Source organism: Aeromonas sp. s2 (assembly GCF_040907935.1).
Classification (GTDB): Bacteria; Pseudomonadota; Gammaproteobacteria; order Enterobacterales; family Aeromonadaceae; genus Aeromonas; species Aeromonas dhakensis.
In genome coordinates, this window is the sequence record NZ_JBFOCR010000008.1 from 115,344 (window position 1) to 228,041 (window position 112,698).

General features: G+C 62.8%; 102 protein-coding genes and 1 riboswitch (1 of these 103 cut by a window edge). Of the genes, 48 read left to right on the plus strand and 54 right to left on the minus strand.

Going from position 1 to position 112,698, the window contains the following annotated elements; all coding sequences use genetic code 11:
• On the minus strand, positions 1-2,743 hold the 5' portion of the coding sequence (locus AB5Y81_RS04460) for a PAS domain-containing hybrid sensor histidine kinase/response regulator (RefSeq protein ID WP_279484771.1). 758 nt of this gene lie to the left of the window's left edge; 2,743 of the gene's 3,501 nt are visible here — the first part of the coding sequence; its start codon is at positions 2,741-2,743; its stop codon lies beyond the left edge, outside the window.
• Positions 2,744-2,962: 219 nt separating this feature from the next.
• On the opposite strand from AB5Y81_RS04460, the gene AB5Y81_RS04465 reads away from it, so the two are divergent.
• The 3 genes from AB5Y81_RS04465 to AB5Y81_RS04475 are packed head-to-tail and all read left to right on the plus strand — an operon-like array spanning position 2,963 to position 5,006.
• The gene (locus tag AB5Y81_RS04465) at positions 2,963-3,574 is read left to right on the plus strand and encodes a DUF2975 domain-containing protein (RefSeq protein ID WP_017787709.1); all 612 of its coding nucleotides are present in this window, start codon (positions 2,963-2,965) and stop codon (positions 3,572-3,574) included.
• Positions 3,575-3,581: 7 nt separating this feature from the next.
• A complete protein-coding gene (locus AB5Y81_RS04470) occupies positions 3,582-3,791 on the plus strand; it encodes a helix-turn-helix transcriptional regulator (RefSeq protein WP_005304071.1) in 210 nt (69 codons plus the stop codon).
• A gap of 6 nt (positions 3,792-3,797) precedes the next feature.
• Complete coding sequence (locus tag AB5Y81_RS04475) at positions 3,798-5,006, plus strand: hypothetical protein (RefSeq protein WP_279484772.1); 1,209 nt, start codon at positions 3,798-3,800, stop codon at positions 5,004-5,006.
• 74 nt (positions 5,007-5,080) lie between these two features.
• Here the strand turns inward: AB5Y81_RS04475 and AB5Y81_RS04480 are convergent, their stop codons facing one another.
• Together AB5Y81_RS04480 and AB5Y81_RS04485 are read right to left on the minus strand one after the other, a co-directional pair.
• Positions 5,081-6,235 (minus strand): 3-phenylpropionate MFS transporter, encoded by a 1,155-nt coding sequence (locus AB5Y81_RS04480; RefSeq protein WP_279452365.1) that lies wholly within the window; start codon positions 6,233-6,235, stop codon positions 5,081-5,083.
• A 266-nt stretch (positions 6,236-6,501) separates the two neighbouring features.
• Positions 6,502-8,595, minus strand: a complete 2,094-nt coding sequence (locus AB5Y81_RS04485) for a TonB-dependent hemoglobin/transferrin/lactoferrin family receptor (protein ID WP_279484773.1) — start codon at positions 8,593-8,595, stop codon at positions 6,502-6,504.
• A gap of 188 nt (positions 8,596-8,783) precedes the next feature.
• On the opposite strand from AB5Y81_RS04485, the gene AB5Y81_RS04490 reads away from it, so the two are divergent.
• Genes AB5Y81_RS04490 through AB5Y81_RS04500 form a run of 3 tightly spaced genes read left to right on the plus strand, consistent with a single transcriptional unit; the run spans position 8,784 to position 10,823 of the window.
• Complete coding sequence (locus tag AB5Y81_RS04490; protein ID WP_279484774.1) at positions 8,784-9,767, plus strand: ChaN family lipoprotein; 984 nt, start codon at positions 8,784-8,786, stop codon at positions 9,765-9,767.
• A gap of 60 nt (positions 9,768-9,827) precedes the next feature.
• Positions 9,828-10,379: a cysteine hydrolase family protein gene (locus AB5Y81_RS04495; RefSeq protein WP_017784347.1), complete on the plus strand. Its 552-nt coding sequence runs from the start codon at positions 9,828-9,830 to the stop codon at positions 10,377-10,379.
• Positions 10,380-10,418: 39 nt separating this feature from the next.
• Positions 10,419-10,823, plus strand: a complete 405-nt coding sequence (locus AB5Y81_RS04500) for a hypothetical protein (protein WP_195878049.1) — start codon at positions 10,419-10,421, stop codon at positions 10,821-10,823.
• A 71-nt stretch (positions 10,824-10,894) separates the two neighbouring features.
• Here AB5Y81_RS04500 and hutZ read toward each other — a convergent pair whose 3' ends face one another.
• Both hutZ and hutX read right to left on the minus strand, forming a co-directional pair.
• Complete coding sequence (hutZ, locus tag AB5Y81_RS04505) at positions 10,895-11,452, minus strand: heme utilization protein HutZ (protein ID WP_252601828.1); 558 nt, start codon at positions 11,450-11,452, stop codon at positions 10,895-10,897.
• Positions 11,449-11,961 carry a heme utilization cystosolic carrier protein HutX gene (hutX, locus tag AB5Y81_RS04510; RefSeq protein ID WP_005304096.1) on the minus strand — a complete coding sequence of 171 codons (513 nt, stop codon included), beginning with the start codon at positions 11,959-11,961 and terminating at the stop codon, positions 11,449-11,451. The genes hutZ and hutX overlap by 4 nt, the downstream gene beginning before the upstream one ends.
• 168 nt (positions 11,962-12,129) lie before the next feature.
• Here hutX and AB5Y81_RS04515 point away from each other — a divergent pair, with 168 nt between their 5' ends.
• Genes AB5Y81_RS04515 through AB5Y81_RS04530 form a run of 4 tightly spaced genes read left to right on the plus strand, consistent with a single transcriptional unit; the run spans position 12,130 to position 15,666 of the window.
• Positions 12,130-12,969, plus strand: coding sequence for a hemin ABC transporter substrate-binding protein (locus AB5Y81_RS04515; protein ID WP_279484775.1), 840 nt, complete (start codon positions 12,130-12,132; stop codon positions 12,967-12,969).
• Entirely contained in the window at positions 12,966-13,997 is a 1,032-nt protein-coding gene (locus AB5Y81_RS04520) for an iron ABC transporter permease (protein ID WP_017787703.1), read from the plus strand. The genes AB5Y81_RS04515 and AB5Y81_RS04520 overlap by 4 nt, the downstream gene beginning before the upstream one ends.
• 14 nt (positions 13,998-14,011) lie before the next feature.
• Positions 14,012-14,800 (plus strand): heme ABC transporter ATP-binding protein, encoded by a 789-nt coding sequence (locus tag AB5Y81_RS04525; RefSeq protein ID WP_005304104.1) that lies wholly within the window; start codon positions 14,012-14,014, stop codon positions 14,798-14,800.
• Between the two features lie 50 nt (positions 14,801-14,850).
• Positions 14,851-15,666, plus strand: coding sequence for an ABC transporter substrate-binding protein (locus tag AB5Y81_RS04530; protein WP_010634925.1), 816 nt, complete (start codon positions 14,851-14,853; stop codon positions 15,664-15,666).
• On the opposite strand, the gene AB5Y81_RS04535 is transcribed toward AB5Y81_RS04530, so the two are convergent.
• Entirely contained in the window at positions 15,654-16,280 is a 627-nt protein-coding gene (locus AB5Y81_RS04535) for a YitT family protein (protein WP_005304112.1), read from the minus strand. The genes AB5Y81_RS04530 and AB5Y81_RS04535 overlap by 13 nt on opposite strands.
• 323 nt (positions 16,281-16,603) lie before the next feature.
• Between AB5Y81_RS04535 and AB5Y81_RS04540 the strand changes: the two genes are divergently transcribed.
• The 4 genes from AB5Y81_RS04540 to AB5Y81_RS04555 all read left to right on the plus strand — a co-directional run bounded on the left by AB5Y81_RS04540 (position 16,604) and on the right by AB5Y81_RS04555 (position 20,034).
• Entirely contained in the window at positions 16,604-17,617 is a 1,014-nt protein-coding gene (locus tag AB5Y81_RS04540; protein WP_368146569.1) for an NAD-dependent epimerase, read from the plus strand.
• A 220-nt stretch (positions 17,618-17,837) separates the two neighbouring features.
• Positions 17,838-18,026: a hypothetical protein gene (locus tag AB5Y81_RS04545; RefSeq protein WP_005304119.1), complete on the plus strand. Its 189-nt coding sequence runs from the start codon at positions 17,838-17,840 to the stop codon at positions 18,024-18,026.
• Between the two features lie 208 nt (positions 18,027-18,234).
• Entirely contained in the window at positions 18,235-19,089 is an 855-nt protein-coding gene (locus AB5Y81_RS04550) for a lytic transglycosylase domain-containing protein (RefSeq protein WP_279484777.1), read from the plus strand.
• 108 nt (positions 19,090-19,197) lie between these two features.
• The gene (locus tag AB5Y81_RS04555) at positions 19,198-20,034 is read left to right on the plus strand and encodes a 5'-methylthioadenosine nucleosidase (RefSeq protein ID WP_279484778.1); all 837 of its coding nucleotides are present in this window, start codon (positions 19,198-19,200) and stop codon (positions 20,032-20,034) included.
• Between the two features lie 89 nt (positions 20,035-20,123).
• Here the strand turns inward: AB5Y81_RS04555 and AB5Y81_RS04560 are convergent, their stop codons facing one another.
• Positions 20,124-20,633, minus strand: a complete 510-nt coding sequence (locus AB5Y81_RS04560) for a YgjV family protein (RefSeq protein ID WP_279484779.1) — start codon at positions 20,631-20,633, stop codon at positions 20,124-20,126.
• 57 nt (positions 20,634-20,690) lie between these two features.
• Entirely contained in the window at positions 20,691-21,266 is a 576-nt protein-coding gene (locus tag AB5Y81_RS04565) for a Crp/Fnr family transcriptional regulator (protein WP_279484780.1), read from the minus strand.
• A gap of 241 nt (positions 21,267-21,507) precedes the next feature.
• Here AB5Y81_RS04565 and ettA point away from each other — a divergent pair, with 241 nt between their 5' ends.
• The 3 genes from ettA to AB5Y81_RS04580 all read left to right on the plus strand — a co-directional run bounded on the left by ettA (position 21,508) and on the right by AB5Y81_RS04580 (position 25,286).
• Entirely contained in the window at positions 21,508-23,175 is a 1,668-nt protein-coding gene (ettA, locus tag AB5Y81_RS04570) for an energy-dependent translational throttle protein EttA (protein ID WP_010634931.1), read from the plus strand.
• Between the two features lie 171 nt (positions 23,176-23,346).
• Positions 23,347-23,682, plus strand: a complete 336-nt coding sequence (locus AB5Y81_RS04575) for a hypothetical protein (protein ID WP_279484781.1) — start codon at positions 23,347-23,349, stop codon at positions 23,680-23,682.
• 260 nt (positions 23,683-23,942) lie between these two features.
• Positions 23,943-25,286, plus strand: a complete 1,344-nt coding sequence (locus tag AB5Y81_RS04580; protein ID WP_139752969.1) for an NCS2 family permease — start codon at positions 23,943-23,945, stop codon at positions 25,284-25,286.
• 77 nt (positions 25,287-25,363) lie between these two features.
• Here the strand turns inward: AB5Y81_RS04580 and djlA are convergent, their stop codons facing one another.
• From djlA to AB5Y81_RS04595, 3 genes are read right to left on the minus strand one after another with little or no spacing between them, the layout of a single operon-like run.
• Positions 25,364-26,194: a co-chaperone DjlA gene (gene djlA, locus AB5Y81_RS04585; RefSeq protein ID WP_279484782.1), complete on the minus strand. Its 831-nt coding sequence runs from the start codon at positions 26,192-26,194 to the stop codon at positions 25,364-25,366.
• Positions 26,195-26,213: 19 nt separating this feature from the next.
• Complete coding sequence (gene murU / locus AB5Y81_RS04590; protein WP_279484783.1) at positions 26,214-26,882, minus strand: N-acetylmuramate alpha-1-phosphate uridylyltransferase MurU; 669 nt, start codon at positions 26,880-26,882, stop codon at positions 26,214-26,216.
• Positions 26,879-27,889, minus strand: coding sequence for an aminoglycoside phosphotransferase family protein (locus tag AB5Y81_RS04595; protein WP_279484784.1), 1,011 nt, complete (start codon positions 27,887-27,889; stop codon positions 26,879-26,881). The genes murU and AB5Y81_RS04595 overlap by 4 nt, the downstream gene beginning before the upstream one ends.
• Positions 27,890-28,063: 174 nt before the next feature.
• On the opposite strand from AB5Y81_RS04595, the gene lptD reads away from it, so the two are divergent.
• Genes lptD through AB5Y81_RS04625 form a run of 6 tightly spaced genes read left to right on the plus strand, consistent with a single transcriptional unit; the run spans position 28,064 to position 34,817 of the window.
• On the plus strand, positions 28,064-30,496 hold the full coding sequence (lptD, locus tag AB5Y81_RS04600) for an LPS assembly protein LptD (RefSeq protein WP_279484785.1): 2,433 nt from the start codon (positions 28,064-28,066) through the stop codon (positions 30,494-30,496).
• Positions 30,497-30,526: 30 nt separating this feature from the next.
• Positions 30,527-31,825 (plus strand): peptidylprolyl isomerase SurA, encoded by a 1,299-nt coding sequence (gene surA / locus AB5Y81_RS04605; RefSeq protein ID WP_005304159.1) that lies wholly within the window; start codon positions 30,527-30,529, stop codon positions 31,823-31,825.
• A complete protein-coding gene (gene pdxA / locus AB5Y81_RS04610) occupies positions 31,825-32,820 on the plus strand; it encodes a 4-hydroxythreonine-4-phosphate dehydrogenase PdxA (RefSeq protein ID WP_279484786.1) in 996 nt (331 codons plus the stop codon). Before surA ends, pdxA begins: the two co-directional genes overlap by 1 nt.
• A complete protein-coding gene (gene rsmA, locus AB5Y81_RS04615; RefSeq protein ID WP_005304162.1) occupies positions 32,810-33,622 on the plus strand; it encodes a 16S rRNA (adenine(1518)-N(6)/adenine(1519)-N(6))-dimethyltransferase RsmA in 813 nt (270 codons plus the stop codon). The genes pdxA and rsmA overlap by 11 nt, the downstream gene beginning before the upstream one ends.
• Before the next feature lie 4 nt (positions 33,623-33,626).
• On the plus strand, positions 33,627-33,989 hold the full coding sequence (gene apaG / locus AB5Y81_RS04620; RefSeq protein ID WP_117404741.1) for a Co2+/Mg2+ efflux protein ApaG: 363 nt from the start codon (positions 33,627-33,629) through the stop codon (positions 33,987-33,989).
• 6 nt (positions 33,990-33,995) lie between these two features.
• Positions 33,996-34,817: a symmetrical bis(5'-nucleosyl)-tetraphosphatase gene (locus AB5Y81_RS04625; RefSeq protein WP_117404743.1), complete on the plus strand. Its 822-nt coding sequence runs from the start codon at positions 33,996-33,998 to the stop codon at positions 34,815-34,817.
• A 249-nt stretch (positions 34,818-35,066) separates the two neighbouring features.
• On the opposite strand, the gene AB5Y81_RS04630 is transcribed toward AB5Y81_RS04625, so the two are convergent.
• Both AB5Y81_RS04630 and AB5Y81_RS04635 read right to left on the minus strand, forming a co-directional pair.
• Entirely contained in the window at positions 35,067-35,567 is a 501-nt protein-coding gene (locus AB5Y81_RS04630) for a 2TM domain-containing protein (protein WP_017763864.1), read from the minus strand.
• Positions 35,568-35,799: 232 nt separating this feature from the next.
• Positions 35,800-36,789: a luciferase-like monooxygenase gene (locus tag AB5Y81_RS04635; protein ID WP_208200485.1), complete on the minus strand. Its 990-nt coding sequence runs from the start codon at positions 36,787-36,789 to the stop codon at positions 35,800-35,802.
• A 155-nt stretch (positions 36,790-36,944) separates the two neighbouring features.
• Between AB5Y81_RS04635 and AB5Y81_RS04640 the strand changes: the two genes are divergently transcribed.
• The 3 genes from AB5Y81_RS04640 (at position 36,945) to AB5Y81_RS04650 (ending at position 40,840) form a co-directional block, all read left to right on the plus strand.
• Complete coding sequence (locus AB5Y81_RS04640; RefSeq protein ID WP_279484787.1) at positions 36,945-39,917, plus strand: HD domain-containing phosphohydrolase; 2,973 nt, start codon at positions 36,945-36,947, stop codon at positions 39,915-39,917.
• 133 nt (positions 39,918-40,050) lie between these two features.
• Complete coding sequence (locus tag AB5Y81_RS04645; RefSeq protein WP_017763861.1) at positions 40,051-40,401, plus strand: hypothetical protein; 351 nt, start codon at positions 40,051-40,053, stop codon at positions 40,399-40,401.
• A gap of 85 nt (positions 40,402-40,486) precedes the next feature.
• Complete coding sequence (locus tag AB5Y81_RS04650) at positions 40,487-40,840, plus strand: hypothetical protein (RefSeq protein ID WP_054544195.1); 354 nt, start codon at positions 40,487-40,489, stop codon at positions 40,838-40,840.
• Positions 40,841-40,882: 42 nt separating this feature from the next.
• On the opposite strand, the gene AB5Y81_RS04655 is transcribed toward AB5Y81_RS04650, so the two are convergent.
• The 5 genes from AB5Y81_RS04655 to rplU form a co-directional block, all read right to left on the minus strand.
• Positions 40,883-42,577 (minus strand): AMP-binding protein, encoded by a 1,695-nt coding sequence (locus tag AB5Y81_RS04655; RefSeq protein ID WP_054544194.1) that lies wholly within the window; start codon positions 42,575-42,577, stop codon positions 40,883-40,885.
• A 169-nt stretch (positions 42,578-42,746) separates the two neighbouring features.
• Complete coding sequence (locus tag AB5Y81_RS04660; RefSeq protein ID WP_005304191.1) at positions 42,747-44,117, minus strand: YjiH family protein; 1,371 nt, start codon at positions 44,115-44,117, stop codon at positions 42,747-42,749.
• 393 nt (positions 44,118-44,510) lie between these two features.
• Positions 44,511-45,713, minus strand: a complete 1,203-nt coding sequence (gene cgtA / locus AB5Y81_RS04665) for an Obg family GTPase CgtA (protein ID WP_211028112.1) — start codon at positions 45,711-45,713, stop codon at positions 44,511-44,513.
• Between the two features lie 188 nt (positions 45,714-45,901).
• Positions 45,902-46,159 (minus strand): 50S ribosomal protein L27, encoded by a 258-nt coding sequence (gene rpmA / locus AB5Y81_RS04670; protein ID WP_005304202.1) that lies wholly within the window; start codon positions 46,157-46,159, stop codon positions 45,902-45,904.
• 17 nt (positions 46,160-46,176) lie between these two features.
• Positions 46,177-46,488 (minus strand): 50S ribosomal protein L21, encoded by a 312-nt coding sequence (gene rplU, locus AB5Y81_RS04675; RefSeq protein ID WP_005304210.1) that lies wholly within the window; start codon positions 46,486-46,488, stop codon positions 46,177-46,179.
• 242 nt (positions 46,489-46,730) lie between these two features.
• On the opposite strand from rplU, the gene ispB reads away from it, so the two are divergent.
• On the plus strand, positions 46,731-47,702 hold the full coding sequence (gene ispB, locus AB5Y81_RS04680; protein ID WP_279484788.1) for an octaprenyl diphosphate synthase: 972 nt from the start codon (positions 46,731-46,733) through the stop codon (positions 47,700-47,702).
• 87 nt (positions 47,703-47,789) lie between these two features.
• On the opposite strand, the gene AB5Y81_RS04685 is transcribed toward ispB, so the two are convergent.
• The 10 genes from AB5Y81_RS04685 to AB5Y81_RS04730 form a co-directional block, all read right to left on the minus strand.
• On the minus strand, positions 47,790-47,978 hold the full coding sequence (locus AB5Y81_RS04685) for a DUF2065 family protein (protein ID WP_005304217.1): 189 nt from the start codon (positions 47,976-47,978) through the stop codon (positions 47,790-47,792).
• A 127-nt stretch (positions 47,979-48,105) separates the two neighbouring features.
• Entirely contained in the window at positions 48,106-48,990 is an 885-nt protein-coding gene (gene hflC / locus AB5Y81_RS04690) for a protease modulator HflC (RefSeq protein ID WP_017763855.1), read from the minus strand.
• Positions 48,991-48,993: 3 nt separating this feature from the next.
• Positions 48,994-50,145 (minus strand): FtsH protease activity modulator HflK, encoded by a 1,152-nt coding sequence (gene hflK, locus AB5Y81_RS04695; RefSeq protein WP_005304223.1) that lies wholly within the window; start codon positions 50,143-50,145, stop codon positions 48,994-48,996.
• Between the two features lie 91 nt (positions 50,146-50,236).
• Entirely contained in the window at positions 50,237-51,523 is a 1,287-nt protein-coding gene (hflX, locus tag AB5Y81_RS04700; RefSeq protein ID WP_005304225.1) for a ribosome rescue GTPase HflX, read from the minus strand.
• A gap of 63 nt (positions 51,524-51,586) precedes the next feature.
• Entirely contained in the window at positions 51,587-51,850 is a 264-nt protein-coding gene (gene hfq, locus AB5Y81_RS04705) for an RNA chaperone Hfq (protein WP_005304228.1), read from the minus strand.
• A 70-nt stretch (positions 51,851-51,920) separates the two neighbouring features.
• The gene (gene miaA / locus AB5Y81_RS04710; protein ID WP_025202167.1) at positions 51,921-52,838 is read right to left on the minus strand and encodes a tRNA (adenosine(37)-N6)-dimethylallyltransferase MiaA; all 918 of its coding nucleotides are present in this window, start codon (positions 52,836-52,838) and stop codon (positions 51,921-51,923) included.
• Positions 52,839-52,931: 93 nt separating this feature from the next.
• Complete coding sequence (gene mutL / locus AB5Y81_RS04715; RefSeq protein WP_279484789.1) at positions 52,932-54,809, minus strand: DNA mismatch repair endonuclease MutL; 1,878 nt, start codon at positions 54,807-54,809, stop codon at positions 52,932-52,934.
• A gap of 230 nt (positions 54,810-55,039) precedes the next feature.
• Positions 55,040-56,605: an N-acetylmuramoyl-L-alanine amidase gene (locus tag AB5Y81_RS04720; protein WP_025202169.1), complete on the minus strand. Its 1,566-nt coding sequence runs from the start codon at positions 56,603-56,605 to the stop codon at positions 55,040-55,042.
• The gene (gene tsaE / locus AB5Y81_RS04725; RefSeq protein WP_005304245.1) at positions 56,596-57,069 is read right to left on the minus strand and encodes a tRNA (adenosine(37)-N6)-threonylcarbamoyltransferase complex ATPase subunit type 1 TsaE; all 474 of its coding nucleotides are present in this window, start codon (positions 57,067-57,069) and stop codon (positions 56,596-56,598) included. The genes AB5Y81_RS04720 and tsaE overlap by 10 nt, the downstream gene beginning before the upstream one ends.
• An 8-nt stretch (positions 57,070-57,077) precedes the next feature.
• Positions 57,078-58,589 (minus strand): NAD(P)H-hydrate dehydratase, encoded by a 1,512-nt coding sequence (locus AB5Y81_RS04730; RefSeq protein ID WP_279484790.1) that lies wholly within the window; start codon positions 58,587-58,589, stop codon positions 57,078-57,080.
• Positions 58,590-58,775: 186 nt separating this feature from the next.
• On the opposite strand from AB5Y81_RS04730, the gene queG reads away from it, so the two are divergent.
• Together queG and ppgK are read left to right on the plus strand one after the other, a co-directional pair.
• The gene (queG, locus tag AB5Y81_RS04735; protein ID WP_043170997.1) at positions 58,776-59,903 is read left to right on the plus strand and encodes a tRNA epoxyqueuosine(34) reductase QueG; all 1,128 of its coding nucleotides are present in this window, start codon (positions 58,776-58,778) and stop codon (positions 59,901-59,903) included.
• A gap of 83 nt (positions 59,904-59,986) precedes the next feature.
• Positions 59,987-60,742 (plus strand): polyphosphate--glucose phosphotransferase, encoded by a 756-nt coding sequence (ppgK, locus tag AB5Y81_RS04740; RefSeq protein WP_279484791.1) that lies wholly within the window; start codon positions 59,987-59,989, stop codon positions 60,740-60,742.
• Positions 60,743-60,851: 109 nt separating this feature from the next.
• Here ppgK and AB5Y81_RS04745 read toward each other — a convergent pair whose 3' ends face one another.
• A complete protein-coding gene (locus tag AB5Y81_RS04745; RefSeq protein WP_201899626.1) occupies positions 60,852-61,307 on the minus strand; it encodes a hypothetical protein in 456 nt (151 codons plus the stop codon).
• A 471-nt stretch (positions 61,308-61,778) separates the two neighbouring features.
• Here AB5Y81_RS04745 and metN point away from each other — a divergent pair, with 471 nt between their 5' ends.
• From metN to rfaH, 4 genes are all read left to right on the plus strand, one after another.
• Entirely contained in the window at positions 61,779-62,822 is a 1,044-nt protein-coding gene (gene metN / locus AB5Y81_RS04750; protein WP_279484792.1) for a methionine ABC transporter ATP-binding protein MetN, read from the plus strand.
• Positions 62,803-63,456: an ABC transporter permease gene (locus AB5Y81_RS04755; protein WP_279484793.1), complete on the plus strand. Its 654-nt coding sequence runs from the start codon at positions 62,803-62,805 to the stop codon at positions 63,454-63,456. Before metN ends, AB5Y81_RS04755 begins: the two co-directional genes overlap by 20 nt.
• Before the next feature lie 25 nt (positions 63,457-63,481).
• Positions 63,482-64,282, plus strand: a complete 801-nt coding sequence (gene metQ, locus AB5Y81_RS04760; RefSeq protein ID WP_279484794.1) for a methionine ABC transporter substrate-binding lipoprotein MetQ — start codon at positions 63,482-63,484, stop codon at positions 64,280-64,282.
• A 96-nt stretch (positions 64,283-64,378) separates the two neighbouring features.
• Positions 64,379-64,879 carry a transcription/translation regulatory transformer protein RfaH gene (gene rfaH / locus AB5Y81_RS04765; RefSeq protein WP_005304273.1) on the plus strand — a complete coding sequence of 167 codons (501 nt, stop codon included), beginning with the start codon at positions 64,379-64,381 and terminating at the stop codon, positions 64,877-64,879.
• A 94-nt stretch (positions 64,880-64,973) separates the two neighbouring features.
• Here the strand turns inward: rfaH and AB5Y81_RS04770 are convergent, their stop codons facing one another.
• The 6 genes from AB5Y81_RS04770 to arcB all read right to left on the minus strand — a co-directional run bounded on the left by AB5Y81_RS04770 (position 64,974) and on the right by arcB (position 76,852).
• Complete coding sequence (locus AB5Y81_RS04770) at positions 64,974-66,950, minus strand: methyl-accepting chemotaxis protein (RefSeq protein WP_208200490.1); 1,977 nt, start codon at positions 66,948-66,950, stop codon at positions 64,974-64,976.
• 38 nt (positions 66,951-66,988) lie between these two features.
• A complete protein-coding gene (locus AB5Y81_RS04775) occupies positions 66,989-68,200 on the minus strand; it encodes an EAL domain-containing protein (RefSeq protein WP_017763841.1) in 1,212 nt (403 codons plus the stop codon).
• The gene (locus AB5Y81_RS04780) at positions 68,181-72,458 is read right to left on the minus strand and encodes a transporter substrate-binding domain-containing protein (RefSeq protein ID WP_279484795.1); all 4,278 of its coding nucleotides are present in this window, start codon (positions 72,456-72,458) and stop codon (positions 68,181-68,183) included. Before AB5Y81_RS04780 ends, AB5Y81_RS04775 begins: the two co-directional genes overlap by 20 nt.
• Positions 72,459-72,606: 148 nt before the next feature.
• Positions 72,607-72,810 carry a hypothetical protein gene (locus AB5Y81_RS04785; RefSeq protein ID WP_094697418.1) on the minus strand — a complete coding sequence of 68 codons (204 nt, stop codon included), beginning with the start codon at positions 72,808-72,810 and terminating at the stop codon, positions 72,607-72,609.
• 324 nt (positions 72,811-73,134) lie between these two features.
• Positions 73,135-74,511, minus strand: a complete 1,377-nt coding sequence (gene dgt, locus AB5Y81_RS04790) for a dGTPase (RefSeq protein WP_139431556.1) — start codon at positions 74,509-74,511, stop codon at positions 73,135-73,137.
• Between the two features lie 28 nt (positions 74,512-74,539).
• Positions 74,540-76,852, minus strand: a complete 2,313-nt coding sequence (gene arcB, locus AB5Y81_RS04795) for an aerobic respiration two-component sensor histidine kinase ArcB (protein WP_065018649.1) — start codon at positions 76,850-76,852, stop codon at positions 74,540-74,542.
• 207 nt (positions 76,853-77,059) lie between these two features.
• Between arcB and AB5Y81_RS04800 the strand changes: the two genes are divergently transcribed.
• Complete coding sequence (locus AB5Y81_RS04800) at positions 77,060-78,058, plus strand: DUF2860 family protein (RefSeq protein WP_010634959.1); 999 nt, start codon at positions 77,060-77,062, stop codon at positions 78,056-78,058.
• 68 nt (positions 78,059-78,126) lie between these two features.
• Here the strand turns inward: AB5Y81_RS04800 and AB5Y81_RS04805 are convergent, their stop codons facing one another.
• From AB5Y81_RS04805 to AB5Y81_RS04820, 4 genes are all read right to left on the minus strand, one after another.
• Entirely contained in the window at positions 78,127-78,825 is a 699-nt protein-coding gene (locus AB5Y81_RS04805; protein WP_005304298.1) for a DUF3334 family protein, read from the minus strand.
• A 98-nt stretch (positions 78,826-78,923) separates the two neighbouring features.
• Positions 78,924-79,361, minus strand: coding sequence for an HIT domain-containing protein (locus AB5Y81_RS04810; protein ID WP_025202172.1), 438 nt, complete (start codon positions 79,359-79,361; stop codon positions 78,924-78,926).
• Between the two features lie 72 nt (positions 79,362-79,433).
• A complete protein-coding gene (locus tag AB5Y81_RS04815) occupies positions 79,434-80,090 on the minus strand; it encodes a DUF2057 domain-containing protein (protein WP_279484796.1) in 657 nt (218 codons plus the stop codon).
• A gap of 72 nt (positions 80,091-80,162) precedes the next feature.
• On the minus strand, positions 80,163-81,062 hold the full coding sequence (locus AB5Y81_RS04820) for a LysR family transcriptional regulator (RefSeq protein WP_279484797.1): 900 nt from the start codon (positions 81,060-81,062) through the stop codon (positions 80,163-80,165).
• A gap of 97 nt (positions 81,063-81,159) precedes the next feature.
• Between AB5Y81_RS04820 and AB5Y81_RS04825 the strand changes: the two genes are divergently transcribed.
• Entirely contained in the window at positions 81,160-81,762 is a 603-nt protein-coding gene (locus AB5Y81_RS04825; RefSeq protein WP_279484798.1) for a short chain dehydrogenase, read from the plus strand.
• 131 nt (positions 81,763-81,893) lie between these two features.
• Here the strand turns inward: AB5Y81_RS04825 and AB5Y81_RS04830 are convergent, their stop codons facing one another.
• From AB5Y81_RS04830 to dapA, 3 genes are all read right to left on the minus strand, one after another.
• Entirely contained in the window at positions 81,894-82,997 is a 1,104-nt protein-coding gene (locus AB5Y81_RS04830; protein WP_010634965.1) for a phosphoribosylaminoimidazolesuccinocarboxamide synthase, read from the minus strand.
• Positions 82,998-83,062: 65 nt separating this feature from the next.
• Complete coding sequence (gene bamC / locus AB5Y81_RS04835; protein WP_017779109.1) at positions 83,063-84,187, minus strand: outer membrane protein assembly factor BamC; 1,125 nt, start codon at positions 84,185-84,187, stop codon at positions 83,063-83,065.
• Positions 84,180-85,067 (minus strand): 4-hydroxy-tetrahydrodipicolinate synthase, encoded by an 888-nt coding sequence (gene dapA / locus AB5Y81_RS04840; protein ID WP_017779108.1) that lies wholly within the window; start codon positions 85,065-85,067, stop codon positions 84,180-84,182. The genes bamC and dapA overlap by 8 nt, the downstream gene beginning before the upstream one ends.
• Before the next feature lie 272 nt (positions 85,068-85,339).
• Between dapA and AB5Y81_RS04845 the strand changes: the two genes are divergently transcribed.
• From AB5Y81_RS04845 to AB5Y81_RS04855, 3 genes are all read left to right on the plus strand, one after another.
• On the plus strand, positions 85,340-85,873 hold the full coding sequence (locus tag AB5Y81_RS04845) for a glycine cleavage system protein R (RefSeq protein WP_279484799.1): 534 nt from the start codon (positions 85,340-85,342) through the stop codon (positions 85,871-85,873).
• Between the two features lie 20 nt (positions 85,874-85,893).
• Entirely contained in the window at positions 85,894-86,358 is a 465-nt protein-coding gene (gene bcp, locus AB5Y81_RS04850) for a thioredoxin-dependent thiol peroxidase (protein WP_279484800.1), read from the plus strand.
• A gap of 403 nt (positions 86,359-86,761) precedes the next feature.
• On the plus strand, positions 86,762-87,262 hold the full coding sequence (locus AB5Y81_RS04855) for a YfbU family protein (protein WP_024942265.1): 501 nt from the start codon (positions 86,762-86,764) through the stop codon (positions 87,260-87,262).
• Positions 87,263-87,324: 62 nt separating this feature from the next.
• Here the strand turns inward: AB5Y81_RS04855 and yfbV are convergent, their stop codons facing one another.
• Positions 87,325-87,765 (minus strand): terminus macrodomain insulation protein YfbV, encoded by a 441-nt coding sequence (gene yfbV / locus AB5Y81_RS04860; protein WP_017779105.1) that lies wholly within the window; start codon positions 87,763-87,765, stop codon positions 87,325-87,327.
• A 302-nt stretch (positions 87,766-88,067) separates the two neighbouring features.
• Between yfbV and AB5Y81_RS04865 the strand changes: the two genes are divergently transcribed.
• Positions 88,068-89,270 carry an acetate kinase gene (locus AB5Y81_RS04865; protein ID WP_024942264.1) on the plus strand — a complete coding sequence of 401 codons (1,203 nt, stop codon included), beginning with the start codon at positions 88,068-88,070 and terminating at the stop codon, positions 89,268-89,270.
• Between the two features lie 51 nt (positions 89,271-89,321).
• Positions 89,322-91,493 carry a phosphate acetyltransferase gene (gene pta / locus AB5Y81_RS04870; RefSeq protein WP_017763828.1) on the plus strand — a complete coding sequence of 724 codons (2,172 nt, stop codon included), beginning with the start codon at positions 89,322-89,324 and terminating at the stop codon, positions 91,491-91,493.
• Positions 91,494-91,899: 406 nt separating this feature from the next.
• Here pta and ilvN read toward each other — a convergent pair whose 3' ends face one another.
• The 6 genes from ilvN to AB5Y81_RS04900 all read right to left on the minus strand — a co-directional run bounded on the left by ilvN (position 91,900) and on the right by AB5Y81_RS04900 (position 97,048).
• A complete protein-coding gene (ilvN, locus tag AB5Y81_RS04875) occupies positions 91,900-92,394 on the minus strand; it encodes an acetolactate synthase small subunit (RefSeq protein WP_005304342.1) in 495 nt (164 codons plus the stop codon).
• Complete coding sequence (locus tag AB5Y81_RS04880) at positions 92,394-94,112, minus strand: acetolactate synthase 3 large subunit (RefSeq protein ID WP_005304345.1); 1,719 nt, start codon at positions 94,110-94,112, stop codon at positions 92,394-92,396. Before AB5Y81_RS04880 ends, ilvN begins: the two co-directional genes overlap by 1 nt.
• Before the next feature lie 388 nt (positions 94,113-94,500).
• Positions 94,501-94,653, minus strand: coding sequence for a hypothetical protein (locus tag AB5Y81_RS04885; RefSeq protein WP_005304348.1), 153 nt, complete (start codon positions 94,651-94,653; stop codon positions 94,501-94,503).
• Positions 94,654-94,689: 36 nt separating this feature from the next.
• Positions 94,690-95,799 carry an MJ1255/VC2487 family glycosyltransferase gene (locus AB5Y81_RS04890; RefSeq protein WP_005304351.1) on the minus strand — a complete coding sequence of 370 codons (1,110 nt, stop codon included), beginning with the start codon at positions 95,797-95,799 and terminating at the stop codon, positions 94,690-94,692.
• Entirely contained in the window at positions 95,796-96,299 is a 504-nt protein-coding gene (locus AB5Y81_RS04895) for a phosphatase PAP2 family protein (protein WP_043171982.1), read from the minus strand. The genes AB5Y81_RS04890 and AB5Y81_RS04895 overlap by 4 nt, the downstream gene beginning before the upstream one ends.
• 125 nt (positions 96,300-96,424) lie before the next feature.
• Positions 96,425-97,048 (minus strand): TetR/AcrR family transcriptional regulator, encoded by a 624-nt coding sequence (locus AB5Y81_RS04900; RefSeq protein WP_005304358.1) that lies wholly within the window; start codon positions 97,046-97,048, stop codon positions 96,425-96,427.
• Positions 97,049-97,455: 407 nt separating this feature from the next.
• On the opposite strand from AB5Y81_RS04900, the gene leuA reads away from it, so the two are divergent.
• The 5 genes from leuA (at position 97,456) to AB5Y81_RS04925 (ending at position 103,206) form a co-directional block, all read left to right on the plus strand.
• Positions 97,456-99,030, plus strand: coding sequence for a 2-isopropylmalate synthase (gene leuA / locus AB5Y81_RS04905; protein WP_043171981.1), 1,575 nt, complete (start codon positions 97,456-97,458; stop codon positions 99,028-99,030).
• 2 nt (positions 99,031-99,032) lie between these two features.
• The gene (gene leuB / locus AB5Y81_RS04910; protein ID WP_279484801.1) at positions 99,033-100,118 is read left to right on the plus strand and encodes a 3-isopropylmalate dehydrogenase; all 1,086 of its coding nucleotides are present in this window, start codon (positions 99,033-99,035) and stop codon (positions 100,116-100,118) included.
• A gap of 32 nt (positions 100,119-100,150) precedes the next feature.
• On the plus strand, positions 100,151-101,548 hold the full coding sequence (leuC, locus tag AB5Y81_RS04915) for a 3-isopropylmalate dehydratase large subunit (protein WP_279484802.1): 1,398 nt from the start codon (positions 100,151-100,153) through the stop codon (positions 101,546-101,548).
• A gap of 12 nt (positions 101,549-101,560) precedes the next feature.
• Positions 101,561-102,160 carry a 3-isopropylmalate dehydratase small subunit gene (leuD, locus tag AB5Y81_RS04920; protein WP_043171978.1) on the plus strand — a complete coding sequence of 200 codons (600 nt, stop codon included), beginning with the start codon at positions 101,561-101,563 and terminating at the stop codon, positions 102,158-102,160.
• 116 nt (positions 102,161-102,276) lie between these two features.
• Positions 102,277-103,206: a transglutaminase domain-containing protein gene (locus AB5Y81_RS04925; RefSeq protein ID WP_279484803.1), complete on the plus strand. Its 930-nt coding sequence runs from the start codon at positions 102,277-102,279 to the stop codon at positions 103,204-103,206.
• A gap of 89 nt (positions 103,207-103,295) precedes the next feature.
• On the opposite strand, the gene AB5Y81_RS04930 is transcribed toward AB5Y81_RS04925, so the two are convergent.
• Complete coding sequence (locus tag AB5Y81_RS04930) at positions 103,296-103,586, minus strand: PilZ domain-containing protein (protein WP_005304376.1); 291 nt, start codon at positions 103,584-103,586, stop codon at positions 103,296-103,298.
• A 91-nt stretch (positions 103,587-103,677) separates the two neighbouring features.
• Positions 103,678-103,768: riboswitch (TPP riboswitch) on the plus strand.
• Between the two features lie 51 nt (positions 103,769-103,819).
• On the opposite strand from AB5Y81_RS04930, the gene thiB reads away from it, so the two are divergent.
• From thiB to thiQ, 3 genes are all read left to right on the plus strand, one after another.
• Complete coding sequence (gene thiB / locus AB5Y81_RS04935; RefSeq protein ID WP_279484804.1) at positions 103,820-104,800, plus strand: thiamine ABC transporter substrate binding subunit; 981 nt, start codon at positions 103,820-103,822, stop codon at positions 104,798-104,800.
• Entirely contained in the window at positions 104,797-106,419 is a 1,623-nt protein-coding gene (gene thiP, locus AB5Y81_RS04940) for a thiamine/thiamine pyrophosphate ABC transporter permease (protein ID WP_043162402.1), read from the plus strand. The genes thiB and thiP overlap by 4 nt, the downstream gene beginning before the upstream one ends.
• A 71-nt stretch (positions 106,420-106,490) precedes the next feature.
• On the plus strand, positions 106,491-107,198 hold the full coding sequence (gene thiQ, locus AB5Y81_RS04945; RefSeq protein ID WP_279484805.1) for a thiamine ABC transporter ATP-binding protein: 708 nt from the start codon (positions 106,491-106,493) through the stop codon (positions 107,196-107,198).
• Positions 107,199-107,266: 68 nt separating this feature from the next.
• Here thiQ and AB5Y81_RS04950 read toward each other — a convergent pair whose 3' ends face one another.
• The 4 genes from AB5Y81_RS04950 to AB5Y81_RS04965 all read right to left on the minus strand — a co-directional run bounded on the left by AB5Y81_RS04950 (position 107,267) and on the right by AB5Y81_RS04965 (position 112,323).
• Positions 107,267-108,637, minus strand: a complete 1,371-nt coding sequence (locus AB5Y81_RS04950; protein WP_017763817.1) for a PhoH family protein — start codon at positions 108,635-108,637, stop codon at positions 107,267-107,269.
• 186 nt (positions 108,638-108,823) lie between these two features.
• Positions 108,824-109,507, minus strand: coding sequence for an NrdJb (locus AB5Y81_RS04955; RefSeq protein ID WP_279484806.1), 684 nt, complete (start codon positions 109,505-109,507; stop codon positions 108,824-108,826).
• A gap of 10 nt (positions 109,508-109,517) precedes the next feature.
• Entirely contained in the window at positions 109,518-111,665 is a 2,148-nt protein-coding gene (locus tag AB5Y81_RS04960; RefSeq protein WP_279484807.1) for an adenosylcobalamin-dependent ribonucleoside-diphosphate reductase, read from the minus strand.
• Between the two features lie 208 nt (positions 111,666-111,873).
• Entirely contained in the window at positions 111,874-112,323 is a 450-nt protein-coding gene (locus AB5Y81_RS04965; protein ID WP_005304399.1) for a pullulanase, read from the minus strand.
• Between the last annotated feature and the right edge of the window lie 375 nt (positions 112,324-112,698).

Here is a 112,698-nt window from a genome sequence, read left to right on the forward strand (position 1 = left end):
TGGTGAGGAAGTTTTGCAGCACCCGCCGCAGCAGGCGCACGTCGCTGTAGACCGCGAGGCTGCTCTCCACCACCGAGAACTGGATCTCCCCCGCCTGCGCCAGTACCCCGAACTCCGCCTTGAGGTTGTCGAACACGTCGCGCAGGACGAAATCCAGTTTCTTGGCCTTGAACTTGCCCGCTTCGAGGCGCGAGATGTCGAGCAGATCGGTGATGAGATCCTCGGTCGCCCCCAACGCATCGTCGATGTGGCGGGCGATGCGGGCCGGCTCGTCCGCCGGCGGCAGCATCTCCAGCAGGGAGGAGGTGAACAGCTTGGCGGCGTTGAGGGGTTGGGTCAGATCGTGGCTCACCGCCGCCAGGAAGCGGCTCTTGGAGTGGTTTGCCCGCTCCACCTGCTGGTTCACCAACAGCAGCTGACGGTTGAGCTCGGAGAGCTCGTGGGTGCGCTCGGCCACCCGCGCCTCCAGGTGTTCGTTGGCCTCGCGCAGCACCCGCTCGGCGTCGCGAAACGGGGTGATGTCGGTAAAGGTCATCACGAAGCCGCCCGCCGGCATGGGGTTGCCCTGCATCTCGATCACCCGGCCATCGGGGCGCTCGCGGGCCGAGATGTGCTGACTGCCCCGCTGCATGAAGGCGACTCGCCGCGCCACCTGGGCCTCCACATCGCCGGGGCCGCACAGCCCCTGCTGGGCGTTGTAGCGGATGATCTCCTCGATGGGGCGACCCACCTGGATGAGGCCGGGGGGATAGTGGAACAACTCGATGTAGCGCCGGTTCCAGGCCACCAGCTTGAGTTCCCGGTCCACCACCGAGATCCCCTGCCCCATGTGTTCGATGGCCCCCTGCAGCAGGCCGCGGTTGAAGCGAAACACGTCGGAGGCCTCGTCCACTATGGTGGCGATCTCTTCCAGCTGCATGTTGCGCCCCTGCAGGGCCGAGGCCAGCACCAGCCGCGCGGACGAGGTGCCGAACACCCCGGCCAGCAGCCGCTCGGTGTGGGCGATCAGCTCGGCGGAGGCCTGCATCTGGGGCGCCAGGGTGCCGCCCCGCTCGCCGGCGAAGCGGCCGAAGGCGCGCTTGACCCGGCTCGAGCCGACGAAGCGGGCCGCCAGCATCTCCAGCTCCTTGACCGAGACCCGCGCCTGATAGAGCGCCGTGGTGTCGCGGCTCGGCTTGCCGACGAAGTTGGCCGCCTGCAGCCGCTCGCTGACCGCCGGACGGGAGAGCAGGGAGCCCGCCACATAGCCGACCAGGTTGAGCAACAGGCTGAGGAAGATGCACCAGGCCCCCAGGCTCAGGTCGCGCACCGCAGGCCAGTCGGGCGGCGCCAGCAGGGTCGCCAGCGGCGAGCCGGCCAGCAGGCCGCTCTCCGCCAGCAGGGTGGCGAACCAGAGGCTGACCCCGAGGGCGAGGCCAAGGTAAACCCCCTTGCGGTTGCCGTGCCGCCAGTAGAGACCGAGCAGCAGGGCCGGCGCGAACTGGGCCACCGCGCCAAACGACAGGTAGCCGATGCGCGACAGGCTGGTGAGATCCCCGAGCCAGAGGTAGAGCCCCCAGGCCGCCAGCAGGATCAGCAGGATGGCTCCGCGGCGCACCTGCAGCAGCAGGCGCACCAGCCGCTCATCGCGCCCCTGCTGCCAGAAGCGGCGCAGCAGCACCGGCAGCACCAGATCGTTGCTGACCATGATGGCCAGCGCGATAGTGCAGACGATCACCATGCCGGTGGCCGCCGAAGTGCCGCCGAGAAACGCCAGCAGCGCCATGCCGTCGAACCCGAGCGACATGGGGAGGCTGATCACATAGGTATCCGAGGCCATGCCGGCCCCCACCCACTGCTTGCCCGCCAGCGCCAGCGGCCAGATGAAGAGTCCCATCATGAACAGGTAGAGCGGGAACAACCAGCGCGCCCAGTGCAGATCCTGGCCCTGGTTGTTCTCCACCACGGTCACGTGAAACTGGCGCGGCAGGCAGATGACGGCGCACATGGCCACCAGGGTGTAGATGGCGAGCTCCAGCAGGCTGCCCGGCGTCACCGCCACCACCGCATCGAGAAAATCGCTGGCCACCAGGGTGCGGGCCTGGCTCGGCTTGCTGAGGATGAGCCAGAGCGCGAAGCTCCCCACCGCCATGAAGGCGAGCAGCTTGACCACGGATTCGAAGGCGATGGCCACCACCATGCCGCGGTGGTGCTCGGTGGCGTCCAGATGGCGGGTGCCAAACAAGATGCTGAACAGAGCCAGCAGCAGGGCCACCCCAAGGGCCAGCCCGGCGGTATTGCCGGTGGGGCCGGCGGGCACAGGGTTGGCCATCAGCAGATCCAGCCCGGTGACGATGGCTTTGAGCTGCAGCACCAGGTACGGAAGTATGCCCATGATGGCGATCAGCGCGATCACCATGGCCAGACGCTGGGACTTGCCGTAACGGGCGGCGATGAAGTCGGCGATGGAGGTGATGTGCTCGCGCTTGGCCACCAGGATGAGGCGAGCCAGCAAGCGCCAGCCGAACAGAAACACCAGCATGGGGCCCAGATAGATGGGCACGGGCGACCAGGGCGACTCGCTGGCCTGGCCCACGGTGCCGAAGAAGGTCCAGGAGGTGCAGTAGACCGCCAGCGACAGGCTGTAGAGCAGGGGCTGGCCCTGGAGGCGACGCCGTTTGTTCTTGTCCGCCACGTAGGCGATCAGAAACAGCAGCCCCAGGTAGGAGAGCGACAATCCGATCAGCAACCATCCCTGGTGCATCTGTAACCTCTTGTCCGTGTTGAAGATTCAAGCGCAGCAGCAGCCAGTCTAGAGAGCTGCCCGGAAAATGTCATCTCCTTATTGCGGCGAGAATTTATCGTTTTTCAATAAAAAACGGTTGAATAAATATCGAAAAACGATAAACATCAGTCTGTGTTTATTGATAAACGATAACTCGGCGCTACGCGTGGCCCACCCTTTCACTCAAAGAGGTAAGCGATGAAACACAACAAGCTCGAACGCATGAGCAGCCTGATCGAATGGATCCTTCTGGCTACCCTGCTGGCCACCCCCGTCCTGACGGTCATGGGGGTCTGGTCACACCTGATCGGCGGCAGCGACTACCTGCAGCAGGAGCTGCAAGAAGCGCTGAATGTGGAAGATAGCTCGGTGCTCGGCAAGGTGCCCCTGACCACGGAATCGCTCCCGCAGGCCAGCACCCAGCCTGCCGTTGCCGACTATCCCCTCACCCTGGGAACCCGCCTGCTGGGCACCCTGGTGATGCTGCTGCCGGATCTGGTGTTCATGCTGATGCTGTGGCAGCTGCTCCAGCTGTTTCGCGGCTACCGGCAGGCCATGCTGTTCACCTTCAGCCAGATCCGTCGCTACCAGTGGATCGGCCTGCTGCTCTGCGTCAGCTTCGTCACCAAGATCGGCACGACGCCGCTGCTGGACATAGTGCTCACCCTGCCGGGACCCGAGCTGCACGGCAAGATCAACATCAGCTCGTCGGACTTCCAGCTGCTGCTGGCCGGGCTGATCGTCTCGGCACTGGCCCTGGTGATGCGCGAGGCCAAACTGCTGGCCGATGAACAACAACTGACGGTGTGAGGATCCCATGCCCATCATCATCCGACTCGATGCCCTGCTGGCCGAACGCAAGATGACCGCCCGCGAGCTGGCCCTGCGGGTCAACATCACAGAGGCCAACCTCTCCATCCTGAAAAACGGCCATGCCAAGGCGGTTCGCTTCTCCACCCTGGAGGCGATCTGCCGCGAACTGGGCTGCCAGCCCGGGGATCTGCTGGCCTTCGAGGAGGAGCGTTGATCCCCTATGAGTCGCCATCTCACCCTGTGTGCCCTGTGGTTGCTGCCGCTGTGGGCCTGCGCCGCCGATGACACCAGCGGCCCCCGCTACCACATTGAGCAGGGCAGCCGTGCCAATGAGTTGCAGGTACGCCTCACGATGCAGGGCAATCCCCCTTTTACCCTGCTCCCCCCTCGTCAGTTGCCGGGCAGCACCGCGCCGGTTTCACCCAAGCTGGTCTGTCTTGCAGACAGCCAGCCGGTGGCCCTCAACCAGCCCTTCTCCTGCCAAGAGGTCGGCTGGCAGGTAACCCTCACTCCGGCGCCAGCCCTGGGGGCCGATGCCTCGGCCCAGGCATCGCTGCTGTTTGCCCCCAATCGGTGGCTATTGACCGAATGGGGCAATCTGGTGCGCCAGCAAGGGAGTCGCCAAGGGGAAGTCTGTCTGCCGGATGGCAGTTGCCAGCCGCTGCCGGACCTCAACCAGCCGCCGCTGATCCTGCCATTTGGTCTGGCCACACTGCCCGTCACCGAACGGGATCCCAGGCTGCTGCTCAGCCATGACGAGACGGCCAATCAGCTCGATATGCCTGCCCTGCAGCAACAATTGAACGAGATCATCGACTATCTCGCCTTCCAGCTCGATGTCACCCCGCCCACTCACCCGTGGCGGCTGGTGTGGCTGGGGCGGGATGTGGCGACCCGCTCCCTCGGCGGCGCCGCCGGGGATCAGGTGTTTGTCGCCAACTACCCCACCAGGGATGGCAAACCGACGCCACAGGCGCCACTGCGTCTGCTGCGCACCTCCGCCCACGAGGCGGTGCACATCCTCAGCACCGCGCCACAGCCCACCTGGGTCAACGAGAGCCTTGCCGAGTACCTTGCCATCAAGGCGCTGCGCCGCTTTCGGCTGCATCAGGTCACGGCGGTCAACGAGCTGGCCGAACGGGGCAAGCAGTTGCCCCATGGCGAGAGCGGCCTCTATCGGGCGGCCCGCGAGGTGATGGCAGGGGATCGATCCTATTACCCGCTCTTTTACGTCAAGGGGAGCGCCTTCTGGGAAACCCTGGACAGGGAGCTGCAGCACAATGACGCCACCCTGGCCCGGCTGCTGCCCCAGCTGGGCTGGCTGCCGGATGGTCGCTTTGATACCGCATCCAATGAGCTGCTTGCTGGCACCATAGGCTCGGATACCTGGCGCCGCCTGAGCCGCCACTATCTTGGCGAAGCGCGGTAACGCCGCACGCCGCAACGAAAAAGGGAGAGCCATGGCTCTCCCTTTTGCTGCGTGATGATTCAGACGGGTCGGTATCAGACCGGGACATGCCCCTGCCCAGACGGCGCAGCTGGGCGCAGGCGCAGCACGAACACCGGCAGTACCACCAGCACCATCAGGAAGAAGATGCTGCCTCCCAGCGGTTCGTAGAGCAGACCGCACAGGGTCATCAGGGCGGCCACCGTCATGCCGAGCCCCAGCGCCGCATAGAGCGCCTGGGTCGGGATCAGCTGCTCGGCCGGCAGCTGGCGGGTCATGAAGCGCACGGCGCCGAGGTGGCTGACGCAGAAGGTAACCGCATGCAGCAGCTGGCCCGCCACTAGCACCAGGATCTCGGTGGAGGCTCCAAGCAGGATCCAGCGCACCACGCAGCCCAGCGCCCCCACCAGAAACAGAGTCTGGGCGCCGAAGCGGTTGAGGAAGCGCTTGTCGGCGGCGAACATGCCGATCTCCGCCACCACCCCCAGCGCCCACAGATAGCCGATGGTGGTGCCGCTGTAGCCCGCCGCCTTCCAGTGAATGGCGCTGAAGCCGTAGTAGGCGGCGTGACTGCCCTGCAGCAGGGCCGAGATCAGCAGGAAGCGGCGCACCTGGGGAGACTTGAGGGTATCGAGCAGGGAGGCCTTAGCCCGCTCGCCCTGAATGTCCCGCGGCGCCGGGTGCAGCGGCAGCCAGCTGAGCAGCAGCATCAGCAGCAGCCCGGCCACCATGGTGTGCAGCACCCACTCGCTGCCAAAATTCCCCACCAGGGCCCCCACCAGGGTCGAGGCGACGATGAAGGCAAAGGAGCCGCACAGGCGCACCTTGCCGTAGTCGAGGTGCGCCTGCACCACCATGCGGGTGGCCAGCGCCTCCCCCACCGGCATCAGGGTCGGGTAGATGAAGTTCGCCACCAGGGTCAGTCCCACCAGCCACCAGAGGTTGTGGCTGAGATAAAAGCCGAGGAAGGCCAGCAGACTGAGCAGGCAGAGCAGGCGGGTGACCGGCAGCAGGTGCCCCGCCCCCTTGATCTGCCCCATCACCATCAGGTTGCCGGCAAAGCGGATCGCCATGCCGGCACCGAGCAGCAGGCCTATCATCTCGGCGCTCACCCCGATCCCCTCCAGCCAGAGCGACCAGAACGGCAGATAGGCACCATAGACAAAGTAGAAAGCACCAAAAAACAGGGCTAACCAGAAGAAGGCGGGCATAGGTCCTCGGCAAGGGGGAAGATGGGGCACAAATGATAACCGATTTGCCGGTGGGGATCCTGCGATCCCGGGTGGGAAGCCACGCAGATAATAATGAAAAACATCAATAAAATTGAACTATTGGCGCAAGACCGGTGTCTATCGAGTAACACCTCCTCCTGGTTAGTGTTGCAATCCTTCCACCCGCCACCGGCGGGTTTCTTTTTGGCCGTTCGCTTGCGCCATGAAAAAGGGGCCCGCAGGCCCCTTGTCGTGATGGGTATTCATCAGAACACGTACTTGACCCGTGCACTCAGGTTGCGGCCCGGCTCGGTCTTGTTGCTGGTGCTGGCACTGGCGCTCTGCCCCGTGATGCTCTCGTAGTTGACGTACTCCTTGTCAAACAGGTTGAAGACGCCCACGTTGAACTGCAGGTCCTGCACCGGCTTGAACTGGGCGTAGATGTCCACCACGCCCCAGCCCGCGCTCTTGATGTTGTCGTTGCCCTTGGCATCCTTGCCCACCTTGCTCATGTCGTCGGCAAAGCGCAGGGCGGTGTTGATGTTCCAGTTGGGCTGCTCCAGTCGTACCCCCAGGGTCCCCTTGAGCGGGCTCAGGCTGTTGATGTAGTTGCCGTCGCCATCCTTGCCCTCGATGTAGGAAAGGTTGCCCCAGACGTTGACCAGATCGTTCAGCCAGTAGTCCGCCTTGGCCTCGGCCCCCTTGGTGGTGGCCTTGTCCAGGTTCTGGTACTGGTAGACGGCGGTGCGCCCTTCGGTGCTCACCTGGCCCAGCTCGATGAAGTCGTCGTACTTGTTGTAGAAGGTGGCCACTTCATAGCTGAAGCCGCCGGCGCTGCCGCGCACCCCCAGATCGATGCCGTCGCTGCTCTCGGGTTTGAGGTTGGTGTTGGGCTCGATGCGATAGCCGTACGCCTGATGGTTCAGGGTGGAGAAGGCGTTGTCATACATGGGGGTCTTGTAGCCGTGGCTGTACTGGGCGAACAGGTTGGCCGCCTCGTGCGCCTTGAATACCAGCCCCAGCTTGGGCGAGAACTCCCCTTCGGAGAAACGTTTGAGGTTCTCGCCCGTGTAGGCGGGATCCTGATCCGGGTTCATCCGGTAGTAGTCATAGCGGGCCCCCGGCGTCAGCACCCAGCGCTCGCCAAACTTCAGCTCGTCAAACGCCCACAGGGCGCCGTGCTCTGTGGTGGTGGAGGGGAAGCTCAGCTCGCTGTAGCCTTCAAAATCCCCCGGCACGGTCGGCGCCTTGAAGCGGGTCCGTTCGTTGTCGGTGTGCTCATACTCCAGGCCCCAGGCCAGCCGCTGACTATCCAGCGCCTTGCTGAACTTCAGCTGGGCGCCCAGGCTCTTCTGCTCGAAACCGTTGTGATCCAGCGAGTTCTTGGTCACATAGGGGTTGGTCGGCCGCACCGGGTATTTGGATGAGGCGTACTGATCCATGGTCTGCTTGGTGCGGGCGTAGTAGATCTTGCTGTCGATGCGATCGACCCAGGGCGCCTGCAGGGCGATGCCGTGATCCAGCACCAGCGACAGGTTGTCGGTATCCTTGTCGGTGATCGGCTGGTTGAAGACAGAGCCGGCCTTGGTGAGGTCGACCGCGTCGGGGTCCTGACCCTCGGTAAAGTAGTCGACGGTCAGCTTGAGGAACTGGCTATCGCTCAGGTTCCACTGGCTCTTGAACAGCAGCGCCTGACTGACGATGTCGAACTCGTTCTTGTCGCTGTCGTAGTTCTGGGTCACCCCGCCGTCACGCCAGGTGTAGCGCAGCAGGTTTTCCAGCTCGCCGGTACGCAGGGCACCGGTAAAGCCCGCCATCTTCTGGTGGCTGCTGGAGGCATAACCGGAGGTGGCGTCCAGATAGCTGTCGCGCCCCTTGAGGAAATCCGCCGCATCCTTGGTGGTGATGGCGATGACGCCGCCCAGCGCATCGGAGCCGTAGGCGGCCGAGGCCGGCCCCTTGACCACCTCGACCTGCTTGATCATGTCGGTGTCGAAATAGCTCTGGCCCACGCCGCCGTTCTTGTAGGCGTCGTTCTCGCGCACGCCGTCGCGCACTATCTTGACCCGGTTCTCGCCCATGCCGCGAATGATGAAGGTCTGGGCATCGCCGGCACCGCCGAGGGCGGTGACGCCCGGCTCGTAACGGAACAGGTCGGCGACGTTGCTCACCACCTGCTCTTCAATCTGTTCGGCGGTAATGACCGAGATGGGACCGGAGACATCTTCCAGTTTCTGCTCCATCCGGGAGCCACTGACCACCATGACGTCATCTGCTTTCTTGTCCACCGCGAAAACCGGGGAAGCGAGGCCGGCCGCCACGGCAAGGGCGACCAGCGATAGGGTGTTGTTATGGGCCACTGCAAATCCTTATTGAGAACTGTTATCAAACAGCAGGCATCTTACTCACCTCTCAACAAAGATCAATAATAAACGGAATCATTCTCATTTTCTTTTGTCATAATTAGGTTCTACACTACGCCCCTCTGTTTTCCCGCCCGCCATGCTGCCATTGTATGGTGCAGGTACCTCATCGCTGCGAGACACCCATGACCCGACTTCTGCCCCTGCTCACCCTGCCCCTGCTGCTGGCCGCCTGTGCCACGACGGCCCCCGTCAACGATGCCGGCACCCTCTATCACTATCAGCTCAAGGCCACCCAGGGGGATGCGCTGACCCTGGAGCAGGCCCTGACCCGGGTGGCGGATGCCGACATAGTGCTGGTGGGCGAGCTGCACACCCACCCGGCGGTGCACCTGCTGCAGGCCAGAATGCTGGCGGGTCTGGCCGACACGGCGCAGGCAGACGGCCGCCCCCTGGTGCTCTCCATGGAGCAGTTCAGCCGCGCCGATCAGCCGGTGCTGGATGCCTACCTCGCCGGTCGCATCGGCGAGGCCGCCCTCATTCGCGACGGCAACGCCTGGCCCAACTACCCGAGCGACTATCGCCCGCTGGTGGAGTTCGCCAAGGCGCACCACCTGCCGATCATCGCCGCCAATGCCCCCAAACCGCTGGTGAGCTGTGTCGGCCAGGAGGGGCCAGCCTGGCTGGATCAGCTGCCCGCCAGCCGTCGCAGCCAGCTGGCCCGCACCCTCACCCTCGGCGATGACCCCTATCGCCAGAAATTCATGGCCTCGCTCCATCATGGGGATGCCGACGGCAACGCCCGCCGCTTTGCCGCCCAGACCAGCTGGGACGACACCATGGCCGAGAGCATGGTGGATTACCTGCGCAGCCACCCGGGCCGGCGCATCATGCACATCGCCGGCAACTTCCACGTGGAGGGGGGACTGGGGCTGGCTAGCCGCATCGCCAGCCGCAACCCGGCCCTCAAGGTGGCGCTGGTCGTGCCTGAGCTGACGGCGCCGCAAGCGGGCAAGGAGCAAGCAGCGGCAGCCGGCCGGGTGGCCGACGTGCGGGTCGGCATCGCCCCCCTGCCGGAACGCTGGCTAAATGCCGATGAAATGAAGCAAGATATGGGCGCACTGCATCAATCCCGCAGTCGTGACTGCAGCCAGTGGCTGCAACCCTGACCTTGCGTCTGAGGAGCCCAGTGGCTGCCACCCTGACAAACAATTGCCCAAGGATTTCATATGGATGTGTTACTGGTCATCGACATGCAACAGGGGCTGTTCACTCAGCCTCGCCATCAGGACGCCCAGGTCATCGCCAATATCAATCGATTGGCCGAGCGCGTGCGGGCAGAACAGGGTCGTGTCATCTATGTGCAGCACGATGCCCCTGGTTCCGAAGTGGATCCCGCCAGTCCTGGCTGGCAGCTGCACGCCGATCTCGCCCCAGAGGGGCATGACAGCCGGGTGCGCAAGACCGCCTGCGACAGCTTTCTCGACACCGAGCTCGGTTTTCTGCTGGCGGAGCAGCCGGTAGACAGGCTGCTCGTCTGTGGCTGTGCCACCGATTTTTGCGTCGACACCACATTGCGCAGCGCCGCCGCCCGCGGTTTCGAGGTGGTGGCGGTGACCGACGCCCACACCACGGCGGACCGGCCCCACCTGAGCGCGGAGCAGATCATCGAGCACCATCACTGGATGTGGCGTCACCTCAGCCTGCCAAAAGGCAGAAGCGTGACCCTGCTCACGACGGATGAGCTGCTCGGCGCCACCCAACCCGAGCCGGCATGTTAATCTGCCCGCTTTGAAGCGATCACCCGATTGGAGTCTTGTGTGCGTCTACTCTCTGCCGTTGCCTTCACGCTGCTGTTACCGGCAATCACCGCCTGCTCCGGCTTGCCGGGGCGCCAGCCGGATGGCCCGGCCCCCCTGTTCAGGACCCACATCAACGAGGAGGGGAGCAAGCGCTTCACCTTCGAGGCCGCCCCGCTCGATACCCTGCCCACCCGCCTGCAGAACGATGACGGCAGCAGGCTGAGCAGGAACAAGAGCCTGCTGGAGCGGCGCGAAGCGCTGCAGGATGCCCAGCTCACCCAGGCGCTGGCCGAGCGCAAATATTGCCGCGAAGGCTACATAGTGCTCAGCCAGACTTCCTGGAAGATCCGGGGCGAGTGCAACGAGACCGCCACCCGGGCCGACCGCGACGCCTTTCCCAACAAGGCCTCCTGGCAGGATTGAGGGAAAACCGTCCATAAAAAAACGGGCAGCCCCAGGGCTGCCCGTTTTGTCATCCTGGCGATCCGTGCGGATCAGACCGGCGCGTCGGCCGAGCTGGTCAGCTCGGCGCCATTGTCGATGCGCTTGTGCCCTTCCACCAGGTGGACGAAGTCCACCAGTTCGTCACCGGAGACCCGGAACGCCTGGCCGAAGCCCTTGACGAACAGCCCCTGCTCGGGCTTGAGACGAAACAGCACGAAATCCTTGAGGTTGGAGAGCCCTTTGACTATCTCGCCAAAGCGCCCTTCCAGCGCCGCCACGGCCTTCTCCCAACGCACGTCGTCGCGGGCCACCACTTCGGCCAGCGCATCGAAGGTGAGGCGTTTGCGGGCAAACAGCTCGCGGGCCCCGTTCTCGTCCTCGATCAGCATCAGCGACACCTTGGGCACCTGTTGCAGGTTGCGGGCGTGGCGGGCGATCTCGGAGATGAGCACATAGTAGCCATCTTCCTGCAGCACGAAGGGGGCATAGCTGGCATTGGGGTTGCCTTCACTGTCCACCGTCGCCAGCTGCAGGGTGCGGCAACCGTCGCGAAACTCGCGGATCTCCGGTTGCAGGCGGTTCTGCAGACGCTCCTGACGTTCACTCATGCTTTGACTTCCTCTTGATACTGGTGGCGCAGGGCCATGAAGCGTTCCACCTGGGCCGGCAGCAGCTGACGCTGCTCGTCACGCCCCAGATAGACCTTGAAAATGCAGCGACCGCTGTGGCCGAAGAACTGGAAGGAGTGTCCCTCCTTGCCCATGAACAGCTTGCTGACCAGGGCAATACCGACCACGTTGTCGAGCTTGAGGTGGCCGTGCATCTCGCCGTCACGCCCCATCAGGTTGTAGTAGCCACGGGCGCTCTTGCCGCGGGGGAAGGGGGCCTTCACCTCGAAGATGGAGCCGTCGGATTCGACGATGGTGGTCACCTGGCCCCAGTCGGCCAGATCCGCCAGCAGGGCTTCTGCCTGCTCGGCGGGCACCAGGGTAACCAGCTCGGCCGGCAGGTGGCGCACCACCTCCCATTCGCTGACGGCCAGCTCGGCGGCGATGGTGGACGGGTGAGCGCCGGGATCTTGTGCCAGCAGCCCATGAATGCGTTGTGCAATGCTCATCGGTTCTCCCTTGGGATGCCTGCGGCATCCCTGTTCTGTCATGGCGGATACTGTAATGAAGGCCCCAAACCAATGCAATTGATAATCGCTTTCATTCTCAGTGCATTTTTTTCGACGGCTTGATATTCTCGGCGGCAATCCCACTTCATTCACCCTTCGGAGGTTAGCATGGGCCGTCGTTTTGCCCTCGCACTCAGCCTGCTCGGCTGCTCAGCCCTGTCCCTGCCCACTCTGGCGCAGGAACGTATCGTCAGCATAGGCCCGGCCACCACTGAACTCATTCTGGCTCTCGGGGGCGAGCAGAGCCTCATCGCCACCGACATCAGCAGCCCGGAGCCGAAGAACCTGCCGCGGGTTGGCTATCACCGCGCCCTCGCCGCCGAAGGGATCCTGAGCCTGGCGCCGACCCGGCTGGTCGGCAGCGACGAGATGGGACCGCCGCCCGCCCTGGAGCAGCTGCGCCGGGCCGGGGTCGCGGTGGACGTACTGCCCACCGCCCCCACCCTCGCCAACCTCAATCAACGCATCGATACCCTGGCCGCCCTGCTCAAGGACCCGGCCGCCGGCACCCGCCTGAAGGCCGAGATCCAGGCCCAGAGCGAGCAGCTGGCCGCTCAGGCCAAGCAGAACAAGCCGCTCAAGGTGGTCTTCCTGCTGCTGCACAAGGGCCAGCCCACCAGCATCGCCGGCGGCAACACCACCGCCAGCGCCCTGCTCACCCTGGCCGGTGGCGTCAACCCGGTGGCCCAGCTGCAAGACTACAAGCCCGTCTCCACCGAATCCCTGATCGAGCTGCAGCCCGATCTGGTGCTGGTGAGCGGCCGCGACTGGCAGCAGTATCAGGATCCTGAAACCGTGCTGAGCCAGGTGCCCGCCCTTTCCGCCACCCCGGCCGGCAAGAACAGGGCCATCCACGCCATCGACGGCCACGCCCTGCAAGGGGGGCTCAGCCTCACCTCGCTGCAGCAGGCCAGCCAGATCGCCAAGTGGATCAAGCTGGGTTCATGATGCGTCTGCCACTGCCCTGGCTGCTGTGCCTCACCGGCGGCGCACTGGCGCTGCTGCTGGTCGGATCCTTGGCCACCGGCCCCATGGCCCTCTCTTTTGGCGAGAGCCTGCGTGCCCTGTTCGCCGGCCAAGGGAGCGGAATTGAGGCCCACAAGCTGCTGATCGTGCAGGAGATCCGCCTGCCGCGCACCCTGCTTTGCATCGCAGTGGGGGGGATTCTCGGCCTCTGCGGCGCCGTGATGCAGGGGCTGTTTCGCAACCCCCTGGCCGACCCCGGCATCATCGGGGTCTCCGGCGGGGCGGCGCTCGGCGCGGCGCTGGCCATCGTGCTGCTGGCCCCCCTCGGCCAGCAGTGGCAGAGCCTGCTCGGCATCGGCCTGCTGCCCCTGCTCGCCTTTCTCGGCGGCGCGCTGACCACCACCCTCGTCTATCTGCTCGGCACCCGGGAGGGGGGCACCTCGGTCACCGTCATGCTGCTGGCCGGGGTGGCCGTCACTGCGCTGTCCGGCGCCGTGATCGGCCTGCTCACCTATCTCGCCGACGATCAGATGCTGCGCAACCTGAGCCTGTGGCAGATGGGGTCGCTGGCGGCGGGCAAGCCGGTGGACGTGGCGCTGGCGCTGCTGACCCTGGTTGCCCTGCTCATTCTGTTCATGCGCGATGCCAACCCCCTCAACGCCCTGCTGCTGGGTGAAGGGGAGGCCCGCCACCTCGGCATCCAGGTACAGTCCCTCAAGCGGCGGCTGATCCTGTTCACCGCCGCCGGGGTCGGCGTGGCGGTGGCAGTGGCCGGCATGATAGGTTTCGTCGGTCTGGTGGTGCCGCACCTGGTGCGGCTGCTGGCTGGCCCCAACCATGTCCGGCTGCTGCCGCTCTCCGCCCTGCTCGGGGCCGCCCTGCTGCTGGGCGCCGACATACTGGCCCGCACCCTGCTGGCACCGGCCGAGATGCCGGTCGGCATTATCACCGCCCTGCTGGGCGCCCCCTTCTTCATCTGGCTGCTGGTCAAGGGCCGCCGCACCCTTTAACCGGAGGACTCATCTTGTCAGCTTCATCGACCCTGCTGCACTGTCGCCAGCTCAGCCTCAGCCGGGGCGGCCGCCCCATCCTGGACAGGCTCGACCTCAGCCTGCAGGCGGGCAGCCTCACCGCCCTGCTCGGCCCCAACGGCGCCGGCAAGAGCTCGCTGCTCAAGTGCCTCACCGGCGAGCTGGAACATGAGGGGGAGATAGATCTGTTTGGCCGGGAGCGGCGGGAGTGGGCCGGCAACGAGCTGGCCCACCGTGTCGGCGTGTTGCCGCAGAGCTCGTCCCTGAATTTCCCCTTCCTGTGCGAAGAGGTGGTGGCCATGGGCCGACTGCCCCACAGCGAGCCGGCCAGCCGGCGCGACGAGATAGTGCGGGCCGCCATGACCCATGCCGGGGTGGATCATCTGGCCGGCCGCCTCTATCCCGGCCTCTCCGGCGGGGAACGCCAGCGGGTGCAGTTCGCCCGGGTGCTGGCCCAGATCTGGCAGGCCCCGGAGGAGCCGCAACAAGCGCGGCTGTTGCTGCTCGACGAGCCCACCTCGGCGCTCGATCTCAAGTACCAACACCAGCTGCTCACCATGGCCCGCGCCCTCGCCGCCCGCCATACCGCCGTGCTGGTGGTGTTGCACGACCTCAATCTGGCGGCCCGTTACGCCGACCGGCTGGTGATGCTGGAGCAGGGCAGAGTGATGGCCGACGGCACCCCGCGCGAGGTGCTGACGCCTGATCTCATCGACCGGCTCTACGACTACCCGGCCCGGGTGATCACAGACCCGCAGGGGATGTATACCGTCGTCCTGTAGGGCGATTTCTCGCTCATACTGCAAGGGTGTCAATCACGGATGCTTGCCCCATGCCTGCTCGTCTGCTGTTGCTCTGGCTCCTCTCCCCTCTCTGCGTTGCCGCCCCCCTGCGTCTGGTCGTCCAGGAGTTTGCTCCCTACAGCTTCATGGGCAGTGACAACCAGCCGACCGGCGCCATGGTGGACATGGTGAAAGAGGCGTGCAGCTACTGGCCTGAGGGGTGCCAGATCACGCTGCGCCCCAATCTGCGGGCCAGAAAAGAGCTGGATCTGGGGGAAGTGGACGGCATGTTTCCGCTCGCCTGGAGCGATGCCAGGGCAAAGACGCTGAGCTACTCGGTACCGCTGTGCAAGGCGAGCTGGGGCATCTTTGCCCACGTCGATGAAATTGACGCGCCGCTGACTCTGGCTCGCCTTGGTCACGCACGGATCGGGGTGACCAGAGGCTCCTTCAGCGAGACCTTGCTGCGCCAGCTGGACGACACCCTGCACCAGCAGGGGATCCCCCCGATGCAGCTGGAACTCAACGTCAACGATGATTATGCGAATCTGCTCAAGATAGAGCGGCAGGGGCGCTACAACCTCTACTTCTCCAACCTGGATGTGGCCCTCTATCGACTCAACCTCAGTGGCGCCTCGAAGATCAGGCTATGGCAGAAGAGTCACGAGGCGAACTACTACATCGCCTTCAACCGCCAACGCATGAGCGAGGCGCAGCTGGCAGCCTTCAACCAGATCCTGATCCGGCTGGAAGCCCAGGGCAATCTGCTGCGGCACAGGGTGCACTGGGGCCTCTCCTCACCGCTGCCCGATCATCGGCTGCACACCCTTTTTCCACCCGGTTCACAGAGGCCTCACGCCAACTGATAGCGACCCGGCTTGTGGTTGAGTGTCAACACCAGGTTACAGATGATGGCCGCCACCACGGAGAGGGCCAGGATCCAGGGCTGCACCACGAAGAAGGAGGCGATGACGATGGTGCAATCCAGCCCCATTTGCAGCTTGCCGGCGCGGATGCCGAAGCGATCCTGGATAAACAGCGCCAGGATGTTGAAGCCGCCCAGGCTCGATTTGTGGCGAAACATGATGAGCAGCCCCATGCCGATCAGGGTGCCACCGATGAGCGCCGCGTAGACCGGCTCAATCTTGCCTATCTGCAGCACGGCATTGAGGTGATCCGTCATGAAGGAGACGGTCGCCACCGAGACGAAGGTGTTGAGGGTGAAGCGCGGCCCCATCCTGAGCCAGGCCAGGGCATAGAAGGGCAGATTCATGCCGAAGAACAGCAGGCCGAAGCTCAGCCCGGTCACCTGCTGCAGCAGCAGTGCCAGCCCGGCGGTACCGCCGGTGAGCAGGCCCACCTGATGAAACAGAAAGATGCCGAGAGAGACGAAGCCGGCGGCGGTCAGCAGGGCGATGATGTCTTCATAGAGGGGGTGCGCAGTACGAGCGGACTGCGCCGAGACGGGGGTGTTGTCCATAACCGGTATCCAATAGCGAAGTAAAAGAGTGTCTGTTGCCCGCAAGGCGGGCGCGAGCCCTGTCCACAGGGCTTCGTTATGGGATTCAGTCTATTTTTTGCGACCATGATCACAATAGTCACCGCCCACGCCCCGTTTTGGTGCCTGTCATTCTCCATTGACAGCCGCTGCACCAAGATGCAGCATGCCGCGCCTGAGCCGCCCCCACCTTGACGAAAAGGGCGGTTTGCCATGGCACAGACGCGCCGGCTCTGCTACAACGCGCGCAGCCCCAACTCCAGCACCACCATCAGGAACCCCATGATCTGCACAGGACCCCAGCCATGAAGTATCTGGTCACCGGCGCCGCCGGTTTTATCGGTTTTCACGTCGCCAGACGGCTGTGCGAGGCGGGTCATCAGGTGGTGGGGCTGGACAACCTCAACGACTACTACGAGGTGAGCCTCAAAGAGGCTCGTCTGGCGATGCTGACCCCCTTCCCCCACTTTCGCTTCGTAGAGGGCGAGCTGGCGGACCGGGCCGGCATGGCCGTCCTGTTTGCCGAGGGGCAGTTCGAGCGGGTGATCCACCTGGGCGCCCAGGCGGGGGTGCGCCACTCGCTGGAAAACCCCTTTGCCTACAGCGAGAGCAACCTCACCGGCATGCTGACGGTGCTGGAGGGGTGCCGCCAGCACGACATCCAGCATCTGATCTACGCCTCCTCCAGCTCGGTTTACGGCATGGGCGAACAGCTGCCGTTCAGTGCCGATCAGCAGGTGGACCACCCGGTCTCCCTCTATGCCGCCACCAAGAAGAGCGGCGAGCTGATGGCCCACGCCTACTCGGCGCTCTACGGCCTGCCCACCACAGGGCTGCGCTTCTTCACCGTCTACGGCCCCTGGGGCCGGCCCGACATGGCCATCGCCAGGTTCACCCGCGCCATCCTGGCGGGCGAGCCCATCGACGTCTACAACCAGGGCGATCTCAGCCGCGACTTCACCTTCATCGACGACATCGTCGAGGGGATCCTCGCCGTCGCCGAGCTGCCACCCCGCCCCAACCCTCACTGGCACGCCGGCGAGCAGAGCCCGGCCGAGAGCGCCGCCCCCTACCGCATCCTCAACATCGGTCATGGCCAGCCGGTGCGGCTACTCGACTTCATCGAGGCGCTGGAACAGGCACTGGACAAGCCCGCCATCAAGCGGATGCTGCCGATGCAGGCGGGCGACATGCACGCCACCTGGGCCGACAGCGAGCCCCTTCACACCCTCACCGGCCTGCGCCCCGCCACCTCCATCGAGGAAGGGGTCGCCGCGTTCGTGCGCTGGTATCTCGACTACTACCAGCCCGCCCGCTGAGATGGAGTAGCCATCCCGACCAGACACTGGGTGCGCCCTGCCACGGCCGGCTGAAAATTGTTTGATGAGTTAATGGAATGGCGCCGCACCACCTCCCCCCTTAGGATGGGGATGTGAGGCGGATGGCGGTTTGCCGGGCACCGGCTGGGGTATACTGGCCGCACTTGGTGCCACACGGGCACGCATCCGCCCCCTCACCATGATGAGAAGGAGTCACCTCATGATCCGTATTCTGCTGTTGCTGGGCGCCGCCCTGTCTGCCTACGGACTGCAACAGAGCCATACCCTGATGCCGCTGCTGAGCCTGCTCGGCCTGCTCTCGCTCTGGGTGGCGAGCGAAATTCGCCTGATGTATCGCCAGCTGCCCGCCGCCGAGCCGGACGAGCAGCCCTATCACCTCGACGTCTGAGGGGGCCAGGGACAACTGATTTAGCCACCTCTTTATCGCCACCGGCCACCTGGATGCACGGCCAGCCCCTGCTAGGGCTGCATCGGTCATTGGTTCCATATCGTTTTGATCTCTGGATACCCGGATCCATAACAACAGGATCCACTGGATTAATGGCAGAACGGGCCATGTTCCCCTATATCTTCTGTACCCCAACAGGAGAGAATCCATGTCGAGCCTCAGCGAAAACAGGCTGTTTTTGCTGCTTTTTTTATCGCTGTTGCTGGCCGGTAACGTGCAGGCAACGGCGCAAAGCAGGGATTTCAGACAGGCGCCCAAGGCGCTCAGCGCACTGAAGCAAGGTCAACAGGCACAGAGTCAGGGCAACCTGACCCAGGCCATCCACTTCTACTGCGCCGCCGCCACCACGGGTAACCCGGAAGGTTATTTTCGCATCGGCCGCCTGCTCGCCACCGGCCCGGGCTCGGTTCGCAACCCCCGCATGGCCAACGCCTACCTGGCCATGGCGATCCGTCTTGGCAACCAGCAGGCCATCCGTTACTACAACAGCCGGGTCGGCAATGCCGTGATGGGGGATCAGTGCGGCAGCGGCGTCGGCGGATCCGGCGGTTACTTCGCCGCCATCCCCACCACCCCCTTCAATCTGGAGGCCTATCTGGCCCGCCAGTCGCCCGCCAAACAGAAGCTGGCCAACATGCTGCGCCACGCCGCCAAGCGCCACCGCATCGACGAGCGGCTGGTACTGGCCATCGCCATCGCCGAATCCAACCTCGACAGCCGCGCCGTCTCCCCCAAGAATGCCCAGGGGCTGATGCAGCTCATTCCCGAGACCCAGCAGCGCTTCGGGGTGACCCGCCCCTTCGATCCTGAGCAGAACATCAAGGGGGGCGTGGCCTATCTCAAGTGGTTGCACACCCATTTCGATGGCAACTGGACCCTGATGTCGGCGGCCTACAACGCCGGCGAAAAATCGGTGGAGCAGTATGGCGGCATCCCCCCCTATCAGGAGACCCAGCAATATGTGCGGCGGGTGCTCTACTTCGCCGGCCACAAGCAGCCCTGAATCCTACTCCCTGCCGGCCTGCTATTGACAAAAGCCACCGTCTCATTTGCACAATCGTTTGCCTTTCGATAGGATCCGGCGCTTTCTCGCACCTTTTACAGGTAATCCATGAATTTCATCACACGCTGCTCGCGCCTGCTCACCCTGTTTGCCCTCTTCTCCTCCGCCGTCGTGGCGGCCACTCCGGCCCCCGCCCCCATCCTGATCCAGGGGGCAATGGATGTCGAAGTCGAGACCCTGGTGGCCGCCCTCAAGGACAAGCAAGAGCTGACCGTGGGCGCCTGGACCTACTGGCAGGGCACTCTCTCGGGTTATCCGGTGGTCGTCTCCCGCACCGAGGTGGGACTGGCCAATGCCGCCGCGGCCACCACCCTCGCCATGGAGCGCTTCCGGCCGCGCCTCGTCATCAATCAGGGCACGGCGGGCGGCCACGATCCGGCGCTGCACCGGGGCGACATCGTCATCGGCACCAAGAGCTTCAACATGGGGGCCTACCGCAGTGACCTGACGCCCGCCGAGCAGGGCGTCGATCCGAGCAAATGGCACAACTTCGAGGTCACCATGCGCCTGCGCGACAACGGCAAGCTGGTAGAACACACCGCCTTTGCCGGCGATCCCGAGCTGGTCGGCCGCGCCCTCGGCATGGCCGATGGTTATCGTCACGGCCGGGTGGTCCCCGGCATCATAGGCACCGCCGACGAGTGGAACCGCCAGGTCGCCCGCATCAACTGGCTGCATCAGACCTACAACACGGCAGCAGAAGAGATGGAGACCTCCTCCGCCGCCCTGGTAGCCGAGGCCTACAAGGTGCCCTTCGTCGGCATCCGGGTGCTCTCCAACAGCGATCTGCACGGCGAGGTGTTCGATCCGCAAACCGCCATCCACTGCCAGCAGTTCGTCATCGATTACGCAAAGGCGCTCATCAACGGCTTCAACAAAGCCTGACATGCCAGAGAGGCCGCCACTGTGGCGGCCTCTTTGCCCTACAACACCCATTCTGCGGCATTACCTGCTTTTTTCTCGGCAGACTGACCTCAGCCGGCAGGTAACACCTTGCGCCCATAGTGGCGGTAGTAGCCCACCAGATTACTGACCAGAAACAGCCCCTCCATCAGCGCCGCCACGGGCGACCCCACCAGCAGGTTGTTGACCAGCCAGCAGAGGGTGCCCAGCAACATCCAGCGCCGCAGCAGGCGATCATCCGGGCAAAACGCAGCCCGGGTCTGCAGCAGGCTGGCCAGCAACCCCAGCAGGGCGAGCGGCCCCTGATAGGTGGCGAGCACGGCGAGGCAGGACAACCCCATAAAGAGCCACATCAAGAGGCGGCGCGTGGCCAGCATGCTGACCACGAAGCGCAGACTCGCCAGCCAGAGCAGCAGGGCGGCAGACCACTGTCCCAGCAGTGCGAAATGGGCGCCATTGAGGGCGCAGGAGAGCGCCAGGCAGGCCAGAATGGCCCGGCGCGTCCGCAGCTGAAACGACAGCAGATCCAGCAGCAGCGCCAGGCTCACCACCAGTTGTGACCACAAAAACAGCGACATCATCCCCACTCCAGGCTTGTTCGAGGGGCCCAGCATGGCGGAGATGGGCGAGGCGCGGCATTAACCCGTGTTAATGCGCCGACGGATCCGCGACAGGGTGACCGGGCTGATGCCGATGTAGTTGGCGAGCTGCACCTGGGTGAGCCGCGCCGGCCAGTGGGGGAAGGTGCGGCAGAGCTCCCGGTAGCGCTCTTCGGGGGAGTGGAGCAGCAAGAAGGCCTCCTTGCACTCCTTGTAGCACAGCTGTTGGCGCAGCAGGGCCATGCAGACCGGCTGCCAGGCGGGTTCGTCCAGCAGGGCGAGCGGCACCCGCACCAGTTGCAGCGCCGTGACGGCCTCCAGCTGGTAGCGGGCAGGCGACCCGGTGAGCCAGCTGTCGTAAAGCAGGCAGAGCTCCCCTTCGAAGTAGAACTCCTTGCAGCGCTCCTGCCCGTCCCGGGCGTAGTGGCAGGCGCGGGCGATGCCCCGCTCGATATAGAAAGCCGACTCCTGCATTGCCCCCTGAGCCAGCAGCGGCTGACCCGGCTGCAAGGTCAAACGAGGCAGGCGGGCGGCAAGCGGCTCACCGATGGCGGCTGCCAGCCCCATAGCGGCGAGGGTGGCCGCCAGAGGCGGGGCTGAAGGCAGGCTGGTCATGCAAACTCCGGGGCAAACTGGGCCTTCATCATGCCAAGTTTGGCAGCCCGTTGCAGCAGGCTGTGATGGCCCCGGCAAAGGGGATGGCCGACCGGGTGCCACCTTTGCCCCCCCTCGCCCATTGGTTTACAATCGACGGGTTTTTTGGAACCCGGTTGGCGACCCGCCGACCTGGCCCCACCACGACATCAGTCTGTTAGTGCCAAGACATTAACCTGCTGAAAAGGAAGAGAATTAGCCAATGGCTCAATTTATTTACACCATGAACAGGGTCGGCAAGGTAGTGCCGCCCAAGCGTCATATTCTCAAGAACATCTCCCTCTCCTTCTTCCCGGGCGCCAAGATCGGCGTTTTGGGTCTGAACGGCGCCGGTAAATCGACCCTGCTGCGCATCATGGCAGGCATCGACACCGAGATCGAAGGGGAAGCCCGTCCACAGCCCGGCATCAAGATCGGCTACCTGCCGCAGGAGCCCAAGCTGGATCCGGAGCAGACCGTACGTGAAGCGGTCGAAGAGGCGGTTGGCGAAGTGAAGCGCGCCATGGCCCGTCTGGACGAGGTCTATGCGGCCTACGCCGACCCGGATGCCGACTTTGACAAGCTGGCCCGCGAACAGGGCGAGCTGGAAGCCATCATCCAGGCCCAAGGCGGCCACAACATGGAAAACCAGCTGGAGCGTGCGGCCGACGCCCTGCGCCTGCCGGCCTGGGATGCCAAGATCAAACACCTCTCCGGTGGTGAGCGCCGCCGCGTGGCCCTGTGCCGCCTGCTGCTGGAAAAGCCGGACATGCTGCTCTTGGACGAACCGACCAACCACCTGGACGCCGAGTCCGTGGCCTGGCTGGAGCGCTTCCTGCACGACTACGAGGGCACCGTCGTGGCCATCACCCACGACCGTTACTTCCTCGACAACGTGGCCGGCTGGATCCTGGAGCTGGACCGCGGCGAGGGTATCCCGTGGGAAGGCAACTACTCCTCCTGGCTGGAGCAAAAAGATGCCCGTCTGGCGCAGGAAGCCAGCACGGAAGCGGCTCGTCGCAAGTCCATCGAGAAAGAGCTGGAGTGGGTTCGCCAGAACCCGAAAGGCCGTCAGGCCAAATCCAAAGCCCGTATGGCCCGCTTCGAGGAGCTCAACACCAACGACTACCAGAAGCGCAACGAGACCAACGAGCTGTTCATTCCGCCCGGACCGCGCCTCGGCGACAAGGTGGTGGAAGTGGCCAACCTGCGCAAATCCTACGGTGACCGGGTGCTGATCGACGATCTGTCGTTTGCCATTCCGAAGGGGGCCATCGTCGGCATCATCGGCCCGAACGGTGCTGGTAAATCGACCCTGTTCCGCATGATGTCGGGTCAGGAGCAGCCGGATTCCGGTGCCATCACCCTGGGTGAGACCGTGGTGCTGGCCTCTGTCGATCAGTTCCGCGACAGCATGGACGACAAGAAGACGGTGTTCGAGGAAGTCGCCGACGGCCAGGACATCCTGCGCATCGGCAACTATGAGTTCCCGAGCCGCGCCTACATCGGCCGTTTCAACTTCAAGGGCGCCGATCAGCAGAAGCGGGTCGGCGAGCTCTCCGGCGGTGAACGCGGCCGTCTGCACCTGGCCAAGCTGCTGCAGACCGGCGGCAACGTGCTGCTGCTGGATGAACCGACCAACGATCTGGACATCGAAACCCTGCGCGCCCTCGAGAACGCCCTGCTGGAGTTCCCGGGTTGCGCCATGGTCATCTCCCACGACCGCTGGTTCCTCGACCGCATCGCCACCCACATCCTCGACTATCAGGACGAGGGCAAGATCGAATTCTTCGAAGGCAACTTCACCGAATACGAAGAGTGGAAGAAGAAGACCTACGGCGCCGAGGCGGTCCAGCCGCACCGCGCGAAATACAAGCGCATCGCCAAGTAACAGGGCAAACAAGTGCGGCTGCTGCATCAGCCGCACCGTTCCCACCACGACAAGTACAAGCGCATCGCCAAGTAAACCGGCAAATGCGACAAGGGGAGCCCAGGCTCCCCTTTCTTGTGCCCGATGGCTTACAATCCAAGACGGATACCTTTTATGCATGGATGTAGCAAGATGACGACCCAGCCCACCACAGAGAAGAAACTGACCATCCAGATCCGGGTTGAACCGGGCTGCCTCGGGCCGGACGGCAAGGCGCACATCGAGACCTTCTGTGCCGCCGCCGCCAGGATCTTCGCCGCCGTGGAGCCGGAGCTGGTGAACTGGACCCTGCTGCCCCGCTATGACAAGCAGCTGCCGGAACAGGAGTTCTTCATCGACGACCGCAAGCTGAGCGAGGAGCAGGCCAGCCTCTTCCTGCGCCGCCTGGGGCGGGAACTGGGAGAGGTGCAGGACAAGCTCGACTCCGTGCTGGCCCAGCTGGTGGAGCGTTACTTCAAGACCCTCTGACCCGACCCCTGCCCCTCAAAAGGTTCTCCAGCGAGAACCTTTTTTATTTTCGGCCGGGAAAACGTTTGAATTTTTGCTCTATTCATTGATCCGCCTCGCAGATCCGGGGTTTGTAAACGGCGCCGCCTGTGTAAAAATGTGCGCGCTGTCACGGTATCAGGACGAGTCTGGTTGTTTAACCACCAGAAAGCGGGCGTCACTCCCCCATGGAGGATGCCCCTCTCCTGCTGCTTATTTCACGTCACCTATTGGAATCCAACATGAATCAACCACACCAGGCCCCCGCACAGGCCGCCGGGCAAGGATTGCTTGAGCGTCTGTTTGCCCTGAAGGGCCATGGCACCAACGCCCGCACCGAAGTGATCGCCGGCATCACCACCTTCCTGACCATGGTCTACATCGTCTTCGTCAACCCGCAGATCCTCTCTGCGGCCGGCATGGACACCCAGGCCGTGTTCGTTACCACCTGCCTCATCGCCGGCATCGGCAGCATCCTGATGGGCCTGCTCGCCAACCTGCCCATTGCGCTGGCACCGGCCATGGGCCTCAACGCCTTCTTCGCCTTCGTGGTGGTGGCCGGCATGGGCTACTCCTGGCAAGTGGGCATGGGCACCATCTTCTGGGGCGCCATGGGTCTGCTGATCCTCACCCTGCTGCGGGTGCGCTACTGGCTCATCGCCAACATTCCGCTCACCCTGCGGGTCGGCATCACCGCCGGCATCGGCCTCTTGATCGCCCTGCTCGGCCTGCACAACTCCGGCATAGTGGTGGCCAGCCCCGCGACCATGGTGACCGTGGGCAACCTCACCTCCCTGCCCTGCCTGCTGGGGCTGCTCGGCTTCTTCCTGATCTGCATCTTCTCCGCCCGCGGCGTCCACTCCGCCGTGCTGATCGCCATCGTGGTGACCACCACCCTGGGCTGGCTGTTTGGCGACGTCACCTTCAAGGGCTTCGTCTCCATGCCTCCCAGCATAGAGCCGGTGTTCGGCCAGCTGGACCTGATGGGGTCGCTCGACATCAGCCTGGCCGGGATCATCTTCTCCTTCATGCTGGTCAACCTGTTCGACTCCTCCGGCACCCTGATCGGCGTCACCAACCGCGCCAAGCTGGCCGATGACAAGGGGCACTTCCCGCGCATGAAGCAGGCCCTGCTGGTGGATAGCGCCAGCTCCGTCGGCGGCGCCTTCATGGGCACCTCCTCGGTCACCGCCTTCATCGAGAGCAGCTCAGGCGTTGCCGTCGGCGGCCGTACCGGTCTGACCGCCATCGTGGTCGGTCTGCTGTTCCTGCTGGCCATCTTCTTCTCTCCGGTGGCCGCCATGGTGCCGGCGTATGCCGCCGCCGGCGCCCTCATCTACGTGGGCGTGCTGATGTGCTCCGAGCTGACCAGGGTGAAGTGGGAAGACCTGACCGAAGCGGTGCCGGCCTTCATGACCGCCGTCATGATGCCGTTCAGCTTCTCCATCACCGAGGGGATCGCCGTGGGCTTCATCTCCTACTGCGTGATGAAGGCGGGCACCGGCCGCTGGCGCGAGATCAACCCCTGCGTGCTGGTGGTGGCCCTGCTGTTCGTGCTCAAGTTTGTCTGGGTCGACAGCCACTAAGCCGCGACGCACAAATACTGCGCAAACAAAAATGCCCGTCAGCGACGGGCATTTTTTTATGGCTGATGAAGGGGCGCTCAGCGAATGCCGCGCGCCTCGCGGATCCACTCCCAGGCCTGCTGGATCTCCTGGGTCTTCTCCTTGGCCATCTCCATCATCTCGGGCGGCAAGCCCTTGGCGGCCAGCTTGTCCGGGTGATGCTTGCTCATCTCCTTGCGGTAGGCGCGCTTGATCTCCTGATCGCTGTCGCTCTCGCTCACCCCCAGCAGCTGGTAGGCATCCTTGAGCCGGTCACGGGAGGGAACCTCCTGCCGATACTGCTGACCACCCTGCCCGCCATTCTGATACTGACCGCCGTGGGCCCGATTGAAGAAGTTCATCTGCGCCTCGGCCATCGCCAGGATGCGGGCCAGCTCGATGCGGCTGAAGCCCAGTTCGTCGGCGATGGTGTGCAGGATGGCACGCTCGCTGGCCTCGACCTTGCCATCGGCGAAGGCGGCCTGCAGCTGTACCTCGAGGAAGAAGCGCAGGATATCGCGCTGGCCCTGACTGGCACGGCGAAACTCGGCCAGGGTCTCCCGCAGCGGGAAGTCCGCCTCCTTGCCCTGGCGGAACGACTCCTGAGCGCGAGCCCGCTGCTCCCCTGCCAGCCGCATCCGGTCCATCAGGTTGGAGGCGACCCGGATCTCCTGCTCGGTCACCTGGCCGCTCGCCTTGGCGATGTGGCCCATGACGGCGAAGGTGGCGTGGAAGAAGACCGCCTGTTGCTGCTGGGTGGGGGCGCGGCGAAAATTCAAGCCCATGCCCCGATCGAAGCGATGGCCGATCCAGAGGCCAAGCAGGGCACCGAAGATGTTGCCGAGCAGAAAACCGAAGAAGGCGCCAAGCACCTTACCCCAAATACGCATGGTTCAAGACCTCGTGAAATTAATGAGTGCGTCCTTGCAACTGATCGTCCAGCTCGTGCAGCCGCTGGGCCGTCCCTATGTCGCGCCACTCGCCGGCCAGCAGGCTGCCGCCCACCCTGCCTTGCACCATCCACTCCCGCAGCAGGGGCGCCAGCTTGCGTGCCCCCGCCGCCAATCCGGCAAAGGCGGCGGGATCATAGAGCCCGACGCCGCTGAAGGTCAGCGCCGGGGTATCAACCACCTTGCCCGCCTCCAGCGCAAAATCCCCCGCCGGATGCTGCGGCGGGTTGGGCACCAGCCAGAGGTGGGCCAGCTGGTCGCCAAGGGGCTGGCTCACCAGGGTGCGATAGTCCAGGTCGAGCCAGGTATCGCCGTTGATCACCAGAAAAGGATCGCTGCCCAGCAGCGGCAGCGCCTGTACGATGCCGCCGGCGGTCTCCAGCGCGCTCTCCTCGGCCGACCAGTGGATGGAGACCCCGAGCGCACGGCCATCGCCGAGCGCCTCCACCAGCTTGTGACCAAGCCAGGCGTGATTGATGACCAGGTCGGTCACGCCGGCCGCCTTGAGTTTTTCGATATGGTGCACGATGAGCGGCTTGCCCCCCACCGCCAGCAGTGGCTTGGGCAGGCTGTCGGTGAGCGGGCGCATCCGCTCGCCGCGCCCGGCGGCCAGGATCATCACCTTCATGACGCCACTCCGCTGCGGGCCAGCCCGGGCAGCACCACCTGCGCCAGCCACTGGCCGAAGCGGGCCAGCACCGGATAGGCGGCGCCATGGCTGCGGCAGACATCCACCACGTAGCCCAGGGTGCGGGGAATATCCTTGAGGTAGCCGGACTTGCCGTCGCGGTGGTAGAGCCGGGTGAAGATGCCCGCCGCCTTGAGGTGGCGCTGCATGCCGGTGAGGTCGGCGGCGCGACGAAACGCGGCGTAATCGAGCCCGCCGAGCAGATTGGCATGCTGCAAAGTGTCGAAGCCGAGTCGCATGCCCTGTTCGATCACCGCGTCCGGCCAGCGCACGTAGCAGTCTTTCAGCAGCGAAACCAGGTCATAGCTGAGCGGGCCGATGACCATGTCCTGAAAGTCGATCACCGCCAGCTCGCTCTCATCCGGCGTCTCGCAGCCGCACACCATCAGGTTGCGGCTGTGAAAATCACGGTGCATCACCCCCTGCGGCTGGGCCAGGTTGTTCTCGGTAAGGCAGGCGAAGGTCTCATCGAGCAACTGCTGCTCTTCATCGCTCAGGGTCAGTTGCAGATGGTGACCCAGCAGCCACTCGGGGAAGATGCTGTTCTCCCGCGCCATAAAGGCGGAATCAAAAGGCTCAAGGTCCAGCTCAACCGCGCCGAGACGGGGCAGCAGCGCGATGGCCTTGCCGTACCAGGCCTGCACATTGTCTGCGTTCAGGCAGCCGATAAGCTGGGTATCCCCCAGATCGGTCACCGCCAGCAGCCCCTGCTCGTAGTCCACCGCCCGCACCTCGGGGGACAGCAGGCCGCCTGCATGCAGGGCCGAGGCATTGCGGACAAACTCATGATTTTTTTCGGTTTTAGGGTTGGCATCCACCCAGATCAGGCCACCGCCACGGTGGTAGCGGCGAAAACTGGCGTCACCGGAAATGAGGGTCAACTGAAGGCTGGCATCACCGGAAATCCGGCGCGCCCAGTGCAGCAAGAGGGAATCGCGATCGTGCATAAGTCGGGGACCAAATTGGAAAGCAGCACTTGGCTGTTAGCCCTGGCCGCAATAATGCTTTATCATTGCCGGCTAACATAAAGCAATGACATGCAATGTCAACTCGATGAATCCTGTCGTAAAATGCATGTCTTGAATCAGCCGTAGCTACCACGGATTGCGCGAGTCTTTCACATGACAAAACGGACACTGGGATACTCCTATCCCATCGCCCTGACCATCAGCCTTGTTCCTGCCCTGACCCCTGCCATCGTGCAGGCAGCGCCGCTGACGCCGCCTCCCGCCACCGGGATCCTGGACGGGCTCTGCTATGACTATGTCCCCAAGATTGAAAAACTGGCGCCCGGCACCGACGCCAATGCCCAGCCCGTGGAGGTGGATGCCGATCGCCTCGAAGCCAAGCAGGGCGGCACCGCCGTCTATCAGGGCGACGTCAAGGTGCGCCAGGGCGTGCGCAAGTTCGATTCCGACTACGCCGAGCTCGATCAGAAGAGCCGGGACGTCATCGCCATCGGCAACATCTATTACAACGACGGCCAGATCACGGTCACCAGCGACAAGACCCTGAAATCCAACCTGGATACCAAGAATTCCGAGCTGGAAGAGGGCAAGTATCAGGTGCATGGCTCGCCGGTGCGCGGCTCTGCCGACCGGGTCACCATGACCAACAACAACCAGAACATCACCCTGGAAGGGGCCCAGTACACCACCTGCCCACCGGGCCAGGAAGTGTGGACCCTGAAGGCGGGCAGCATCGACATCGATCAGACCGAGGTGTTCGGGGAGGCCTGGAACGCCAGCCTCTGGCTCTACGACTATCCGGTGTTCTACTTCCCGTACATCAACTTCCCCATCAAGGATGAGCGCAAGACGGGTCTGCTCTACCCGGGTTACACCCAGAGCTCCAAGAACGGCATGGACATCACCCAGCCGTTCTACTGGAACATAGCCCCCAACTACGATGCCACCATCACCTCCCGTTTCATGGACAGACGGGGCCTGATGGAGCAGGTGCAGTTCCGCTACATGCCGGATCCGGCTCACGTGGGCAGCCTCTACTTCGAGAACCTGGCCAACGACAAGCAGTACGACGAGACCCCGAGCCTCAACCAGGCCATGTCCGACGGTCACCGCTACCTGCTCAACGCCAACCACACCTCGCTGTTTGCCGACAACGCCATGCGGGTGTCGCTCGACTACACCAAGGTGCGGGATCGGGATTACAACTACTTCAACGACTTCTCTCCCAAGGTGGGTACCCAGGTCGAGAACCAGTTGCAGCAATCCCTGATGGCCGGTTACTTCCAGCCCAACTGGAACATCAACACCGAGGTGCGCACCTACCAGATCCTGCTGGCCAGCGCCCAGCAGCCCCACGAGCTGATGCCGCGCATCGACCACAACTACTACCAGCAGGGCAGCTGGTACGATCTGGCCTGGAACACCGAGATCACCAAGTTCGGCTACAACAATGCCCAGGCCATCGCCCAGAACCAGGGCGGCGCCTACACCGGCACCCGGGTCTACACGGCCCCGACCCTGACCATGCCGCTGATCAACGAGGCTGGCTACTACCTCGACAGCCAGTACAAGCTGATGTACACCCGTTACGATCAGGAAGTGCCGGACAACATGAGCCAGACCTTCGTCAGCCGCTTCACCCCTGCAGGGGCCAACGGAGTCACCCTGGACGAAGGGATCATCACCCGCACCCTGCCCTCGTTCCGCCTCAAGGGCGGCATGACCTTCGAGCGCAACCAGAACTGGTTCGGCGGGGATGCCAACCAGACCCTGGAGCCGGAGTTCCAGTACCTCTATGTGCCCTACAAGGATCAGGACAACATAGGCGTCTATGACTCCACCACCATGCGCCAGGACTACTACAGCCTGTTCAGCGACCGCCGCTACGCCGGCCTGGATCGCATCAGCGACTCCAACAGGATCTCCATCGGCCTCACCAGCCGGGTATATGATGAGGTCGGCGATGAACGAATTCGGCTGGCCGTTGCCCAAGCTTTCGATTTCGTTGCGCCCAGGGTCAAGCTCTATCCCAGCGAAACCCTGACCACCAACACCCGCTCCCCGCTCTCCTTCGAGGGGGATGCCAAGATCAACGAGCAGTGGTTTGCCCATGCCGGCGCGCAATATGATATGGACCAGCGCCGGCTCAGCTCCGCCAACAGCGCCCTCGAATATCGCCACGAGAAGCTGATCAGCCAGTTGAACCACCGTTTCGTGCGCGACGCCAACTACGATCTCGAAAACCGGGGACAGGTCACCGACCTCAACCAGATCGGCCTGCTGTTGACCACGCCGCTCAACGATCAGTGGCACCTGTACGGGGGTTACTACCAGGAGCTCAACCAGAGCGTGAAGTCTGATCGCAAGGTGGGCCTGAAGTACGACTCCTGCTGCTGGAGCATCAACTTCAACCTGGAGTGGGTCAACACTCCGGACAACGTGACCCTGCGTCCGACCTCGGAGCGCAGCCTGGGCATTCAGTTTGAAATGAAAGGATTGGGTAGCGTGGGTACCGGCACCAAGGGCACTTCCCTTGACACCGAAGCACTGCCTTACATTCGTCCGTTTAACCTGCGAGACCAATAAGCGGTCTGGCAAACGCCTTGAGAGATGGATATGAAGAAGACGTTGATTTCCCTGCTGACTGCAGGCCTGTTCGGAGCCATGAGCCAGGGTGCCTTCGCCGCCCCCGAGCTGATGGACAAGGTGCTTGCCGTGGTCAACAAGGACGTGGTGCTGGCCAGCCAGCAGGAGGCCCTGGTCCAGAAGGTCAAGATCTCCGCCCAGGAAAACGGCCAGTCTCTGCCCGATGACGCCACCCTGCGCAAACAGGCGCTGGACCGCCTGATCCAGGAGAGCCTGCAGTTGCAGCTGGCCGAGCGCCAGGGCCTCAAGATCAGCGATACCCAGCTGGAGCAAGCGATCCAGAGCATCGCCGCCGACAACAAGATGACCCTGGATCAGCTGCGTGCCCAGCTGGATCGCGAGGGGCTGACCTATGCCCAGTATCGGGAAGAGGTACGCCGCGAGATCCTGATGAACGAGGTACGCCGCAACCAGGTGCGCCGCCGCATCAACATCTCCGAGCAGGAGGTGAAGCAGGTAGTGGATATCCTGGCCAAGCAGGGTCAGCAGCAACAGCAGTACCATGTCGGCCACATCCAGGTTGCCCTGCCGGACAATCCGAGCGCCGAGCAGCTCAATGCCGCCAAGAGCAAGATTGAACGCATCCTGGCCGCCCTCAAGCAGGGCGCCGACTTCCGCAAGATGGCCATTGCCGAGAGCAGCGGACCCAAGGCGCTGGAAGGGGGTGACTGGGGCTGGATGAGCCCGCAAGAGATGCCGACCCTGATGGCCGAAGCGGTGCAGGGTGCCAAGAAGGGCGACATCGTCGGCCCGCTGCGCTCCGGTGCCGGTCTGCACATCATCAAGGTGTTCGACAGCAAGGGCCAGCAGCAGGTGGTGCAGACCGAAGTGCGCGCCCGCCACATCCTGATCAAGCCCTCCATCATCCTGAGCGAAGAGAAAGCCAAGGGGATGCTGGATGGCATCCTGCACGACATCAAGAGCGGCAAGGCGAGCTTCGCCAGCCTGGCGGAGAAGTACTCCGAGGATCCGGGCTCCGCGGTGCAGGGTGGTGAACTGGGCTGGTCCGATCCCAACGTCTACGTGCCCGAGTTCCGCGACATGGTCAACCGCCTGCAACCGGGCCAGATCAGCGAACCCTTCCGCACGACCCACGGCTGGCACATCGTCCAGCTGGAAGAGCGCCGCAGCCAGGATGCCACCACCAAGGCCCAGGAGCAGCGCGCCTATCAGCTGATCTACAACCGCCGCTTCACCGAAGAGTCCCAGGCCTGGCTGGACGAGCTGCGTGACGAGGCCTACATCCAGATCGAAGGCGCCGGCAGCTGATGACCTGTCGTCGCCTCGCCATTACCCCGGGTGAACCGGCCGGGATCGGCCCGGACCTGGTGCTGCAGATTGCCCAGCAGGATTGGCCGCACCAGCTGGTGGTGATCGCCGATCCGGCGCTGCTGCGCGAACGGGCCGCCCTGCTGGGGCTGCCCGTCGAGCTGCAGCCCTATGATGCAGGTCAGCCGGCACAACCGCAGCGGGCGGGCACCCTGACCGTCTGTCCGGTTCCCCTCGGCGCCGCCGTGATACCGGGCAAGCTGGACGAGGGCAACGGCGCCTACGTGCTGGCCACCCTGCAGCGCGCCTGCGACGGCAACATGAGCGGTGAATTTGCCGCCGTGGTGACCGGGCCGGTGCACAAGGGGATCATCAACCAGGCTGGCGTCTCGTTCAGCGGTCACACCGAATTCTTCGCCCAGCAATCCAACACCGCCGACGTGGTGATGCTGCTGGCGACCGAAGGGCTGCGGGTCGCACTGGCGACCACCCACATTCCGCTGGCCTATGTGGCGATGGCCATCACCGAGGATCGCCTCGGCAAGGTGATCCGCATCCTGGATGCGGACCTCAAAGCCAAGTTCGGCATCGCCAAGCCCCGCATTTACGTCTGCGGCCTCAATCCCCACGCCGGGGAAGGCGGCCATCTCGGCCGTGAAGAGATTGACGTGATCGAACCCGCCCTGGCCGGCCTGCGCCAGGAGGGGATCGATCTGGTCGGCCCGCTGCCGGCCGATACCCTGTTCCAGGAGAAATACCTCAAGGATGCGGATGCGGTACTCGCCATGTACCACGACCAGGGGCTGCCCGTGCTCAAATACAAGGGCTTCGGCAGTTCGGTCAATATCACCCTTGGACTCCCTTTCATCCGCACTTCGGTGGATCACGGCACCGCACTGGATCTGGCAGGCAAGGGCCTGGCCGACTCCGGCAGCCTGATCACCGCGATCAACCACGCCATCAAGATGGTAGAGAAAAAAAGATATGAGCAGTAAGGTGCACATGGGCCACACGGCCCGTAAGCGTTTCGGTCAGAACTTCTTGCACGATCGCTACGTGATCGACCAGATCGTGGCCGCCATCAATCCGCAGCCGGGTCAGAACCTGGTGGAGATAGGCCCGGGTCTGGCCGCGCTGACCGAGCCGGTCGCCGCCCAGATGGACAAGATGACCGTGGTCGAGCTGGACCGGGATCTGGCGGCGCGCCTGCGCGAGCACCCGACCCTGAAGGACAAGCTCACCGTCATCGAAGCCGATGCCATGCGCTTCGACTTCAGCACCCTGATGGGTGAAGGCAAGGGGCCGCTGCGCATCTTCGGCAACCTGCCCTACAACATCTCCACCCCGCTCATCTTCCACCTGTGCGAGTTCGCCGATCGGGTCGAAGACATGCACTTCATGCTGCAAAAGGAAGTGGTGCTGCGTCTGGCCGCCGGCCCGGGCAGCAAGGCCTATGGCCGTCTGAGCGTGATGACCCAGTACTACTGCCAGGTAGTGCCTGTGCTGGAAGTGGGCCCTGGCGCCTTCAAGCCGGCGCCCAAGGTGGATTCTGCCGTGGTCCGTCTGATCCCGCACAAGAACCCCACCATAGTCGCGAAAGACATTCGTTGCCTGAACCGGGTCTGCACCGAGGGCTTCGGCCAGCGTCGCAAGACCATTCGCAACAGCTTCTCCAACTTCATCACGGACGCCCAGCTGACCGAACTTGGCATCGATGGCAACCTGCGCCCGGAGAACCTCTCCCTCGAGCAGTTCGTCATGATCGCCAACTGGCTGGCGGATCAGCCAAAGGCCTGATCCCGTGGCAACCCCGCACATCCTGGTCCGCCCATACCCCTCGTATGTGGCGGACAGCAAAGACCCTTACCAGTTCTACTATCTCATCGAGATCGAGAACCTGGGGCCCGGCCCGGCGCAACTGCTGCGCCGGCGCTGGCTCATCACAGATGCCAATGGCAAGATGCTGGAAGTCGAAGGCCCCGGCGTGGTCGGCGAGCAGCCGGTCATCGCCCCCGGCGAGACCTTCCGCTATCAGAGCGGCGTGCCGCTGGCCACCCCGCTCGGCGTGATGGAAGGGAGTTATACCCTGCAAGACGAGTCGGGGCAGCAATTCGAGGTGCCCATCGCACCCTTTACGCTGGCCGTCCCCCACATTATCAACTGAGGTTTCATGGCGAACTGTTTTGTTGGCGATATCCAGGGCTGTTACGACGACTTGCGCCGTCTGCTGGATCTAGCCGAGTTCGATCCCGCTAACGACGTACTCTGGCTGTGCGGCGATCTGGTCGCCCGCGGCCCGGACTCCCTCAACACCCTGCGCTTCGTCAAAGGGCTGGGCAACCGTGCCGTCACCGTGCTCGGCAACCACGACCTGCACCTGCTGGCGGTCGCCGATGGGGTCGCCCCACTCAAGAAGAAAGACAGACTGCAGGAGCTGATGGACGCCCCGGATCGGGACGAGCTGCTGGAGTGGCTGCGCCACCGCCCGCTGCTGGCGGAGCACCCCGACCTGCCCATCATGATGGTGCATGCCGGCATCTCCCCGGCGTGGGACGCCCGCACCGCCCGCAACTGTGCCCGTGAGGTTGAAAGCCTGCTGCGCGGTGATCAGTACCAGTGGCTGCTGCACAACATGTATGGCGATCAGCCCGATGGCTGGCAGGACAATCTGGTCGGGATCGAGCGCTACCGCTACATCATCAACACCTTCACCCGGATGCGCTTCTGCTATTTCGACGGCCGGCTCGACTTCAAATGCAAGAAGGGTCCTACCGAGTCGACCCCGGGCCTGCGCCCCTGGTTCGAGCAGCGCGAACACCATGTGGACGACCCCATTCTGGTGTTCGGCCACTGGGCGGCCCTGATGGGCAACACCGGCAAGCAGGACATCAAGGCGCTCGACACCGGCTGTGTCTGGGGCAACAGCCTCACCCTCTGGCGTTATGAAGATGATGCCCTGATCGCGACCCCCTGCCCTACCTACGCCAAGTAATGGTGAGGCGAGCGTCTGGACAATAAGAGCCTCACTCTGTGGCGTTATGAAGATGACGCCCTGATCGACACTCCCTGTCCCACTTACGCCAAGTGACGATAAGCGGCTGAACCTGAGCAACCCTGTGGTGCCATGAAGATGATGCCCTGATCGCCACTCACCGTCCCGCCAACGCCAAGTAGGCTGCAGACAATAAAACAAAACGGGCCCGGTATTGCCGGGCCCGTTTTTTATGGTGCATCGCTCACCCTAGAGCTTGCGCCCCAGTCGTTTCTCGATCTGCTGTCGCTCCCACTCGGGGCCAAACAGCTTGAACGGCTGGAACAGGTTGATGGCATGGGAGATCAGTCCCAGCCCCCAGCCCAGCGCCGGCCACCAGGCCCAGATATAGCCCGGGTTGCTCAGATAGTTGATGACAAACAGCCCGCATATTACCAGCAGGTAGCTGGCGATGTGGTAATAGAAGCCCTTGAGCCCCTCCACATAACGCATGGCGGCCCGCTCCTCTACCGATACCCGAATCTGATCCCGTTCCATCGTGTCACTCCCTCTCATCTCATGCTCCTGTTGGCTTGTACCGTCAAGTTGCGCCACCTCGAGCTCAAAGACGGCGGCCAGGGCCTTGAGGGATTCCAGTCCGGGCTGCTGACCCTGCTCGATCCGCTGAATGGTGCGAACGCTCAGGCCGGTAAAAGCGGCCAACTGCTCCTGTGACCAGCCCCGCTGCAATCTCAACTTCCTGACGATCATCTCGAACTCCTTGTGGTTGATTGACGGGGCCAGCATAGGGGCCGGAGGGTGGCATGCGACACGACAGCAGCCTGACACCAACCTGACTTTCCTTTTAATTCAGTGCATTAGATAAAATAGAGAGGGCAGAAACCCCATCTTTCCTCCCCACCCCCCCCCTCTCGATGACCTGACAGCAGGGCGACAGAGGCGCTTCTAGCAAGATAGCGCCCTGCTCTTCGGGGAGTCGAGCTTATAGCGCCTGCATCAGCTCGGCGGCAATTTCAAAGGAGCGCAGCCGCGCCTGATGATCGACGATGGGACCGTTGAACATCAGCTCGTCGGCCCTGGTTTCCGCCAGCAACGCCTTGAGGCCGTGGCGTACCTGATCCGGGTTGCCCACCAGCGAGCGGGCCAGGGTCTGCTCCATCGCCACCAGCTCGCGTTCGGACCACTCCTCGCTCAGTTCGACGACGGGCGCCGGCAACTTGCCCGCGTTGCCGCGATGCAGGCGCAGGAACTGCTGCTGCAGGGTAGTGAACTGGAAGCGCGCCTCCCGCTCGCTGTCGGCGGCGATCATGTTGATGCAGACCACCGCATGGGGCTTGGGCCAGCGGGCGGAGGGGCGATACTGGGAGCGGTAAATTTCCAGCGCCTGCAGCAGCATGGCGGGGGCGAAGTGGGAGGCAAAGCCGAACGGCAGCCCCATGGCCGCCGCCAGCTGGGCGCTGTAGAGGCTGGAGCCCAGCAGCCAGATGGGCAGATGCAGCCCCTGGCCCGGCACCGCCTGCACCGCGCCCATCTCGTCGCCAAAGTAGTCCATCAGTTCGCGCACATCCGCCGGGAAGTCATCCACCTCGCCGCTGCGCTGGCGTCTGAGCGCCCGCATGGTGCGCTGATCGGTGCCTGGCGCGCGGCCAAGGCCGAGATCGATGCGATCCGGATAGAGTGACGCCAGGGTGCCGAACTGCTCGGCAATGACCAGCGGCGAGTGGTTCGGCAGCATGATGCCGCCCGCGCCGATGCGCAGGGTATTGGTGCCGCCGGCCAGGTGGCCGATCAGCACCGAGGTGGCGGCACTGGCGATGCCCGGCATGTTGTGGTGCTCGGCCAGCCAGTAGCGGTTGTAACCCCAGCGCTCGGCATGACGGGCCAGATCCAGCGAGCGGCGAAACGATTCGGCCGGCTGGGAGCCTTCGGCAACGGGCACCAGATCGAGCACGGAATAGGGGATGGCAGACATGGGTCACTCCATTGATTCACAGACCAGTAACAAGGGGGGCAATGTAGCACGGGATACCTGAATGAATCACCTGATCGGCCGGCAAAATTGACGAGCACGGGTTACGGGAGCACCAGCAGGGGGAGTTTCTCTCTGTCACATCCCGATCTCTCTGAATGGGTTATTGTGTTTATTGTCATCCTGCAGGCACACTGCTGGTTGATCGTCTCTGCAATCGCCCGTGTGACAAGGATGTGTCCATGACAACTGCCAGGCCAGGTCGTAAACCCTTCTATGTGCATATCGCCACCCTCTTCATCCTGCTGTTCACCCTGCTCGGCAGCGCCCTCATCGCCTTGCAGTTCCAGCAAGGGGCCCGCCAGGGGCTGGAGCACGAGCGACAGAACTTTCTGCAGTATCGCCAGCAGCTGGCCCTCGCCCTGCAACTGAACGAGCGGCCGGCCCGCATGTCGCTCAGCCTGCTGCGCAGCGGCCAGCTGGCGGCCATGACAACGTTGACCGACCGTCTGGCCTACCTGCCGCAACTGGCGGAGGTGCTGGCCAACAGCCCCAGCTATGGGGCCGTCTATGCCGGCTACGAGGATGGCGACTTCTTTCTGGTGCGCAAACTGACCGAGCGGGCCAAGACCCAGCTGGGGGGCGTGCCGGCCGCCAGCAGCCTGCTGGTGCAGAGCCTCAGCCAGGGCAAGGGGGAGTTTCTCTATTTTGATCAGCGGCTGAGCCTGCTCGAGCGGCGCCCCATGCCGAACTACCGCTACGATCCCCGCAGCCGCGACTGGTACAAGCAGGCCCGCTGGCGTGCGGGGATCGCCACCACCAACCCCTACCTCTTCTTCACCACCAAGGAGCCTGGCATGACCCTAGCGGTGGAGAGCGACGATAGACGCGCCGTGATCGGGCTAGACACCAGCGTCGAGGGGCTGTCGGCCCTGATCGGCAAGCTGCAGTTGCCTGCCCAGAGCCAGGTGATCCTGTTCGATGAGTACGCCACCCTGCTGGCCGCCGATCCCAGGCATCTGCCCAGCTTCGAGCAGCTGAGCCAGCTGCCCATGCTGGCCAGCCTGCCCCACCCGGCCCTGGCGGACCTGCAACAACGGATCATCAGCCAGCCCACCTTGCTGAGCGAGCCGGCCGAGCTCAACCTGACTGCCGCCGATGGCAGCGACTGGCTGGTCAACCTCTCCCCCCTCGGGAGCGACTCCCCCTTCCATATCGCCCTGCTGGTGTCGGCCGACCTGCTCTATCAGCAGGCCAGAGACGAGGCCCTGGTCAATCTGGGCTGGGCGCTGGCGGGCCTGCTGCTGCTGCTGCCGGTGATCTGGCTGGTCTCGCGGCGTACCGCCACCCCGCTGCTGGCGCTCACCAAGGAGGCGGAGCGGATCCAGCATTTCGATTTTGGCGAGAGTCGGGTCCCCGAGTCTGCCATCCGCGAGATCGACGATCTGGCCCATACCATGTCAGGCATGCGGCTGACCCTCGGCAACTTCATGAACATGGGGCGGGCGCTGGCGGCCGAACACCGTTTCGACTCCCTGCTCAGCCGCATCCTGCACGAAACCATCGCCGCGGTGCAGGCCGAAGGGGGTTGTCTCTACCTGGCTCAGGAGCAGGGGATGGTGGCGGTGCAGGCGCTATGGCGCAAAACGCCGCTGCCGACCGGGCAGATCCGCTGGCAACAGGCCCTGTTTGGCGAGCTGGCCCGGGGCGAGCGGCTCAGCCTCGCCATCGACCAGCAGGGCTGGCAGCAGCATCTGGCCGACTGGGGCCCCTTCCCCGGCCCCTGCCAGCTGGTGGCCGAGCCCCTGCGCAACCATCGCCAAGAGCTGATCGGCTGCCTGCTGCTGATCCTGCCTGACTGCTCGGCCCGTGAGCTGGCCTCGCGCATCAGTCTGATCGAGGCGCTGGCGGGCACCTCGGCCTCAGCCATCGAGAATCAGCGCCTGCTGGAGGAGCAGAAACAGCTGCTGGAGTCCTTCATCGAGCTGATGGCCGGCGCGATCGACGCCAAGAGCCCCTACACCGGCGGCCATTGCCAGCGGGTGCCGGAGCTGACCCGGATGCTGACCGAGGCCGCCTGCGCCCAGCAGCAGGGACCGTTCGCCGAGTTCCGGCTCAACGAGGAGGAGTGGGAGGCCATCCATATCGCCAGCTGGCTGCACGACTGCGGCAAGGTGACCACCCCCGAGTTCGTGGTGGACAAGGCCACCAAGCTGGAGACCCTGTACGACCGGATCCACGAGATCCGTACCCGCTTCGAGGTGCTCAAGCGCGACGGCTACATAGAGGCGCTGGCGGCCCGCCTGCCGGCGTCGGAGCGGGAAGCGGCCAGGGCGACGGTGGCGCCGCTCTGGAGCACCCTGGACGAGGAGTTCGCCTTCGTCGCCGAGTGCAACCTGGGCGGAGAATGGATGGCACCGGAGAAGCTGACCAGGCTGGATGCCATCGCCAGCCGCACCTGGCTGCGCACCCTGGACGATCGGCTAGGCATCAGCCGGGAGGAGCTCAAGCTGCGCCAGGGGGAGCCGGCTGCACCACTGCCCTGCGTCGAGCCCCTGCTGGCGGACAAGGCCGCCCACCTCATCCCCCGCCCCGTCCACGATCAGCTGGACGAGCGCAACCCCTGGGGCTTCAAGGTGCGGGTGCCCACTCACCTCTACAACCGCGGCGAGCGCTACAACCTCGCCATCGGCCGCGGCACCCTCACCGAGGAGGAGCGCTACAAGATCAACGAGCACATCATCCAGACCATTCGCATGCTCGAACGCCTCCCCTTCCCCCGCCATCTGCGCAGCGTGCCCGAGATTGCCGGCGGCCATCACGAGCGGATGGACGGCAAGGGCTACCCGCGCCAGCTGCTGGGCAGCCAGATGAGCATCCCCGCCCGCATCATGGCCATCGCCGACATCTTCGAGGCGCTGACCGCCAGCGATCGCCCCTACAAATCGGGCAAGACGGTCTCCCAGTCGCTGGCCATCATGCAGAGCATGGTGCGCGAGCAGCACATCGATCCCGCCCTGTTTGCCCTGTTCGTCAGCAGCGGCATCTGGCGCGATTACGCCGGGAGATTCCTCGCCCCCGAACAGCTGGATCAGGTGGATGAAAGCGCCCTGCTGGCCGGGCTGGTCTAGGGCCGGGTCATATTTTCTTACATTTGCGGGCTGGCCTGAACGCCCCCGGCTGGTTATAACGGTGCCCCTATAGCGAAGGGGGAGCAATAGACTCCCCCTCACTCTTTGTCACACCACACTGTTCAGGTTATCTATGTCAAAACATCTCATCATGCTGGGCGCGCTGACGCTCTCCGGCTGCTCCCTGTTGTCTCCCCCCGCCCCTACCGTCACCCCGGTGCACCTGGCCGATGCCAGCCAGCGCGGCTTCTACATCGAGTGCAGCAGCATGACGGCCTGCTTCCAGCAGGCCAACCAGACCTGCCCACAGGGCTACAAGGAGACGGATCGCCGTCAGCAGACCCTCTACAGCACCCAGTACACGGCGGGCAGCTATGACGACGAGAAGAAGGTCTACAAGGCTGGCAAACCCTATCGCATGGCCAACACGGTGCACTCTCTGACCATCCAGTGTCCGGTCGATATGGGCATCACGCCGCGCTGATCCGCGTTTTGCGGCCGGCACGGGGCAGATGGCCCCGGCCGGCCGCGACCCACCCTTTTCTTGTTTCATCGAGCACCACTCTCTTATGTCACCCCGAATTTTCCTGCTGGGCAGCCTCTTGCTATCCGGCTGCGCCCTGCTGCCGGCCCCTGCCACCGTCACCGAACTCGCCTCCGCCAATCCCGCACTGCAACGCTTCCAGATCGAGTGCGCCGCACTGGAGGAGTGCCAGCAGCAGGCGACGCTGAGCTGCCCGCTCGGCTATCAGGAGACCGATCGCCGCCAGCGCACCTTCACTTCCCATCAGATGAGCATGGGGGCCGCCGATCCGATGACGGGATTTCGCCCAAGCTTCCCCCAGCGCAGCACCTTCACCACTCATACCCTGCTGGTGCAGTGCCCCCGCAAGCCGGCACAGCCCCACCCGCTGGGACGCTGACAAAAAAGGGCCCGCAGGCCCTTTTTTCCGATGTCGCCACGCTCAGCGCATCGCCTCGGCGTGCTGGCGGGCCAGCTCGTCGCTCATCAGTTCCCGCATCCTGAACTTTTGCAGCTTGCCGGTTACCGTCATGGGGTACTCCTCCACGAAACGGATGTATCTGGGCACCTTGAAATAGGCGATGCGGGCCGACAGGAACTGCTTCAGCTCCTCCTCGCTGGCCTCCTGGTGGGGCCTGAGCTTGACCCAGGCACACACCTCCTCGCCATAGCGCTCGCTGTCGACCCCGAACACGGCTGCATCCTGCACCGCCGGATGATCATAGAGCAGCTCCTCGATCTCGCGCGGGTAGATGTTCTCGCCACCGCGAATGATCAGCTCCTTGCTGCGTCCGACGATCCGCACATAGCCCTCTTCATCCATGATGCCGATGTCCCCCGAGTGCAGCCACCCTTCCTCATCTATGGTATCCGCCGTCTTGGCCGGATCCTGCCAGTACCCCTGCATCACCCCGTTGCTGCGACAGCAGATCTCGCCCCGCTCGCCGATGGCCACTATCTCTCCGCTGGGGTCGACCAGCTTGATCTCGGTGTGACCGATGGCGCGGCCGACCGTGGTGACCCGCTTGTCCAGCGGCGCATCGATGGCGGTCATGTGATTGATGGGGCTGCACTCGGTCTGGCCGTAGGCGATGGTCACCTCGGTCATGTGCATCAGGGTCTGTACCTTGCGCATCAAGGGCTCGGGGCAGATGGCACCGGCCATGATGCCGGTGCGCAGAGAGGAGAGATCGAACTGGTCAAACTCCGCCAGCTCCAGCTCGGCGATGAACATGGTCGGCACCCCGTGCAGGGCGGTACAGCGCTCCTCGCTCACCATCCGCAGGGTGGCCGCCGGATCGAAGGCTTCGGCCGGAAACAGGGCGCAGGCCCCCACGCTGATGCAGACCAGATTGCCGAGCACCATGCCGAAACAGTGGTAGAGCGGCACCGGGATGCAGAGCCGATCCTGCTCGCTGAACGCCATGCCTTGCGCCACCTGGCGGCCGTTGTTGAGGATGTTGCTGTGACTGAGGGTAGCCCCCTTGGGGTTGCCCGTGGTGCCCGAGGTGAACTGGATGTTGATGGCGTCATCGGGTTTGAGGGTGGCGGCCACTCGGGCCAGCCAGGCCGGATCCTGCCGGTCGCCCAGTACCAGCACCTCGGGGAAGTTGAGCATGCCGGCGCTTTGCTGCTCCCCGAGCCGGATCACCATCTCCAGGCTTGGCAGCCGGGATGATGTCAGGCGGCCTGGCGGACAGCTAGCCAGCTCGGGGGCCAACTCGCCCAGCATGGCGAGGTAGTCGCAGCCCTTGAACACGCTGGCGCAGATGAGGGCCCGACAGCCCACGTTGTTGATGGCAAAGGCGAGCTCGTAGCTGCGGTAGGCGGGGTTGATGCAGACCATGATGGCCCCTATGCGGGCCGTAGCGAATTGCACCAGGCACCACTCGATGTTGTTGGGCGACCAGATGCCGACCCGATCCCCTGGCCGGATCCCAAGCGCCAGCAGGCCCAGCGCCAGCCGGTCTATCTGGGTCAGGTATTCCCGGTAGTTCCAGCGGATCTGCTGGTGGCGCACCACCACGGCGGGCCGCTCGGGGAAACGTTCCGCCACCTCTTGCAGGTAGGCGCCTATGGTCTGGTGAAGCAGCGGCTGATCGCAAGGACCGGCCCGGTAGCTGAGCAGTGAGGTCATGGGGTGACTCCTGGCCACATAGGTTGGTATTGCCTACTGCTCGGCTGGCGTGTTTTTTCAGCTTGTTACATTAATGTAAATTCACGCCTCGTAAAAGACTCACTTTGGTCTAATAGCGGCCATAAAAAAACGGCCAACCGAAGTTGACCGTTTACAGACGCGGGGCAGATCAGAACAGCAGGTGCGCCACCCCGGCGATGACCGGCAGGGTGATCAGGGTGCGCAGCAGGAAGATCACGAACAGCTCCCACAGCTTGACCGGGATCTTGCTGCCCAGCAGCAGGGCGCCCACTTCCGACATGTAGATGAGCTGGGTGACCGACATGGCGGCGATCACGAAGCGGGTCATCTCGCTCTCGATGGTGGAGGCCAACACCGCCGGGATGAACATGTCGGCGAAGCCCACCATGATGGTCTTGGAAGCGGCTTCTGCCTCCGGCAGTTGCAGCAGCTCCAGCAAGGGGACGAAGGGGGCCCCCAGCCAGTTGAAGATGGGGGTGTGCTCGGCCAGCATCAGGGCACAGGTACCCACCGCCATCACCACCGGCAGCACGCCAAACACCATGTCCAGGGCATTCTTCACCCCTTCCCGCGCCACGGCGCCGAGATCCGTCATGCTGTCGGCCTTGGTCAGGGCCCGCTCATAGCCATAGCTCAGCACGCTGTGCTGATGGGGGATCGCCTCCTGCTTGCGGCACAGGGGGGTACCGTCGCTGTAGACATCCTTCTTCCAGGAGAGCGGCGGCAGGCGCGGCACCACGATGGCGGCCACCACCCCGGCCAGGCAGACGGTCAGGTAGAAGGGCACGAACATGTGCTCCAGCTTCACCTGGGAGATCACCACCAGGCAGAAGGTGATGGAAACGGCAGAGAAGGTGGTGCCGATGACGGCGGCTTCCCGCTGGGTGTAGAACTTGCCTTCGTACTGTTTGCTGGTGAGCAGGATGCCGACGCTGCCATCCCCGAGCCAGGAGGCGAAGCAGTCCACCGCAGAGCGGCCCGGCAGGCGGAACACGGGGCGCATGATGCGGGTCATCATGGTGCCGACAAACTCCAGCAGACCAAAATCGAGCAGCAGCGGCAGCAGCAGGCCGGCGAAGATGAAGACGGAGAACAGCACCGGCAGCAGATCGTGCAGCACCAGACCACCGGTCGCACCGGAACGCAGCACCTCGGGACCGGCCTCGAAGAAGGTCAGCAGCACGAAGATACCGCCAAGCACCCGCACGCAGGCCCAGAAGGGAGAGACGTTGAACAGGCTGTTGAGGAAGGGGCGCTTCACCAGGATCGCCGGCTTGAACAACCAGGCGATCAGGGTCATCAGCATGGTGGTGGTGATGATGGCGCTGACCATGGCCACCAGATAGTCGGCAAACACCCTCTGTACCAGCTTCGCCAGTACGGCTACCGGGATGGTGACGTTGCCGTCATAGAGAACGGGGGTCATGAACAGCAGGATCCCGATGAGTGACGGGACCAGGAACATCAGCACGTTGCGACGGGTATTGAGCGCAGGTGCTTGCAGAGTCTTTTCCAGCATGGTTTACAGCCTTAATGTTACTTTTCCTTAGCCAGGCGAACCTGCATACCCATGCTCTCACCCGACAAAACGGGCGCAAGAATACTCCAAAAAAATGCACAAACAAGCTTTTAATGGATCATTTCAAGCATAAATATTTTTACAGGCAAACCTTCCATAAGAATGTACCCAAACAGATGCGCATATCAATTCATTACAAATGGTTAGCACATTGTTTCGTTAAGGTTACATTCAGGAGCGCAGTATAATCAGTTGCGGTTGGCAGGCAATAAGTGACATGAGAAATATATCTATATGGTGATCCAGTCGATCCCCATAAAAAAACCGGAGCCTGGCAAGGCTCCGGTTTTTCAGCGGCGGGTGGCGGCACTGCGCTCACCCGCAGGATGAGGGTCAGTCACGCACGTAGATGACTTCCACGCCATCATCGTCTTCGTCGTCCCAGTCATCGTCGTCCAGCGACTCGTCAAACGCCTTGGAGGCAGCCAGCGCATCCGCTTCGGCCTTGGCCAGCTGGTTCTTGTGGTAGTCGTCCCACTTGAACTCCACCTTCTCGATGGCTTCCTTGGCATCTTCCACCAGCTGACGGGGCATGGTATCCAGCAGATCCAGGATGTCGTAGCAGACCTTCTTGGTCCCTTCCTTGCTAATGGCGGTGATGGCGTAAACCGGCCCTTCGTGGTTCAGGGCGGCCTTCACGCGCTCCATCACTTCACCTGCCTCTTCTTCCAGGATGAGGTCCATCTTGTTGAACACCAGCCAGCGCGGCTTGCTCGCGAGCTCGGGGCTGTATTTCTCCAGCTCTCGGACGATGGTCACGGCATTCTCGGCCGGATCGGAACCATCCACCGGGCAGATATCCACCAGATGGACCAGCACGCGGCAGCGCTCGAGGTGCTTGAGGAAGCGGATACCGAGGCCGGCGCCTTCGGCAGCACCCTCAATCAGACCCGGAATGTCGGCAATGACGAAGGAGCGGGAGTTCTCGCCACGCACCACACCCAGGTTAGGCACCAGCGTGGTGAAGGGGTAGTCGGCCACTTTCGGGCGGGCCGCAGAGACGGCGCGGATGAAGGTGGACTTGCCGGCGTTGGGCAGGCCCAGCATGCCGACGTCGGCCAGCAGCAGCAGCTCCAGCTTCAGGGTACGTACTTCACCCGGGGTGCCGTTGCTCTTCTGGCGCGGCGCACGGTTGACCGAACTCTTGAAGCGGGTGTTGCCAAGACCGTGGAAACCGCCCTTGGCGACCAGCAGCTTCTGCTCGTGGTGGGTCAGATCCCCCAGCAGTTCGCCGGTATCTTCATCGGTCGCACGAGTACCGACCGGCACGCGCAGGATCTTGTCCTTGCCGCGACGACCGGTACAGTTGGCGCTCTGGCCATTTTCGCCACGCTCGGCGGCATGGAAACGCTCGAAACGGTAGTCGATCAGGGTGTTCAGGTTTTCATCGGCAACCAGATACACGTCGCCACCGTCACCGCCGTCACCGCCGTCCGGGCCACCGTTCGGAATGTACTTCTCCCGGCGAAAGCTCACACAACCGTTACCACCGTCACCGGCATCGACTCGAATCTGGACTTCATCAACAAACTTCATAGGTAACCGTCACCTTAATTCGAAAAACCGATACGCCATTATAGTGGTACAGACCCCTGCGGGCGATACGCATCTTGCCAGTCGCCCCTTCAGAGCCAGGGTCGGCTGCGTGCCGTTTTTTCGTCAGCTACATCAGAAAAACAAAAGCCCCGCCTGTTGGCGGGGCTTCGGATCCTTGCGGTCCGTAATTACTCAGCAACGATGCTTACGTACTTACGGTTCAGCGGACCTTTGACTTCGAACTGCACCTTGCCGTTCGCGGTAGCGAACAGGGTGTGGTCCTTGCCCAGACCAACGTTCTCACCAGCGTGGAACTTGGTGCCGCGCTGACGAACGATGATGCTGCCAGCCAGAACTGTTTCGCCGCCGAAACGCTTCACGCCCAGGCGTTTAGCTTCTGAATCGCGGCCGTTGCGGGATGAACCGCCAGCTTTTTTGTGTGCCATCTATCGTACTCCTCTAATTAAGCGCTGATGCCAGTGATTTTGACTTCAGTGAACCACTGACGGTGGCCCGCTTGCTTACGGTGGTGCTTACGACGACGGAACTTGACGATAGTCACTTTCTCGCCACGGCCGTGAGCCACAACTTCAGCTACAACCTTGCCACCTTCAACGAAAGGAGCACCTACTTTAAAAGTGTCGCCTGCAGCAACCATCAGCACTTCGTTGAAGTCGATGGTAGCGCCAGTCTCAACGTTCAGCTTTTCCAGACGAACGATTTGACCTTCGGCCACACGGTGTTGTTTTCCGCCGCTTTGGAATACCGCGTACATTTGATTAACTCCGTAAAGGCGTGTCTTTTGCTCAAGGCCAGACACGCGCAAAAACCTATAACAATGGGCGGGCATTCTACGCAAATCGATTTGCTCAGGCAAGGCCAATTTAGCAAAAAGTTTATTTTGTGCGCATATCTGCCGCCGTGAATAAACGCTTAACTGTAACCCATTGTGAAATCGTGTAGAATCCCCGCCATTGCTAAAATCGCAGTCATCACTGCCGTCACGTTACGAGACTTATGGACCAACAGACTATCCGTGCGCTCTGTGCCGCCGACATGACGGCGGTCAATGAACTGATCCTGGCGCGACTCCAGTCCGATGTCAGCCTGATCAACCAGCTGGGTTTCTATATTGTCAGTGCAGGCGGGAAACGGATGCGCCCCATGCTGACCGTCATGGCCGCCCGCGCACTGGGATATGAGGGTGAGGATCACCTGAAACTGGCTGCCATCATCGAATTCATTCACACTTCCACCCTGCTGCACGACGACGTGGTCGACGAATCCGACCTGCGCCGCGGCCGGGAGACCGCCAACGCCATGTTTGGCAACGCCGCCAGCGTGCTGGTGGGTGACTACCTCTACAGCCGCTCCTTCCAGATGATGAGCGAGCTCTCCAACCTGCGGGTGATGGAGATCCTCTCCGAGGCCACCAACACCATCGCCGAAGGGGAAGTGCTGCAGCTGATGAACTGCAACGACCCGGATACCACCGAAGAGAGCTACATGACGGTCATCTATTGCAAGACCGCCAAGCTGTTCGAAGCCGCCACCCGTCTCGCCGCCGTGCTGACCCATCAGCCCGCGCCCATCGAGCAGGCGATGACCGACTACGGCAAGTATCTGGGCACCGCCTTCCAGATCATCGACGACGTGATGGACTACTGCTCCCAGAGCGACGAGATGGGCAAGAACGTGGGCGACGATCTGGCCGAAGGCAAGCCGACCCTGCCGCTGTTGCGTACCATGGAAGTGGGTAGCCCGGAAGAGCGCCAGCTGGTGCGCGACGCCATCGAGCACCGCAACGGCATGGAGCACCTCGACCGGATCCTGGGCATCCTCGACCGTACCGGCGCGCTGGAGTACTCCCGCATGCGGGCCCGGGAAGAGGCCGACAAGGCCATCGCGGCCCTCGCCATCCTGCCGGACTCCCGGCACAAGCAGGCGCTGGAAACCCTAGCCCACATGGCGGTACAACGCAGCGCCTGATGCCAGCCGGTAGACAATAAAAAAGAGGCCAAAGGGCCTCTTTTTTATTGTCCGCACTCACTGTACCACTGTCGTTTCAACCAGGAGCTAGCGGGCCAGCGCCCACAAGATAACGGCCCCGGCCACCACCAGACAGCCGCCGATGCGGCGCAACTGCTCGGCCGGTTGATCGCTCAGCAGCCGCAACATCTGCTGCCAGGCGCGCGGCATCAAGAGCGGCCCCAGCCCTTCGAACAGCAGCAGCAAGCCCAGCCCCATCAGGATGGATGTCAGCATACAACCTCCTTTCTCGCCTGAATGCGCCTCAACCACAGCGCTTCACACACAGCCACCCGCTGCCAGCCAATGACCGGCAAACAAAAGGGCCTGAATCATCAGGCCCTTGGGTCAAATCACGACGAGCTTACTGCTTGTTGCCGTGCGGCGACTTGAGGTAGCGGAAGAACTCGCTGTCCGGCTTCAGGACCATGAGGTCGTTGCCACCGGCGAAGCTCTTGCGATAGGCCTCCATGCTTCGCACGAAGCTGAAAAACTCGGGGTCTTTCTTGTAGCTGTCGGCATAGATCTTGGCGGCCTCGGCATCCCCTTCACCACGCAGCTGACGAGCATTACTCTCGGCATCGGCGATCATCACGGTCACCTTGCGGTCGATGTCGGCACGCAGGATCTCGGCCTGCTCGCGGCCCTGGGAGCGATGCTCACGGGCTACCGCGGTCCGCTCGGCACGCATCCGCTGATAGATGGAGCTGGAGACTTCCACCGGCAGGTTGATCTGCTTGATACGCACATCCACCACCTTGATGCCGAGCTCGGAGGAGCGCGCCATCTTCATCAGGGCATCTTCCATCACGGTACTGCGCTCACCGGAGACGATATCCTTGATGGTGCGGTTACCGATCTCGGAACGCAGACCGTTGTTGATCTTGCGCTTGAGCAGGTCTTCGGCCTGGATCTTGTTGCCACCACCGGTTGCCAGGTAGTACTTGGAGAAGTCCTCGATCTTCCACTTCACGTAGGAGTCGATGATGAGGTCCTTCTTCTCGGAGGTGACGAAGCGATCCGCCTGCCCTTCCAGGGTCTGGATACGGGCATCCATCTTGCGAACCTGGTCGATGAGCGGCACCTTGAAGTGCAGGCCCGGCTCGTACAGACGCGGCTCGCCGGATTCAACCCGCTTCACCTTGCCGAACTGCACCACGATTCCCTTCTGGCCTTCATCGACGATGAAGACCGAAGAGAAGCAGACCATGGCGGCCACAGCGATGACACCAATAGCTAGCTTTTTCATCTATCAGTTTCTCCCTGAGCTGAAACGGTCGCCGCTGCGCAGCGGGGTCGGCGTGGAGTTGGCCCCTTCGTTGGACGGCGGGGTCTGTTCTACCACCGGCGCACCTGCCGGACGAGCCGGTTGCACCGCGTTGGCCTTGCCGGAGAGCTTGTCGAGCGGCAGGTAGATCATGCTGTTGTTGCCAGCCGGCATGTCGACCACCACCTTGTTGGCCTGCTGATAGAGCTCTTCCATGGTTTCCAGGTAGATACGATCACGGGTCAGCTCGGGCGCAGCCTGATACTGGGGCAGCAGCTCGTTGAAGCGAGCGACTTCACCCTTGGCCTTCAGCACGATCTGGGACTTGTAGGCTTCGGCCTCCTGCTCCAGGCGCTTGACCTGGCCGCGGGCCTTCGGCTCCACTTCACGGGCATAGGCTTCGGCTTCACGAATGAAGCGCTGTTCATCTTCCTGAGCGGAGATGGCGTCATCGAACGCATCCTTCACCTCTTCCGGCGGACGCGCCGGCAGGAAGTTGACGTCGACGATCTGCAGACCCATGTGATAGGGCTCGATGATGCTGTCGATCACCTGCCAGGTCTCCTGACGCACCTTCTCACGACCCGTGGTCAGCACGTCGTCCATCCGGGTGTGACCCACCACGTAGCGCAGGGCGCTGTCGGTCGCCTGACTCAGGCTCTCGTCGGCGTTGGTGACGCTGAACAGGTACTGCTCGGGATCGACCACACGATACTGCACGTCCATCTCGACCCGCACCACGTTCTCGTCCTGGGTCAGCATGAAGCCGGAAGCCGGCAGGGAGCGGACCGACTCCACGTCCACCGGGATAACCCGGTCGATGAAGGTCGGTTTCCAGCGCAGGCCCGGATCCACGTTGTGGGAGTACTCGCCAAAGCGCAGCACCACGCCACGTTCGGCTTCGCGAATGGTATAGAAGCCGCTGACGACCCACACCACTACCGCCACCACCAGCGCGATGGAGAGGCCGAACTTGCCGACGTCACCACCACCCGATTTGCCGCCACCCAGCAGACCACCAAAACGGCGGCTCACCTTGCGCAGCATCTCGTCCAGATCAGGGGGTCCCTGATTCTTGCCGTTGTTCCCCCAGGGGTCACGGTCTTTGCCGTTATTACCAGGCTCATTCCAAGCCATCAGCGTCTCCATTAATACATGCGGATGGATATCATCTCTATCGGGCCATCAACCGTTGATGAAGCCAGCAAACATTCATCTCATCGACGAATCAATGCCTGATAAAGCGTTGTAAACTCTCACCTTCTTGCTTCACGAGGCGGTTCCAGTCAGCCAGTTGCAGGCGGACTTCCAACACAAAATCCCCCTCCTCGCTGAAACCTTCCTGCTCGATGCCCTTGAGGCGATAGAGCGCACTGCGCAATCTGGCGGCCGAAGGGGGCAACTGCAGAGTGTGGTGCACCATGGAGCCGGCCAGCAGCTCGGTCAGGGCAACAAACAGATCGTCACACCCCTCGCCGGTCTGGGCAGACAGCCAGACCCGCACCGGGCGCCCCTCTTCGTCCCGCTCCAGCCCGACCGGGTGTTCACCCAGCTTGTCGATCTTGTTGCAGATCATCAGCTGGGGCCGGTCATCGGCTTCGATCTCGGCCAGCACCTGCTGCACCGATTCGATATTCTCCTGCATCTGCTCGTCGGCACAGTCCACCACGTGCAGCAACAGATCCGCTTCGCGGGTCTCCTGCAGCGTCGCCTTGAAGGCCGCGACCAGATCATGGGGCAAGTGTCGAATAAATCCAACTGTATCCGCCAGAATCACATCACCCACATCCCGGATCACCAATTTGCGCAGGGTTGGATCCAGGGTTGCGAACAATTGGTCGGCAGCATACACGCTGGCAGCTGTAAGTTGGTTGAACAAAGTGGACTTTCCGGCGTTGGTGTAACCCACCAGAGAAACGGTCGGCACCTCGTTGCGGTTGCGGGCACGACGTCCCTGTTCCCGCTGCTTGGCCACCTTGTCGAGCCGGCGCAAAATCGCCTTGATGCGTTCACGCAACAGGCGGCGGTCGGTTTCCAGCTGGGTTTCACCCGGGCCGCGCAGGCCGATCCCCCCCTTCTGACGTTCAAGGTGGGTCCAGCCTCGCACCAGGCGAGTAGAGAGATGGCGCAACTGGGCCAGTTCGACCTGCAACTTGCCTTCGTGAGTACGGGCACGCTGAGCGAAGATATCGAGGATCAGGCCGGTCCTGTCCACTACCCGGCACTGGAACAGACGCTCCAGGTTACGCTCCTGGGCAGGGGTCAGGGCATGGTTGAAGATGACGACGTCGGCGTCCAGCATCTGGACCTGGGACGCGATCTCTTCAGCCTTGCCGCTGCCGACAAAAAATTTGGCGCTGGGCGCACTGCGGCTGGTGGTGATCACCCCCAGCGCATTGACCCCGGCCGAGCTCACCAGCATCTTGAGCTCTTCCAGATCCTCCCGCTCACCCTCATCACTGAAGTTGACATGTACCAGAACGGCCTGTTCGCCGGCTTCATAACGGTCAAACAAGCGCTTGCTCCTTGACAGGAATCATGATGAATCTGGGTTGACGAGTCGCCTCGTCCCGGGATATCACGCCTCGGCTTCACCCTGCTCTTCGCCAGCCGCGCCCTGGGCGTGCTGGTGATGGTTGACGGCACGGGCCGGCACCACGGTGGAGATGGCGTGCTTGTAAACCATCTGGCTCACGGTGTTCTTCAGCAAAATGACAAACTGGTCAAACGATTCGATCTGACCCTGCAGCTTGATGCCGTTCACCAAATAGATAGAAACAGGAATCCGCTCACGGCGCAGCGCATTCAAAAACGGGTCTTGGAGAGATTGCCCCTTAGCCATCTTCTTTTCCTTATAGTTTGTTGTTTTTAAACACCGGATATCAATATAACAACCTGATTATACAGGAGTGTCAAGCCACTCCGGCACGGGCGACGACCCTTGCCAGATTGCCAGACTCACCAGATTCCAACCAGGTCACATCAGACCAACCGCGCAACCAGGTCATTTGACGCTTGGCCAACTGGCGGGTGGCAACAATTCCGCGATAGCGCATCTCATCATACTCCACTTCCCCCGCCAGGTAGTCCCACATTTGGCGGTATCCCACGCAGCGGATGGAGGGAAGATCCGGGGTGAGATCACCCCGTTGGTAGAGGCCCCTGACCTCCTGTTCAAAGCCGCCCTGCAGCATCTTGTCAAAGCGCAGCTCGATGCGCTGGTGCAGCACGGCGCGATCGCTCGGTGCGATGGCAAACTGCAGCACCCGGTAGGGCAGCCCTTCCCCCTGCACCTGGGTCAGCTCGGTGAGGGTCTTGCCGCTGATGCGGTAGACCTCGAGCGCCCGGCTGAGCCGTTGCGGGTCATTGGGATGGATGCGGGCCCCGGCCACCGGGTCGATGCGCACCAGTTCATCGTGCAGCGCCTGCCAGCCAAGGCGGGCGGCCTCCTCCTCGATGCCGGCCCGAATGACGGGGTCGGCAGAGGGCAACGGAGAGAGTCCCTCCAGCAGCGCCTTGAAATAGAGCATGGTGCCGCCCACCAGCAGCGGAATGCGGCCGCGCTCGGCGATCTCTTTCATCTCCCGCAGCGCATCACGGCAAAAATCGGCCGCCGAATAGCTCATGGCGGGATCCAGTATGTCGATCAGCCGGTGCGGCGCCTGCGCCAGTTCGGCCGGCGTAGGCTTGGCGGTGCCGATATCCATGCCGCGATAGATGAGCGCGGAATCCACGCTGATGATGTCGCAGGGCAGCGCCTGGCACAGTTCGATGGCGAGATCCGTCTTGCCGGAGGCCGTCGGCCCCATCAGAAAAATTGCAGTCGGCAAGTCAGCCACGTGAAAAACTCCCCTTGCATGGTCGCCACCCCTTGGCGGCGCACCTGCAAAAAACTGGTTTATGGATTCAAGAGGGCATTTCCCTCAATGGCCATCGGCGAACTCGGCCAGCACGCTCGCCAGCGACAGCTGGCGCACCATGCGAACGTCTGCCAGTTGGTCACTGAAATCGGCAACAAGTTCCGTCAGCAAGCGGTTGGCCGTGGCAAAATCATATACTTTTTCGCGACTTATCCCCTGCTCCACCAGCCATTGGCATAGTACTTCAGCCTGCTGGCCAGCATCACTGTCAGATCCGCTCTCGATCAGTTGCAGCAATTCGGGTAATAAGCGCACCAGATCGGTCTGGCGCAGCAGCGCCGGCACCCGAGTCAGGATCATGGTGTCGCGCCCACCGCTTTTCAACTCCAGCCCCATCCGTTTGAGCAAACGCTCCTGCGTCTCCACCAGCGCGACCAGGTTTTTCGGCAACTTGAAGGAGACCGGCAACAGCAGCGGCTGGGCCGCCAGCCCCTGACCCCAGGTTTCCAGCAGCCAGTGGCGCAGCAGCAGGCGCTCGGCCCGTACCAGCGACAGCAGGGCCAGCCGGTTGTCTCGCTCCAGCAGCAGATAGGCCTGCTCCACCAGGGTCAAGGCCCGCCACGCCCCCGCCTTGGCGGCCACGGCGGCGGCAACAGGCGCGGTTTCAGCCTCTGCCAGCGGCGTGCCCTGCACCGTCGGCAGGGTGGTGAGCAGGGCTCCCATGCCGCGCATCGCCTCCCGGCTGGGGGGCTCGGGCGGCTGGTAGTTGCCCGCTCTCCCTGCACCACTTCCTTCCCGCACTTCCCGGGCCGGGGCCCGGTAGTTGTGCTCGGCGCCATACCACTCGGCTCTGGGCGCCTGGCCCGGATACTCGATGGGGGCACTGACCGGCAGCTCGACCAGGGTCTCTGCCAGAGGCTGGTCGCTCTCGTCGCTTGCCGCCCCTGGCTGGCGCAGGGCGGTAAAGAGCGCCTGGAAGATGAAGTCGTGAATGAGGCGCGCCTGATGAAAACGCACCTCGTGCTTGGCCGGATGGACGTTGACGTCCACCTGACGCGGATCCAGCTCGATGTAGAGCACGTAGGCCGCGAAGCGGTCGGCCGGCAGCAGCTCGTCATAGGCCTGGCGAATGGCGTGATTGATGAGCTTGTCGCGCATCATGCGGCCGTTGACATAGGTGTATTGCAGATCGTTCTGCGGTCTGGCGCCGGCGGGCGTGGCCAGCCAGCCCCACAGCCGCACGTCGCTGTGCTCGCTCTCCACCGCCAGCGCGTGATGCATGAAGGGAGAGCCGCACACCGCGGCGAGCCGGCGCTCCTGCTCCGCCACCGTGTTGGCGGCCTTGTACTGGCGCACCACCTTGCCGTTGTGGCGCAGGATCAGGGTGACGTCGAAGCGGGAGAGCGCGATGCGGCGCACCAGCTCGTCGATGTGGGCAAACTCGGTCTTTTCGCTGCGCATGAACTTGCGCCGGGCCGGGGTGTTGAAGAAGAGGTCCACCACCTCCACCGTGGTGCCCACCGGGTGGGCCGCCGGCTTGACGGTGACGCTCATCTCGCGCCCTTCGGCCTGGGCCTGCCAGGCTTCGGACTGCTCCGCCGTGCGGGAGGTAAAGGTGAGACGGGAGACAGAACTGATGGAGGCGAGCGCCTCGCCGCGAAACCCCAGGCTGTTGATCCCTTCCAGATCGTCGAGAGTCGCCACCTTGGAGGTGGCGTGGCGCGACAGCGCCAGCACCAGCTCATCCTTGGCGACGCCACCGCCATTGTCGCGAATGCGAATGAGCTTGGCACCGCCCTTGTCGATGTCGATCTCGACCCGGTCGGCGCCGGCATCCAGGCTGTTTTCCACCAGCTCCTTGACCACGGAGGAGGGCCGCTCCACCACCTCACCGGCAGCAATCTGGTTGGCCAGAATCGGCGGCAATATACGAATTGGCATCGCTTACTCCTGCTGGTTGAACGGGATGGCTGTGGCAACCGCCCCGGCTGGGCGCCACGCCGCCGCATCACAGCCCGCGCTCGTCTGGCTGGCCAGAACAGGGGACAAAGAACGGATCGGCATCGCTGGCTCCTGCTGGTTGAAGGTGCGGGTAATCGGCGGGGCTCGACGACGGCTCACCGGGTCAGCCTCTGCCACCGGCAGGGACGGACCCGGCGCCTCATCCAGCGCTACTTTTGCGGGATATAGAGCACCTGCCCTATCTGGATGTCCCGCGACTTGAGCTTGTTGATCTCCACCAGTCGCGCCTGGCTGACCCCATATTTCTCGGCAAGCCGGGAGAGGCTCTGCCCGCGGGTGACCACATGACGGAGCATGCTGGCCTTGTCATTGCTCTGCACGCTGGTCACCGGGACGCTCGGCTCCTTGGCTGCCACCACGTAGGGCTTGATCACCCCGGCGCCGGACGAGGATCCACCGACGCTGCTGACCGGCGCCCCGCCGTCGCTGCTGCGGTTCGGTTCGGTGGCCGGCATCCGGTTGGTCACCACCTGCTGCACCGGCTGCGCCGCCGGTTTGCTGACGGCGACCGGCTTGCTGGCAGGGGCGGGTCGGCTGACCGCGGCCTGCTTGTTGCTGGCCTGCCCCTTGCCGGTGAGCATGGCGCCCTTGGTCGGGTGAGCCCGGTAGTAGTTGCGGATCCCCTCGAAGATGGCACGGGCCAGTTGATCCTGATAGCTGGAGGTCGCCAGCAGCTTCTCTTCGGCGTGGTTGGAGATAAAGCCCGTCTCCACCAGCACGGAGGGAATGTCCGGCGCCTTCAGCACCGCCAGGCTGGCGTGTTCCGGTGCCTTCTTGTGCAATCGGGCCACCCGGCCCAGCGAGCGCAGGATCTGGCGGCTGACGTCATAGCCTTCGGCCCGCGACTTGTCCATCGATAGGTCGAGGAAGGTCTGTGCCAGGTAGGGGTTGGGATCGGATTCGGCCAACACCTTGCCAACGCCCCCCAGCAGCTCGCCCTGTTTCTCCTGCTTCTCCAGCCAGCTACCCATCTCGCGGTTGGCACGGTTGGTCGACAGCACCCAGACGGAGGCGCCGCGCGGGGTCGAGTTGTGGAAGCTGTCGGCGTGCACCGACACCAGCAGGTCGGCCTTGGCCTTGCGGGCAATCTCGGAGCGCTTGTTCAGATCGACGAAGTAGTCGCCGCGCCGGGTCAGCACGGCGCGCATGCCGGGTTCGCGGTCGATGAGGGCGGCCAGTTTCTGGGAAACCGCCAGGGTCACCCGCTTCTCGTAGGTGCGGCGCGGGCCGATGGAGCCCGGGTCTTCCCCGCCGTGGCCCGGGTCGATGGCGATCACCACCCCCTTGCCCTTGCCGCCCACCGGTGCCGCCTGAGCGGTGGCGGAGGCCTTCTCTTCATAAGGCAGGTCGATCACCAGCCGGTGGCCGTAGGGCCCGGCCGGCGCCAGCGGAAAGACCACCGGCTTGATGGCAGAGCTGAGATCCAGCACCAGCCGCAGCCCGCCTTTTTCCAGCGGCGAGCTCTCGCGGATCTTGCGCACCAGCTCGCTCTTGTTCTCGATGCGGGCCAGGTTGGTGACGTTGCTCGCCCCTTTCAGGTCGATCACCAGCCGGTCCGGGCCGGTCAGGGTGAAGTAGTTGTAATTGGGGGCGCTGCTCATGTCGAGCACCACCCGGGTGTTGTCCGGCGACGGCCACACCCGCACGCTCTTGAGCTGATTCGCCCAGGAGGGTAAGGCCAGCAGGGAGAGGGCAATAACAAGGATCAAGCGCACGTAGATGACAACCGTTCCAGAATGGCTTCGCCAATAGCAGTGCGGGCGTCAATCTGCACCTCGCGCTGCTCGTTTGCATAACTCAGGGTGATCTCGAGATCCGGCGCAGGCAGCCAGCCATCGCCCTTTTCCGGCCACTCCACCAGACAGAGGGTGTTGGCGCCGAAGTAGTCACGGATCCCCATGAACTCCAGCTCTTCCGGGTCGGCCAGCCGATAGAGATCGAAGTGGTAAAGCTGCCAGTCGGCCAGCTCGTAGGGCTCCACCAGGGTGTAGGTCGGGCTCTTGACCTTGCCCTCATGACCCAGCCCCTGCACCCAGCCCCGAGTCAGTGTGGTCTTGCCGGCCCCGAGGGCCCCGTGCAGGAAGACAGTGGTCGCCTGCTGGCAGGCGTGGGCCAGACGGCCACCCAGTGCCACGGTTGCTGCCTCGTCCGGCAGTGTCATCATCAACTGTTTTGCCATGTTCTTCTTTAGCTTGTTATGGTGTCGGGATTAACCAGTCGACGGATAAAGGGCAGCAGGTCTGATGCCAGCATGCCCCGCTCTCCGTCTGCAGCAGCCAGATCGGCCGCTTCCCCGTGGATCACGGCGCCCAGTCGGGCTGCCTCGGCGGCAGACCAGCCCTGGGCCAAAAGGGCGGCGATTATACCAGATAACAGGTCGCCCATGCCGCCACTGGCCATGCCGGGATTGCCCTCGTTACAGAGCTCCATCCCCTTGCCGTCGTGGATCAGCGTCCCCGCCCCCTTGAGCAGCACCACACCGCCGAAGCGCTGCTGCAGACGCTGCACCGCGGCAAAGCGATCCGCGGCGATCTCGGCAATGGTGCAGCCCAGCAGGCGGGCCGCCTCGCCCGGATGGGGCGTGAGCACCCAATTATCCTGATGACGGGGACATTGCGCCAGCCAATTCAATCCATCGGCATCCAATACCAGTGGCACCTGCTCGTTAACAAATGACTCAAAATGGCGCCGACCCCACTCATCCTGACCCAGACCCGGTCCCACTACCCGCACCGAGGCCCAGCTTTCCTCCCCCCCGACCTGACTGCCCATCAATTCGGCCTGGTAGAGGCTGGAGGGCAGGTGATCAGGATGCTGGCACACCCGCACCAGACCGGCACCGGCCCGCAGGCAGGCGCGCGCGGCCAGCACGATGGCCCCCTGCATCCCCGCATTGCCTCCCACCAGCAACACCTTGCCGTGGGAGCCCTTGTGGGACGAGCGCTGGCGCGGCGTCAGCCTGGCGCGAAGAGAAGGATAATCGACACGCTCGGCGGCCGCCTGCCACCCGGGCGGCGCGGTGACGCCGAGGGTGTCGCAGTCGAGCCGACCGACGCAATCCACCCCGTCGGCGGTGAGCATGCCCTGCTTGATGCCGATGAAGGTGAGGGTACGGCTGGCGCGCACCACGGCTCCCATGGCGCAGCCGGTATCGGCATTGAGGCCGGAGGGGAGATCCACCGCCAGCACGGGCACCTGCAAGCCATTGATTGTTGCGACGATCCTTGTCATGAGCGGTGACAGCCGGATATGGACACCGGTGCCAAGCAGTGCATCTATCACCAGATCCGGGGTCGGCAGCCGGTCGAGCTCCCGCTCCTCGGGCGACACCACTGTGCCCCCCATCGCCAGCCACTCGTCGGCGGCCCGCCTGGCATCCCCCGTCAGCTCGGCGGGATCCCGCACGGCAATCACCTGAGGCTCAAGACCCAGCTGTCTCGCCAGGCGGGCCAGCACGTAGCCGTCGCCACCGTTGTTGCCGGGGCCGGTAAAGATCCACCAGCACCGGCTGTGCGGCCAGTGGTGGGTGGCGTAGGTGCGCAGCGCAGCGCCGGCGCGCTCCATCAGGGCATAGAGGCTCAGTCCCTCGCGCTCGGCCCACTCCCGCTCCAGAGCACGGATCTGTTCAGTCCGCCACAGCGATTGTGGTAAGCTCTGCCCCTCTTTCCCGCTGATAGCATCCCCGATGACCTGTTCCATGACGGCTCCTGACTCTCATCCATTGATCCGGTCCGGCGGGCACCGGGCTCATGATGCAGTATGACGGCGGCAAACGCCCCCATCGGTTAACCTTGGCAGCAAGCCCCCAGAGATGCGATACAGCATGACAGTACACTCCCATCCCGGTGCACGCTCAGGCCGCCCGCCAGCAGGACCGGCAGCGCCATGACCACGGCCGAACTTCATCAACTGGCCCAAGATATCAAGCTCTGGGCGAGCGAGCTAGGATTCGACCAGGCCGGCATCACCGACACGGATCTCACCCTCGAAGAGCCCAGGCTGCAAGCCTGGCTGGACGCTGGCTATCACGGCAGCATGGACTACATGGCGCGCCACGGCATGATGCGGGCTCGCCCCCACGAGCTGCTGCCAGGCACCTTGCGGGTGCTGTCGGTGCGGATGAACTATCTCCCGTTCGAGGCGGGCTTCGCCGCCACCCTGCGCGATCCCACCCTCGGCTACATCAGCCGCTATGCCCTTGGTCGCGACTACCACAAGCTGCTGCGCAGCCGGCTCAAGCAGCTGGGGGAGCGCATCGAGCAGCGCTGCGAGGCGCTGGGCTGGCGCCCCTTCGTCGACTCGGCCCCCATTCTGGAGCGACCGCTGGCGGCCAAGGCCGGCCTCGGCTGGGTGGGCAAACACTCGCTGCTGCTCAACGAGTCGGCGGGATCCTTCTTCTTTCTGGGGGAGCTGCTGCTCAGCCTGCCACTGCCGCTGGACGCCCCGGTGGAGAAAGAGCAATGCGGCAAGTGCGTGGCCTGCATCAACATCTGCCCCACCGGCGCCATTGTCGCCCCCTACGTGGTGGATGGCCGCCGCTGCATCTCCTATCTCACCATCGAGAACGACGGCCCCATCCCCGTAGAGTTCCGGCCGCTGATGGGCAACCGCATCTATGGCTGTGACGACTGCCAGCTCATCTGCCCCTGGAACCGCTACGCCAATGCCAGCCCTGAGCCCGACTTCAGCCCGCGCCCCAATCTGCACCGCCCGCCCCTCTTGACCTTGTGGGGCTGGAGCGAGAGCGAGTTTCTCAAGCACACGGAAGGCAGCCCCATTCGCCGCATCGGCTATCAGCGCTGGCGCCGCAACCTGGCGGTGGCCCTTGGCAACGGCCCGGCCAGCCAGGAGGTAATGGTGGCCCTGCAGCAGGCGCTGGCTGAAGCCGAGCCCATGGTGGCCGAACATATCGAGTGGGCGCTGGCGACCCTGGCCCGGCGCCAGCAGGATGACAACAAAAAGACCCGCTTGCTGATCCGCTGCATCGAAAAAGGTCTGCCGGATCACGCATAGACGATCTGCCCCTTGCCGGATCCAGGTCATTTTTTCATGCTCTGCCGACGGTCGATGGTCGGCACAACAAAAGGAACAAGCTGATGCAGATGTTGGGAGTGGATATCGGTGGTTCGGGGATCAAGGGATGCCTGGTCGACACCGCAACGGGCGAGCTGATTGGCGAACGCCACCGGCTGGTGACGCCGCAGCCGGCCACCCCGGCCGCCGTGGCGCATACCCTCAAGGCGCTGGTGGAACACTTCGACTGGAAGGGCCCGGTGGGCTGCGGCTTTCCCGCCACCATCCACAACGGCATCGCCAAGAGTGCGGCCAACATCGACAAGAGCTGGATTGAGACCGACGTCGCCCATCTGTTTGGCGACGTGACCGGCCAGCCCTGCCACGTGCTGAACGACGCCGATGCGGCCGGTCTGGCGGAGATGCGCTATGGCAACGGCCGGGATCGCCAGGGGGTGATCATCCTCATCACGGTCGGCACCGGCATCGGCACCGCCGTGTTCGTCAACGGCCAGCTGCTGCCCAACACCGAGCTGGGTCACCTGATGCTGGAAGGGATGGTGGCCGAGCACTACTGCTCGGACGCGGTGCGCAAGCGCGAGGATCTCTCCTGGGGCCGCTGGGGCAAGCGCTTCAACAGGTACCTGGCTCGCCTCGAGTTTCTGTTCTCCCCCGACCTCTTCATCCTGGGCGGCGGCAGCGCCGCCAAGCTCGACAAGTTCATCGACAAGATTGAGACCCGGGCCCCGCTGGTAGCGGCCGCCAACCTCAATCAGGCCGGCATCATAGGCGCCGCTCTGCACGCCGCCGAGCTGACCGCCGCCCGCCAGTCGGCATGAGCCCGTCGTGAACAACAAACAGCAGAGGCCCGGCATTGCCGGGCCTCTGCTGTTTTCCCCGCACATTTTTCACTACGCGCCGCACACCTCACCCGACAACAGCCATCCCCTAGAGATCGTCGAGCCGATGGGCACCGTGCACCAGCCGGGTCAGACGGGTCTGCTCCTGCGTGGCCAGGCCACCCAGCAGCCGCACCGTCTCCTCGGTCGGACACTCCCGGGCCAGATGGCTGAGCTCGCCGATGAGTTTCTCCTCCTGCCGGCACACCAGCTGCACTATGTCCTGGGTCTGGGCCGTGGCAGGCAGGCTCAGGCGCCGGATCCCGGGCAGCAGATCCTCGCTGAAGCCTCGCTCCAGCCAGGTCTCCTTCACCCCTTCGCCAAGTTCACTCAGGTAGTCATCCAGCTGGCTCTTTGCCGCCTCCTCCCGCTGCTGCAGATAGGCCAGCAGCAGCCGGCTGCGCTCGCCATCCACCTGTGCCATGAGACGCCCATAACAGAGCCCAAGCTGGTGATGCACCTGCTCCAGATAGAGCAGCAAGTCTTTGATTTGTTGAAATCGCATCAGGTTGCCCTCCTGTATATCGTGCCCTTTAAGTATAAAAAACAGACAATTGCAATCCAAGCCAAAGCGCGGCCCTTGTTGTGCTGCATCAAGAAGCCGGCCAAGAAAGCAGCGATCGATACAAAATGGAATGATTTGTGCCAACCCGGGGGGAGTAAAAGGATGAGCAGCTGAATCCGTCTCACGACTAATAAAGGAAGTGATAATGGTGCATTTACCATCTGATATTCGGCAATCCTACTACACTGCCAAATACAATATTGATGTGAACCGGATCACCGTCGGCCTTAGTCAACAAGTGGCAATCCTTAGCACTTTTTTAGACGTCTAGATGTATAAACACGCGTTGACATGGCCATCCAGACATCTTAGCATCATCCTCCATGATGACAGAGCAACCCAGTGAAACCTCTGCCCAATTCACCCGCCTGTAGCGCCCTGTGCTTTAAGGCTGTTAGCACGGAAGAATCCATGATTAAGTTGATCGGTCTCAACAAAGTCTACGGTAAAGGCAGTGATGCCGTGCACGCCCTGCGTGATGTCAGCCTGCATGTGCCGCAAGGCAAAATTTTCGGGGTGATCGGTGCCTCCGGTGCCGGCAAGAGCACCCTCATCCGCTGCGTCAACCTGCTGGAGCGCCCGACGGATGGCCAGGTCATCGTCGACGGCCAGGATCTGGTCACCCTGAGCGAGCGGGATCTGACCCAGGCCCGCCGCCAGATCGGGATGATCTTTCAGCACTTCAACTTGCTGGCCTCCCGCACCGTCTCCGCCAACATCGCCTTTCCGCTGGAGCTGGCGGGCTGGAGCAAGGACAAGATCCAGAATCGGGTCACCGAACTGCTGGCGCTGGTCGGGCTGGAAGCCCGCGCCCACGCCTATCCGTCCGAGCTATCCGGCGGTCAGAAGCAGCGGGTCGCCATCGCCCGGGCGCTGGCGCCGGCCCCCAAGGTGCTGCTGTGCGACGAGGCCACCTCGGCCCTCGACCCGCAGACCACCCGCTCGATCCTGACTCTGCTCAAGGAGATCAACGTCAAGCTGGGGCTCACCATACTGCTCATCACCCACGAGATGGATGTGGTGAAGGGGATCTGCGACGAAGTGGCCATCATCAGTGACGGCCGGCTGATCGAGCAGGGCGAAGTGGCCTGGTTCTTCAGCAATGCCAAGACCCAGCTGGCCCGGGATTTCATCCACTCCACCATCCACCTGGAAGTGCCCCAGGAGTATCAGGATCGGATGAGTAGCAATCGAGTACCCGCCAGCTATCCGCTGGTGAAACTCGGCTTTACCGGCAGCACGGTCGACACGCCGCTCATCTCGGAGGCGAGCCGCCGCTTCAACATCGACATCAGCATTCTGAGCGCCGACATCGAGTACGCCGGTGGCGTCAAGTTCGGCTTCCTGCTGGCGGAACTGTTCGGGGATGAGGTCCAGTGCGAGGCCACCCAGCAGTTCTTCATCGACAACCATATTCAGCTGGAGGTAATGGGTTATGTCCGAAGCAATGATTAATCTGCTGTTCACGGCCCTGGGCGACACCCTCATCATGGTGTTTGCCTCCGCCCTGTTCGGCTGCCTGCTCGGTCTGCCGCTCGGCGTGGCGCTGCACGTGACCAAGGCCGGCCAGATCCTGGTCAACCCGCTGCTCAACCGCACCCTGGGCATGGTGGTCAACGTGGGTCGCTCGGTACCCTTCATCATCCTGCTGGTCGCCATCATCCCGCTGACCCGGCTGATCGTCGGCACCAGCATCGGCACCATCGCCGCCATCGTGCCGCTGACCGTCGGTTGCATCCCCTTCATCGCCCGCCTGGTGGAAGGGGCCCTGATGGAGGTGCCGGACGGCCTGCTGGAAGCGGCCAAGGCCATGGGCGCCAAGCCATTGCAAATCATCACCAAGGTGCTGCTGCCCGAGGCCCTGCCCGGCATCCTCAACAGCGTCACCATCACCCTCGTCACGCTGGTGAACTACTCCGCCATGGCTGGTGCCATCGGGGGCGGTGGACTGGGCGATGTGGGTATTCGCTACGGCTATCAGCGTTTTGACCCGACCGTCATGCTGGTCACCGTCGTGATCCTGGTAGTGCTGGTTCAACTCATCCAGAGCGCGGGTGAGCGCCTGGTCAACAAATGTGATCATCGTTAATCGTCGATTTCTGACAGGAGGTTTTATGAAATTTGGCATCAAATCCGTTGCGGCTGCCCTGCTGGCTACCCTGGTACTGGCCGGTTGCGGTCAAAAGGAAGAGAACAAGACCCTGAAGGTGGGCGCCATCGCCGGCCCCGAGACCGAACTGGTTGAAGTGGCCGCCAAAGTGGCCAAGGAGAAATACGGCCTGACCGTCGAGGTGGTCAACTTCTCCGACTACGTCACCCCGAACGTGGCCCTGAACGATGGCAGCGTTGACGTCAACGCCTTCCAGCACAAGCCCTATCTGGATGCCCAGATCCGTGATCGCGGCTTCAAGCTGGTGCCGGTCGGCAACACCTTCGTCTACCCGATCGCCGGTTACTCCAAGAAGATCAAGGCCCTCTCCGAGCTGAAAGATGGTGCCCAGATCGCGGTGCCGAACGATCCGACCAACCTGGGCCGCTCCCTGATCCTGCTGGAGAAGCAGGATCTGCTGAAGCTCAAAGAGGGTGCCGGTCTGGAAGCGACCGTGCTGGACATCGCCAGCAACCCGCGCAACTTCAAGATCGTCGAGCTGGAAGCTGCCCAGCTGCCGCGCTCGCTGGAAGACGTGGACTTGGCCATCATCAACAACACCTTCGCCGGTCAGATTGGCCTGACCCCGACCGAGAACGGCCTGTTTGTTGAGGACAAGGAGTCCCCCTACGTCAACCTGATCGTCGCCCGCGACAACAACAAGGACGACGAGAAGGTCAAACAGTTCGTACAGGCCTTCCAGACCGACGACGTCTACAAGAAAGGGCTGGAACTGTTCAAAGGCGGCCTGGTGAAAGGTTGGTAATCACTCACTCGGCAAAAAAGGCCACGCAATGCGTGGCCTTTTTTATTGCTGCCGCTATCATATCGGCGAGCACGGCAACACGAACATATTCATCACATGAAAAAATGGTATCTGGCCTACTGCAAGCCAAAAGAAGAGGCCCGCGCCCGCGCCCATCTCGAAGCCCAGGGGATCGAGTCCTACTATCCCATGGTGGAAATTGAAAAACTGCGGCGGGGCAAGCGAGTCCCGGTGCGGGAGCCCATGTTCCCCAACTACCTGTTCATCTACGTGGATCTGGAAGAGGTCACCCCGGTCACCCTGAAGTCCACCCGCGGCATCAGCCGCATCATCCACTTCGGACGGGAGTGGACCGCCATCAACAGCCAGCTGGTCTATCAGCTGATGAGCCGGGACGACAGCGACGAGGCGCGCGCCAGCTACGCCAACCTGCCGACCCAGGGCGACAAGGTATTGATAGAATCCGGTCCGCTGGCCGGCTTCGAGGCCATCTATCTGGAGCCGGATGGCGACAAACGCGCGATCCTGCTGGTGAGCCTGCTCAATCAGGAGACCAGCAGCAGCTTCGACAACCAGTCCTTCCGCCGGCTGGAGTGACCCGCCAGGTCAGAGCAACCATCTCTTGCCAGCAAGGCTGAAAGAAACGGGGCAGGCCAAGCGGCCTGCCCCGTTCTTATGGGCCTTGTCCGCCTCAGGCATCCAGCTCGAAGCGGCTGATCACCGCCGTCAAGCGGCCGGTATCCTGCGCCAGCCTAGCCACTATCTCCTCCCCCTGCTGGCTGCGCTGGCTCGACTGCCGGCTGAGCCCGGCGATCTCCTCCACCGTGCCCGCCACCTCCTGGGCCACCCGCGACTGCTGCTCGGTCGCGGTGGCGATCGCCCCCAGCTGACCCGACAAGTCCTGCACCAGTTGCAGCATGGCGTCCAGGGTAGCGGTCACCGAGTCGACGGCGCCGCGCCCCTCCTCCACCAGCCGGGTACCGCTGCCGACCGTGTTGACGGTCTGGCGGGTCTGCTGCTGGATGCTGGCGATGGTCTGGCTGATCTCCTCGGTGGACTGGCTGGTGCGGCTCGCCAGCAGGCGCACCTCGTCGGCCACCACCGCAAACCCGCGTCCCTGCTCGCCGGCCCGCGCCGCCTCGATGGCGGCGTTGAGCGCCAGCAGATTGGTCTGCTCGGCAATGGTGGCGATCACCTCGGTGACGCGTCCCACCTGCTCGCTCTGGCTGCTGAGCTGGCCCATCGCCTCGTTCGCCTGGGCAATCATGGCGGCAATCTGCTGCATGGTGGCCGTCATGCGGGCCAGCTCGTGGCCGCCCTGGCGGGTCTGCTGCTCGGCCTGCTGGGCGGCCCGCGCCGCTTCGGCGATATTGCCCGCCACATCCCGGGTGCTGACCGACATCTGCTCGATGGCCGCCGCCACCGTATCGACCCGCTGATTCTGGCTCGCCAGATCGGTGACGATGGCGCAGGTGGTGCTGCTCACCTCACCGCAGGCCCCGTCTACCTGCCCCACCGCCCCCTGGATCTCCCCCACCAGCTGGCGCAGCTGGCCGGACATCTGGTTGATGGAGCCCGTCAGCCCGCCCAGCTCATCCTGGCTCTGCACCGGCAGGGGACGGGCCGGCAACCGACCATTGGCCACCTGATCGGCTCGCAGCACCAGGCTGGCGATGTCCCGGGTCAGGCGGCGACTGAACAGCAGCGCCACCAGGGTACCCAGCACGATCACGGTCAGGGTGGCCAGCAGCAGGGTGCGATTGATGGCCTGACCGGAGCTGGTCATCTTCTGGCCCATGCTCTGTACCTCGGCACGGGTCTCGGTCACCTGGCCGGCCAGCTGGGTCGCCAGCTGGCCGAGTGCGGGCTCAATCTCGGTCGCCATCAGGTAATTGGCCTGATCCCAGTCCGGGGCCTGACGCTTCTCGATCACCTGGCCCACCAGCTCGGCAAAGGGGGCCGACATCTCCTCGAACAGCGACCAGATCCCCTTCTGCGCCTCGGTAAAGTTGGCCTCTTGCTGCTTCAGCTCGGCCACCCGCTGCTGGTGGAACTGGTAATAGTCCTGGTATTTGGTGCGATAGTCCGGATCCCCCGAGATGAGGAAGTCACGCAGGGCGGAGAGGGCATTGGAGAGGCCGTTGTAGGCATCCCCCACCTGCTTGAGCAGCAGGCGGCGATCACCGGGCAGCTGATCCTGCGGGGTCGCCACCTCTTCGTTGGCAAAGGACTGCAGCTGATCGAGGGCAGACTCTGCCAACGGCCCCGCCTCCTGCAACATCAAGGTATGGGCGGGCAGATTCTCGTCGGTCTGGGCAATGTCCCACACCTTCTGTTGGCTGGTCTTGAAGGCCTTGAGCGAGCGGGCAAGCTCGGCGGTGAACTGCTGATGCTCGATCACCTGCCAGGCCCCCTCCCACTCCTGTTTGAGGCGGTCGGCCTGCGCCGGATCCTTGCCCAGGATGAGATAGGCCCGCAGGGAGGAGATGGTCGCCACCAGCGCCTTCTGGCTGGCCTCATCCCGTTGCAGGGCGGGCAGGGCCTGCTCCACCAGAGCGCTGCCGGCCTGTCCGATGCGGCCGAGCTGGTGGTAGACCAGGCTGGAAGAGAGGATCACCAGCAGATTGATAAAACAGAAGCTGAGCAGTAACTTGCTTGAAATTTTCATGAACGTCCTTGTTTCATTGCGGGCATCCTGCCCGACATTCACTCCCCGAGCAGCGCCGGTAGCCGTTCACGCCAGGAGTCGTGCCATCCCATCAACTCCTCACGCGGCATGGGCCGGGCAGAGAAGAAGCCCTGGCACACGTCGCACCCCAGCCGCGCCAGCAGCCGCCAGGTGAGTTCGTCCTCCACCCCTTCGGCGACGGACTTGAGCCCCAGCTTGCGGGCCAGCTCGATGCTTGACTCTATTATGGCCAAGCGAGAGGGGTCCTCAAAGCAGTGATCGACGAAAGAGCGATCCAGCTTGAGTTCGGTGAAGGGCAGCAGGGCCAGCTGTTGCATGGAGGAGTAGCCGGTACCGAAGTCGTCGATGGAGAGGCCAAAACCGTGCATGCGCAGGCGCGTCAGCACCTCCAGCGACTTGCCCAGATCCTGCACGAACGCGCTCTCGGTCACCTCCAGGGTGATGAGCTCGGGATTGATGCTCCAGCGCTGGCACTGGTTGATCAGGGTGTTGCACAGATCCCCCTCGATCAGCGAGGTGGTGGAGAGGTTCATCGAGAGGTTGAGGGATAGCCCGGTCTGCTCCCACAGGTGGCCGTCTCGCAGCGATTTGCTGATGATCACCTCGGTCAGCCGATCGATGAGACCGTTGTGCTCCGCCAGCGGAATGAAGCGGGCCGGCGAGATGAGGCCGTACTCCGGATGCTGCCAGCGGGCCAGCGCCTCCATGCCAACCCACTGGCCGGAGCCGAAGCTCACCTTGGGCTGATACCAGGGCAGCAGCTGGTCCTGCTCCAGCGCCAGGCTCAGCTCATCCAGGGTCAGACGGTGGCCATCTTCCTCCTGGGCTCTCTCCTGCTGCGGGCGCCAGGCCCCGATCAGCTGGCTGATCTGCTGCTGGCTGGAGGGCTTCTCGATGCGCCCCAGCACCTGCAAGCCATAGGCGGCGCTCATGCGCAGCACGGCCTCGACCACGTCATCCTCCAGCGCGCTGGAGAGGATGATGCCGCCGCGAAAGCCGCCGAGGGAGAGGCGGCGCAACAGCGCCATGCCATCCATGCCCGGCATGCGCAGATCGCAAAACAGGATGTCGACCTGATGACGCTGGCACATGGCCAACGCCTCCACCCCGTCCTGCGCCTCCAGCAGGGAAGCGTAACCGAGCCCGCGGATCTGGTGCATCAACGCCTTGCGCTGGAAGGCGTGATCTTCCACCACCATGATCACCAACTCATGCTGTGTCTTGTTCATCGAGCCATAATCCAATTTCACCTGTAATAGCCTTCATCAGCGCCAGCACCGTCTGGCTCAGTTCGCTGAGCTCGTCCAGCTGCTTGAGGCGGGCCGCCGCTTCGAGCCGGGCCGCCTCCTCCGCCAATGCCTGCTGCCCCACCATGCGGGCAGCCCCCTTGATCCGATGCGCCGTCTCCACCAGGGCATAGGTATCCTGCCTGGCCAGTGCCTGCATCATGTCATCTCCGTCCTGGCGATTGGAATCCAGGTATTCCCGCGCCATGCTGCGCGCCACCGCCTCATCGCCAAACAGCGAGATCCAGCGCTCCCCCTGCTCGCTGGCAGGGGCAGGGGCCAGGCTGGGTTCCTGCGCCTGGCTGCTCACCGGCAGCCAGCGCATCAGCACCTGCCGCAGCGTATCCAGGGTATAGGGTTTGAACAACATGTCGTTCATGCCCGCCTCCTGCATCTGCAGGCCGGCCTCTTCGGAGGTGTCGGCCGTCACCCCGATGACAGGGGCCGATACCCCCTGCTCCCGCAGCGCCCGGGTCAGGCTGTAACCATCCATCGCCGGCATGTGGCAGTCGGTCAGCAGCAGGGCGAATCCCTGCCCCTGCCAGGTGCGCAAGGCCTTGTCGCCGTCATCCACCACCTCGGCATCCACGCCGAGAATGGCCAGCTGGCGGGCCAGCAGGGCGCGGTTGATGGGGTGATCATCGGCCACCAGCACCCGCCCCTGCAGCTTGGGCGCATTGGCTTCCACCGGGCTGATCGCCGCCTCCCCCAATAACTGATGGCAAGTCTCCAGCAACAGGTCGGGATAGAGCGGCGATTGCCCCAGCCGCCACCAGGCACTCGACCCCATGCGACCGCGCAGGGCCTCCTGCGGGGAGAGCACTATGCCCTTGAGGGTCGATCGCTGCAAATGGCCCAGCCAGTCGCTGCCGAGCGCCTGCTCGAGCCAGCTCTCCTCCGCCAGCAACAGGCCGTTGAGGGGCTGCTGCCACTGCTGTGGATCCAGACGATGCAGCCTGGCCCCCAGCCGCTGCATGGCGCTCTGCAAGGCAACATCTTCGCCAAACAGCCACCACTCCTGGCCGGCCAGCGGCGGGGCATCCCACTGACACTCGCTCAGCGGGAACTCGAAGGTGAGCCGGGTGCCGTGCCCCGATTTGCTCTCGAGCGTCAGCGTGCCCCCCATCTTCTGGGCCAGCTGGTGGCAGATGGCCAGCCCCAGCCCGGTGCCGCCGAAACGTCGGGTTATGTCGGACTCCACCTGCTCGAACGGGGTGAACAGGCGATCCTGCTTCTCTTCGGCGATACCGATGCCGGTGTCGCTGACCGTGATGGCCAGTCGCTCGGCCTGCAGACCCACCTGGATGCGGATCTCGCCCCGCTCGGTGAACTTGACCGCATTGTTGAGCAGGTTGGAGAGCACCTGACCCACCCGCACCGCATCGATGCGGGCCTGATCCGGCACCTCGGTGCCCCAGTCCAGCGTCACTCTGAGCCCCTTGCCATGGGCCAGGGTGGCATGGCCGCGGATCACGTCACAGATGACGGAGGCAAGCCGGCACTCCTGATAATGGAGCTGCAGCTGGCCCGCCTCTATCTTGGAGAAGTCGAGCACATCGTTGACCAGATAGAGCAGGTTGTTGGTGGAGGTGACCACGTTGCGCAGCAGGTAACGCTGATCCTCGTTCAGCTCGCTCATCTGCAGCAGCTCCAGCATGCCATGCATGCCGGAGATGGGGGTTCTGAGCTCGTGGCTCATGGTGGCGAGGAAGCGGCTGCGCACCTGCATCGCCTGCTCGGCATAGGCCCGCGCCTCCCTCAGCTCGTGCTCCTGGCGCTTGAGGGCCGTGATGTCCTGGATCACCCCGTTGAGGATCAGGTGCCCCTCCTCCTGCGGCACGAAACTGCCGCGCACCTGCAGATAGCGCGCCCCCTCAGGCCGCTCCACCTTTACCTCGAGATCGAGAGGGGCCAGGGTCTGAGCATGGTTGGCCACCTTGCTGACGAAGTCCTGCAGCGCCTCCTCGGTAAAGCCGAACACCTCCCCCCCCGACTCGGCCGACAGCATCTCCTGCCGGCTGGCCCCCAGGATCTCGCTCGCCCCCTGCGAGGCATAGAGGAAGCGTCCCTTGCCGGGTCCGATCCAGAGGTACTGATAGACGATGCCTGGCATGCTGTCGGTGATCTGGGTGAGGCGGGTCTCCGCCTTGCGGGCCCGCGCCTCGGCCTCCTTGATGCGGGTCACGTCGGTCAGCACGGTCAAGACACCGAGCATGTCTCCATCCGGGGAGGTGTAGGGGCGCTTGGTATAGATGACGTGGAACATGGCGCCATCCTGGCGGCGGCTGTTGCCCGCCCCCTCCAGTTGTGCGCCGCTCTGCCACACCTCCTGCTCTTCTTTCAGTACCCGAGCCCGCTCTCTGGCCGGCATGCGGTCCAGATCGTCGCCCCCCTCCTTCATCGGGTCGCCGATGAAGGCATCCCGATAGGCCTGGTTGCAGAGGGTGATGCGCTGCTCGCGATCCCGCAGCACCACCATGTTGGGCAGGGAGTTGAGCAGGGTCTGCACAAACGTCAGCTGCTCGTTCAATTTGTGCTCGGCCAGCTGGCGCTGCACTATCTGGCGACGCAGGGTCCGGTTCCAGCCCATGAACAGCAGCACGCAGAGCAGGAAGGCCCCCAGCCCTAAGGCGGACCAGAGCGCCACCGTGGTCGGATTGATGCCGGTCTGGATGGTCAGGGCCAACCACTTGTGCTCCAGCTTGGTCATCTCTTCCGGCCGGATGGAGAGCAGCACCTTGGTCAGGATCTGCTGCAACATGGGATCCTGTTGATGCACCGCCATGGCGACCGGCACCCTCAGCTCGTTGCCGGAAAACACTACCTGGTAGCGGTTGTTGAACCCTTTCTGCAGTGCCTGCTCCAGGGTGGTCATGCTCATCAGCACATAGTCGACCTGGTGTCCGTCCAGCAGGGGCAGCAGCTTGGTATCGCTGCTCACCGCCACAGGGCTGGCGCCCACCTCCTTGAGCACCAGCTCCTCCACCGAGCCGCCGACGATCCCCACCCGGCGTCCCTTGAGCTCGTTGAGACTGGCCAGCTCTTCACTCCCCTGCCTGGCGGCAATCACCCGGTGGATGAAGGCGTAGTCGGGGGTAAACAGGGCGTACTGGCGCCGCTCGGCGGTCGGGGTGATGGCCGGAATGAAATCCAGCTTGCGCGCCTGCAGCAGGCTCTGGGTCTCGGCCCAGCTGCTGGTGGGTACCAGGCTGAAGTGCAGGCCGGATCGCAGGCTCACCAGCTTGAGCAGGTCGGCGATGAAGCCCTTGAGCTGGCCATTGCCATCGATCTCGCTCACCGCCGGCCAGTCCGGAGCCACCCCGAAGCGCAGGGTCGGGTGGCGGGCCAGCCAGTCCAGTTCGCTCTGGTTGAACACTATCTGGCGAGGGCCGTTGGCCAGCTCGTAGTCGACGATACCGCCGGTCTCCAGAATGCGGCGGCGCTCATCCAGCGACATGTCGTTGAGGGCCAGCTCCAGCAGATCGCGCAGCCCCTGATTGTCCAGCCTCACCGCCATGGCCAGCGAGGTATCCGTCACCCACTCCGGGGTGATCACCTTGAGCCCGGTCTGCGGCTGCAGGCGCTGCAGCCGCATCAGCGAGGGCAGATCGGAGAGATAGGCATCCGCCAGCCCCTTCTTGACCATGAAGACGGCTTCGTCGCTGCTGTCCGCCTCGGTCAGCTGGGTTATCCCGAGCTGGGTCAGCTCCTCGCAGGATCTGAAGCCGTGCTCGCACACCCAGCGCAACTGGCGTGCCGCGGCCAGAGTCGGCTCCCCCTCTTCCCGCGTCAGCAGGACGGCGCGCGGCAGGGTCATCAGATCCGAGGTAAAGCGCATCTTCTCCTGACGCGACTGGCTGGGCGTCACGCCGATCAGCATGTCCACCTCCCCATCGAGCAGCGCCTGCTGGGCATCGGCATAGTAGGGATAGGTCTTGTAGCGCACGGTCAGCCCCAGCCGGCCGGCAATCTGGTTGGCAAAGTCGTCGAGCGGACCGTTGAAGCCGCCCCGGCCATTGGTATAGATGTAGGGGGGCCAGGCCATCGAGGGCATGCCCACCACCAGGTCATTGCGCGAGGCGAGCCACAGCCGTTCCGTCAGTCCCAGCTGATCCTTGTCCAGAGAGGTTTCTGCCGCAGCCACATGGCCACAACAGATAAACCAGCACAATAAAATAGCGCGAATGCAAAGGCGCAACATGGATGACTCCTGAACAGATCGGAGAGCGATCATAGGGATTTTGGCAAAATGTGCGAATAGAAATTCGTAGTAGAACTCGTCCGGATACGAAAAACGGCAGGCTCACGCCTGCCGTTTTCTAGCAAGAATGGGGCCAGGCCCCATATCATCAGGTTATTCGATTCCCGAGTCGGAAGCCGGTTTGATATTCCCGCTCACGGATGTGGGCGATCTGCACATTTTGCCCTTCCAGCCCGATGTCCTTGAGCAGAGCAGGCGACAGCTGCAAGTAGCTGATCCGACGCTCCAGCCTGGTAATCCGTTTCTGGACCAGGGTCTCGACGGTGCGCAGCAGGGTCAGTTCGATAGACATAATATTCTCCAGTTGAACGTGCGGTTCCCCCGGAGAGAAGAAGAGATCACCCTGCGGGACAACCGCGGGTGATGAAAGAGCAGGTGTTACCTGTTTCCTCCACGCGGCAGAAAAAGAGCACGAGTATTCGCGCTGCTGATGCAGCGGTCGAACGCAACGTTTAGCATTGAATGTTGCATATCCGTCTCCTTACCGTGTGAAAGTTGAACAAGTTGCCACAGTCTAAAAAAAGACCGAATTTTATACAAGAACCTCACCCCCCATATGGGGAGGTGAGCCATCTATCAATACTCATCCGGAACAGTCATGCAGACGCCATCACGCTCAGATCCCGGACAGCAGCCGGAACTCCTCCAGTGCATAGGTATCCGTCATGCCGCTCACGTAGTCGAGCAGCAGGCGCACCCGGTAATACCACTCCTGCTCCGCCTCCTCGGCAAAACGGGGATCCCGGCTGGCCACCGCCAGCCGGTAGGCCTTGAGATGGCGGGCCGACAGGCGATGGTAAAGCCGACGGGCAAAGAACAGCTCGCTGCCCCCCTGCCCCGCCAGCAGGCGTTCGAACTGGGTGGCTGGCAGGGCCAGCAGGCAGGCGTAGGTGGAGAGCACGCCGCGCAGGGCGGCATAACCCTCCAGCTCCAGCGCCTCCACCTCGGGACGCATGAACACCAGCTCGCGAGCGACCCGCTTGAGGATGTCGAGCACCCGTGCCGCCGGCGCCTGGCCGTGCAGCAGGGCCTGAGGATAGGCTCCGCTCAGGATCTGGGCGTGCTCGCTCACATAGGTGCTGGCGGCCAGCGCCACCAGATCCCGGGTCAGCTGTTGGCGGAAATGGGGAAAGAAGCCGCGATCCGAGTCGACGGCCGCACTCAGCAACGCCGCCATGTAGTCACCGCCATCCGCCTCCCGCAGCGCCTGCAGCAGCTCGCCGAGGCCGAGGATGCGCCGATCCACCGCATCTTCCAGATCCGCGATGCAGTAGGAGATGTCGTCCGCCGCCTCCATGATGTAGACCAGCGGGTGACGACAGCCGGCGGCCAGCCCCAGGCTCTGGCCGAGGGCGCTGTAGAGGGGTTGTTCGCTGAAAAAGATGCCGCGCTTGCTGCTCCAGCCATGATGCTGGCCATAGTAGGGGGTTGCCTGCCGGCCCGCCGGCGGTTGCTGCGGATATTTGCACAGTGCAGCCAGCTGCCCCAGGGTCAGATTCAACTCGTGCAGGCTGTGTACCAGCCGCAGGCTCTGGGCATTGCCGTCAAAAACCAGCAGATCCTGACGAAGCTCGGCCCACTGCGGGCTGGGCGCCTTGCCCAGCGCAGCGGCAAACAGGCCGTCCAGCTCCTGCGCCAGCCACTGGCTCATCACCTGCTCGCCAAAGTGGCCGAACGGCGGGTTGCCGACGTCGTGCAACAGGCAGGACATCTCCACCAGATTGACGAAGGCCCCCTCACACACAGCGCCTGCCGGCAGGGCCGCCAGAACGCGGCGGCTGATCTGGCGACCGGTCTCCTGTACTTCCAGCGAGTGGGTCAGTCGGCTGCGCACCGAGGCCTTCACGTCGAGCGGGAAGACCTGGGTCTTCTGCTGCAGTCGGCGCACCGGCGCCGCCTGCACGATGCGGGCGCGATCCTGCTCGGTCGCCTCCAGCAATTCTTCGTCACCCCAGGGGTGGATCCGCTCGGGGGTAATCAAACGGCTATACATGTTGCAGTTCCTTGCCAGCGCAGCACGTTTATGAGAGCAACCAGCGCCGCAAGCGGGCGATATCGCCCGGGTACTCCCGGCGCAGCGTCTCAATCCAGTCTTCCACGTTCTCCCACCAGGCCGGATGATCCGGGCTCTGGATCAGCTGGGCCGTCTGCTGCAGACGGCGCAGGCCGATGGAGCCCGCCGCCCCCTTGATCTTGTGCGCCTCCTCCACCACGCCGGCCTGATCCCGGGCAATCATGTTGGAGTCGAGCACCGCCATGTAGTCGGGCATCATCTTCTCGAACAGATCGACGCTGGAGAGCAGCACCGGCTTGCCCACGGTATCGGCATAATCGGTGAGGAAGGGCAGGTCCAGCAGCGCATCCTGGCTAACGGTGTCGGCCTGCTCGTCCGCCTCGTCCCCGGCCAGATCGGCAAACAGGTGACCAATCACCTCCCGCACCGCCTTCGAGCCGAGCGGCTTGTTGATCACATCCTGCATACCGTGATCCCGGTAGTACTGGCGATCACCGGTGGCGTTGGCGGTGAGTGCCACCATGGGCGGCAAACTTTCGCCGTAGCGGGCGAGCAGCTGTTCCGCCACATCAAACCCCGTCATGTCCGGCAGCTGGATGTCGAGCAGGATCAAGTCAAAATCATCCGGGTTGGCCATGGCCAGCGCCTGGGCGCCATCGCGCGCTACCTTGACCTGGTGGCCAAGCTTGCTCAGCAGGGCGCAGGCCACGGTCACGTTGAGCTCGACGTCCTCCACCAGCAGGATGTCGAGGGACGGCATCTCGGGCTCAGGGGCGGCAACCTCTCCTTCGATACACTCCACCTCCAGCTCGGCGGTGAAGCAGGAACCCTCGCCCGGATCGCTGTCCACGTAGAGCTGGCCACCCATCGCCTGCACCAGCTGGCGGGAAACCGCGAGGCCGATGCCGGTGCCGGTGGCGTGCTTCTTGCCCTGTACCTGATAGTACATGGCGAAGATCTTCTCCTGCTGGGCCCGTGGAATGCCGATGCCGGTATCCTCCACCTCGAAGTGCAGCGCCAGCTTGCCCGGCGCGTCGGCGGCATGGGCGAGGCAGCGTACCGTCACCCCGCCTTCGTCGGTGAACTTCACCGCATTGCCCACCAGGTTCCACAGCACCTGGCGCAGCCGGGTGCCGTCCGCCATCACGAACTGCGGTACCTCGCCATCCCGATCGAAGTGCAGATAGAGCCCCTTCTGCTCCGCTTGGATGCGCGACAGCGTCTCCAGCTCGTCGAGGAAGGCGGGCAGATCGATGCGGGTCGGCGCAATCTCCAACCGGCGCCGATCCAGTTTGTCCAGATCGATGATGTCGTTGAAGATGTTGCCGAGCGTCACCGCGCTCAGGTGAATGGTCTTGAGCTGCTGATGCCGCTTGGGATCGAGCGGCGTATCCATCAGCATCCGGCTCAGGCCGACGATGCCGTTGAGCGGAGTGCGCAGCTCGTGGCTGATGGTGGAGATGAAGGTGGTCTTGTCGCGGCTCGCCTTCTCCAGCTTGTCCTGGTACTGCTTGCGCTCGGTGATGTCGCGGCCAAAGCCAAGCAGGCCGAGTCGCTTGCCGAAGCGGTCGAAGAAGGGCACCTTGCGCAGCTCGAAGTAGGCCTTGCGGCCATCTGGGTACTCCAGCCACTGCTCATAGGTGAGCGGCTCATTGCTGGCGAAGACCTGCTTGTCGGTCTCCACCACCTTGCTGGCAATGTCGTGTTTGTAGACGTCAAACGGAGTCAGCCCGATGAGTTCGGCCTCCACCTTGCCGGTCAGCTCCTCCATGGCGCGGTTGCAGCCGGAGAACTGCTCGTCTTCGTTGCGGTAGTAGACCAGATCGGGGGAGCAGTCGATGAAGGAGCGCAGCAGGGCGGTGCGCTCGCCCAGATGCAGCTGGGCCTTCTCGCGCTGGAACACCTCGTTCTCCAGATCCTCGATGGCCTGCTGACGCAGGGTCTCGGCCCGGTTGGTCTCGGCGATCTGGGCGTTGAGGCGGCTGATGTTCTCCTGCAGCTGGCTGTTGAGCTCGAGATCCCGCTCGCGCATGTCCTGCAGCTTGCGCACCATGCGGGTCAGCCGCTGGCGGGAATCCTCCAGCTGATCCACCACGATGGAGAGAAAATAGACGGCCCAGGGGGTGACCAGCAGGCCGAAGAAGACCGAGCGCACCAGGTCGACGATGTCCACAGTGCCGCGCAGAAACAGGGTGACCCCCATCTGGATGGAGACGGCCAGCACTATGATGCCGGTGGCCAGGAACATGCTGAATCGCACCAGCCCCAGCTTGGTCATCAGGTCGACGTAATATTGCGCCCAGGATTTTATTTGTTTCATCTTATTGTTTTCTCCCCGATATTCGCCGAACAGAATACCAGCACGACGCGCCGAACTCTTCTGCCGTCGCACGATAAATTATCGATTAACCTCCTCCGCCCGCTGGGGTAGCATGCCGGAGTCAATTCGGTCAGCCCGGATTAAGCCTGGCTGGCTATAATGCCAGGCCGTTCAATTCAACCAACTGATAATTCAGGAGTCTCATCGATGCGCAATCTCACCCTGCTGAGTCTTGGCCTGCTGGCAGCCAATGCCGCCCACGCCGACCTGGGCGAGATCCCCAAGCAGTCAGGCTGGTCCGGCTTTCTGCTGGGCGGGGTCAACGCCGTCAGCTACCAGTCCAACTTCTACGCGGGCGATGACAACCACAGCCGTATCAATGATCTCGGCTCGCCCGACAGCGAGAGCGGCCTGACGCCGCTGCTCAACGCCGACATCCGCTATACCTTCGCCGATACCCGCACCCAGATCTTCCTCGGCAACCTGATCCAGGATGCGGTGCGTTTCGACTTCACCCAGCAGCTCGGCCTGCGCCAGGAGATGGGCGACAAGGGTATCGTCGCCACCTCGCTGGTGTTCAACGTCATGCCGGTCGAGTTGTGGAGCGATCCCTTCGCCACCGGCGTGGACCGAAGCTCGACCGACCTGAAGTCCAAGGGGGCTCGCTTCGCCTGGGACAAGATCTGGGGCAGCAACTTCTACGGCAACCTGACCACCCGGGAGGTGGACATGGACGAGGAGCGCAGTGGCCAGCAGTATGATCAGAGCCACGGCACCCACTACGCCGGCATGCTGGATCGCAACGGCAAGGTGCACGACATGGAGCTCTCCTACCAGTTCCATTTCGGCGGCAACCAGCTGCTGGAGCCGGCCATCCTCTACAAGGAGGCTCGCCTGGACGGCAGCGCCGAGAGCTTCAAGAACACCGGCCTGAAGCTGACCTACGCCAAGCGCGGCCCCCAGTGGTCCTTCGTCAGCAACCTCTACACCGGCAAGCGCAAGTACGACGAGGCGAACCCCATCTTCGGCCAACATGCCGACGCGGACGAATTCGCCGTCAACGGTACCTTCTTCTGGCACAACCTGTTCGGCGTCAAGGCCCTGGCCGCCACCTTCACCGCGGCCTACTCCAATGCCGACTCGGACATCGACTTCTACGACAGCCAGTCCACCCGTTTCAGCACGGGTCTGCTCTACAACTTCTAACGGCGAGCAGCACCAACAAACGAGGCCACCCCATGGGTGGCCTCGTGCATTGGCGGAGGGCGGGAAAATCAGATCCCGAGGGAGTCCAGCAGATCGTCGTGATCGTTGGCCACCGGGACGGCGGCCGGAGCCGGCTGGGCAGCCTCGCGCTTGGTCTGGGCGATCAGGGCATCCGGATCCAGCTCTTCCTGATCCATGCCGTCGTTGTGGATGCGGATGAACTCGGTCTTGTCCATCGCCAGCTCCAGATAGAAGATGTTGTTGCGGGCGGTGAAGAAGGTGACCCGGCGCGACTCCGGGCTGTCGAGGTTGGTATCGACGCTCAGCATCACCTGCTTGTTGAGGGCCAGCATCTTGGGCTGGTTCTGGGTGATGTGGGTCTGCAGATCCCGGCCCACCTTGACGGTGAAGCTGCCGACGATCTGGTTCATCAGCTCGCCCATGACGTTGCTCACCTCGTCCGAGGTGTGGGAGATGGCGAGATCTTCCTTGGATAACCCCATGCTGAGCATATAGCTCTCGTACAGCTCCATGGCGGCGGAAGCGGAGAAGTTGATCACCACCAGGCCGGAGAAGCCGCCGTCAAACAGCACGAAGCAACCGATATCCGGCTTGAGGCAGGTCTTGCTGATCCGCTGCACCATGCCGGAGAAACGCACCTGACTCTGGGTTGCCGCACTCAATACATCCGTCACCGAATGGCACAGGCTCAACAGCACGTCCTCTGTGGTCAATACGGTATCATCGTCGGCTCTTGTCACTATCATGGGACCTTCCTGAACATCGAAAATGGGCTTATCTATACCATAACTCTAACAGATAGCGCGGCCCGGGCTTCGAAATAGCGAGCCGCCTCTCACTTGATTCAACTGTCAGTTTCAAGGGGAGTGAACCCGGCCAGATTGGCCAGCTTGCGTCGCCAGCCGGCGGCTTCCCGCTGCAGAGTCGATTCATCATAGGGCAAGGAGGGATGAGCCCCCCAGATGGGGCCAGGCCAGGCCTTGTCGGTACTGAAGCGGGCCACGTGGTGCAAATGCAGCTGGGGCACCAGGTTGCCGAGCGCCGCCACGTTGATCTTGTCCGGACGCAGCGCCTGCTCCATCAGGCTCGCCACCGCGCAGGACTCCAGCATCAGCTGCTGTTGCTGGGCAGGCGCCAGGTGGTGGATTTCCCGTAGATTGGCCACTCTCGGCACCAGGATGAGCCAGGGATACTGGCTGTCCTTGGCCAGCAGGGCGCGGCAGAGAGGCAGATCGCCGAGCAGGCGGGTATCCGCCTGCAGGCGACTGTGCAATTCAAACATGAAGACCTCGTTGCAATAAGATGGGCGCTAGACACGATGAGAACCCCCACGTTACTGCAACGGACGGCAAACTTAAAGCCGCGGCACGGCCCAGCTGACAAAGCGCTTGCGAAGGGCCGGATCCGCCTTGAGGAAGAGTTGCTGCAACTGCCCCTCCAGCTCGCTGGCCGCTACCGGCGCAACCTCGCTGGCGACCACGGCCGCAGGAAGTGCAGAACCAGAAGCCGCCGTCAGCGCCGCCTTGCCACCGCGCTGGTTGTATTCGGCCAGCTTGGCACGCCAGTCCATGCCGATCAGCATGCCGCTGGTGACCAGCGCATCCTGCTCGCTCGCCATCACCTTGCCATCGGCCTGCAGCCCCATGACGGGAGACTGGGCATACTGCGCCATGCTCCGTTCATCCTTCGGCAAGTTGGCGACCAGCTGTAATTGTTGCTGGCTCGCCTGATAGCGCAGCACCTGAGGTGCAGAGCGCAGCTGGCGGTCATTATCGCTGCTGCTACGACTCGGGATCACCCCTTCATAACGCACCAGCAGCTGCTGTTCCCCATCCGGCAGGGTGGCGTGCTGCTCGTCGTGCAGGGTGCCAGCGCTCACCGCCAGGATCTGGAAATCCGCCGGCACCGTCACCTCAACCGCAGCGTGCGCCGAGCCTGTGCTCAGCATCATGTTCATGCCCAGTGCGGCGCACAGCAGCGACACACCATTTCGATATCGACAACCCTTCATCTTCGTTCATCTTCCTGATCGCGTTGATGGGCGCAGGCTAGCAGCCGAAGATGACAGAAAAATAACGGCAGTTCAGAGCAGGTAGTGGGGCCGCTCGGCAAACCACTGGGCCAGCACCTGCTTGAACAGCCGGATCTTGCGCGGCACCCGCCGCTGCTGGGCATGAAGGATATGAAGCGGGTGCAGGCTGCTGTGCCAGCCGTCGAGCACTGTCACCAGCTCCCCTGCCGCCAGCAGGGCATCCACCGCAACCAGCGGACACTTGGCATAGCCCTGCCCCGCCCGGGCCAGCTGCAACGCAGTGCTGTAGTGATTGGCCCGCACCTTGCCTTGCACCAGGATGTGCGCCTCCTCCCCCTCCCGGCTGAAGTGCCACTGCTCCCAGGCCGGGTTGCTCCCCATGAGCAGACAGGTACGTCCGCTGAGCTCATAAGGGGTGGCCGGCTTGCCCTCCCTTGCCACCAGTGTGGGGCTCGCCACCACCACGTCCCTGAGCCGGCCCAGCGGCATGGCTACCAGGTTGTCGGGCACCTCGCTCATGGCGCGCAGGGCGATGTCATGCTCACCCTGGCTCATGTCGACCATCTGATTGGTGAAGTTGAGCTCGACCGCAACCCCGGGGCAGAGCTCGGCAAAGCGAGCCAGCAGCTCGCTCACCATGCGATCGCCGGCGCTGATCGGGCAGGTGAAGCGCAGCCGGCCGCCATCCTCCTCGGTCAGGGCCTGGATATCCTGCTCCGCCTGGCGGGCCAGCGCGAAGATCTCCCCCGCCTGCTGATAGAGGGTCTTGCCCGCCTCGGTCAGGCTCAGCCGGCGGGTGGTGCGTTGCAGCAACTGGGCGTTGAGGGAGGACTCCAGCGCACTGACATGACGGCTCAGCATCCCCTTGCTCACCCCCAGCGCATCGGCGGCGGCGGAGAAACTGCCCCTTTGTACCACTTCGTAAAAACTGGCCAGATGGGTGATGTCCATCATTAGCTCCAATTTGGAAACAATGGGTTTATTTTACGCGCTTTTTCCCCTTTTTTAGCGCGCTAGAATCAACACATCCCAACCAGGAGTGACTGAGATGAAAATTGTGATTGTGGGTGCCTCCGGCACCATAGGTTCTGCCGTCAGCGACTTGCTTGCCAAGGATCACCAGGTGATCCGGGTCGGCCACAGCCAGGGGGATGCCAGGGTCGACATGCGCGATCCCGCCTCCATCAGGGGGCTGTTTGCCAAGCTGGGGCAGTTCGATGCGCTGGTGGTGGCCAGCGGCAGCGCCGCGTTCAACGCCCTGACCGAGATGACCGATGAAGAGTGGCAGCTGGGGATCCAGAGCAAGCTGATGGGCCAGATCAACCTGACCCGCGCCGCCATCCCCCACCTCAACGACAAGGGCTCCATCACCCTGATCAGCGGTATCCTGAGCGAGGAGCCCATCAACTTGGGCGCCAGCGTCACCACCATCAACGGCGCCGTCGAGCACTTCGTCAAGGCGGCCGCCTGCGAACTGCCGCGGGGCCTGCGCATCAACGTGGTGAGCCCGACCGTGCTGGAGGAGTCGATGGATAAATACGCCAGCTTCTTCCCGGGCTTCGTCCCCGTGCCCGCCGCCAGGGTGGCGCAGGCCTACCAGAAATCGGTACTGGGCGTACAGACCGGCCAGGTGTTCAGGGTCAACGGCTGATCACCGCCCTTCTGCCGCCCAGTCGGCACGGCAACAAAAACGGGCCCCTTGATGGGGCCCGTTCCGTGACCGCTGCCGTACCGGCAGGTGGTAAACGTTTGTTTTTACGACAGTAAAAAAGGCGGTACGCCTCAGTCGATCAGCCCGTACTGCTCGCGCAGCACCTCGATGATCTCCTGCTTCGGATTGGCGCTGCGAACCAACGGCTGACCGATGATCTTCTCGGCAATCCCCACATAGGTGTTGGAGATGTCCATCATCACCTCGGTCGGCAACTTGTTGTCGCGGGCCAGGGCGAAGCGCTCGGGCATGCGGTGCTTGTTGAGCAGGATGTCCGGGTCCGGGAAGTGATTGAGCAGCCACTGGCGGAAGCCCTCTTTCGACTTCTCGACGATCTGGCCGTCGCGCAGCGCGGCGCCGTCCCAGATGCGGGAACTGTCCGGGGTGCCCACTTCATCCATGTAGATCAGCTTTTCGTTGCCGGCGGCATCCTGGACGTAGCCAAACTCGAACTTGGTGTCGACGAAGACCTGATCCAGCTCGGCCAGCGCGTCGCTGATGACGTTGAAGCCCTCTTTGAGCAGCACTTCGTAGCGGTCGATGTCGGCCGGCTTGCTGAAGTTGAAGCCCTGGTAGTGGCGTTCGATGTCGGCACGGGAGACGTTGACGTCATCGGCCTCCGGCACGCCGTCCAGCCCTTTCAGCACGCCCTTGGTGGAGGGGGTGATGAGGATCTCCGGCAGCTTCTGATCCTTTTTCAGTCCTTCCGGCAGGGTGATGCCGCAGAACTCGCGCTCGCCATCCTTGTAGGCACGCCACATGGAGCCGGTGATGTATTGACGGGCAATCGCCTCGATCATCACGGGACGGGCTTTTTGCACGATCCAGACGAAGGGATGGGGGATGTCCAGGATATGGCTGTCGGCCAGTCCCTTCTCCTTGAACAGCTTGAACCAGTGGCTGGAGATGGCGTTGAGCGCAGCCCCTTTGCCCGGCACGCCGTTGAGCCCGTCCACGCCCTGCCAGATGCAGTCGAAGGCCGAGATCCGGTCACTGATCACCATGATGGCGAGCGGCGCATCTGCCGGCACGTCGTAACCCTTCTCGCGGATGAGGCGGGCACTGTCTGCGGCGGTCAGCCAGTAGACGCTGCGCACCTTGCCGGAATGGACGGGTTTATCGGTACGGATCGGCAAATCATCGTTCACCGCCAATACTTGGTCTGCAAGACTCATGGCTAATAACACTTCCTGTTTGTGGGGGGTTAACATAACAAAACAGGGGCACAAGGCCCCTGTTTCTATTCTGTTTTTGCAGCTTGGTCAGCCAGGCCCTTGGCGAATGCCTCGGACAGGCTGATGTACATCTGGGAGATGACACCGGACGACACGGGCTTCTTGTCCTTGTCGAACAGGGTGATGGAGGTCTTGCCCCCCGCCATCTCGCCAAGCTGGAAGCGATACTTGTCTTCGTCCAGCTTGAACGGCTCGCTGCCCTTGGCCTTCCAGAACTCGCTGCCCGGCTCGTCGTACTCCACGTCGATCCAGCCCAGCGACTGCTGGGTATCCTTGATGGTGAAGCCGTAGGCCGGCAGCACCTGATTGAGACGACGCCACACCTGGTCAAACGAGCCATCGACGATCCAGGCGCTCAGCTCGTTGTTGTCCAGACCCAGCTCCAGCCCCATGCCATCGTTGGCCTTGTGCTGCTCGCGGGACTTGAGCTGCTTGTCGTAGTAGAGCGAGAACTGGTTGAGGGCCCGGGTCGCGTAGCGCTGGGCATCGGCCGGGGTCAGCTCCTTGCTGGTCTCGCCATCGATGGTCTCCTCGTGATCCAGCACCCGGACCGACATGTTGACGGCGTGGCGCTGGGGATCGTTGCGCAGGGTGAACTGGTAGCGCTGGCGAATGACGAAGTCGTCGTCCTCTTCGCTCCAGCCGTCGAGCGCCTTGGTATTGTCAAACCAGCCGGTCTGCAACACGCCGGCCTGCTGGTCCAGCTTCTCGGTGGTGACCTTGTACTGGGCGAGGAAGTTCATCAGGAAGGCCCAGGTATCGCGCTCCACGCTCTGGGAGGTGCTGAGAGCATAGAAGGCCATGGTGGGCTCACCGGCATTGGTCACCACCTGGCTGCCCGGTACCACGGTCAGCAGCTGGGCGGGCGGACGCACATCCACCTTGGCCCCGAGGGCGCCGTCACGGCTGCTCTCTGGCAGGGGCGGAATGTCGAAACTGCTGTTAAAGGCGGGGGTACTCAACCCGGCCGGCACCAGGAAAGCACGGCCTTCAAGGCGGGCATCCTCGTACTCGAAACCACGGTTGGCCATCTTGCGTTCCTGGGGTGAGCTACAGGCTGCCAGCACGGCAACGGTCGCCACGCTCAGCACCAGGCGCACTGCATTTCCCTTTCCATTTGCTTTAAACACTCGCCATCAACTCCGCAGTCGTCAGTGCTCGCGCCATCGCCCGCTCGCCCTCGGCAGTGAGGTCGGTGAGCGGCAGACGCAAGGTGGCCGTCGCAATCAATCCCAGCTGGGCGCAGGCCCATTTCACCGGGATGGGGCTCGGTTCGCAGAACAGAGTCTGATGCAACGGCATCAATCGATTGTTGATGTCATGCGCCCGCCCGGCATCGCCGGCCAGCGCAGCACGACACATGTCGGCCATCTGGGCCGCTGCAATATTGGTGGTGACCGAAATGACACCGTCACCGCCTTGCAGCATAAAATCACATCCACTGGCATCATCGCCACTATAAAGTGCGAATTGCGCACCGCACAGCTCACGCAGCAGCGGCGTACGGCTCAGATCCCCGGTGGCCTCTTTCAGGCCTATGATGCCGGGCACCCTGGCCAGTCTGGCTACCGTTTCCGGTTTGAGATCGCAACCGGTACGACCGGGCACATTATAAAGAATTTGGGGCAGACCACTAGCCTCGGCGATCGCACAATAGTGACGATAGAGACCTTCCTGGGTGGGTTTGTTGTAATAAGGTGTGACCGAGAGACCCGCTACCACGCCGGTTTCGGCGAAGCGCTTGGCCAGGGCGGCGGCATGGGCGGTATTGTTGGAGCCACAGCCGGCGATGACCGGGATGCGTCCGGCGGCCAGTGCTACGGTTTTCTCCACGACGGCAATGTGCTCCTGCTCGCTCAGGGTCACCGACTCCCCCGTGGTCCCCACCGCGACGATGGCGCTGGTTCCGGCGCTGACATGATACTCGACCAGATTGGCAAGACTGGCCCAATCGACTTCACCTGAAGCCAGCATGGGGGTAACGAGGGCAACAATACTACCGCGCAACATGGATATTTCTCCCGATTTTCAGGGGCGTTATGGTAAAGCTGCCCCCTTGGAAAAACAAGGGAGGCCACGGCCAAGCCGTGTTACCATCCGGCACAAACAGCCGTGCGCAAGCGCCGGAAACTGGCGCCGGAACCGGGCCGCCACCACCCGGCAGGACGCTTGCCACAACGAGATTCTCAGCAGGGTCGCCACGCGGCCGCGCGGGCCAGCTCCCTTCGGTCGACGTGCCCGCCGCCCGCATTCGCCACCCGCTAATGGACGAGAGAAGATTTATGACTCATTACCTGGTCGTAACGGCCATCGGCACGGACAGGCCTGGCATCGTCAATGAGGTCACCCGCCACGTCAGTGGTTGTGGCTGCAACATTGTCGACAGCCGTCTTGGCATCTTCGGCAATGAATTCACCTTCATCATGCTGCTGTCCGGTGACTGGAACAGCCTGATGCAGCTCGAGATAAGCCTGCCCCTGCGCAGTCAGGAGTGGGACCTCATCACCATGATGAAACGCACCGAGCGCCACCAGTCGCTGCAATACGACATCAGCGCCAACGCCGAGATCCTGATCCGGGACCAGCCGGGCATCGTAAGCCAGTGCACCCAGTTCTTCAGCGATCACGGCTGGGACATCCAGGCCATGCAGACCATCACCCTGGAGCAGCAGCCGTTCAACCTGCTTAAGGCCAGCTTTCAGCTCAATCTGGCCAAGCAGGGAGAGGCGGCCGGCTCGCAGGCGGCCTTCGCCGGATTCTGTCGTGAACTGGACGCAGAATCGTTCGAATTCATCGTCAACAACAAACACGCCTGACGGCTCATCAAGGAGATCCCATGCAACCTTTATCCGCTGGCAGCCTGGCCCCCGACTTTTCCCTCTCCGACCAGGACGGCAACCAGGTGCGCCTGGCCGACCTGCGCGGCAAGAAAGTGCTCGTCTATTTCTACCCCAAGGCGATGACCCCGGGCTGCACCACCCAGGCCTGCAGTCTGCGCGACGTCAACGCCGAGCTGACCGCCCTCAATGTGGTGGTGCTTGGCATCAGCCCGGATAGCGCCAAGCGGCTGAAAAAATTCGAGGAGCGCGACAACCTGAACTTCCGTCTGCTGGCCGATGAAGATCACGCGGTAGCCGATGCGTTTGGCGTCTGGGGTCCGAAGAAGTTCATGGGCAAGGAGTATGACGGTATCCATCGGCTCAGCTTCCTCATCGATGAAGAGGGCAAAATTGCCCACCGCTTCGACAAGTTCAAGACCAGCGATCACCATCAGGTGGTGCTCGACCTGATCAAGGGCTGAACCCCAGGCGGGAGTGTCGATATGAAAAAGGGCCTGCAAGCGCAGGCCCTTTTTTATTCGCATGTCGCAGCCCTTCCGCATTGCAGGCGGGGCGCGCGATACCGCCCTTTCGGTCGTCTGCCCGGATGAGGGGCGGCAGCCTTGTTGTTTTCCATGGCGGGGCAGTGTGCATCCATAACGGGATGCCTTGGTGACGGGTCTTTCGGCACAAGCCAAATGACGCCTTTATTGTTGCGCCTACGGGCCAGAAAGCAAGGTGCCGGCCGTTACATTTAATTAACCAGCCCACGCCTGCGCTGATTTAGCACCCCGCAATCTCGCCAACCTCCCCTGCCAGATCAAAAAATTCATCCTATATATGGGTTAACGTGACCCCAGTTTCATTTTCCAGTGAGAAAAGCCCATGAACATGAGCCACACCGAACGTCTGATCCTGAGCAACCAGTACGAGATCCTGGCCAAACTCAATCCGGAGAAGGCGGCATTTTACCAACGGGCCAGCACCATCATCGAGCGCGGCTACTGCCTGCAGATCCTCGAACTGGAGAAGAGCTTCGGCCATCTGGAACTGGCCACCTGCCAGGAGGTTATCGATACCCTGGAGCTGCACCATGCGCTGGCCATCTCCTGGGGCAACCTGGACGCAGCCGATCAGGGCGAAATCAATGCCAGCCGGCTGGAGTTCAACGGCTACAGCCGCAGCCAGGAGCGGGAGCTGGCCGATTACGTCTGCTTCCTGCTGGAGGTGGACAAGCGCTTCCCCGAGCTCAAGTGCCCCTGCGACGAGCTCTCCAGCGACATCGCCATGCGTGACAAGTACCAGCGCATGCTGGCGGTCTGGCGCCAGTGCCCGCGCCAGTACAAGCTCTCCATCCAGGAGATCCGCAAGGTATTGGCGGCCTGATCCGGCAGCCATGAAAAAGGCGCCGCGAGGCGCCTTTGTCCGGTTGGCAGGCCCGTGGGGCCTCACTCGTAGAGGAAGGATTTGTCCAGCTGCTTGAAGGCGGCGTTGAGGGTATCGGCCAGCTCTTCGTATCTCGGCTGGGCCACCAGCTGGCGCTGACCGCCCTGTTCGTTCATCTTGCCGTTGATCTCGCGATACCAGCTGGCAAGGGAGGGCGGCAACCGGGTATCGGCACGCTGGCCAAGCCAGTAATAGCCCTGCAGCGGCAGGCTGAGCAGAAACAGCACCGAGGTCATGACGGAAGGCCAGTAGTGCTGCTCGCCAAACTGAAACTGCAGCATGACGCTGAGCACCGCCAGCGCAGGAATCACCTTGAGGGCAAACTCGGTGGCCTTGATCACCCGATTCTCCGGGAACATGGAATTAAGCTCGGGACGGCGGGGCCAAAGGGTCATATAATGACGGCCTTGCTGTAACTTAGTTCCAAAAATGTTCATGCTCATGCTACCTCCGAGCTCTTTTTGAACGTATTAACGGCAAAACCACGACAATATTTGATGCGCAATAACAAAGGTTGAGGATGACTTTGTTATTTTTCAACAATCGGGTTATCCTTTGTACGCCCAATTTTTGCGCCAACGGCCTGCCGTTGAGCCGTCAGGGACGTCTGGATTTCGGGTCTTGTATCACTATACAAGGGGCAAGCAACAGATTGCCAACCCTCATAAGGATAAGTTGAAAGTTTTTGGACACAGCGCGTCCAACGCATCCTCCTACACAACCCAATCTGCGATAGGATTTATTCATGAGTAAGCTGGTTCTTGTTCTTAACTGTGGCAGCTCTTCCCTGAAGTTTGCTGTCATTGACGCAACCACCGGTGATGACCTGCTGTCCGGCCTGGCCGAGTGCTTCAACCTCGACGACGCCCGCATCAAGTGGAAACTGAACGGCGAGAAAGGCAGTGCCGATCTGGGCGCCGGTGCCGCTCACCAGGAAGCGCTGGACTACATCGTCAACAAGATCCTGCCGCTCAACCCGGAGCTGTCCAAGAACCTGATCGCCATCGGCCACCGTGTCGTACACGGCGGCGAGCGCTTCACCTCCTCCGTGCGCATCTGCGACGACGTGATCGCCGGCATCGAAGCCGCCGTACCGTACGCCCCGCTGCACAACCCGGCTCACCTGATCGGTATTCGTGAAGCCCGTCGCGTGTTCCCGGCGCTGGCCGACAAGAACGTGGCCGTGTTCGACACCGCTTTCCACCAGACCATGCCGGAAGAAGCCTTCCTGTACGCCCTGCCGTACAAACTCTACAAAGAGAACGGCATCCGTCGCTACGGCGCCCACGGCACCAGCCACTACTACATCAGCTTGGAAGCTGCCAAGCAGCTGAACAAGCCGGTGGAAGAGCTGAACATCATCAACTGCCACCTGGGCAACGGCGGCTCCGTCTGCGCCATCAAGAACGGCCAGTCCGTCGACACCTCCATGGGTCTGACCCCGCTGGAAGGCCTGGTGATGGGTACCCGTTCCGGCGACATCGATCCGGCCATCATCTTCTTCCTGCACGACAAGCTGGGCATGAGCGTTGATCAGATCAACACCATGCTGACCAAAGAGTCCGGCCTGCAGGGTCTGACCGAAGTAACTTCCGACTGCCGTTTCGTTGAAGACAACTACGACAGCAAAGAAGAAGCCAAGCGTGCCATGGACGTTTACTGCTATCGCCTGGCCAAGTACATCGGCGCCTACGCCGCCGCCATGGACGGTCGTCTGGACGCCGTGGTCTTCACCGGTGGCATCGGTGAAAACTCCGCCCCGATCCGTGAAATCACCCTGAACAAACTGGGTCTGCTGGGCTTCGACGTCGATCACGACGCCAACCTGAAGGCTCGCTTCGGCAAGGGTGGCGAGATCACCAAGGCTGGCTCCACCAAGGCCCTGGTTATCCCGACCAACGAAGAGTGGGTCATCGCCCACGACGCGCTGGAACTGGTCGGCGCATAATTTCGCTGTAGAGCAAGGCCGCCCAAGGGCGGCCTTTTCCTGATCCCAAAAATGAACAAGGGGTATAAAGTGGCACGCACTATTATGCTTATCCCGGTCGGCACTGGTGTCGGCGTAACTTCCGTGAGCCTTGGCGTCGTTCGCGCCATGGAGCGTCACGGTGTCAATGTCAGCTTCTTCAAACCGGTCGCCCAGCCGCGTCCGGGTGAAACCGGTACCGAGCGTTCCACCGCCGTGATCCGCGCTGCTGCCAACATCAACCCGCCCGAGCCGTTCGCCCTCTCCTACGCCGAGAACATGATCACCTCCAGCAACACCGACATCCTGCTGGAAGAGATCGTGGCCCGCTTTGAAGAGCACGTGAAGGCCAGCGGTGCCGAAGTGCTGGTCATCGAAGGCATGGTGCCGACCGACAAGCAGCCGTTTGCCAACAAGCTGAACTACGACGTCGCCAAGGCGCTGGACGCCGACATGGTGTTCGTGACCCACCCGGGCAACGACTCCAGCCAGAAGCTGAAAGAGCGCATCGAGCTTGCTTGCTCCAACTTCGGTGGCGTCAGCAACCCCCGCATCGTGGGCTGCGTCATCAACAAGGTGGGCGCACCGGTTGACGAGCACGGCGTGACCCGCCCCGACCTGACCGAGATGTTCGAAGCCCATCACCATGGCGCCGACACCGCTCACAACCTGGAAGTCCTGCAGGTATTCGGCAAGAGCCCGCTGCGCATCCTCGGCTGCATCCCCTGGAACACCCAGCTGATCGCCCCGCGCGCCAAGGATCTCGCCAAGCATCTGGCTGCCAAGATCCTGCACAAGGGTGAGCTGGACAGCCGCCGTCTGCAGACCGTGACCTTCTGCGCCCGCTCCATCCACAACATGATCGAGCACTTCCGTCCGGGCAGCCTGCTGGTAACCTCCGGCGACCGTTCCGACGTCATCGTCTCCGCCTGCCTCTCCGCCATGAACGGCGTCAAGCTGGGCGCCCTGCTGCTGACCGGCAACTATCACCCGGAACCCCAGGTGATGGCGCTGTGCCAACAGGCCATGGCCACCGGCCTGCCGATCATGATCACCGGCACCAACACCTGGCAGACCGCCGTCAGCCTGCAGAACTTCAACGTCGACATCCCGGAAGATGACCGCGAGCGTATCGAGCTGGTGCAGGACTATGTGGCTGGCCACATCGACAAGCACTGGATCGAGTCTCTCTCCGCCAAGTCCACCCGCTCCCGTCGCCTGAGCCCGCCGGCCTTCCGTTACCAGCTGACCGAGCTGGCCCGTCAGGCCAACAAGCGCGTCGTGCTGCCGGAAGGGGAAGAGCCGCGTACCATCAAGGCTGCCGCCATCTGTGCCGAGCGCGGCATCGCCCGTCCGGTGCTGCTGGGCAACCCGGAAGAGATCCGTCGCGTCGCCGAACAGCAGGGCGTGGTACTGACCGACCGCGTCGAGATCATCGATCCGGTTGCCGTGCGCGAGCGCTATGTGGCCCGTCTGGTCGAGCTGCGCAAGAACAAGGGCATGACCGAAGTGGTTGCCCGCGAACAGCTGGAAGACAACGTGGTACTGGGTACCATGATGCTGGAGCGCAACGAAGTCGACGGTCTGGTATCCGGCGCGGTGCATACCACTGCCAACACCATCCGTCCGCCGATGCAGATCATCAAGACCGCGCCGGGCTCTTCCCTGATCTCCTCCATCTTCTTCATGCTGCTGCCGGATCAGGTACTGGTCTACGGTGACTGCGCGATCAACCCGGATCCCACTGCCGAGCAGCTGGCCGAGATCGCCATCCAGTCCGCCGACTCCGCTGCCGCCTTCGGCATCGAGCCGCGTGTAGCCATGATCTCCTACTCCACCGGCACCTCCGGCGCCGGCGCAGACGTAGAGAAGGTGCGTGAAGCGACCGAGCTGGCCAAGGCCAAGCGCCCCGATCTCATCATCGATGGTCCGCTGCAGTACGATGCCGCCATCATGGAGAACGTGGCCAAGTCCAAGGCCCCGAACTCTCCGGTAGCAGGCAAGGCCACCGTGTTCGTGTTCCCGGATCTGAACACTGGCAACACCACCTACAAGGCGGTACAGCGCTCCGCTGACCTGGTCTCCATCGGCCCGATGCTGCAAGGCATGCGCAAGCCGGTCAACGACTTGTCCCGTGGCGCCCTGGTTGACGACATCGTCTACACCATCGCCCTGACCGGTATTCAGGCAGCCCAGGCCGAGTAATCGTCCGAGGCTCTGCCTGCTGAAAAACCCGCCGCAAGGCGGGTTTTTTTATGGCTGATTTGGGGAAATGTTGATCCACAAGATCAAATCGGGATCCTGGCAGGATCACCTGCTCGGCGACAGGCGCCAGTCCCGCAAGGGCGGCGGGATAAGCAAACACTCACACCCGCCAGAGTCGATTGCACAATTGCGCCCCAGCGCAGATCAGATCCAAATATCCTTTTAAGATCAGCACACTAACGCCAGACACACCGCTAATCTACAGAGTTTTCCACAGCTTTTGTGGATAGTTTACCGATCATTTGAAAGAAAATGACAGACTCGTGCCAGCCCTCCATTCCACCAAGCGCCCACAAGAAAGGGGCTCCGAGGAGCCCCTTTAATCTGCCTGCTGCCAAGCGATGGCTCAGGGACGCAGCGCCTTGTCGGCGCGGGAGATGCCACACACCCCGGAGCGCACCACTTCGACAATCTCGTTGGTCTGAGCGGCAGTCTTGATGAAGGCATCCAGCTTCTCGCTGGTCCCCACCAGTTGCACCGTGTAGAGCTCGGGGGTGACGTCGACGATCTGGCCGCGGAAGATATCCGCCAGCCGTTTCAGCTCGTCGCGGCCACCACCGGCGGCGCGCGCCTTGACCAGCGCGATTTCCCGCTCGATGTGCTCACCCTCACTCAAGTCGCATACCTTGAGCACGTCCACCAGCTTGTGCAGCTGCTTCTGGATCTGCTCCAGCACTCGTTCGTCACCCATGGTGACGATGGTCATGCGCGACAGGGTGGGATCCTCGGTGGGGGCCACCGTCAGGGTCTCGATGTTGTAGCCGCGCTGGGAGAAGAGGCCCACCACCCGGCTCAGGGCGCCGGATTCGTTCTCCAGCAGAACGGAAATTATATGTCTCATCAGGTTCTCTCCGTCTTGCTCAGCCACATCTCGTCCATGGCACCGAACTTTATCTGCATTGGATAGACGTGCTCATCCGGGTCTACCGATATGTCCATGAACACCAACCGATCCTTCATGGCGAAGGCCTTCTCCATGGCGCTCTCCAGCTCCGCCGGATCGCTCACCGCGATGCCGACGTGGCCATAGGCTTCCGCCAGCTTGACGAAGTCAGGCAGGGATTCCATGTAGGAGTGGCTGTGGCGACCGCCGTAGAACATCTTCTGCCACTGCTTGACCATGCCCAGCGCACGGTTGTTGATGGAGATGATCTTGATGGGCACCCCGTACTGCATGCAGGTAGAGAGTTCCTGAATGTTCATCTGCACCGAGCCGTCGCCGGTGACGCAGCAGACCACTGCATCCGGGTTGGCAAACTGGGCGCCCATGGCGGCCGGAATGCCGAACCCCATGGTGCCGAGGCCACCGGAGTTGATCCACTGGCGCGGCTTGGCGAACGGGTAGTAGAGAGCAGCAAACATCTGGTGCTGACCCACGTCGGAGGCCACGAATGCCTCCCCCTTGGTCACCTTGTAGAGGGTCTCGATCACCTGCTGCGGCTTGATCAGGGTGGGGTGGGTCTCGTAGGCCAGGCAGTTGCGCGAACGCCACTGGCCGATCTGGCTCCACCAGTCCGCCAGCGCCTGCTTGTCGTTGTCAAAACCGCACTCGCGGATCACTTCCAGCATCTGCTCCAGCACGGTTTCCACTGAGCCGACGATGGGCACGTGGGCCTGCACCGTCTTGGAGATGGAGGTGGGATCGATGTCGATGTGGACTATGGTGGCGTTGGGACAGAATTTGGCCACGTTGTTGGTGACGCGGTCATCGAAACGGGCCCCCACGGCGAAGATGAGATCCGCGTTGTGCATGCTCTTGTTCGCTTCGAAGGTACCGTGCATGCCGAGCATGCCGATGAACTGCGGATGAGTGCCAGAGAAGGCACCCAGCCCCATCAGGGTGGTGGTCACCGGCAGGTTCAGCAGCTCCGCCAGCTTGGTCACCAGGTGATCCGCATTGGCATTGATGGCACCGCCACCGACGTACATCACCGGGCGGCTCGCCTCCACCAGCAGCTTGGCGGCACGCTTGATCTGGCCCTTGTGACCCGACTTGGTCGGGTTGTAGGAGCGCAGGGAGACCGTCTCCGGATACTCGTAGGGGAATTTCTCTTTCGGGTTCTGCACGTCTTTGGGCAGATCCACCACCACCGGCCCCGGGCGGCCGCTGGCGGCAATGTAGTAGGCCTTCTTGATGGCGGCCGGAATGTCGCTGGCTTTCTTGCACAGGAAGCTGTGCTTCACCACCGGGCGGGAGATGCCGATCATGTCGGTCTCCTGGAACGCATCCTCCCCGATCATGCTGGTCGGCACCTGGCCGGACAGGATCACCAGGGGGATGGAGTCCATGTAGGCGGTCGCGATCCCCGTGATGCAGTTGGTGGCGCCGGGACCCGAGGTCACCAGCACAGTGCCTACCTTGCCGGTGGAGCGGGCGTAACCGTCCGCCATGTGCACCGCGGCCTGCTCGTGCCGCACCAGGACATGCTCCATCTTGCCGTTTTCAAAGAGAGCGTCATAGATGTCGAGCACTGAGCCACCAGGGTAGCCGAAAACGTGCTCAACTCCCTGATCTTCCAGCGCTCTAACCACCATCTGGGCGCCTGATAACATCTCCATGATAAAGCCCTCCAGGCTTTGCTCCGTTAAGCGAAAGCTATCGGCAGTCCGCTGCTTCCCGGCACCGCCGGCCCGTGCGTTGTTGTTGTCTGAATACGGACCCGGCGAGTTCGGCGCTGTCGATAGTAGAAAAATAGGTTTTTTCCATCATTCACCCGCAAAGCGGGTGAAAAACCAACTTAACCCGCTTGTGAACGGTTGTCCACGGCTTTGTCTGACCACAACAGTCATAAATTTCAAACAACTATTAACATTCAGTGACTTGCTGGAAAGGGTGGGAACAATGCGGGGAAGATGGGTGGCAAGCCAGCGGATCATGCTGCAACAACCGCCAAAAGCGGAAAAAAATGGCCCACCGCCAGGGTGGGCCTTGGTGGCAGGCTGCGGATCAGTGATCCTGTTCCGGCTCCGCCAGCCAGATCTGCTGATCCGGATCCGTCTCTTCGCAGACCGAGATGCTGACCCCCATGTCCAGCAGCTCGTGCAGGGTAAGATTGTCCGCCAGGTTCATGGTGTCGCCGTTTTCGTTGGTAAAGCGCATGGTGTCCGTCCTCTCCTTGGTGGGATCCCTCTCAGTCTAGTCAAAGGCGCTGACTTGCGATAACCAGCAACTACTGAGTGCACTCCCCTCCTCCAGCTCGCTCAGCCGATCGCACACCTCCTCCGGAAACAGGGTTCGGGCCCACAGCCGGCGGGAGAGATCCGCCACGCTCTCCTGGGCGCCGGCGGCGAGCCAGCCGGCCAGCTCCCCCGCCACATCGGGGTAGCAGATCTGGCCCGGGGCCGTCGCATCCAGCCAGGCCCGCACCGCGTTGGCATCGAGCGCATCCATCAGCCGCGCCAGCCCCATCAGTTCCAGGGTCTTGCTGTTGGTCAGCTGCTCGAACTGGCCTCCCAGCGGCTTGACCAGCAGCTTTTTGCCAAGGGAGAGCGCCTCCGAGGCGAGCTCGAAACCACCGTTGGTGATGACCCCGCGACAGCCGGCCAGCACCTGCTTGAACGCCTCACGGGCTTGCGGCTCGAAGCGGATGTTGCGCCACTGGCTGGCACTGCGAATGGCCGGATGAAAGCAGACGAAGCGTTGCTGGTTGAAGCGCGACAACAGGGCCGCGATCGCCTCGGTCTGCTCGAACGGCAGATAGACCAGGATCTGCTGGTTGTCGGGCCCCTGGCTGATGGGATCTATGATGGGCGGCAACAGGGGTTGGCCAAAGTGAAACCAGTGCAGCCCGAGGGACTGGCGCACCGGCGCGAAGTGGCGCATCAGCTGGCGGTTGAAGCCGCTCTCCCCCCAGCGTGGAATGGGCCAGTCGAAACTCGCCTGATGGCTGATGGTGAGGCTCGGCTTGTCCCAGCGGCGAGCGGCATGGGCGCTGATAGGCTCGAAATCGCTGATGACGAGGTCGTAGTCACGACAATCGAGCGCTCGCATGTCGCGCCAGAAGCGCAGGGGCGAGAGCCCCTTGAGGGTGCGCCAGTTCGAGATGGCCCCCTCATGGCTGACGAAGGTAATGCCGGGAAAGGTGCGGTAGTCGCCGAATTCGGCCATCTCGAAGTAGCCGTCCGCAGGACGGCCGCTGAACAGATAGTCCACCGCGAGACCTCGGGCCCGCAAGGCCCGCGCCAGGGTACGGCTGCGACTGATGTGGCCGTTGCCGGTCCCCTGCACACCGAACAGTATCTTCATCCCTGCCCCCACATGAGCGCCAGCAGGGCGCAGCCACCGCCGAGCAGGGCGCCGGCTACCAGGTCACTCAGATAGTGGACCCCCAGCAGCAGACGGGATGCCCCCACCAGCGCGGCCCAGACGAACAGCAACGGCGCCCAGAACGGGAAGCTGGCCGCCAGCACGGTTGCCATCAGGAAGGCGGCGGCGGTGTGGCCTGAGGGCAGGCTGTAGCGGTCGGAGGGGGTGATGAAGACCGGCAGCCCCACCGGGCGCTGGCGTTTGAGGGCATTCTTGAGCAGCAAGTAGAGCGGCAACTCGAGGGCGAAGGCGAGCAGCGCCAGCTTCACCAGTTCGCGTTCGGCTTCCCCCTGCCACCAGAGCAGGGCCGCCAGCACGGCGTAGAGCGGGCCGTCACCGGTACGGGAGATGAGCCTGCTGATCCTGGCCTGTGGCCGGTTGTAGGCGTGGAGCAGGCAGATGCGGCACACCTGCAGGTCCCATTGCTGGATCTTGTTCATAACCCCTCCTTCCCTAGCGTCTCAGAGCAGACTAGGGCGGTGGGGTGACACTTGGTTGACGTTCAAATAACAAATTTATGAAAAAAGGGCCGAATGGCCCTTTTTGCTACCAGCGTGGCAAATGATCAGTTCAGGGTGCCGCGCAGGCCGTTTTCCATCAGGCGGCAGTTGTGATCCGCCAGGCGAGCCATGAAGTGCTCGTCCACGGTCAGGCCGAACACCTGCTCGTAGAGATCCTTCATCACGAAGGGCTGCCACATCATGCTGAGGAAGGAGATCTTCAGCATCTCGGGATCCAGGTTGTCACCCAGTTCACCGTTGTTCTTCATGGACTCCAGCAAGGCATCGAACTGGGGCAGCTGGCGTTCCAGCAGACGGTTCAGCACAAAATCCCGACCCGGACTCTTCTCGGTCGATAATGCGCTGGAGATGGCGGAGGTCAGCTCGCTGTTGGGCGCCATCACCTGGTAGTAGGTATTGAGCAGATCGTTGAGGCTGCGGTTGCCGGTCTCGTCGTGCCAGGCCTGGTCGAGCGGCTCGGCCACATCCCCCAGCACCGCCTTGTAGAGGCCCTCTTTGCTGCCGAAGTAGTAGTGGATCATGGCCAGATTGGAGCCAGCCAGCTCGGCGATCTCGCGGGTCGTCACCTTGCTGTAGGGGGTGTTCAGAAAACGCTCGCGAGCGGCACAGAGCAACTTGTCACGAATGTCAGAACGTCCGACCGGACGACCAGGTCTACGTTTTTCCATTTAATACCTCGGATAATTCAGCAGAAACTGACAAGTCGATCTGATTGTACAGATGATCGAGTACAGCAGGAATGACCAGATAATCGGGCAAGGGCCGAATATGGGACAAGTAAATTTGCACTCCTTTACAATCCGATTAAATAAACCAGCGAAATGAACCGGGTGCGTACGGTTGACACAGCATAAAAATCTCGATATTGGTAAAAGCGTTATCGACTGCAAGGATTGATTCATCATGCGTATTGCCGCTCCGCTACTACTAATCTCCCTAATCGCGACCTCTCGCGCGGGATCCTTGTAGCCGGGCTCAGGCATAGCCGGAATTTACAAAAACCCGTGCACCCTGCACGGGTTTTTTTATGCCAACGCAGGATGCACGTCACCGAACTTAGGAAGAGGGAAGTCACATGTCAGATCGGGTCATCATATTCGACACCACCCTGCGCGATGGTGAGCAGGCCCTGGCGGCCAGCTTGACGGTCAAGGAGAAGCTGCAGATCGCCCAGGCACTGGAACGGCTCGGTGTCGACGTCATGGAGGTGGGGTTCCCGGTCTCCTCCCCCGGCGACTTTCAATCGGTGCAGACCATTGCACGTCACATCAAGCAGAGCCGGGTCTGTGCCCTCGCCCGCGCCCTGCCCAAGGACATAGACGCCGCCGGCGAGGCCCTGCGGGTCGCCGACGCCTTTCGCATCCACACCTTTATCTCCACCTCCTCCATCCACGTCGAGAGCAAGCTGAAGAAGAGCTTCGAGGACGTGCTGGAGATGGGGGTCAGCGCCATCAAGCACGCCCGCCGCTATACCGACGACGTGGAGTTCTCCTGCGAGGATGCGGGCCGCACCCCGATAGACAACCTGTGCCGCATGGTGGAGGCCGCCATCAAGGCCGGCGCTCGTACCATCAATATTCCCGATACCGTGGGCTACACGGTGCCGACCGAGTTCTCCGGCATCATCCAGACCCTGTTCAACCGGGTACCCAACATCGATCAGGCCATCATCTCGGTACACTGCCACGACGATCTGGGGCTCTCGGTGGCCAACTCCATCGGCGCCGTGCAGATGGGGGCCCGCCAGATCGAGTGTACCATCAACGGCATCGGCGAGCGGGCCGGTAACTGCTCGCTGGAAGAGGTGGCAATGATCCTCAAAACCCGCGCCGACCTGCTCGGGGTACACACCAATATCCGTCACAGCGAGATCCACCGCACCAGCGCCCTGGTCAGCCAGCTCTGCAACATGCCGGTGCAGCCCAACAAGGCGATCGTCGGTGCCAACGCCTTCTCCCACAGCTCCGGCATCCATCAGGATGGCGTGCTCAAGGCGAAAAACACCTACGAAATCATCACCCCGGAGAGCATCGGCCTCACCCAGAACAACCTCAACATGACCTCCCGCTCCGGCCGCCACGTCATCAAGCACCGGATGGAGTCCATGGGCTACGCCGAGAGCAGTTACGACCTCGACGATCTCTACGCCAAGTTCCTCACTCTGGCCGACAAGAAGGGGCAGGTGTTCGATTACGATCTGGAGGCGCTCGCCTTCTTCAGCCAGATCCACGAAGAGCCAGAGCACTTCAAGCTGGAGTACCTCGGCGTGCAGAGCGGCAGCTCGGTGATGGCCACCGCCTCGGTGAAATTGAAGGTGGGCCAGGAGATCGTCAGCGAAGCCGCCACCGGCAACGGCCCGGTGGATGCGGTCTACCAGTGCATCAACCGCATCACCGGCTACGAGATCAGCATCGACAAGTACGAACTCAAGGGCAAGGGGGAAGGCAAGAACGCCCTCGGCCAGGTCGACATAGTCGCACAGTACAAGGGCCGCAAATTCCATGGCATGGGCCTGGCCACCGACATCATAGAGTCTTCCGCCCAGGCGTTGATCCACGTGATCAACAGCATCTGGCGCGCCGATCAGGTGGCCGAACAGATGGAACGCAACGTCGCAAAAACAGACAAGATCAATACGGAGAGCGTGTGAGTATGAGCAGTTATCGGATCGCAGTATTGCCGGGTGACGGCATTGGCCCGGAAGTGATGGCCGAGGCCGTCAAGGTGCTGGAAAAAGTGCAGGCCAGGTTCAGCTTCACCCTCGACTACGAGCGCCATGACGTGGGCGGCATCGCCATCGACAACCACGGTACCCCGCTGCCCCAGAGCACCATAGCCGGCTGTGAAGCGGCCGACGCCGTGCTGTTCGGCTCGGTGGGCGGCCCCAAGTGGGAGCATCTGCCCCCCAACGATCAGCCGGAACGCGGCGCCCTGCTGCCCCTGCGCGCCCACTTCAAGCTGTTCTGCAACCTGCGTCCGGCCCGCATCTACACCGGCCTCGAGCAGTTTTCGCCGCTGCGGGCCGACATCTCGGATCGCGGTTTTGACATCGCCTGCGTGCGCGAGCTGACCGGTGGCATCTACTTCGGTCAGCCCAAGGGGCGTGAAGGGGAAGGCCCCACCGAGAAGGCCTTTGACACCGAGGTGTACCACCGCTTCGAGATCGAGCGCATCGCCAAGATAGCGTTTGAATCGGCCCGGGTGCGCAAGGCCAAGGTCACCTCCATCGACAAGGCCAACGTGCTTGCCTCCTCCATTCTGTGGCGCGAGGTGGTGACACAAGTCGCCAAGTCCTATCCGGACGTGGCGCTGAATCACATGTACATCGACAACGCCACCATGCAGCTCATCAAGGATCCGTCCCAGTTCGACGTGCTGCTCTGCTCCAACCTGTTCGGCGACATCCTCTCCGACGAATGCGCCATGATCACCGGCTCCATGGGGCTGCTCCCCTCCGCCAGCCTCAACGAATCGGGCTTCGGTCTGTTCGAGCCGGCCGGTGGCTCGGCCCCGGACATCGCCGGCAAGGGGATCGCGAACCCCATCGCCCAGATCCTCTCCGCCGCCCTGATGCTGCGCTATAGCCTGGGCCAGGAAGCCGCCGCCCAGGCCATCGAGCAGGCCGTGGCCCAGACCCTGGCCGAAGGCTACTTCACCGCCGACCTGCATCAGGCGAGCGCCCGTCACCCGGTACAGAGCACGGCCGAGATGGGCGGCCAGATCGCCGCTCGCATCTGACCCCACGGCATCGATAACAAGGAAACTGAGCAATGGCCAAGACCCTCTATCAGAAAGTATTCGACGCCCACGTGGTGCGGGAAGTGGAAGGGGAAACCCCCCTCATCTACATCGACCGCCACCTGGTGCATGAAGTGACCAGCCCGCAGGCATTCGACGGCCTGCGCGCCATGAACCGCCAGCTGCGTCGCCCGGATCTGACCTGGGCCACCATGGATCACAACGTCTCCACCACCACCAAGGACATCGCCGCCTCCGGCGAGATGGCCCGCATCCAGATGGAAACGCTGGCCCATAACTGCAAGGTGTTCGGGGTTCGCCTCTACGATCTCAACCACAAATACCAGGGTATCGTCCACGTGATGGGCCCCGAGCTTGGCATCACCCTGCCCGGCACTACCATCGTCTGCGGTGACTCCCACACCGCCACCCACGGCGCCTTCGGCTCGCTCGCATTCGGCATCGGCACCTCCGAGGTGGAGCACGTGATGGCCACCCAGACCCTGAAACAGGGCCGCGCCAAGACCATGCGCATTTCGGTCAACGGCAAACTGAGTGATGGCATCAGCGCGAAAGACGTGGTGCTCGCCATCATAGGCCGGGTCGGCCACGCTGGCGGTACCGGCTACGTGGTGGAGTTCGCTGGCGAGGCCATTGAAGGGCTCACCATGGAAGGGCGCATGACGGTGTGCAACATGGCCATCGAACTCGGTGCCAAGGCCGGCATGATCGCCCCCGACCAGACCACCATCGACTACATCCGCGGCAAGGAGTTCGCCCCCAAGGGCGAGGCGCTGGAGCAGGCCATCACCTACTGGCAAAGCCTCAAGAGCGATGCCGATGCCAGATTCGATGCCGAAGTGGTGCTGGACGCCGCCGACATCGCCCCTCAGGTGACCTGGGGCACCAACCCGGGTCAGGTGATCGCCGTCAATGAACCCATTCCGGCGCCGGAATCCTTCAGCGACCTGATGGAGCAGCAATCCGCCCGCAAGGCCCTCGCCTACATGGACCTCCAGCCGGGCCAGAAGCTCTCCGACGTCGCCATCGACAAGGTGTTCATCGGTTCCTGCACCAACAGCCGCATCGAGGATCTGCGGGCCGCTGCCGCCATCGCTCGTGGCCGCAAGGTCGCCGCCGGGGTGCAGGCGCTGGTGGTGCCTGGCTCCGAACAGGTGAAGGCACAGGCCGAAGCCGAGGGGCTGGACAAGATCTTCATCGAGGCTGGCTTTGAGTGGCGCCTGCCCGGCTGCTCCATGTGTCTGGCCATGAACAACGACCGGCTGCAACCGGGGGAGCGCTGCGCCTCCACCAGCAACCGCAACTTCGAAGGGCGTCAGGGCCGTGCCGGCCGCACCCATCTGGTGAGCCCGGCCATGGCCGCCGCCGCCGCCGTCACCGGCCGCTTCGCCGACATTCGTGCACTGTAAGAGGGAACGTACATGACAGGTTTCAAACAGCATAAAGGGATAGTTGTCCCCCTCGACAGCGCCAACGTCGACACCGACGCCATCATTCCCAAGCAGTTTCTGCAGAAGGTCAATCGCATCGGTTTTGGCAAGCACCTGTTCCACGACTGGCGCTTCCTGGACGATGCGGGGGAGCAGCCCAACCCCGAGTTCGTGCTCAACCAACCGCAGTTCGCCGGCGCCAGCATCCTGCTGGCCCGCGAGAACTTCGGCTGCGGTTCGAGTCGCGAGCACGCCCCCTGGGCGCTGGCGGACTACGGCTTCAAGACCATCATTGCCCCGAGCTTTGCCGACATCTTCTACGGCAACGCCATCAACAACGGCATGGTGCCGGTGCGCCTGAAGGAGGAGGAGGTCGACGCCCTGTTCCAGCTGGTCGCCGCCCAGCCGGGCATCGAGATCGAAGTAGATCTGGAAGCCAATCAGGTGCGGGCAGGTAGCCTCACGTTCGGCTTCGAGATCGATGAGTTCCGTCGCTACTGCCTGCTCAACGGGCTGGATGCCATCGGCCTGACCCTGCAGCACGAGGCCGCCATCAGCGACTTCGAGGCGAAACAGCCGAGCTGGATTTAAGCAGCCAGTTGCAAAAAACGAGTAGAATCAACAGGGAGCCTTGGCTCCCTGTTTTATTGTCAGGCCTAGGTGCACACCATGGCCCGCCACTTCTGCATACCCGACGAGACACCTGGATGAAGATGACACTCGCCCTCCCCCTGCTCTGCGGCCTCTGGCTGGCGCTGCCGGTCTGCGCCGGGCAGACCTATTTCAACAGCAGTGGCGGTCAGCTCAACGTCGGCTGGCAGGACAAGGACGGCAAGGTGCAGCAACTCACCTATCGGCTGGAGGCAGGCAAGCTGCCGCCGCTCATCGCCTATCGGTCGGCCCGCATGCAGGAGGACGTGCTGCAGAGCCTTCTGCAGCAGGGGGTGGCCGAGTTCCCCGCCGTGCAGTTCTCCCTCTCCCGCCCCGAGATGGAGCTCAGGCTCAAGGGCCGTCAACCCGAACAGGTCGCCAAGGCCATGAGCTGGCTCACCCAGCAGCGCGACAAGCAGGAGGCAGAGTGGCTCAAGCTGCACTATTTTCAGCCGTTCACCGCCCCCGACGGTGCCGCCGCCATCAAGCAGGATCACGTGCGCATCGCGCTGGAGAGCCGCAGCGAACTGGCACCGCTGGTCGAACAACTCAAGCAGCAGGGCAGCACGGAAACCGAGGCGCGCCAGAAGACCACGGCCCACATGCTCGACTTCGTGCAGGCCATCCCCTATCAACTGCTCGACAGTCAGTCGGGCCGCCAGGGCAAGGGCTTTCTCAGCCCCCGCCAGGTACTGGAGCAAAATCAGGGCGACTGCGACAGCAAGGTAACCCTGATGGCCGCCATGCTGGCCCAGCTCTTTCCCGAATTGAAACAGGCCATGGTATTCGTACCGGGTCACGCCCTGCTCGGAGTCGCCCTGCCGGCCAAGCCGGGCGAGGCTACCTTGAGCTGGGAAGGGGAAACCTACCTGCTGATGGAGCCCACCGGCCCGGCCCAGCTGGCGATGGGTCAGCTGGCCCCGACCAGCAAGACCTTCATCGACAGCAAGCAGCTCAGCGTGCAGCCGGTTCGCGCCGACAAATAGGTGGTGGACGTCATGAAAACGAGGGGGGACAGGCCACAATGAAAGCGACCAGCGCGGGGCTGGTCGATGGAGGCAAGGAGGTGGATGGCTCAGGCGAGGGACTGGAACTCGATGGCCAGCAAGAGCCCGTCCTCCTCCTCCAGCACCCTGATGATGCGGGCCTGCGCCTCGAAGGGGGGCAACAGGTTGTTGTTGGTGGCCAGGCTCACCCGGATGGGCTGGGTCGTATCGAGCTGGTGCTCCGGCACCGAGATGCCCATGCCGTTGGCGCTGAGATCCCGGCAGACCCCCTCCAGCACCTGCTGCTGCTGGAAGATGGTGACGGGAGCATTGATTATCATGCGCTGGAAGGCGCGTCTTTCCTTGGTGCTGGTGATCACGCAAACATCCTCTGTTGAGCTGATCCGTCTCGCTGGCCCGCAGGAACAATTGTGCTGGCCTCCCCCCAAGAACGTTAATACAATGCGGTGCGTTTCTCAAACGGGGTGCGGTCTACCGCTGAGATTATACCCGTGAACCTGATCCAGATAATGCTGGCGGAGGAATTTGAGGCATGGCGCTCGTTTTTGCGCCCTCATCCGCTGGCACCTCATTGCTAAAGGGAGTGCCACCCATGAAAACCCTGCTGCTGGTCGCCACCGGCCTGCTCTCCGCTCAGGCCTTCGCGGCGGATACCCTCACCGTCTACACCTACAGCTCCTTCACTGCCGAGTGGGGCCCGGGTCCCAAGATCAAACAGGCCTTCGAGAAGGAGTGCGGCTGCACCCTCAATCTGGTACCGCTCGAAGATGGCGTGGCCATCCTCAACCGGTTGCGACTGGAGGGCAAACACAGCAAGGCCGATCTGGTGCTGGGGCTGGACGATGCCCTCGTCAGTGAAGCCAAGCAGAGCGGTCTGTTCGCCCCTCACGCCACCAAGCTGGATGGCCTCAAGGTGCCCGGCGGCTGGCAGGATGATACCTTCGTCCCCTACGACTACGGCTACTTCGCCTTCGTCTACGACAAGGAGAAGCTCAAGCAGCCCCCCAAAAGCCTGAAGGAGCTGGTGGCGCGACCCGACCTCAAGATCATCTATCAGGATCCCCGCACCTCCACCCCGGGCCAGGGGCTGATGCTGTGGATGAAGTCGGTCTATGGTGACCAGGCCCCCGCCGCCTGGGAGCAACTGGCCAAAAAGACGGTCACCGTCACCAAGGGGTGGTCAGAGGCCTACGGCATGTTCCTCGATGGCGAGGCGGACATGGTGCTCTCCTACACCAGCTCACCCGCCTATCACCTGATTGCCGAGCACAAGTCCCAGTATCAGGCCGCGGCGTTTGAAGAGGGGCACTACCGTCAGGTGGAAGTGGCCGCCAAGCTCAAGAACGCCAAGCAGGGCAAGCTGGCGGATCAGTTCCTGCAGTTCATGATAAGCCCCGCCTTCCAGAACGAGATGGCGACCGGCAACTGGATGTATCCGGTGATCGACACGCCGCTGCCCAAGGGCTTCGAGCAGATGATCACCGTAGCTAAGCCGCTCGCCTTCAGCTCTGACGAGGTGGCCGCCAATCGCAAGGGCTGGATCCGCGAGTGGCTGCAAGCCGTTACCCAGTGAGTCGTCTCTTCGTGAAACCTGGGACGCGTCTGCTCTGGTGGCTGCCGGGCAGTGCCGCCACCGTCCTGATCCTGCTGTTGTCGCTGGGGCCGCTGGCGGCCCTGTTGTGGCAGGCAGGGGGGCTAGCCCCTCGCACCCTGCTGGCCGATCCCTACCTGCGCCACGTGCTGGGCTTCAGCCTCTGGCAGGCGCTGCTCTCCACCCTGCTGAGCCTGGGACTGGCCATTCCGGTGGCCCGCGCCCTGGCGCGGCGCCGCTTTCCGGGGCGCACCCTGCTCATCAAGCTGTTCGGCCTCTCGCTGGTACTGCCGGTCATCATCGCCGTCTTCGGCATCGTCGCGGTGCATGGCAAGCAGGGCTGGTTGCCGCAACTGCTGCACGGGTTCGGGCTCGCTCCCGGCAACTACCTCTACGGCCTGTTCGGCATCCTGCTGGCCCACGTCTTCTTCAACATGCCGCTGGCCGCGCGTCTCTTGCTGCAGAGCCTGGAGAGCATCCCCGAATCCTCCTGGCGCCTCGCCAGCCAGCTCGGCATGCGCTCCTCCCATATCTTCCGGCTGCTGGAGTGGCCGCTGATCCGGGCCCAGCTGCCAGGGCTGGCCAGCCTCATCTTCATGCTCTGCTTCACCAGCTTCGCCACCGTGCTGGCGCTGGGGGGCGGCCCCAAGTCCACCACCCTGGAGGTGGCCGTCTATCAGGCGCTGCGCTTTGACTTCGATCTCGCCACCGCCGGCGGACTGGCGCTGGTCCAGCTCATTCTGACCGCCGCCCTGCTGATGCTGCAGCACAAGCTGCAGAGCAGCCCGGCCAGCCGGATCACCTCTCATCGCCCCTGTCTGCGACCGGACCGTCATCAGCCGGGCAGCGGCCTGGTGGACGCCCTCGCCCTTGCTATCGGGCTGGCGGTATTCCTGCCCCCCTTGCTGGCCATCGTGGTGGCAGGCCTCAATCCCGGCCTGCCGGATGCCCTGACCTCAGGCAAGTTGTGGCTGGCCAGCGGCCAGTCGCTGCTGATTGCGCTGGCGGCGGGCAGCCTGGCCACCCTGCTCGGCAGCGCCCTGCTGCTCACCAGCCGCCATCTGCGGGTTCGAGAGCACAAACGGCGGGCCGCCGCCCTGTGGGAGACCAGTGGCTCGGTGATCCTGATGATCCCGGCGGTGGTGCTCTCCACCGGCCTCTTCATCCTGTGCATGCCGTTTGCCGATGTCTTTGCCCTCGGCCCCTGGCTGGTGGTGCTGGTCAACGCCCTGATGGCGCTGCCCTATGTGCTGCGTACCCTCTCCGCCCCCATGCAGCTGGTGGTGCGCCAGTACGACCGGCTGGCCGACAGCCTGGGGGTACACGGCCTGCATCGCCTGCGACTGGTGGAGTGGCCCCTGCTGCGCCGTCCGCTGGGCCAGGCAGCAGCGCTGGCCATGATCTTGTCGCTCGGGGATCTCGGCGCCATCGCCATGTTCGGCAGTCAGGAGCTCACCACCCTGCCCTGGCTGCTCTATCAGCAGCTCGGCAGCTACCGGCTGACCGAGGCGGCCGCCACCGCCCTGCTGCTGCTCACCCTCTGCTTCTCCCTGTTCTGGCTGGTGGAGCGGGGGCTTGGAGGAAAGCATGCCGACCATTGAGAGACAAAAGACCCGGCGCTACCGTCTCGGCGGCTGTGCTGGTCGCTCAAACGCCCCCTTGAGAGGAAAACATGCTGAACATTGATACGCTGGTGACCAGCTACCCGGACTGGCGCGTCAGCTTCAGCGCCACCCTGCCCAAGGGGGAGATCACCGCGCTGATCGGTCCGAGCGGGGCAGGCAAGTCGACCCTGCTCGGCATGATCGCCGGTTTCGTGCCGATAGAATCCGGCACCCTCACCTTCGACGATCAGGATCTGCTGCCGCTGGGCCCGGCCGCACGGCCGGTCACCACCCTGTTTCAGGATCACAACCTGTTCCTGCACCTGTCGGTGTTCGACAACATTGCCATCGGTCTACACCCCGGCCTGCGCCTGAACGCCACCCAGCGGGCTCAGGTGAAGGATGCCGCGAACCGGGTCGGCCTCGGCGAGATGCTCACACGCCTGCCGGAGCAGCTCTCCGGTGGCCAGCAGCAACGGGTGGGGCTGGCCCGCGCCCTGGTACGCGGCAAGCCGCTGCTGCTGCTGGATGAGCCCTTCTCGGCGCTCGATCCGGCCCTGCGCCGGGAGATGCTGGCCGAAATTGCCCGGCTCGCCTGCGAGCAAGGCATTACCGTACTGATGGTCTCTCACAACCCGGAAGATGCCCAGCTCATCGCCGATCAGGTATTGTTCGTGGACGAGGGGCGCATCGCCCTGCAAGGCAAACCTGACATACTGCAAAACAGCGATCACCCCGGGCTCCTGCGCTACCTTGGCCTCACAAAGGAGCAGTGACCGGCAACGGGATCAAAAAAGGGGAAGCCGGTCGGCTTCCCCTTTTCATATGAGGATGGATAGTCAGATCAGAGGTTTTCCTCGGCGAAGGAGGCGAGCTTGCTGCGCACCACCCCGTTCAGGAAAATGTTGGCACTGCCATCGAAGTCTTTGAAACGCTCGACTATGTAGGTCAGACCCGAGGTCACCGGGCTCAGGTAGTTGGAGTCGATCTGGGCCAGGTTGCCAGAGCAGACGATCTTGGTGCCCTCGCCGCAGCGAGTGATGATGGTCTTGATCTGGGATGCAGTCAGGTTCTGGCACTCATCCAGCAGCACGAAGGTGTTCTGGATGCTGCGCCCGCGCATGAAGTTAACCGATTTGAACTGGATGTTGGCCTTCTCCATGATGTAGCTGAGGGACCCGCTCATGTTCTCGTCCTGCTTGTGCAACACCTCCAGGGTGTCGGTGACCGCAGCCAGCCAGGGCATCATCTTCTCTTCTTCGGTACCGGGCAGGAAGCCGATGCTCTCGGCAATTTCCGGGGTATTTCGAGTGACAATGACCTTCTCGTAGATCCCCTTCTCGATCACCAGCTCCAGGGCGGCGGCCATGGCCAGCAGTGTCTTGCCGCAGCCCGCCGGACCGGTCAGGATCACCAGATCGATGTGCGGGTCGAGCAGCGCATCGAGCGCCATGCCCTGATAGACGTTCTTCGGATGCACCCCCCACGCCTTGCGGGACATCAGTCGCTCGCGCCCCAGATCCTTGATGCGGATCTTCTGGTTGTCGTGGCTGAGTACCCGGGCGGCGAAGAAGTTCTCTTCATCGATCAGGTACTGGTTGACGTGAACCCCCTCCAGCAGCTTGGCATCGATGACGTGGACGGTATCGCGGCCATGGGTCTCGCTGTCACACTCGCCGACCCGCTCCCAGAAGCTGCCTGGCACCGTCTGGAAGCCCTTGGCCAGCAGCCGGATGTCATCGATCAACTGGTCGCTGCGATAATCCTCGACGTGGGCAAGCCCGGCCCCCTTGGCCTTGAGCCGCATGTTGATGTCTTTGGTGACCAGCACCACCTGCCGCTTCAGCTCATGCTTTTGCAGGTAGAGGGCGGCGTTGATGATGCGGTTGTCGGCCTCCTTGTCGGTGAACACCTCGGCATCCTGGGGTAGATGGTGGTCACTGAAGATGGAGATGTGGCCGCTCGCCTCGCCGGCCAGCGCCACCCCCTGCACTATCTGCTCGGGTGTCGCGTCACGGAACACGTCCTCCAGCGCCCGGATGGCGATGCGCGCATCACGGCTGACATCCTTGTGGCGATCCTTGATGTTGTCCAGCTCTTCCAGCACCGTCATGGGGATGAGCACGTCGTGCTCTTTGAAGGAGTAGATGGCGAGGGGTTCGTGAAGCAGAACGTTGGTATCCAGGATAAACAGCTTTCGGTCCGTATTGTCCATAAGCATCCTCCTTGGCACTGAAGGTGCCACGTGTGTGAATCTCAGATGTCATTGAAACCACACGGCCGTGACAGTTTTATTACCTCCAACGCTACGCCCGATTTTACCATCACGCAACAAATCACTTGGGCACCCCGCGTGTTTGCGCAGAAAAACAGCAGCAGGCCTTTACTGGCCCTCAAGGGTTCAACTGCACTTGGAGTCGCCGCAGTTGAGGCAGGTCATGCAGCCATCTTTCTGCACCAGCGCCTTGCTGTGGCACTTGTAGCAGAGCGCCGCACCGGGGGGAAAACCACTCCCAGCCTGCTGCTCGTCAGCTTCTTGTGCGGCTTGGATCTCCGCCTGCTTGCTGGCCAGAAACGCCTGCTGGTGCTCATCCAGCCCGGCCCCCTTGAGCATGCCGATCTCGGTGAGGTGGGTCTCGATCACGTTGCCAATTTCGGCGATAAGGGACGGTACGTACTTGCCCTTGTTCCAGTAGCCGCCCTTGGGATCGAACACGGAGCGCAACTCCTCCACCAGAAAGGTGACATCACCCCCCTTGCGAAACACCGCCGAGATGATGCGGGTCAGCGCCACTATCCACTGGTAGTGTTCCAGGCTCTTGGAGTTGATGAAGATCTCGAATGGCCGGCGGGTCTCGTGCACCGTCCCCTCATTGAGCACTATGTCGTTAATGGTGATGAACAGCGAATGTTCGGAGACATGCTCCGGCGTCTTGAGCTTGTAGGTGGTGCCCATCAGTCGCTCCGGCCGCAGCACTGTCTCGTGCATCTGTACCACGGCGTCCTGCTGGGCCGGCTCTGCTTGCGGCTCGTCCCGGGTTTTCACCCGGTAGGCGACGATTTTCCCGTCGATCTTCTTGACCATGAACTCGTCCTCAAAATTTGCCGTAATAGCCTTCTTTCAAGGCGTCGTAGAGGTTGGCGGCGGTATGCAGCTCGCCATCGTATTCGATCTCCTCATTCCCTTTCGCCGTGACGACCGAGCCATCCTCCAGGGTGAACTCGTACTGAGTCTTCTCCAGATCCTGCTCCTTCACCAGCACGCCCTGGAAGGCTGCCGGGTTGAATCGGAAGGTGGTGCAGCCCTTGAGCCCCGAATCCGAGGCGTAGAGGTAGATGTCCTTGAACTGTTCGAACGGAAAGTCGGTCGGCACGTTGGCGGTCTTGGAGATGGATGAGTCGATCCAGCGCTGGGCCGCCGCCTGAATGTCCACATGCTGCGCCGGCGTGATGTCGTCGGCGGTGATGAAGTAGTCCGGCAGCCGGGCCGCCTCATCCTCGGCATAGGGCATGGCCGCCGGATTCACCAGCTCGCGGTAGGCAAGCAACTCGTAGGAGTAGACATCCACGCTCTCCTTGCTCTTCTTGCCCGGCTTGATGACGTTGCGGCTGTAGTGGTGGGCAAAGCTCGGTTCGATACCGTTGCTGACGTTGTTGGCCAGCGAGAGCGAGATGGTTCCGGTCGGCGCTATGCTGCTGTGGTGGGTGAAACGCCCCCCCACTTCGGCCAGCTCGGCAACCAGGGCGGGATCCACCTCGGCCACCTGCTGCATGTAGCGGCTGTAGCGCGCGTGCAGCACCTTGCCCTTTACCTTGTCGCCCGGCTTGATGCCGTCTGCCGCCATCTCGGGGCGCAGTCGCAGCAGCTTGCCGGTCACCTCGAACTCCTGCTCCATGATGGGGGCCGGGCCCTTCTCCTTCGCCAAGGCCAGGGACTCGCGCCAGCCGGTCATGGCCAGCTCCTGGGATACCTGTTCGGTAAAAGCGACTGCGGCAGCAGAGCCATATTTTATCCGCAGCATGGTGAGGGCCGAGCCGAGGCCGAGAAAGCCCATGCCATGCCGGCGTTTGCTGATGATCTCCTCGCGCTGCTTGGCCAGCGGCAGCTGGTTGATCTCCACCACGTTGTCGAGCATGCGGGTGAAAATGGCCACCACTTTGCGAAATGCGGGCCAGTCAAAGGCGGCCTGTTCGGTGAAAGGATCGCGCACGAAGCGGGTCAGGTTGACGGATCCCAGCAGGCAGGCCCCATAGGGAGGCAGCGGTTGCTCGCCACAGGGGTTGGTGGCCCGGACCTCCTCGCAGAACCAGTTGTTGTTCATCTCGTTGACCTTGTCGATCAGGATGAAACCGGGCTCCGCGTAGTCGTAGGTGGAAGTCATGATGACGTTCCACAACCTGCGGGCCGGCAGCGTCTTGTAGACCTTGCAGGCGACCTGTCCCAAGGCGTTGACGACAACCCCCTCCTTGTTGGGCCAGTCGGCCCAGACCACCTGGGCGGGATCATCCAGCGCAATGCCATCCTGCCCCACCTCCCTGGCGGTGTAGGGGAAAATAAGCTGCCAGGAGGCATCCTCTTTCACCGCCTTGACGAACTCTTCGGTGATGAGCAGGGAGAGGTTGAACTGGCGCAGGCGGCCATCCGCCCGCTTGGCCTGGATAAACTCGACCACATCGGGGTGACGGATATCCATGGTGCCCATCTGGGCGCCACGACGCCCTCCCGCCGACGAGATGGTAAAACACATCTTGTCGTAGATATCCATGAAGGAGAGCGGGCCAGAAGTATGGGCCCCGGCGCCGGAGACGAAGGCCCCGCGCGGGCGCAGGGTCGAGAAGTCATAGCCGATGCCGCAACCGGCCTTCAGGGTCAGCCCCGCCTCGTGCACCTTGCCGAGGATATCGTCCATCGAATCCTCGATGGTGCCGGACACGGTGCAGTTGATGGTGGAGGTAGCAGGCTTGTGCTCGAATGCGCCGGCATTGGAAATGATGCGACCAGCAGGAATGGCACCATGGCGCAGGGCCCACAGGAAGGGCTCATACCAGGCATCAGGGTCATGCTCCTGCGCGGCAAGAGCGCGGGCAACCCGCTGGTAAGTGTCATCGATGGCACCATCAATGGGAGTGCCGTCCTTGCTCTTGAACCGGTACTTGCTGTCCCAGATCTCGAGGGAAGTCTCCTGCAGAGGAATATGACGAGAGCCGCTCTCACTCTCTCGCACCGGATGTGATTTAGCCATGTTCAATCAACCTCCTGGATATGCCGCGACCTCATGACAGTAACAGCCATTACTACATATAGCTAACGTGGAAGACAAAATCACAATATATAGTAATCATTTGCGCTTTCTGGTCATGCCTGCCACAAGCAAATGCCCCGGCCAGCAGGGTACTGGTCCGGGGCATTACATCGCGTCATTGCTCGGGAAGCTCGCTTCCCGTCGCAGATCAGGGCTTCTTGACGTATACGGTCGGGGTGTCACCAGCCATATTCAGATAGAACTCATAGACACCATCCGCATCCGGTGAGAACTTCATATCCTCATACTTGGAGCAGGGATTGACCGGTACGGCTTCTCCACCCAGCACGGCAACGCCATCGCTTGGGCTCTTGTAGCCGAAGTTGGTGCCACAGCTCCAGCCGGAGTCGGCGAACTTGAACTTGTAAGGAGCCCACTCTTTCTTGAGCGTTCCCTTGGCCATATAGAGCTTGTCGGCCACCTTGACCACCTTGCTCGCGTCGGTTGCCATCCAGTCGTTCATCTCCCCGCGCAGGTAGATGGACTTGCCACCGAAATCGCTGTTGTCCGCCGCCTGCTCTGCACCGCCATTGGATGCGCAACCGCCTAATACCAGGGTTCCCGCCGCCAGCATCATCGTTACTGTTCTTTTGAACATGTGTCCATTCCTCAGATTATTGTGATTCCTTGGCCCATCGAACGTGGGCTGACGAATTAAAGCAGAGCGAGCATAGCAAGAAAGGTAGAGGCATCACATTCCGTGCTTTTTCTGTTCAACAATTGAATTGATGGACAAATATCAGCCCCGTAAAGGGCAAACCGCACAAGAAGCAATGTGAGTAAGGTGGTTGCAGATCGAACAGCTGAACTGCACTTAGGGGAGAAATGACTGAATTTCAGGCAATAAAAAACCCCGCTCGATGAGCGGGGTTTCTTGTATTGGGTGCCTGGCAGTGTCCTACTCTCGCATGGCGAATGCCACACTACCATCGGCGCTACAGCGTTTCACTTCTGAGTTCGGCATGGGGTCAGG

Excerpts from the sequence above, each read along its gene's own strand:
- AB5Y81_RS04540 (WP_368146569.1), top strand. The coding sequence starts at position 16,604 with ATGAAGTATCTGGTCACCGGCGCCGCCGGTTTTATCGGTTTTCACGTC.
- AB5Y81_RS04580 (WP_139752969.1), top strand. The coding sequence starts at position 23,943 with ATGAATCAACCACACCAGGCCCCCGCACAGGCCGCCGGGCAAGGATTG.
- AB5Y81_RS04650 (WP_054544195.1), top strand. The coding sequence starts at position 40,487 with ATGTCACCCCGAATTTTCCTGCTGGGCAGCCTCTTGCTATCCGGCTGC.
- djlA (WP_279484782.1), bottom strand. The coding sequence starts at position 26,194 with ATGCGTATTTGGGGTAAGGTGCTTGGCGCCTTCTTCGGTTTTCTGCTC.
- AB5Y81_RS04815 (WP_279484796.1), bottom strand. The coding sequence starts at position 80,090 with ATGAAGGGTTGTCGATATCGAAATGGTGTGTCGCTGCTGTGCGCCGCA.
- pdxA (WP_279484786.1), top strand. The coding sequence starts at position 31,825 with ATGACCTGTCGTCGCCTCGCCATTACCCCGGGTGAACCGGCCGGGATC.
- AB5Y81_RS04780 (WP_279484795.1), bottom strand. The coding sequence starts at position 72,458 with ATGTTGCGCCTTTGCATTCGCGCTATTTTATTGTGCTGGTTTATCTGT.
- yfbV (WP_017779105.1), bottom strand. The coding sequence starts at position 87,765 with ATGAGCATGAACATTTTTGGAACTAAGTTACAGCAAGGCCGTCATTAT.
- hfq (WP_005304228.1), bottom strand. The coding sequence starts at position 51,850 with ATGGCTAAGGGGCAATCTCTCCAAGACCCGTTTTTGAATGCGCTGCGC.
- AB5Y81_RS04685 (WP_005304217.1), bottom strand. The coding sequence starts at position 47,978 with ATGCTGACATCCATCCTGATGGGGCTGGGCTTGCTGCTGCTGTTCGAA.
- leuA (WP_043171981.1), top strand. The coding sequence starts at position 97,456 with ATGTCAGATCGGGTCATCATATTCGACACCACCCTGCGCGATGGTGAG.
- leuB (WP_279484801.1), top strand. The coding sequence starts at position 99,033 with ATGAGCAGTTATCGGATCGCAGTATTGCCGGGTGACGGCATTGGCCCG.
- queG (WP_043170997.1), top strand. The coding sequence starts at position 58,776 with ATGACCACGGCCGAACTTCATCAACTGGCCCAAGATATCAAGCTCTGG.
- AB5Y81_RS04575 (WP_279484781.1), top strand. The coding sequence starts at position 23,347 with ATGACGACCCAGCCCACCACAGAGAAGAAACTGACCATCCAGATCCGG.
- cgtA (WP_211028112.1), bottom strand. The coding sequence starts at position 45,713 with ATGAAGTTTGTTGATGAAGTCCAGATTCGAGTCGATGCCGGTGACGGT.
- AB5Y81_RS04805 (WP_005304298.1), bottom strand. The coding sequence starts at position 78,825 with ATGATAGTGACAAGAGCCGACGATGATACCGTATTGACCACAGAGGAC.
- AB5Y81_RS04900 (WP_005304358.1), bottom strand. The coding sequence starts at position 97,048 with ATGGAAAAACGTAGACCTGGTCGTCCGGTCGGACGTTCTGACATTCGT.
- AB5Y81_RS04555 (WP_279484778.1), top strand. The coding sequence starts at position 19,198 with ATGAATTTCATCACACGCTGCTCGCGCCTGCTCACCCTGTTTGCCCTC.
- AB5Y81_RS04775 (WP_017763841.1), bottom strand. The coding sequence starts at position 68,200 with ATGAACAAGACACAGCATGAGTTGGTGATCATGGTGGTGGAAGATCAC.
- AB5Y81_RS04495 (WP_017784347.1), top strand. The coding sequence starts at position 9,828 with ATGGATGTGTTACTGGTCATCGACATGCAACAGGGGCTGTTCACTCAG.
- AB5Y81_RS04660 (WP_005304191.1), bottom strand. The coding sequence starts at position 44,117 with ATGCTGGAAAAGACTCTGCAAGCACCTGCGCTCAATACCCGTCGCAAC.
- surA (WP_005304159.1), top strand. The coding sequence starts at position 30,527 with ATGAAGAAGACGTTGATTTCCCTGCTGACTGCAGGCCTGTTCGGAGCC.
- rfaH (WP_005304273.1), top strand. The coding sequence starts at position 64,379 with ATGAAAAAATGGTATCTGGCCTACTGCAAGCCAAAAGAAGAGGCCCGC.
- AB5Y81_RS04965 (WP_005304399.1), bottom strand. The coding sequence starts at position 112,323 with ATGTTCAAAAGAACAGTAACGATGATGCTGGCGGCGGGAACCCTGGTA.
- leuD (WP_043171978.1), top strand. The coding sequence starts at position 101,561 with ATGACAGGTTTCAAACAGCATAAAGGGATAGTTGTCCCCCTCGACAGC.
- AB5Y81_RS04730 (WP_279484790.1), bottom strand. The coding sequence starts at position 58,589 with ATGGAACAGGTCATCGGGGATGCTATCAGCGGGAAAGAGGGGCAGAGC.
- thiB (WP_279484804.1), top strand. The coding sequence starts at position 103,820 with ATGAAAACCCTGCTGCTGGTCGCCACCGGCCTGCTCTCCGCTCAGGCC.
- AB5Y81_RS04810 (WP_025202172.1), bottom strand. The coding sequence starts at position 79,361 with ATGTTTGAATTGCACAGTCGCCTGCAGGCGGATACCCGCCTGCTCGGC.
- AB5Y81_RS04630 (WP_017763864.1), bottom strand. The coding sequence starts at position 35,567 with ATGATCGTCAGGAAGTTGAGATTGCAGCGGGGCTGGTCACAGGAGCAG.
- bcp (WP_279484800.1), top strand. The coding sequence starts at position 85,894 with ATGCAACCTTTATCCGCTGGCAGCCTGGCCCCCGACTTTTCCCTCTCC.
- dgt (WP_139431556.1), bottom strand. The coding sequence starts at position 74,511 with ATGTATAGCCGTTTGATTACCCCCGAGCGGATCCACCCCTGGGGTGAC.
- AB5Y81_RS04925 (WP_279484803.1), top strand. The coding sequence starts at position 102,277 with ATGAAGATGACACTCGCCCTCCCCCTGCTCTGCGGCCTCTGGCTGGCG.
- leuC (WP_279484802.1), top strand. The coding sequence starts at position 100,151 with ATGGCCAAGACCCTCTATCAGAAAGTATTCGACGCCCACGTGGTGCGG.
- AB5Y81_RS04880 (WP_005304345.1), bottom strand. The coding sequence starts at position 94,112 with ATGGAGATGTTATCAGGCGCCCAGATGGTGGTTAGAGCGCTGGAAGAT.
- AB5Y81_RS04955 (WP_279484806.1), bottom strand. The coding sequence starts at position 109,507 with ATGGTCAAGAAGATCGACGGGAAAATCGTCGCCTACCGGGTGAAAACC.
- AB5Y81_RS04755 (WP_279484793.1), top strand. The coding sequence starts at position 62,803 with ATGTCCGAAGCAATGATTAATCTGCTGTTCACGGCCCTGGGCGACACC.
- metN (WP_279484792.1), top strand. The coding sequence starts at position 61,779 with ATGATTAAGTTGATCGGTCTCAACAAAGTCTACGGTAAAGGCAGTGAT.
- AB5Y81_RS04635 (WP_208200485.1), bottom strand. The coding sequence starts at position 36,789 with ATGTCTGCCATCCCCTATTCCGTGCTCGATCTGGTGCCCGTTGCCGAA.
- AB5Y81_RS04820 (WP_279484797.1), bottom strand. The coding sequence starts at position 81,062 with ATGGACATCACCCATCTGGCCAGTTTTTACGAAGTGGTACAAAGGGGC.
- hutX (WP_005304096.1), bottom strand. The coding sequence starts at position 11,961 with ATGAGCATTGCACAACGCATTCATGGGCTGCTGGCACAAGATCCCGGC.
- AB5Y81_RS04550 (WP_279484777.1), top strand. The coding sequence starts at position 18,235 with ATGTCGAGCCTCAGCGAAAACAGGCTGTTTTTGCTGCTTTTTTTATCG.
- murU (WP_279484783.1), bottom strand. The coding sequence starts at position 26,882 with ATGAAGGTGATGATCCTGGCCGCCGGGCGCGGCGAGCGGATGCGCCCG.
- rplU (WP_005304210.1), bottom strand. The coding sequence starts at position 46,488 with ATGTACGCGGTATTCCAAAGCGGCGGAAAACAACACCGTGTGGCCGAA.
- hutZ (WP_252601828.1), bottom strand. The coding sequence starts at position 11,452 with ATGAGTGAACGTCAGGAGCGTCTGCAGAACCGCCTGCAACCGGAGATC.
- rpmA (WP_005304202.1), bottom strand. The coding sequence starts at position 46,159 with ATGGCACACAAAAAAGCTGGCGGTTCATCCCGCAACGGCCGCGATTCA.
- AB5Y81_RS04800 (WP_010634959.1), top strand. The coding sequence starts at position 77,060 with ATGCGCAATCTCACCCTGCTGAGTCTTGGCCTGCTGGCAGCCAATGCC.
- AB5Y81_RS04960 (WP_279484807.1), bottom strand. The coding sequence starts at position 111,665 with ATGGCTAAATCACATCCGGTGCGAGAGAGTGAGAGCGGCTCTCGTCAT.
- pta (WP_017763828.1), top strand. The coding sequence starts at position 89,322 with ATGAACAAGGGGTATAAAGTGGCACGCACTATTATGCTTATCCCGGTC.
- AB5Y81_RS04865 (WP_024942264.1), top strand. The coding sequence starts at position 88,068 with ATGAGTAAGCTGGTTCTTGTTCTTAACTGTGGCAGCTCTTCCCTGAAG.
- AB5Y81_RS04465 (WP_017787709.1), top strand. The coding sequence starts at position 2,963 with ATGAAACACAACAAGCTCGAACGCATGAGCAGCCTGATCGAATGGATC.
- AB5Y81_RS04830 (WP_010634965.1), bottom strand. The coding sequence starts at position 82,997 with ATGAGTCTTGCAGACCAAGTATTGGCGGTGAACGATGATTTGCCGATC.
- AB5Y81_RS04595 (WP_279484784.1), bottom strand. The coding sequence starts at position 27,889 with ATGCACGATCGCGATTCCCTCTTGCTGCACTGGGCGCGCCGGATTTCC.
- metQ (WP_279484794.1), top strand. The coding sequence starts at position 63,482 with ATGAAATTTGGCATCAAATCCGTTGCGGCTGCCCTGCTGGCTACCCTG.
- ispB (WP_279484788.1), top strand. The coding sequence starts at position 46,731 with ATGGACCAACAGACTATCCGTGCGCTCTGTGCCGCCGACATGACGGCG.
- AB5Y81_RS04825 (WP_279484798.1), top strand. The coding sequence starts at position 81,160 with ATGAAAATTGTGATTGTGGGTGCCTCCGGCACCATAGGTTCTGCCGTC.
- AB5Y81_RS04565 (WP_279484780.1), bottom strand. The coding sequence starts at position 21,266 with ATGACCAGCCTGCCTTCAGCCCCGCCTCTGGCGGCCACCCTCGCCGCT.
- AB5Y81_RS04885 (WP_005304348.1), bottom strand. The coding sequence starts at position 94,653 with ATGCGCTTTACCAACGAAAACGGCGACACCATGAACCTGGCGGACAAT.
- hflC (WP_017763855.1), bottom strand. The coding sequence starts at position 48,990 with ATGAAAAAGCTAGCTATTGGTGTCATCGCTGTGGCCGCCATGGTCTGC.
- AB5Y81_RS04545 (WP_005304119.1), top strand. The coding sequence starts at position 17,838 with ATGATCCGTATTCTGCTGTTGCTGGGCGCCGCCCTGTCTGCCTACGGA.
- AB5Y81_RS04745 (WP_201899626.1), bottom strand. The coding sequence starts at position 61,307 with ATGCGATTTCAACAAATCAAAGACTTGCTGCTCTATCTGGAGCAGGTG.
- AB5Y81_RS04655 (WP_054544194.1), bottom strand. The coding sequence starts at position 42,577 with ATGACCTCACTGCTCAGCTACCGGGCCGGTCCTTGCGATCAGCCGCTG.
- AB5Y81_RS04950 (WP_017763817.1), bottom strand. The coding sequence starts at position 108,637 with ATGGACAATACGGACCGAAAGCTGTTTATCCTGGATACCAACGTTCTG.
- AB5Y81_RS04785 (WP_094697418.1), bottom strand. The coding sequence starts at position 72,810 with ATGTCTATCGAACTGACCCTGCTGCGCACCGTCGAGACCCTGGTCCAG.
- arcB (WP_065018649.1), bottom strand. The coding sequence starts at position 76,852 with ATGAAACAAATAAAATCCTGGGCGCAATATTACGTCGACCTGATGACC.
- AB5Y81_RS04560 (WP_279484779.1), bottom strand. The coding sequence starts at position 20,633 with ATGATGTCGCTGTTTTTGTGGTCACAACTGGTGGTGAGCCTGGCGCTG.
- AB5Y81_RS04535 (WP_005304112.1), bottom strand. The coding sequence starts at position 16,280 with ATGGACAACACCCCCGTCTCGGCGCAGTCCGCTCGTACTGCGCACCCC.
- dapA (WP_017779108.1), bottom strand. The coding sequence starts at position 85,067 with ATGTTGCGCGGTAGTATTGTTGCCCTCGTTACCCCCATGCTGGCTTCA.
- lptD (WP_279484785.1), top strand. The coding sequence starts at position 28,064 with ATGACAAAACGGACACTGGGATACTCCTATCCCATCGCCCTGACCATC.
- AB5Y81_RS04770 (WP_208200490.1), bottom strand. The coding sequence starts at position 66,950 with ATGAAAATTTCAAGCAAGTTACTGCTCAGCTTCTGTTTTATCAATCTG.
- AB5Y81_RS04515 (WP_279484775.1), top strand. The coding sequence starts at position 12,130 with ATGGGCCGTCGTTTTGCCCTCGCACTCAGCCTGCTCGGCTGCTCAGCC.
- AB5Y81_RS04470 (WP_005304071.1), top strand. The coding sequence starts at position 3,582 with ATGCCCATCATCATCCGACTCGATGCCCTGCTGGCCGAACGCAAGATG.
- AB5Y81_RS04520 (WP_017787703.1), top strand. The coding sequence starts at position 12,966 with ATGATGCGTCTGCCACTGCCCTGGCTGCTGTGCCTCACCGGCGGCGCA.
- hflK (WP_005304223.1), bottom strand. The coding sequence starts at position 50,145 with ATGGCTTGGAATGAGCCTGGTAATAACGGCAAAGACCGTGACCCCTGG.
- AB5Y81_RS04480 (WP_279452365.1), bottom strand. The coding sequence starts at position 6,235 with ATGCCCGCCTTCTTCTGGTTAGCCCTGTTTTTTGGTGCTTTCTACTTT.
- AB5Y81_RS04895 (WP_043171982.1), bottom strand. The coding sequence starts at position 96,299 with ATGAACAAGATCCAGCAATGGGACCTGCAGGTGTGCCGCATCTGCCTG.
- AB5Y81_RS04645 (WP_017763861.1), top strand. The coding sequence starts at position 40,051 with ATGTCAAAACATCTCATCATGCTGGGCGCGCTGACGCTCTCCGGCTGC.
- AB5Y81_RS04475 (WP_279484772.1), top strand. The coding sequence starts at position 3,798 with ATGAGTCGCCATCTCACCCTGTGTGCCCTGTGGTTGCTGCCGCTGTGG.
- mutL (WP_279484789.1), bottom strand. The coding sequence starts at position 54,809 with ATGCCAATTCGTATATTGCCGCCGATTCTGGCCAACCAGATTGCTGCC.
- AB5Y81_RS04625 (WP_117404743.1), top strand. The coding sequence starts at position 33,996 with ATGGCGAACTGTTTTGTTGGCGATATCCAGGGCTGTTACGACGACTTG.
- ilvN (WP_005304342.1), bottom strand. The coding sequence starts at position 92,394 with ATGAGACATATAATTTCCGTTCTGCTGGAGAACGAATCCGGCGCCCTG.
- AB5Y81_RS04890 (WP_005304351.1), bottom strand. The coding sequence starts at position 95,799 with ATGAAGATACTGTTCGGTGTGCAGGGGACCGGCAACGGCCACATCAGT.
- rsmA (WP_005304162.1), top strand. The coding sequence starts at position 32,810 with ATGAGCAGTAAGGTGCACATGGGCCACACGGCCCGTAAGCGTTTCGGT.
- ppgK (WP_279484791.1), top strand. The coding sequence starts at position 59,987 with ATGCAGATGTTGGGAGTGGATATCGGTGGTTCGGGGATCAAGGGATGC.
- AB5Y81_RS04530 (WP_010634925.1), top strand. The coding sequence starts at position 14,851 with ATGCCTGCTCGTCTGCTGTTGCTCTGGCTCCTCTCCCCTCTCTGCGTT.
- tsaE (WP_005304245.1), bottom strand. The coding sequence starts at position 57,069 with ATGGCAAAACAGTTGATGATGACACTGCCGGACGAGGCAGCAACCGTG.
- AB5Y81_RS04855 (WP_024942265.1), top strand. The coding sequence starts at position 86,762 with ATGAACATGAGCCACACCGAACGTCTGATCCTGAGCAACCAGTACGAG.
- ettA (WP_010634931.1), top strand. The coding sequence starts at position 21,508 with ATGGCTCAATTTATTTACACCATGAACAGGGTCGGCAAGGTAGTGCCG.
- AB5Y81_RS04490 (WP_279484774.1), top strand. The coding sequence starts at position 8,784 with ATGACCCGACTTCTGCCCCTGCTCACCCTGCCCCTGCTGCTGGCCGCC.
- thiQ (WP_279484805.1), top strand. The coding sequence starts at position 106,491 with ATGCTGAACATTGATACGCTGGTGACCAGCTACCCGGACTGGCGCGTC.
- AB5Y81_RS04640 (WP_279484787.1), top strand. The coding sequence starts at position 36,945 with ATGGGTTATTGTGTTTATTGTCATCCTGCAGGCACACTGCTGGTTGAT.
- AB5Y81_RS04845 (WP_279484799.1), top strand. The coding sequence starts at position 85,340 with ATGACTCATTACCTGGTCGTAACGGCCATCGGCACGGACAGGCCTGGC.